Source organism: Alteriqipengyuania flavescens (assembly GCF_030406725.1).
In the GTDB taxonomy this organism is placed as follows: domain Bacteria; phylum Pseudomonadota; class Alphaproteobacteria; order Sphingomonadales; family Sphingomonadaceae; genus Alteriqipengyuania_B; species Alteriqipengyuania_B flavescens.
In genome coordinates this window covers 994043-1106240 of the sequence record NZ_CP129107.1, presented here as the reverse complement: position 1 = coordinate 1106240, position 112198 = coordinate 994043, and the positions used below count along the sequence as shown (strand labels likewise).

The 112198-nt window shown below is 65.6% G+C and carries 108 protein-coding genes, 2 tRNA genes and 1 pseudogene (1 of these 111 only partly in view); 58 read left to right on the top strand and 53 right to left on the bottom strand.

Going from position 1 to position 112198, the window contains the following annotated elements; genetic code table 11:
• Positions 1–897, bottom strand: the 5' end (the start) of a protein-coding gene (thrS, locus tag QQW98_RS05800; RefSeq protein WP_290136583.1) for a threonine--tRNA ligase. It extends 1116 nt beyond the left edge of the window; the window shows 897 of its 2013 coding nt (coding positions 1–897); the start codon lies at positions 895–897; its stop codon lies off the left edge, out of view.
• Positions 898–1244: 347 nt separating this feature from the next.
• Between thrS and QQW98_RS05795 the strand changes: the two genes are divergently transcribed.
• Genes QQW98_RS05795 through QQW98_RS05785 form a run of 3 tightly spaced genes read left to right on the top strand, consistent with a single transcriptional unit; the run spans position 1245 to position 2208 of the window.
• Positions 1245–1427 carry a hypothetical protein gene (locus QQW98_RS05795; RefSeq protein WP_290136582.1) on the top strand — a complete coding sequence of 61 codons (183 nt, stop codon included), beginning with the start codon at positions 1245–1247 and terminating at the stop codon, positions 1425–1427.
• Positions 1424–2020, top strand: coding sequence for a hypothetical protein (locus QQW98_RS05790; protein WP_290136581.1), 597 nt, complete (start codon positions 1424–1426; stop codon positions 2018–2020). Before QQW98_RS05795 ends, QQW98_RS05790 begins: the two co-directional genes overlap by 4 nt.
• Positions 2017–2208: a helix-turn-helix transcriptional regulator gene (locus QQW98_RS05785; protein ID WP_290136580.1), complete on the top strand. Its 192-nt coding sequence runs from the start codon at positions 2017–2019 to the stop codon at positions 2206–2208. The genes QQW98_RS05790 and QQW98_RS05785 overlap by 4 nt, the downstream gene beginning before the upstream one ends.
• Here the strand turns inward: QQW98_RS05785 and QQW98_RS05780 are convergent.
• Positions 2205–3869 carry an alkaline phosphatase D family protein gene (locus tag QQW98_RS05780; RefSeq protein ID WP_290136579.1) on the bottom strand — a complete coding sequence of 555 codons (1665 nt, stop codon included), beginning with the start codon at positions 3867–3869 and terminating at the stop codon, positions 2205–2207. The genes QQW98_RS05785 and QQW98_RS05780 overlap by 4 nt on opposite strands.
• A 61-nt stretch (positions 3870–3930) precedes the next feature.
• Here QQW98_RS05780 and QQW98_RS05775 point away from each other — a divergent pair, with 61 nt between their 5' ends.
• The 3 genes from QQW98_RS05775 (at position 3931) to QQW98_RS05765 (ending at position 10410) form a co-directional block, all read left to right on the top strand.
• On the top strand, positions 3931–4668 hold the full coding sequence (locus QQW98_RS05775) for an alpha/beta hydrolase (RefSeq protein ID WP_290136578.1): 738 nt from the start codon (positions 3931–3933) through the stop codon (positions 4666–4668).
• A 6-nt stretch (positions 4669–4674) separates the two neighbouring features.
• Positions 4675–5490, top strand: coding sequence for a tetratricopeptide repeat protein (locus QQW98_RS05770; protein WP_290136577.1), 816 nt, complete (start codon positions 4675–4677; stop codon positions 5488–5490).
• A 201-nt stretch (positions 5491–5691) separates the two neighbouring features.
• Positions 5692–10410: an NAD-glutamate dehydrogenase gene (locus QQW98_RS05765; protein ID WP_290136576.1), complete on the top strand. Its 4719-nt coding sequence runs from the start codon at positions 5692–5694 to the stop codon at positions 10408–10410.
• 5 nt (positions 10411–10415) lie between these two features.
• Here QQW98_RS05765 and queG read toward each other — a convergent pair whose 3' ends face one another.
• Positions 10416–11453, bottom strand: a complete 1038-nt coding sequence (queG, locus tag QQW98_RS05760) for a tRNA epoxyqueuosine(34) reductase QueG (RefSeq protein WP_290136877.1) — start codon at positions 11451–11453, stop codon at positions 10416–10418.
• 71 nt (positions 11454–11524) lie between these two features.
• Between queG and QQW98_RS05755 the strand changes: the two genes are divergently transcribed.
• From QQW98_RS05755 to msrB, 4 genes are all read left to right on the top strand, one after another.
• Positions 11525–12541: an ABC transporter ATP-binding protein gene (locus tag QQW98_RS05755; RefSeq protein WP_404800874.1), complete on the top strand. Its 1017-nt coding sequence runs from the start codon at positions 11525–11527 to the stop codon at positions 12539–12541.
• Positions 12538–13785 (top strand): ABC transporter permease, encoded by a 1248-nt coding sequence (locus QQW98_RS05750; protein WP_290136574.1) that lies wholly within the window; start codon positions 12538–12540, stop codon positions 13783–13785. The genes QQW98_RS05755 and QQW98_RS05750 overlap by 4 nt, the downstream gene beginning before the upstream one ends.
• Positions 13786–13905: 120 nt before the next feature.
• Complete coding sequence (locus tag QQW98_RS05745) at positions 13906–15246, top strand: cytochrome P450 (RefSeq protein ID WP_290136573.1); 1341 nt, start codon at positions 13906–13908, stop codon at positions 15244–15246.
• Between the two features lie 56 nt (positions 15247–15302).
• Complete coding sequence (msrB, locus tag QQW98_RS05740) at positions 15303–15821, top strand: peptide-methionine (R)-S-oxide reductase MsrB (RefSeq protein ID WP_290136572.1); 519 nt, start codon at positions 15303–15305, stop codon at positions 15819–15821.
• Here msrB and QQW98_RS05735 read toward each other — a convergent pair.
• The 7 genes from QQW98_RS05735 to QQW98_RS05705 all read right to left on the bottom strand — a co-directional run bounded on the left by QQW98_RS05735 (position 15808) and on the right by QQW98_RS05705 (position 21523).
• Positions 15808–17595: a hypothetical protein gene (locus QQW98_RS05735; RefSeq protein ID WP_290136571.1), complete on the bottom strand. Its 1788-nt coding sequence runs from the start codon at positions 17593–17595 to the stop codon at positions 15808–15810. The genes msrB and QQW98_RS05735 overlap by 14 nt on opposite strands.
• A complete protein-coding gene (locus QQW98_RS05730; protein WP_290136570.1) occupies positions 17592–18008 on the bottom strand; it encodes a GtrA family protein in 417 nt (138 codons plus the stop codon). The genes QQW98_RS05735 and QQW98_RS05730 overlap by 4 nt, the downstream gene beginning before the upstream one ends.
• A 10-nt stretch (positions 18009–18018) precedes the next feature.
• A complete protein-coding gene (locus QQW98_RS05725; protein WP_290136569.1) occupies positions 18019–19608 on the bottom strand; it encodes an NAD(P)/FAD-dependent oxidoreductase in 1590 nt (529 codons plus the stop codon).
• Positions 19609–19687: 79 nt separating this feature from the next.
• On the bottom strand, positions 19688–20332 hold the full coding sequence (locus QQW98_RS05720) for a PilZ domain-containing protein (RefSeq protein WP_290136568.1): 645 nt from the start codon (positions 20330–20332) through the stop codon (positions 19688–19690).
• 263 nt (positions 20333–20595) lie between these two features.
• A tRNA-Leu gene (locus QQW98_RS05715) sits at positions 20596–20680 on the bottom strand.
• Between the two features lie 72 nt (positions 20681–20752).
• Complete coding sequence (locus QQW98_RS05710; protein ID WP_290136567.1) at positions 20753–21034, bottom strand: integration host factor subunit beta; 282 nt, start codon at positions 21032–21034, stop codon at positions 20753–20755.
• A gap of 147 nt (positions 21035–21181) precedes the next feature.
• Positions 21182–21523, bottom strand: coding sequence for a GntR family transcriptional regulator (locus tag QQW98_RS05705; RefSeq protein ID WP_290136566.1), 342 nt, complete (start codon positions 21521–21523; stop codon positions 21182–21184).
• Positions 21524–21800: 277 nt separating this feature from the next.
• Between QQW98_RS05705 and QQW98_RS05700 the strand changes: the two genes are divergently transcribed.
• From QQW98_RS05700 to QQW98_RS05680, 5 genes are all read left to right on the top strand, one after another.
• Positions 21801–23558, top strand: a complete 1758-nt coding sequence (locus QQW98_RS05700; RefSeq protein WP_290136565.1) for a peptide MFS transporter — start codon at positions 21801–21803, stop codon at positions 23556–23558.
• A 74-nt stretch (positions 23559–23632) separates the two neighbouring features.
• On the top strand, positions 23633–25006 hold the full coding sequence (locus QQW98_RS05695; protein WP_290136564.1) for an amidohydrolase: 1374 nt from the start codon (positions 23633–23635) through the stop codon (positions 25004–25006).
• The gene (locus QQW98_RS05690; protein WP_290136563.1) at positions 25003–26379 is read left to right on the top strand and encodes an amidohydrolase family protein; all 1377 of its coding nucleotides are present in this window, start codon (positions 25003–25005) and stop codon (positions 26377–26379) included. The genes QQW98_RS05695 and QQW98_RS05690 overlap by 4 nt, the downstream gene beginning before the upstream one ends.
• A 29-nt stretch (positions 26380–26408) precedes the next feature.
• Positions 26409–26891, top strand: coding sequence for an FKBP-type peptidyl-prolyl cis-trans isomerase (locus tag QQW98_RS05685; protein ID WP_290136562.1), 483 nt, complete (start codon positions 26409–26411; stop codon positions 26889–26891).
• A gap of 21 nt (positions 26892–26912) precedes the next feature.
• Positions 26913–27602: an NnrU family protein gene (locus QQW98_RS05680; RefSeq protein WP_290136561.1), complete on the top strand. Its 690-nt coding sequence runs from the start codon at positions 26913–26915 to the stop codon at positions 27600–27602.
• Positions 27603–27614: 12 nt separating this feature from the next.
• Here the strand turns inward: QQW98_RS05680 and QQW98_RS05675 are convergent, their stop codons facing one another.
• The 4 genes from QQW98_RS05675 to msrA form a co-directional block, all read right to left on the bottom strand.
• Positions 27615–28505, bottom strand: a complete 891-nt coding sequence (locus QQW98_RS05675) for a restriction endonuclease (RefSeq protein WP_290136560.1) — start codon at positions 28503–28505, stop codon at positions 27615–27617.
• Positions 28506–28546: 41 nt separating this feature from the next.
• Positions 28547–30469, bottom strand: coding sequence for a 1-deoxy-D-xylulose-5-phosphate synthase (gene dxs / locus QQW98_RS05670; RefSeq protein ID WP_290136559.1), 1923 nt, complete (start codon positions 30467–30469; stop codon positions 28547–28549).
• A 66-nt stretch (positions 30470–30535) separates the two neighbouring features.
• A complete protein-coding gene (locus QQW98_RS05665; RefSeq protein WP_290136558.1) occupies positions 30536–31006 on the bottom strand; it encodes a Fur family transcriptional regulator in 471 nt (156 codons plus the stop codon).
• 46 nt (positions 31007–31052) lie between these two features.
• Positions 31053–31739, bottom strand: a complete 687-nt coding sequence (gene msrA, locus QQW98_RS05660) for a peptide-methionine (S)-S-oxide reductase MsrA (protein ID WP_290136557.1) — start codon at positions 31737–31739, stop codon at positions 31053–31055.
• 300 nt (positions 31740–32039) lie between these two features.
• Here msrA and QQW98_RS05655 point away from each other — a divergent pair, with 300 nt between their 5' ends.
• Entirely contained in the window at positions 32040–33128 is a 1089-nt protein-coding gene (locus tag QQW98_RS05655) for an META domain-containing protein (protein WP_290137084.1), read from the top strand.
• Between the two features lie 10 nt (positions 33129–33138).
• Here QQW98_RS05655 and purH read toward each other — a convergent pair whose 3' ends face one another.
• From purH to rpe, 3 genes are read right to left on the bottom strand one after another with little or no spacing between them, the layout of a single operon-like run.
• A complete protein-coding gene (gene purH / locus QQW98_RS05650) occupies positions 33139–34731 on the bottom strand; it encodes a bifunctional phosphoribosylaminoimidazolecarboxamide formyltransferase/IMP cyclohydrolase (protein WP_290136555.1) in 1593 nt (530 codons plus the stop codon).
• Between the two features lie 4 nt (positions 34732–34735).
• Positions 34736–36631, bottom strand: coding sequence for a heparinase II/III family protein (locus QQW98_RS05645; RefSeq protein ID WP_290136554.1), 1896 nt, complete (start codon positions 36629–36631; stop codon positions 34736–34738).
• Position 36632: 1 nt separating this feature from the next.
• A complete protein-coding gene (rpe, locus tag QQW98_RS05640; RefSeq protein WP_290136553.1) occupies positions 36633–37292 on the bottom strand; it encodes a ribulose-phosphate 3-epimerase in 660 nt (219 codons plus the stop codon).
• Between the two features lie 100 nt (positions 37293–37392).
• Between rpe and QQW98_RS05635 the strand changes: the two genes are divergently transcribed.
• The 7 genes from QQW98_RS05635 to QQW98_RS05605 all read left to right on the top strand — a co-directional run bounded on the left by QQW98_RS05635 (position 37393) and on the right by QQW98_RS05605 (position 45369).
• The gene (locus tag QQW98_RS05635; protein ID WP_290136552.1) at positions 37393–38235 is read left to right on the top strand and encodes a phosphoenolpyruvate carboxykinase (ATP); all 843 of its coding nucleotides are present in this window, start codon (positions 37393–37395) and stop codon (positions 38233–38235) included.
• A complete protein-coding gene (locus tag QQW98_RS05630) occupies positions 38232–38483 on the top strand; it encodes a PqqD family protein (RefSeq protein WP_290136551.1) in 252 nt (83 codons plus the stop codon). Before QQW98_RS05635 ends, QQW98_RS05630 begins: the two co-directional genes overlap by 4 nt.
• Positions 38480–38899, top strand: coding sequence for a lasso peptide biosynthesis B2 protein (locus tag QQW98_RS05625; protein WP_290136550.1), 420 nt, complete (start codon positions 38480–38482; stop codon positions 38897–38899). Before QQW98_RS05630 ends, QQW98_RS05625 begins: the two co-directional genes overlap by 4 nt.
• Before the next feature lie 86 nt (positions 38900–38985).
• Positions 38986–39120, top strand: a complete 135-nt coding sequence (locus QQW98_RS05620) for a hypothetical protein (protein WP_290136549.1) — start codon at positions 38986–38988, stop codon at positions 39118–39120.
• A gap of 18 nt (positions 39121–39138) precedes the next feature.
• Complete coding sequence (locus QQW98_RS05615; RefSeq protein ID WP_290136548.1) at positions 39139–41037, top strand: asparagine synthase-related protein; 1899 nt, start codon at positions 39139–39141, stop codon at positions 41035–41037.
• A 5-nt stretch (positions 41038–41042) separates the two neighbouring features.
• Positions 41043–42707, top strand: coding sequence for an ATP-binding cassette domain-containing protein (locus QQW98_RS05610; protein ID WP_290136547.1), 1665 nt, complete (start codon positions 41043–41045; stop codon positions 42705–42707).
• 127 nt (positions 42708–42834) lie between these two features.
• Complete coding sequence (locus QQW98_RS05605) at positions 42835–45369, top strand: glycoside hydrolase family 3 protein (protein WP_290136546.1); 2535 nt, start codon at positions 42835–42837, stop codon at positions 45367–45369.
• 159 nt (positions 45370–45528) lie between these two features.
• Here QQW98_RS05605 and QQW98_RS05600 read toward each other — a convergent pair whose 3' ends face one another.
• From QQW98_RS05600 to QQW98_RS05545, 12 genes are all read right to left on the bottom strand, one after another.
• Positions 45529–47106 carry a hypothetical protein gene (locus QQW98_RS05600; RefSeq protein ID WP_290136545.1) on the bottom strand — a complete coding sequence of 526 codons (1578 nt, stop codon included), beginning with the start codon at positions 47104–47106 and terminating at the stop codon, positions 45529–45531.
• A 105-nt stretch (positions 47107–47211) separates the two neighbouring features.
• Positions 47212–47436, bottom strand: coding sequence for a hypothetical protein (locus QQW98_RS05595; RefSeq protein WP_290136544.1), 225 nt, complete (start codon positions 47434–47436; stop codon positions 47212–47214).
• Positions 47433–48086 carry a hypothetical protein gene (locus QQW98_RS05590; protein WP_290136543.1) on the bottom strand — a complete coding sequence of 218 codons (654 nt, stop codon included), beginning with the start codon at positions 48084–48086 and terminating at the stop codon, positions 47433–47435. The genes QQW98_RS05595 and QQW98_RS05590 overlap by 4 nt, the downstream gene beginning before the upstream one ends.
• Before the next feature lie 386 nt (positions 48087–48472).
• On the bottom strand, positions 48473–49417 hold the full coding sequence (locus QQW98_RS05585) for a cation diffusion facilitator family transporter (protein WP_290136542.1): 945 nt from the start codon (positions 49415–49417) through the stop codon (positions 48473–48475).
• Entirely contained in the window at positions 49414–50052 is a 639-nt protein-coding gene (locus QQW98_RS05580) for a cation diffusion facilitator family transporter (RefSeq protein ID WP_222136596.1), read from the bottom strand. The genes QQW98_RS05585 and QQW98_RS05580 overlap by 4 nt, the downstream gene beginning before the upstream one ends.
• Positions 50049–50420 carry a SpoIIAA family protein gene (locus tag QQW98_RS05575; protein ID WP_232725745.1) on the bottom strand — a complete coding sequence of 124 codons (372 nt, stop codon included), beginning with the start codon at positions 50418–50420 and terminating at the stop codon, positions 50049–50051. The genes QQW98_RS05580 and QQW98_RS05575 overlap by 4 nt, the downstream gene beginning before the upstream one ends.
• A 22-nt stretch (positions 50421–50442) precedes the next feature.
• Complete coding sequence (locus tag QQW98_RS05570; protein ID WP_290136876.1) at positions 50443–53706, bottom strand: efflux RND transporter permease subunit; 3264 nt, start codon at positions 53704–53706, stop codon at positions 50443–50445.
• Between the two features lie 58 nt (positions 53707–53764).
• Entirely contained in the window at positions 53765–54910 is a 1146-nt protein-coding gene (locus tag QQW98_RS05565; protein WP_290136541.1) for an efflux RND transporter periplasmic adaptor subunit, read from the bottom strand.
• Positions 54911–54921: 11 nt separating this feature from the next.
• Entirely contained in the window at positions 54922–56175 is a 1254-nt protein-coding gene (locus tag QQW98_RS05560) for a TolC family protein (protein ID WP_290136540.1), read from the bottom strand.
• Positions 56176–56240: 65 nt separating this feature from the next.
• Positions 56241–56579 (bottom strand): hypothetical protein, encoded by a 339-nt coding sequence (locus QQW98_RS05555; RefSeq protein WP_166777743.1) that lies wholly within the window; start codon positions 56577–56579, stop codon positions 56241–56243.
• Positions 56580–56662: 83 nt separating this feature from the next.
• Positions 56663–57058: a DUF3703 domain-containing protein gene (locus tag QQW98_RS05550; RefSeq protein WP_290136539.1), complete on the bottom strand. Its 396-nt coding sequence runs from the start codon at positions 57056–57058 to the stop codon at positions 56663–56665.
• The gene (locus tag QQW98_RS05545) at positions 57051–57671 is read right to left on the bottom strand and encodes a cation transporter (RefSeq protein ID WP_290136538.1); all 621 of its coding nucleotides are present in this window, start codon (positions 57669–57671) and stop codon (positions 57051–57053) included. Before QQW98_RS05545 ends, QQW98_RS05550 begins: the two co-directional genes overlap by 8 nt.
• 67 nt (positions 57672–57738) lie before the next feature.
• Between QQW98_RS05545 and QQW98_RS05540 the strand changes: the two genes are divergently transcribed.
• Positions 57739–58137 (top strand): MerR family transcriptional regulator, encoded by a 399-nt coding sequence (locus QQW98_RS05540; RefSeq protein ID WP_290136537.1) that lies wholly within the window; start codon positions 57739–57741, stop codon positions 58135–58137.
• Between the two features lie 414 nt (positions 58138–58551).
• On the opposite strand, the gene QQW98_RS05535 is transcribed toward QQW98_RS05540, so the two are convergent.
• From QQW98_RS05535 to QQW98_RS05525, 3 genes are all read right to left on the bottom strand, one after another.
• Positions 58552–59199, bottom strand: coding sequence for a hypothetical protein (locus QQW98_RS05535; RefSeq protein WP_290136536.1), 648 nt, complete (start codon positions 59197–59199; stop codon positions 58552–58554).
• Positions 59199–59693, bottom strand: coding sequence for a hypothetical protein (locus tag QQW98_RS05530; RefSeq protein ID WP_290136535.1), 495 nt, complete (start codon positions 59691–59693; stop codon positions 59199–59201). Before QQW98_RS05530 ends, QQW98_RS05535 begins: the two co-directional genes overlap by 1 nt.
• Positions 59694–59975: 282 nt before the next feature.
• Positions 59976–62312, bottom strand: a complete 2337-nt coding sequence (locus QQW98_RS05525) for a hypothetical protein (protein WP_290136534.1) — start codon at positions 62310–62312, stop codon at positions 59976–59978.
• A gap of 510 nt (positions 62313–62822) precedes the next feature.
• Here QQW98_RS05525 and QQW98_RS05520 point away from each other — a divergent pair.
• The 8 genes and pseudogenes from QQW98_RS05520 to QQW98_RS13955 form a co-directional block, all read left to right on the top strand.
• Positions 62823–63632 (top strand): RNA polymerase sigma factor, encoded by an 810-nt coding sequence (locus QQW98_RS05520; RefSeq protein WP_290136533.1) that lies wholly within the window; start codon positions 62823–62825, stop codon positions 63630–63632.
• Positions 63625–64215: a hypothetical protein gene (locus QQW98_RS05515; protein WP_290136532.1), complete on the top strand. Its 591-nt coding sequence runs from the start codon at positions 63625–63627 to the stop codon at positions 64213–64215. Before QQW98_RS05520 ends, QQW98_RS05515 begins: the two co-directional genes overlap by 8 nt.
• A gap of 3 nt (positions 64216–64218) precedes the next feature.
• Positions 64219–67620 (top strand): UvrD-helicase domain-containing protein, encoded by a 3402-nt coding sequence (locus QQW98_RS05510; RefSeq protein ID WP_290136531.1) that lies wholly within the window; start codon positions 64219–64221, stop codon positions 67618–67620.
• A gap of 88 nt (positions 67621–67708) precedes the next feature.
• Positions 67709–68452 carry a multiubiquitin domain-containing protein gene (locus QQW98_RS05505; protein WP_290136530.1) on the top strand — a complete coding sequence of 248 codons (744 nt, stop codon included), beginning with the start codon at positions 67709–67711 and terminating at the stop codon, positions 68450–68452.
• Complete coding sequence (locus tag QQW98_RS05500; protein ID WP_290136529.1) at positions 68452–68835, top strand: E2/UBC family protein; 384 nt, start codon at positions 68452–68454, stop codon at positions 68833–68835. The genes QQW98_RS05505 and QQW98_RS05500 overlap by 1 nt, the downstream gene beginning before the upstream one ends.
• Positions 68832–70178 (top strand): HesA/MoeB/ThiF family protein, encoded by a 1347-nt coding sequence (locus QQW98_RS05495; RefSeq protein WP_290136528.1) that lies wholly within the window; start codon positions 68832–68834, stop codon positions 70176–70178. Before QQW98_RS05500 ends, QQW98_RS05495 begins: the two co-directional genes overlap by 4 nt.
• Positions 70175–70696: a DUF6527 family protein gene (locus QQW98_RS05490; protein ID WP_290136527.1), complete on the top strand. Its 522-nt coding sequence runs from the start codon at positions 70175–70177 to the stop codon at positions 70694–70696. The genes QQW98_RS05495 and QQW98_RS05490 overlap by 4 nt, the downstream gene beginning before the upstream one ends.
• A 586-nt stretch (positions 70697–71282) precedes the next feature.
• Positions 71283–72374 (top strand): annotated as a pseudogene (locus QQW98_RS13955) (recombinase family protein); the annotation flags it as partial.
• Between the two features lie 519 nt (positions 72375–72893).
• Here the strand turns inward: QQW98_RS13955 and QQW98_RS05480 are convergent.
• Positions 72894–72970 (bottom strand) — tRNA-Arg (locus tag QQW98_RS05480).
• Positions 72971–73088: 118 nt separating this feature from the next.
• Between QQW98_RS05480 and QQW98_RS05475 the strand changes: the two genes are divergently transcribed.
• The 9 genes from QQW98_RS05475 to QQW98_RS05435 all read left to right on the top strand — a co-directional run bounded on the left by QQW98_RS05475 (position 73089) and on the right by QQW98_RS05435 (position 81697).
• Positions 73089–73466 (top strand): hypothetical protein, encoded by a 378-nt coding sequence (locus QQW98_RS05475; RefSeq protein WP_290136525.1) that lies wholly within the window; start codon positions 73089–73091, stop codon positions 73464–73466.
• 31 nt (positions 73467–73497) lie between these two features.
• The gene (locus QQW98_RS05470) at positions 73498–74007 is read left to right on the top strand and encodes an MmcB family DNA repair protein (protein WP_290136524.1); all 510 of its coding nucleotides are present in this window, start codon (positions 73498–73500) and stop codon (positions 74005–74007) included.
• 64 nt (positions 74008–74071) lie between these two features.
• A complete protein-coding gene (locus tag QQW98_RS05465; protein ID WP_290136523.1) occupies positions 74072–74815 on the top strand; it encodes a sterol desaturase family protein in 744 nt (247 codons plus the stop codon).
• Positions 74812–75264 carry a DUF2141 domain-containing protein gene (locus tag QQW98_RS05460; protein ID WP_290136522.1) on the top strand — a complete coding sequence of 151 codons (453 nt, stop codon included), beginning with the start codon at positions 74812–74814 and terminating at the stop codon, positions 75262–75264. Before QQW98_RS05465 ends, QQW98_RS05460 begins: the two co-directional genes overlap by 4 nt.
• 110 nt (positions 75265–75374) lie before the next feature.
• Positions 75375–77393, top strand: coding sequence for a hypothetical protein (locus QQW98_RS13950; RefSeq protein WP_404800871.1), 2019 nt, complete (start codon positions 75375–75377; stop codon positions 77391–77393).
• Between the two features lie 54 nt (positions 77394–77447).
• Entirely contained in the window at positions 77448–78542 is a 1095-nt protein-coding gene (locus QQW98_RS05450) for a phosphatase domain-containing protein (RefSeq protein ID WP_290136521.1), read from the top strand.
• Positions 78542–79558 carry an alpha/beta hydrolase gene (locus QQW98_RS05445; RefSeq protein WP_290136520.1) on the top strand — a complete coding sequence of 339 codons (1017 nt, stop codon included), beginning with the start codon at positions 78542–78544 and terminating at the stop codon, positions 79556–79558. Before QQW98_RS05450 ends, QQW98_RS05445 begins: the two co-directional genes overlap by 1 nt.
• Positions 79559–79617: 59 nt before the next feature.
• Complete coding sequence (locus tag QQW98_RS05440) at positions 79618–80967, top strand: M48 family metalloprotease (protein ID WP_290136875.1); 1350 nt, start codon at positions 79618–79620, stop codon at positions 80965–80967.
• A 13-nt stretch (positions 80968–80980) separates the two neighbouring features.
• Positions 80981–81697 (top strand): DsbA family protein, encoded by a 717-nt coding sequence (locus QQW98_RS05435; RefSeq protein WP_290136519.1) that lies wholly within the window; start codon positions 80981–80983, stop codon positions 81695–81697.
• A gap of 23 nt (positions 81698–81720) precedes the next feature.
• On the opposite strand, the gene QQW98_RS05430 is transcribed toward QQW98_RS05435, so the two are convergent.
• The gene (locus QQW98_RS05430) at positions 81721–82341 is read right to left on the bottom strand and encodes an HD domain-containing protein (RefSeq protein ID WP_290136518.1); all 621 of its coding nucleotides are present in this window, start codon (positions 82339–82341) and stop codon (positions 81721–81723) included.
• 121 nt (positions 82342–82462) lie between these two features.
• On the opposite strand from QQW98_RS05430, the gene QQW98_RS05425 reads away from it, so the two are divergent.
• The 3 genes from QQW98_RS05425 to nadC are packed head-to-tail and all read left to right on the top strand — an operon-like array spanning position 82463 to position 85334.
• Positions 82463–83680 (top strand): sensor histidine kinase, encoded by a 1218-nt coding sequence (locus QQW98_RS05425; RefSeq protein WP_290136517.1) that lies wholly within the window; start codon positions 82463–82465, stop codon positions 83678–83680.
• Complete coding sequence (locus QQW98_RS05420; protein ID WP_290136516.1) at positions 83677–84471, top strand: LytR/AlgR family response regulator transcription factor; 795 nt, start codon at positions 83677–83679, stop codon at positions 84469–84471. The genes QQW98_RS05425 and QQW98_RS05420 overlap by 4 nt, the downstream gene beginning before the upstream one ends.
• The gene (gene nadC / locus QQW98_RS05415; RefSeq protein WP_404800870.1) at positions 84471–85334 is read left to right on the top strand and encodes a carboxylating nicotinate-nucleotide diphosphorylase; all 864 of its coding nucleotides are present in this window, start codon (positions 84471–84473) and stop codon (positions 85332–85334) included. The genes QQW98_RS05420 and nadC overlap by 1 nt, the downstream gene beginning before the upstream one ends.
• A gap of 6 nt (positions 85335–85340) precedes the next feature.
• Here nadC and QQW98_RS05410 read toward each other — a convergent pair whose 3' ends face one another.
• A complete protein-coding gene (locus tag QQW98_RS05410) occupies positions 85341–86207 on the bottom strand; it encodes a helix-turn-helix domain-containing protein (RefSeq protein ID WP_290136515.1) in 867 nt (288 codons plus the stop codon).
• Between the two features lie 161 nt (positions 86208–86368).
• Between QQW98_RS05410 and QQW98_RS05405 the strand changes: the two genes are divergently transcribed.
• The 6 genes from QQW98_RS05405 (at position 86369) to QQW98_RS05380 (ending at position 90176) form a co-directional block, all read left to right on the top strand.
• On the top strand, positions 86369–86719 hold the full coding sequence (locus QQW98_RS05405) for a type II secretion system F family protein (protein ID WP_290136514.1): 351 nt from the start codon (positions 86369–86371) through the stop codon (positions 86717–86719).
• Between the two features lie 4 nt (positions 86720–86723).
• Positions 86724–87701: a type II secretion system F family protein gene (locus tag QQW98_RS05400; RefSeq protein WP_290136513.1), complete on the top strand. Its 978-nt coding sequence runs from the start codon at positions 86724–86726 to the stop codon at positions 87699–87701.
• Between the two features lie 4 nt (positions 87702–87705).
• Complete coding sequence (locus tag QQW98_RS05395) at positions 87706–88482, top strand: tetratricopeptide repeat protein (protein ID WP_290136512.1); 777 nt, start codon at positions 87706–87708, stop codon at positions 88480–88482.
• 6 nt (positions 88483–88488) lie between these two features.
• A complete protein-coding gene (locus QQW98_RS05390) occupies positions 88489–88962 on the top strand; it encodes an A24 family peptidase (RefSeq protein ID WP_290136511.1) in 474 nt (157 codons plus the stop codon).
• A 57-nt stretch (positions 88963–89019) separates the two neighbouring features.
• Positions 89020–89454, top strand: coding sequence for a hypothetical protein (locus tag QQW98_RS05385; RefSeq protein ID WP_290136510.1), 435 nt, complete (start codon positions 89020–89022; stop codon positions 89452–89454).
• Between the two features lie 122 nt (positions 89455–89576).
• Complete coding sequence (locus tag QQW98_RS05380; RefSeq protein ID WP_290137083.1) at positions 89577–90176, top strand: ribonuclease T2 family protein; 600 nt, start codon at positions 89577–89579, stop codon at positions 90174–90176.
• Here the strand turns inward: QQW98_RS05380 and QQW98_RS05375 are convergent.
• Positions 90173–90631 carry a nucleoside deaminase gene (locus tag QQW98_RS05375; RefSeq protein WP_290136508.1) on the bottom strand — a complete coding sequence of 153 codons (459 nt, stop codon included), beginning with the start codon at positions 90629–90631 and terminating at the stop codon, positions 90173–90175. The genes QQW98_RS05380 and QQW98_RS05375 overlap by 4 nt on opposite strands.
• Before the next feature lie 122 nt (positions 90632–90753).
• On the opposite strand from QQW98_RS05375, the gene rpmB reads away from it, so the two are divergent.
• The gene (rpmB, locus tag QQW98_RS05370) at positions 90754–91050 is read left to right on the top strand and encodes a 50S ribosomal protein L28 (RefSeq protein ID WP_290136507.1); all 297 of its coding nucleotides are present in this window, start codon (positions 90754–90756) and stop codon (positions 91048–91050) included.
• Positions 91051–91126: 76 nt separating this feature from the next.
• Here rpmB and QQW98_RS05365 read toward each other — a convergent pair whose 3' ends face one another.
• From QQW98_RS05365 to xseA, 4 genes are read right to left on the bottom strand one after another with little or no spacing between them, the layout of a single operon-like run.
• On the bottom strand, positions 91127–92098 hold the full coding sequence (locus QQW98_RS05365; protein ID WP_290136506.1) for an esterase-like activity of phytase family protein: 972 nt from the start codon (positions 92096–92098) through the stop codon (positions 91127–91129).
• 10 nt (positions 92099–92108) lie between these two features.
• A complete protein-coding gene (locus QQW98_RS05360; RefSeq protein WP_290136505.1) occupies positions 92109–93020 on the bottom strand; it encodes a M23 family metallopeptidase in 912 nt (303 codons plus the stop codon).
• Positions 93017–93223: a DUF2093 domain-containing protein gene (locus QQW98_RS05355; protein ID WP_290136504.1), complete on the bottom strand. Its 207-nt coding sequence runs from the start codon at positions 93221–93223 to the stop codon at positions 93017–93019. Before QQW98_RS05355 ends, QQW98_RS05360 begins: the two co-directional genes overlap by 4 nt.
• Before the next feature lie 27 nt (positions 93224–93250).
• A complete protein-coding gene (gene xseA, locus QQW98_RS05350) occupies positions 93251–94735 on the bottom strand; it encodes an exodeoxyribonuclease VII large subunit (protein ID WP_290136503.1) in 1485 nt (494 codons plus the stop codon).
• Here xseA and purD point away from each other — a divergent pair.
• Positions 94734–96029 carry a phosphoribosylamine--glycine ligase gene (gene purD / locus QQW98_RS05345; RefSeq protein ID WP_290136502.1) on the top strand — a complete coding sequence of 432 codons (1296 nt, stop codon included), beginning with the start codon at positions 94734–94736 and terminating at the stop codon, positions 96027–96029. The genes xseA and purD overlap by 2 nt on opposite strands.
• 2 nt (positions 96030–96031) lie before the next feature.
• Positions 96032–96730, top strand: a complete 699-nt coding sequence (locus QQW98_RS05340) for a class I SAM-dependent methyltransferase (protein WP_290136501.1) — start codon at positions 96032–96034, stop codon at positions 96728–96730.
• 201 nt (positions 96731–96931) lie between these two features.
• Here QQW98_RS05340 and QQW98_RS05335 read toward each other — a convergent pair whose 3' ends face one another.
• Complete coding sequence (locus tag QQW98_RS05335; RefSeq protein WP_290136500.1) at positions 96932–97927, bottom strand: adenosine kinase; 996 nt, start codon at positions 97925–97927, stop codon at positions 96932–96934.
• A 197-nt stretch (positions 97928–98124) separates the two neighbouring features.
• Between QQW98_RS05335 and QQW98_RS05330 the strand changes: the two genes are divergently transcribed.
• The 3 genes from QQW98_RS05330 to QQW98_RS05320 all read left to right on the top strand — a co-directional run bounded on the left by QQW98_RS05330 (position 98125) and on the right by QQW98_RS05320 (position 99882).
• Positions 98125–98853, top strand: coding sequence for an EI24 domain-containing protein (locus tag QQW98_RS05330; RefSeq protein ID WP_290136873.1), 729 nt, complete (start codon positions 98125–98127; stop codon positions 98851–98853).
• Between the two features lie 85 nt (positions 98854–98938).
• Positions 98939–99256 (top strand): hypothetical protein, encoded by a 318-nt coding sequence (locus QQW98_RS05325; protein ID WP_290136499.1) that lies wholly within the window; start codon positions 98939–98941, stop codon positions 99254–99256.
• A gap of 257 nt (positions 99257–99513) precedes the next feature.
• Complete coding sequence (locus QQW98_RS05320; protein ID WP_290136498.1) at positions 99514–99882, top strand: hypothetical protein; 369 nt, start codon at positions 99514–99516, stop codon at positions 99880–99882.
• Between the two features lie 21 nt (positions 99883–99903).
• On the opposite strand, the gene QQW98_RS05315 is transcribed toward QQW98_RS05320, so the two are convergent.
• From QQW98_RS05315 to QQW98_RS05260, 12 genes are all read right to left on the bottom strand, one after another.
• The gene (locus QQW98_RS05315; RefSeq protein ID WP_290136497.1) at positions 99904–100263 is read right to left on the bottom strand and encodes a HesB/IscA family protein; all 360 of its coding nucleotides are present in this window, start codon (positions 100261–100263) and stop codon (positions 99904–99906) included.
• Positions 100263–100712: an SUF system Fe-S cluster assembly protein gene (locus QQW98_RS05310; RefSeq protein ID WP_404800886.1), complete on the bottom strand. Its 450-nt coding sequence runs from the start codon at positions 100710–100712 to the stop codon at positions 100263–100265. Before QQW98_RS05310 ends, QQW98_RS05315 begins: the two co-directional genes overlap by 1 nt.
• A 79-nt stretch (positions 100713–100791) precedes the next feature.
• Positions 100792–102051 carry a SufS family cysteine desulfurase gene (locus QQW98_RS05305; protein WP_290136872.1) on the bottom strand — a complete coding sequence of 420 codons (1260 nt, stop codon included), beginning with the start codon at positions 102049–102051 and terminating at the stop codon, positions 100792–100794.
• A 71-nt stretch (positions 102052–102122) separates the two neighbouring features.
• A complete protein-coding gene (locus QQW98_RS05300) occupies positions 102123–102881 on the bottom strand; it encodes a SufD family Fe-S cluster assembly protein (RefSeq protein ID WP_290136495.1) in 759 nt (252 codons plus the stop codon).
• Complete coding sequence (gene sufC / locus QQW98_RS05295; RefSeq protein ID WP_290136494.1) at positions 102881–103639, bottom strand: Fe-S cluster assembly ATPase SufC; 759 nt, start codon at positions 103637–103639, stop codon at positions 102881–102883. Before sufC ends, QQW98_RS05300 begins: the two co-directional genes overlap by 1 nt.
• A gap of 1 nt (position 103640) precedes the next feature.
• The gene (locus tag QQW98_RS05290; protein WP_290137082.1) at positions 103641–104330 is read right to left on the bottom strand and encodes a hypothetical protein; all 690 of its coding nucleotides are present in this window, start codon (positions 104328–104330) and stop codon (positions 103641–103643) included.
• Positions 104330–104821, bottom strand: coding sequence for a DUF559 domain-containing protein (locus QQW98_RS05285; protein WP_290136492.1), 492 nt, complete (start codon positions 104819–104821; stop codon positions 104330–104332). Before QQW98_RS05285 ends, QQW98_RS05290 begins: the two co-directional genes overlap by 1 nt.
• Before the next feature lie 166 nt (positions 104822–104987).
• Positions 104988–105266: a hypothetical protein gene (locus tag QQW98_RS05280; protein ID WP_290136491.1), complete on the bottom strand. Its 279-nt coding sequence runs from the start codon at positions 105264–105266 to the stop codon at positions 104988–104990.
• Positions 105263–106759 (bottom strand): Fe-S cluster assembly protein SufB, encoded by a 1497-nt coding sequence (sufB, locus tag QQW98_RS05275; protein ID WP_290136490.1) that lies wholly within the window; start codon positions 106757–106759, stop codon positions 105263–105265. Before sufB ends, QQW98_RS05280 begins: the two co-directional genes overlap by 4 nt.
• Positions 106756–107181: an SUF system Fe-S cluster assembly regulator gene (locus tag QQW98_RS05270; protein WP_290136489.1), complete on the bottom strand. Its 426-nt coding sequence runs from the start codon at positions 107179–107181 to the stop codon at positions 106756–106758. The genes sufB and QQW98_RS05270 overlap by 4 nt, the downstream gene beginning before the upstream one ends.
• Positions 107182–107308: 127 nt before the next feature.
• Positions 107309–108247: an AraC family transcriptional regulator gene (locus QQW98_RS05265; RefSeq protein ID WP_290136488.1), complete on the bottom strand. Its 939-nt coding sequence runs from the start codon at positions 108245–108247 to the stop codon at positions 107309–107311.
• 68 nt (positions 108248–108315) lie between these two features.
• Positions 108316–109212 carry a helix-turn-helix domain-containing protein gene (locus QQW98_RS05260; RefSeq protein WP_290136487.1) on the bottom strand — a complete coding sequence of 299 codons (897 nt, stop codon included), beginning with the start codon at positions 109210–109212 and terminating at the stop codon, positions 108316–108318.
• A 158-nt stretch (positions 109213–109370) separates the two neighbouring features.
• On the opposite strand from QQW98_RS05260, the gene QQW98_RS05255 reads away from it, so the two are divergent.
• Entirely contained in the window at positions 109371–110402 is a 1032-nt protein-coding gene (locus tag QQW98_RS05255; protein ID WP_290136486.1) for a quinone-dependent dihydroorotate dehydrogenase, read from the top strand.
• A gap of 10 nt (positions 110403–110412) precedes the next feature.
• On the top strand, positions 110413–112152 hold the full coding sequence (gene ggt / locus QQW98_RS05250) for a gamma-glutamyltransferase (protein ID WP_290136485.1): 1740 nt from the start codon (positions 110413–110415) through the stop codon (positions 112150–112152).
• Positions 112153–112198: the final 46 nt, after the last annotated feature.

Below are 112198 nucleotides of genomic sequence, written 5' to 3'. Positions count from 1 at the left end.
GTAACCGCCGCGGTCCATCTTGCGGCGCATGTAGGCCTCCAGCTCGCGCCAGATGCGATAGCCCTTGGGGTGCCAGAAGACGCTGCCGTGCGCCTCTTCCTGCAAGTGAAACAGGTCCATCTCGCGGCCGAGCTTGCGGTGGTCGCGCTTGGCGGCCTCCTCCAGCCGCACGAGGTGCGCGTTCAATTGCTTCTTGTTGAGCCAGCCCGTGCCATAGATGCGCGTCAGCTGCGCATTGTTCTGGTCGCCGCGCCAGTAGGCGCCGGCCACGCGCATCAGCTTGAACGCCTGGGGATCGAGCTTGCCGGTGCTGGCAAGATGGGGCCCGCGGCACATGTCGAGCCAGTCGTCACCCGAATGGTAGACCGTCAGCTCCTCGCCTTCGGGCAATTCGCGGGCCCATTCGGCCTTGAACGTCTCGCCGTCGGCTTCCCATTTCGCGATCAGGTCCTCGCGGCTCCAGACCTCGCGGCGGAGCGGCTTGTCCGCCTTGATGATGCGGCGCATTTCCTCCTCGATCGCGGGGAGGTCGTCCATGCTGAAGGGCTCGCGCCCTTCGGGTGCCTTCACGTCGTAATAGAAGCCGTCGTCCGTCGCCGGGCCGAAGGTGATCTGCGTGCCGGGGAACAGCGACTGGACCGCTTCGGCCAGCACATGCGCGAAATCGTGGCGGGCGAGCTCTAGCGCATCCTCCTCGTCACGGGCAGTCACCAGAGCCAGCTCGGCATCGCCTTCGAACGGGCGATTGATGTCGCGCAGCTCGCCATCCACGCGGGCGGCGATGGCTGCCTTGGCCAGACCGGGGCCGATGGCGGCGGCGATGTCGGCGGGGGTCGCCCCGCGCTCCACTTCGCGCACCGATCCGTCGGGCAGGCTGATCTTGAGCAATTCCGTCATTCTCTCTCGTCCAATCGCATTGCGCACACGCCATGGCATAGCGGCGCGCGGGCTGGAAGGCGTCTGTTGCTGTCGGGATCGGGAAGGACGCCGCGCCACCCGGTCCCGGGCGGCACGGTCGGGCGAATCAGGCCGCGATCATACGCCCAGGGCAAGGCCCGGTGGTGGTAGTGGTCGTGGTCAGGATCTTGATCCGCATGGGAGCGATATAGCGCCCCTGACGCCCCCCGCCAACCCGCGGAAATCCGCCATTCCTGACAAGCTCGGCAATCATTTTGTAAATGACGCTTGACTTGTCGGGATGGGAAGTCTAGTTTCCTTGACATCAGTTAAAGGGAGTTTGACACATGAAATTCGACAAGCCTTCGCTCGGTATCGGTATCGCCATCCTGATGGTTGCCCTGATGAACTACATCGGCGTGCTGACCGACGATCTCGCCTACACCGGCTTCATCCTCGTGCTCGTCATGGGGTACGCCACGGCGCGGCAGGAGGTGTGCCGGCTCAAGTCCGCGCGGACCGCAGCATGAGCGGCCTAGTGCAGAACCGCAGCGGGCTCTACGGCGGCCTCATGCTGGCCACGGCCGCGATCATTCTCGGCCTGCGGTCGAGCGGCGCGATCAATGCGACCACGGCCTATATCCTCGCCATCGTGCCGGTCGGCTTCATGCTCGCGGTGCTCCGCCAGGCGACCCGCGCCTCGAACAAGGGCGGGCACGCCAACAGGGCGGCGCTGCGATATACCAAGGGCATTATCGCGAGTTCGCTTGCCTACATGCTCGGCCTCGGCATCGCGATCTGGGTCTGGCGCAATCTCGATCCATCGACCGGGCTGACCTGGCTCCTTGCCATGCTGCCGGTGATCCCGATCTTCGCCATGCTGTTCGTCATGGGCCGCTACATCGTGGAGGAGCAGGACGAGTATCTACGCCATCGCGCCGTGATGGCTTCGCTTGTCGGGCTCGGCGCGGTCCTCGCCATCGGCAGCTTCTGGGGCTTCCTCGAAACGTTCGAGCTTGTGCCGCACTTTCCGGGCTGGTGGGCGGTGCCGATCTGGGCGATGGGCATGGGTCTCGGCCAGGCGTGGCTCACGATGCGCGACCGGTCGGGAGACGACGCGTGAAGAACCGCCTCAAGGTCCTCCGGGCCGAGCGCGACTGGAGCCAGCAGGACCTCGCCGAGCGGCTGGAGGTCAGCCGCCAGTCCGTCAACGCCATCGAGACGGGGAAATACGACCCGTCCCTGCCCCTCGCCTTCCGCATCGCCGACCTGTTCGACATGGCGATAGAGGACATATTCCTGCGTGATTAGGCCTCGAACCGCCGCGCGCCGGCCGGGGCCACCATGCGGTGCGTCCCGGCCAATTGCGTGGAGCGTTCGCGCACCGTGTCCATGAAGCGCCACTCGCACGCGGCATGCTGCGGCGTCAGCTCCACCGCCATGTAGCCGCGCTGCGACGTGTCGGCCCATTTGAGCTGGTCGTTGCGATCGACAGCCGCGCGGGCGAACTGGTCGGCAGGCAGGCCGGGCAGGTAGGTTTCCGCCCCCGGCGAGGTGACCGAGTGGCCCGCAAACTCCACCCCGGCGGGGCTACCATCGAGGTCGAGATCGAACGCCCAGGCGTTGTGCGAATCGCCCGCCAGCACAACCAGCTCCGCCTCTGCCTCCAGCGCCGCTTTCAGCAGCCGTTCGCGCGCGGCGGGATAGCCGTCCCAGGCATCCATGTTGAACGGCAGGCCCGCCCGGCTCGCCGCGACGCCCGCCTGCACCCGCGCCTTGTAGGCATTGGGCAGCAGCGCGGCATAGGCTGACAGAAGGTCGGGCGGGGCGGACAGGTGCCCCATGATGACCTGCTGCGCGAGCACCTGCCAGCGCGTGCCGGCGGCTTTCGACTGCTGCATGCCGCGCGCCAGCCACGCCTGCTGGGCGGCGCCCATAAGCTCGCGCGACGGATCGGCGTAATCGGTCTCGCGGAACCGGACGAGCGCCCCTGCGACATCCTCCGGCGAGGATTTGCCGGCGAGCACGGTCGCCAGGTCGAGCGGCTTCGCACGCGCTTCCAGCCGGGTTTCGAGGCGATAGAGCGTGGCAAGGTCGCCGACCTGGTAGCTGGCCCACGGATCGTCCGATACCGGCAGCCATTCGCGATAGGCGCGCATCGCCGCGCGCTTGCGCACGTCCCACTCGCCTTCCGTGTCCGGCTGGTGGTTTTCCGCCCCGCCGCGCCAGCTGTCGTTCGCGCTTTCGTGGTCGTCCCAGACCGAAATCATCGGATAGAGCTGGTGCAGGCGGCGCAGGTCTGGGTCGGAACGGTAGGCCGCGTGCCGCAGGCGGTAATCGGCCAGCGCGACCGTCTCCCCCGCCGGCGTGATGTCGCGTCCGCCCAGCGCCTGCTCGGCGGAAGGATAGGTGCCGCGGCCGTATTCGTAGAAATAGTCGCCCGTGTGCACCGCGCAGTCGAAATCGTCCGCCGCGGCGGCGTGGGCATAGGCGTTGAACCAGCCAAAGCCGATATTGGAGCAGGAGAAGACCGCCATCCGCCAGCGCCCCGTCGGCCCGGTCGGCAAGGTGCGCGTGCGGCCGATCTCCGACATCCGGCCGTCGGGCGCGACAAAGCGGTAGTAGTACCACCGGCCCGCTTCCAGCCCTTCGGCAAAGGCCTTGGCGCACCAGTCGCGATCCGGGCTCGCCACCGCTTCGCCCACTGCGCGGGCGCGGGCGAAATCGAGCGTGTCGCTGACTTCCATCGCCAGCCGCGTCTCCGCCTCCGCCACGAAGCGGGTCCACAGCAGCACCCGGTCCGCCCCCGGCTCCCCGCTGGCGACGCCGTGGGTGAAGCCGCTGGCGAGCTGGGCGGAAAGCGGCGCGGCGGCGATTGCCAGCGTGCCCCCGGCAAGCCCGAACAGCGAGCGGCGGGTGAGGGCGGAAAGCGGCGGCTGGCCGCCTGTGGGACCATTGGTCGAAGATATCATGGCGGCAGTCATGCGCGCCCGCGATGACATTGTGAAGTCGCTTCTGTAGGGCCCTTGCGTGATGACCGATACGCAATTCCTCCAGCTGGCCGATGGCGGCCGCATCGCCTTTCGCCACACCGCCGGAAGCGGCCCCACCATCGTCTTCCTGCCGGGCTACATGTCCGACATGGCGGGCGGCAAGGCGACCGCGGTGTTTGACCGGGCGCAGGCGCGCGGGCAGGCCTGCCTGCTGCTCGACTACAGCGGCTGCGGGATAAGCAGCGGGGACTTTGCCGACGGCACGCTTTCGAAATGGCGGGGCGAAGTCCTTGCCGCACTGGACCATGTCGGCGCGGACCGCGTGCTGGTGGTCGGCTCTTCCATGGGCGGGTGGCTGATGCTGCTCGTCGGCCTCGCGCTGAAAGAGCGGCTGGCGGGCATGGTCGGCATCGCCGCCGCACCCGACTTCACCGATTGGGGCTACGACGAGGCGCAAAAGGCCAGCTTGCGCAGCGGGGAGACGGTGTTCGAGGAAAATCCCTACGGCCCCGAGCACACCCCGACCCATGCCGCGTTCTGGCAGGACGGCGAGGCGCACAAGGTGCTGGACGGCACGATCCCCATCGATGCGCCGGTCCGCCTGATCCACGGACAGCAGGATGCCGACGTTCCATGGGAAATTTCGCTTCGCCTCGCCGCGGCCTTGCGTTCAAGCGCGGTGCAGGTCTCGCTTGTAAAGGACGGCGAACATCGCCTGTCGCGCCCGCAGGATATCGCCCTGCTGCAAACGGCCATAGACGACCTGCTGGAGCTTTAGCCACGCATGCCCTTTTCCGCCCTTCTCGTGTCCACCCTCATGATTGCCCAGGTGGTGCCCGACGTGCCGACCGATGCAGCCGAGACAAGCCCCGCTGCCGCGCCGATGACCACCGAGGAAGCGCGCCTCACCGCGTGCATGAACATGCTGCGCGACGACGTGCCGAGCGCGATTGCTGAGGCCAGCCGCTGGGCCAGCGAGGAGCCGGGCGCAGGTCGCGCGCTGCCGCTGCAATGCCTGGGCACTGCCTATATGTGGATGGGCCGCCACGCCGCCGCGGCCGAGGCTTTCGGCGAAGCGCGCGATATCACGCCTGCCGAACAGCGCGCGGCGCGCGCCCGCTACGGCGCGATGGCGGTCATCGCGCTGGAAGCCGCCGGCGACATGGCAGGCGCGGTCGAGGCGGCGACGGCGGCGGAAGCCGATGCGATCGCAATCGGCGACACCGTCCTTGCCGCGGCGATCGCCCGCGATGCGGCGAGCCCGCTGGTCCAGCTCGGCCGGGTGGAAGAGGCGGATGCCGCCCTCGCCCGCGCCCGGGGCAACAACGCGCAGGATCCGCTCACCTGGCTGATCAGCGCCCGCTTCAGCCGCAGCCAGGAGCGGCTGGCCGAAGCGCAGGGCTTCATCCAGACCGCCGCCGCACTGAGCCCGCGCGATCCCGAGGTCGGGCTGGAAGCGGGCATCATCGCCGCGCTGGCCGGGCGCGACGGGGCCGCACGCCTCAGCTTCGCCTCGGTCATCGAAGTCGCGCCGGGATCCGCGCTGGCGGAACGCGCGCAAGCCTATATCGACCAGCTGCCCGCGCCCGAAAGCCGCTAGTCCCCCCGCCGCCCGTTTGCCGTGGATGCCGTAAGGGCATCGGGCCTTTCGTGCATACGAATGAATTATCGCAATTGCACCTGTTGCCGCCGCTGGCTCACGGGGGTAAGGGCGGGCCGATTGCTGCCGGCAGCGGCAATTTTGTTGCGGCAATCGTGCCGCTTCCCGCCGGCACGCCAGGGTTCTTGAGGAGCAGCGCAGATGGGTAAAGGCCGGACGAAGCGGACGGACGATGTGCCCGGCAAGCTGGTCGATGCGCTCGGCAAGCAGATTTCCGCCTCGCTTCTTCTCGGCGACCCGGCCTTCCCCCCTGCCGCGCGCAAGGATGCCGCCACCTTCCTGCTGGCGGCGGCTGCCGGCCGCAAACCGGGCAAGCACAACATCACGCTGGAATCCGCTTCCGAAGAGCGGCGCTTCATGCGCATTGCTATCATCAACGACGACATGCCTTTCCTGGTCGATTCGGTCGCGGCCGCCATCGCGGAACACGGATTGACCATCGACCGGCTGGTCCATCCCGTGGTTCGCGTGTCGCGTGACGAAGGCGGCGCCATCGACGGGATTTCCGCTTACGACCGGCGGGAGAACGGCAACGGCGCGGCTGCGGAATCGATGATTTATGTCGAATGTTCGCGCGCCGATGCCCGCCAGCGCCGCGCGCTGTGCGAACATCTGGCCGAAACGCTCGACGATGTGCATGCGGCGGTGAAAGACTGGCCCAAGCTGCGCGCCGCGATGCAGCGCGATGCCGCCGCACTCGACGGTTGCAAGGGTGAAGGCGCGGAACTGATGCGCTGGCTGGACGACGGCAACCTGACCCAGCTCGGTCACATCATCTACCAGCGCGGCGGGGAGACCAAGGCCCCGCTCGGCATCTGCCGTGCCAGCGCGAGCCCGCTGCTGGCCCCCGAATCGATCGAGCGCGCCTTTGCCTGGTTCGCCGACCGCGATGCGTGCGAGGCCGCGCCGCTGGCGATCAAGGCCAACCGGATCAGCAACGTGCACCGCCCGGTCCCGCTCGACCTGTTTATCGTGCCGCTGTTCGCGGAAGACGGCACGACGGTGAACGCGCTTTCGATCCATGCCGGCGTATGGACCAGCGCCGCGCTCACCACCCGCCCGCAGAACGTCCCGCGCATGCGCGCGCAGCTGGAAGCGCTGGCGGGCAAGCTGGGCTTCGACCCGCAGGGCCATGCCGGCAAGTCGCTGGTCCATTCGCTCACCACCTTGCCGCACGATTTGGTGATCGGGTTCACCGACAAGGACGTCGAGCGCGTAGCGACGACGATGATGCGGCTGGTCGACCGCCCGCGCCCGCGCCTCGCGCTGGTGGAAGCGCCGCTGGCGCGCCACCTGTTCGTGTTCGTCTGGCTCCCGCGCGACCTCCTCAGCACGGCGGTGCGCAACCAGGCGCAGACGCTGGTCAGCGAGGCGGCAAACGGCAAGCTGCTGGACTGGAGCCTGGAAGTGGACGGCGGCCAGCTGGCGACGCTGCGCTTCGTCCTCGACATCCGCGAAGGCGGCAGCGTGCCCGATGCGGCAAAGCTGGAAGAAGAGCTGGAAGCGATGCTGCGCGGCTGGGGCGAGGCCGTGGAGCGCGAGCTCGGCAAGACCGAGGAAGCAGGCCGCGCCGCCGCCATCGCCGGGCGTTTCGCCGAAAGCTTCCCGCAAGGCTACCGCCTGCGCAACACGGCGGCCGAAGCCGCGCGGGACATCACCGCACTGCGCACGCTCGACGGCAGAAGCGAAGGCGCGCCCGATCGCGGCGTCCGCCTCTATCGCAAGGACGACGACGCCGACGGGTCGCTGCGCCTCAAGGTCTACCAGCAATCGGGTAGCCTGCCGCTGTCCGACGCCGTCCCCGCGCTCGAGAACTTCGGTTTCCGCGTGCTGGAAGAAGTGCCCACCCTGCTCGACCGCGGCAAGCTCGGCACGATCCACGATTTCCATCTCGACCTCGGTGCGCAGCAGGATACCGATGCCTTGCTGGACCGCGCGGGCGATATCGAGGCCGCCATCGCCGCGGTGCTCAATGGCGAAGCGGAGGACGATGCGTTCAACGTCCTCGTCACCACGACCGGCGTCAGTGCCGCCGCGACCGGCTGGATGCGCGCGTTCTACCGCTACCTGCGCCAGACGGGCATGACTTTCGTCATCTACACCGTGGTGGGCGCGCTGCGCGGTGCGCCGCAAGTCACCCACGCACTGATCGACCTGATCCACGCGTTGCACGATCCCGATTTCAAGGGCGACCGCGAGGAAGCCGCCGCCGATGCCCGCCGCGCGATCCGCACTGGGCTGTCGCGCGTCCAGGCGATCAACGACGACCGCCTGCTGCGCCTTTATCGCGACACGATCATGGCGATGCTGCGGACCAACATCTTTGCCCCTGCTGCGGCGGAAGCGCTGGCGTTCAAGTTCGATTCCGCGAAGGTGCCGGGCCTGCCCAAGCCGCTGCCGTGGCGCGAGATCTTCGTCTATTCGCGCCGGGTCGAAGGCATCCACCTGCGCGCCGGCCCCGTGGCGCGCGGCGGCCTGCGCTGGTCCGACCGGCGCGACGACTTCCGCACCGAAATCCTCGGCCTGATGAAAGCCCAGCGGGTGAAGAACGCGGTGATCGTGCCGACCGGCGCCAAAGGCGGTTTCTATCCCAAGCAATTGCCCGATCCCGCGCAGGACCGCGACGGCTGGGCGGCCGAGGGGCAGGCGAGCTACGAGGTCTTCATCCGCACCCTGCTGTCGATCACCGACGACCTCGACGGCGACAAGGTGATCCACCCGGAACGCGTCGTCATCCGCGACGGGGACGATCCCTATTTCGTGGTCGCGGCGGACAAGGGCACCGCGCGCTTCTCCGACGTGGCCAACGCCATCGCCGAAGACCGGGATTTCTGGCTGGGCGACGCTTTCGCCAGCGGCGGCTCCAACGGATACGACCACAAGGCGATGGGCATCACCGCCAAGGGCGCGTGGATTTCCGTGCAGCGCCATTTCCTCGAAATGGGCGTCGACGTGCAGTCCGATCCGGTCCGCGTGATCGGTTGCGGCGACATGTCGGGCGACGTGTTCGGCAACGGCATGCTGCTGTCGAAAGCGATCAAGCTGGTCGCCGCCTTCGACCACCGGCACATCTTCATCGATCCCGATCCCGATCCGGCGAAAAGCTGGAAGGAAAGGAAGCGCCTGTTCGACCTGCCGCGGTCGAGCTGGGACGATTACGACAAGGACCTCATCTCCAAAGGCGGCGGCGTGTTCCCGCGCGATGCGAAGCAGATCAAGCTGACCGCCGCGATGCGCAAGCTGCTGGATATCGAGGACAAGGCGATGGAGCCCGAGGCGCTCATTTCCGCACTCCTCAAGTCGCCCACCGACCTGCTGTGGTTCGGCGGCATCGGCACCTATGTGAAAGCCTCGGCAGAAAACAACGCCGCCGTGGGCGATCCCGCGAACGACCCGATCCGGGTGAATGGCGACGAGCTGCGGGTGAAAGTGATCGGCGAAGGCGCGAACCTTGGCGTCACGCAGGCCGGGCGGATCGAATTCGCGCTGAATGGCGGGGCGATCAACACCGACTTCATCGACAATTCCGCCGGGGTCGATTGTTCGGACAACGAGGTCAACATCAAGATCGCGCTCGCCGCCGCAAAGCGCGCGGGCAAGCTGAGCGAGCCCAAGCGCGTCAAGCTGCTGGAAGAGATGACCGACGAGGTCAGCAAGCTGGTGCTGGAAGACAACCGGCTGCAGGCGCTCGCCCTGTCGATCGCCGGCATCGGCGGCGCGAACGCCACCGGCTCGCAGTTGCACCTGATCGAGACGCTGGAAGACGGCGGCAACCTCGACCGGCGGACCGAAGGGCTGGCCGACAACCAGGCGCTGCAACGCCGCGCGAGTGACGGGCGCGGCCTGACCCGGCCCGAACTCGCCGTGCTCCTGTCCTCCGCCAAGCTGGTGCTGCAAAGCGCGATCGAGGCGAGCGACCTGCCCGACGATCCGGTGCTGCACGATCTCCTGCTGCGCAGCTTCCCGGAGCCGATGCGCAAAGGCTTCAAGACGCAGATCGAAAACCACCGGCTCCGCCGCGAGATCATCGCGACCAAGCTGGCGAACGCGATGGTCAACCGCCTGGGCATCGTCCACCCGTTCGAACTGGCGGAGGAGGAAGGCGTCGAGCTGGCGCAGGTGGCGGCCAGCTTCGTGGCCGTGGCGCACCTGTTCAACCTGCGCGACCTCTGGGCCGAACTCGACACGGCCAGGATGGAAGAAAGCGCGCGCCTGTTCCTGTTCGACCGGCTGGCGGCCGCCTCTGCCAACCTGATGTCGGACGTCCTGCGCACGGCAGCCGGGCGGGTGCGTCCGGCTGCCATGGTGAAGGAGCTGGGCAAGAGCGTGGACGTGCTAGCGAGCGACACCGAGCAGTTGCTCGGCCGCGAATTGAAAGCCCAGTCCGCCAGGCTGCGCCAGCGCTTCACCGAAGCGGGCGCCAGCGATGCGATGGCGGCGCAGGTATCGCGCATGTTCGAATTCGACGGCGCGGTCGGCCTCGCCCAGCTGGCGAGCGACAGCGACATCCCGGCCCGCCAGATCACCCATGGCTTTACCGAAATCGGCTCCGCGCTCGGCATCGACTGGGCGCAGAGCACGGCGGCGACCATGAACCCGTCCGATGTGTGGGAGCGCCTGCTCGTGTCCGGCCTCGCCCGCGATTTCCAGCAGATGCGCTTTGAATTCCTGCGCCGCCTGTCCCGCCGCAAGGGCGCGAAGGAAGATCCGCAGGGCGCGGTCGAAAACTGGGTCGAGCAGAACGAGGAGGCGATCCGCCAGTTCCGCTCCATGATCACCCGCGCGCAGAATTCGGTCGGCGTGGCCCCTGCCATGCTGGCGCAGATCGCGAGCCAGGCTCGCAACCTGCTGCAACGCTGACGCGGTTAGAGCCGGGCCGCCGCCCAGTCGGCGGCCTCGGCAACCACCGGGTCCGGATCGCTGCGCAATGCCTCCACGGGTGCGCGCAAATCCGCATTGCCGCTGTTGCCCGCGGCAATCAGGCAGTTCCGCACGAAGCGACTGCGCCCGATGCGCTTGATCGGCGATCCGGAGAACAGCTGGCGGAAGCCCGCATCGTCCAGCGCCAGCAACTCGGCGAGCCGCGGTGCGACCAGCTCCGCCCGCGGGACGAAAGCCTTGTGGCGGGCTGCCGCGTCGGCGAACTTGTTCCACGGGCATACCGCCAGGCAGTCGTCGCAGCCATAGATGCGGTTGCCCATCGCCTCGCGGAATTCTTCCGGAATGGGGCCGTGATGCTCGATCGTGAGATAGGAAATGCAGCGCCGCGCATCGATGCGGTAGGGCGCCGGGAAGGCATCGGTGGGGCAGGCATCCTGGCAGGCCCGGCACGACCCGCAGCGGTCGGCGTGGGCCTGGTCCGGCGCGAACGGCAGGGCGACGTAGATCGCGCCGAGGAACAGCCAGCTGCCATGGTCGCGGCTGACGAGATTGGTGTGCTTGCCCTGCCACCCCAGGCCCGCCGCCTGCCCCAATGGCTTTTCCATCACCGGCGCCGTGTCGACGAACACCTTGAGTTCCGGCGTTCCCAGCCCATCGCGCTCGGCTTCCGCCACCAGCCAGCGGGCGAGCGCCTTAAGCGCCTTTTTCACAGTATCGTGATAATCGCGCCCCTGCGCATAGACGGAAATGCGCGCCCGCTCGTCATCGCCGTCCAGCGCCAGCGGGTCGACCGAAGGCGTGTATGCCATGCCGAGGGCGATGACGCTTTGCGCGGCGGGCCACAGGACTTGCGGATCGGCGCGCTGGTCCTTGCGCGCCTCCATCCACTCCATCGAACCGTGGTGCCCGTCGCCCAGCCACTCTTCCAGCCGGGCCTTGCGCACAGGGTCGCCCGCAGCGTCGGCAAAGCCCACAGCCGCGAAGCCGAGTGCCGCCGCCTGCGCCCGCAAGCGGTCCTGCAAGCCTGCCAAAGAGCCCGAATTAACCAAACTTGCAGTTGCTCCCGTTCACTCGCGACGGTTAAGTCGCTGCAATGCTTACCGACAGCGGAGCCGCCGTGCCAACCCATTCCCCCGACGAAACCGGCGAAGCGCTCGCGCGCAATGCCATCGTCGCGCGCGGGCTGGTCAAGCGGTTCGACGAAACGCTGGCGGTGGACGGGGTCGACCTGACCGTGCCGGAAGGCGCGATCTACGGTATTCTCGGCCCGAACGGCGCGGGCAAGACGACGACGCTGCGCATGCTGCTGGGCATCATTGATCCCGACAGCGGGACGCGCGAATTGCTTGGCCACGCCAACCCCCGCGATGTCGCGCGGCTGGTCGGCTACCTGCCGGAAGAACGCGGGCTCTATCCTTCGATGAAGGCTTACGAGGCTATCGGCTTCATGGGCGCACTGCGGGGCCTTCCGCTGGCCGAAGGGCGCCGGCGCGGGCGCGAATTGCTGGAAGCGCACGGCCTCGGCCACGCGGCCGAGCGCCAGATCCGCCAGTTGTCGAAAGGCATGGCGCAGACCGTCCAGCTGCTCGGCACGCTGGTCCACCGCCCGAAGCTGGTGGTGCTGGACGAGCCATTCTCCGGCCTCGATGCGATCAACCAGGGAAAGCTCGAAAAGATGATCCGCGGGCTGGCAGATGCCGGCACGACGGTGATCTTTTCGACCCACGTCATCAGCCATGCCGAGCGCCTGTGCGAATCCATCGCCATCATCGCCGGCGGCAAAGTGCCGTTCGCCGGCTCGGTCGACGTGGCGCGGGACCGGATACCGGCGCAAGTCCATCTGGAAACCGCGCGCGGCGAGGGCGCCTGGCGCGCCGCGCTGCCGCCAAGCGCCGACCATGACCGCAAGGCGGGCGGCGGGCATTTCTGGTCGTTCGACCTGCCTGAAACGGGGGTCGAGCCCCTGCTGCGCGCCCTGATCGAAGGCGAGGCCGGCATCCTGTCGCTCTCCATCGAGCGCGCGGGCCTGCACGATGCATTCGTCGCCATCGCGGGCGAAGCGGCAGCTGCCGAGATGGCGGGCACCGGCGAACAGGACGGCCCGGCATGAGCGCGGGACACATCGAAGGCCGTCTGCCGGTGTGGCGCGCGGCATGGGTCGTCGCCCGGCGGGACTTCCTTGCCGTATTGATGAGCAAGACCTTCATCTTCTTCCTGCTGGGCCCGCTGTTCCCCTTCGTTATCGGCGGGCTTGCCGGCGGTATCGGTGCGGAGGTGCGCGACACGGTCGACCGGCCTGTGCTGGGCATCGCCATGGCGCCGGCGGCAACGGTGCAATTCGAGCGCGCCCATGCGCAGCTCCGGGCCGAACTGGGCGACTATATCCCCGGCCTCGTGCGCGTGGATGCAAGCGGCGATTTCGATCCCGGTGCGGCGCTGCGAGGCAGCGAGGTCAACATGGGCGCCATCGTCGGCGGCACGCTGGAGAAGCCGCAGCTTTACGGCCCGGCGGAGCAGGTCGCGGCGTGGCAGGGCCGCGTCGGCCTGATCGCGCGGGAAGCGCGCAGCGGCGGCGCGGCGCCCCTGCCGCAAGTCGCGAGCACGACCACGCAGGGCAGCACCGCGGGCGAGACGCGCACCCGCCTGTTCACCGCGCAGGGCGGGCAGCTGCTGTTGTTCATGCTGACGATGCTGCTTGCCGGGATGGTCCTGTCCAACCTCGTCGAGGAGAAGGGCAACAAGATCATCGAGATCCTGGCCGCGGCGATCCCCATGGACGCGGTCTTCCTCGGCAAGCTGTTCGCGATGCTGGCGATCTCCTTCGTCGGGATCACCGTGTGGGGCTTGGTCGGCGGCGGGCTGCTGTCGATGGCGGGGCGCTCGCTCGCCGACCTCAGCCCGCCCGCCGTGGGCTGGCCCGCCTTCTTCGGGCTCGGCATCGCCTATTTCTCGATGGCCTACCTCCTGCTCGGTTCGGTCTTCCTCGCGATCGGATCGATGGCGGCCACCGTGCGCGAGGTGCAGACGCTGTCCATGCCGGTGACGATGATGCAGCTCATGGTGTTCCTCTTCGCCAGCTACGCGATGGCGCAGCCGGGGTCGGGCGTGGAGATGGCGGCAATGGCGTTTCCGCTGTCCTCCCCTTTCACCATGATCGCCCGCGCCGCCCAGGACGCAATGCTGTGGCCGCATGTGCTCGCCCTTGCCTACCAGGCCGTGTGGGTCGCGATTTTCGTGAAAGTCGGCGCGGGCTTGTTCCGCAGCCGCGTGATGAAATCGGGCGCGCAGGACCGGCGGCCGCTTTGGCGCAGGATGCTGACCCGCCGCAGCCGGCCCGTTCCCGCCGCGCGGTGAGACGTTTGTATAAATCCGTCGCATTTCGAAACCCGTCTTGACGGACGGCGCGGCGCAGTGAACACTACGCCCACCCATTCCGCAGGCATGTACCGGCAGGAGGGCGAGGAGATAAAAGGTATGGCAACGCAGGCACCCCCGCAGGCTCCGATGAAGTTCCGGTCCTCCCCTACGGCGGTCGAGGTGCTGGACGCCCACCTTGCGGCGAACCCCGACCAGGTCTGGACGCACGAAGACCCCAAGGACGTTAGCCGCAGCGACATCTATTACGAGGATCGCTGGCAGCCGATCTTCCGCGAAATGCGCGAGGAAGGCCCGCTCCATTATGTCGAGCGCAGCCCCTTCGGGTCCTACTGGAACGTGGTTCAGCACAAGGCCATCCAGCACGTCGAATCGCTGCCCGAACTCTATTCCTCCAGCTGGGAATACGGCGGCATCACCATCCTCAACCGCCTCGACGACGAGCAGCTGGCCAAGCAGGGCCGCGAGCGCTTCGAGCTGCCGATGTTCATCGCGATGGACCGGCCCAAGCACACCGGCCAGCGTCGCACGGTGGCGCCCGCCTTCACGCCCGCCGAAATGAAGCGGATGGAAAGCGAGATCCGCGCCCGCACCGGCGAACTGCTGGATACGCTGCCCGAAGGCGAGGAGTTCGACTGGGTCGACACGGTTTCGATCGAGCTTACCACCGGCATGCTCGCGATCCTGTTCGGCTTCCCGTGGGAAGACCGCCGCCTGCTCACCTTCTGGAGCGACTGGGCCGGCGACACGGAGATCGCGCTGGTCCGCGATCTCGACGAGATGCGGCAGGGTATCCTCCTGGAAATGGGCGCCTATTTCCAGCAGCTGTGGGCCAGGCGTTCGCAGGAAGAGCCGGGGCCCGACCTCATTTCCATGATGATCCATTCGGAGGCCATGGCCGAGATGGACCCGCAGGAATTCATGGGCAACCTCGTCCTCCTGATCGTGGGCGGCAACGACACCACCCGCAACACGATGAGCGGCATCGTTCATGCCTTCGACCAGTTCCCAGACCAGCGCGAACTGTTCGAACAGAACCCCGACCTCATCCCCAACGCGGTGCAGGAATGCATCCGCTACCAGACCCCGCTCGCCCATATGCGCCGCACAGCAACCGAGGATGCGCAGCTGTTCGGGGAACAGATCAAGAAGGGCGACAAGCTCGTGATGTGGTACCTTTCCGCCAATCGCGACGAAGAGATGTTCGAAAATCCCGACAAGCTCGACATCACGCGCGAGAATGCGCGGCGGCACATAGCCTTCGGTTATGGCATCCACCGCTGCGTGGGTGCCCGGCTGGCGGAATTGCAGCTGCGGGTCCTGCTGGAAGAAATGCACGCCCGGCGCATGCGCATCGCGGTGACGGGCGAGGTGGAGCGCGTGCGCGCGAACTTCGTCCACGGCTTCCGCAAGCTTGGGGTGACCATGTCGCGCTTCTGACGCGCCGGAATGCAACCGTTCAGCCTGCCGATACGTATATCATGGCAGAGACACGCATGACTTTGCCCACACGACACGACCAGGGCCCAGCCAGTTCCGACCGGCGCGGCTTTCTCAGATTCCTGGGCATCGGCACCGCCCTGCCCGTGCTTGCCGCCTGCGGTGCGAGCGAGGCCGAGGCGCGCGACTGGCCGGTGACAAAGGCGGACGCCCAGTGGCGCCGCCAGCTGACGAGCGCGGAATACCGCGTGCTGCGGCAGGCGGGAACGGAGCGCCCCTATTCCTCCCGGCTCAACAGCGAGAAGCGCGCCGGCACCTATGTCTGCGCAGGCTGCCAGAACCGGCTCTATGCCTCGTCGACCAAGTTCGAGAGCGGCACCGGCTGGCCGAGCTTCTATCGCCCTCTGCGCGGCGGGATCGCGACGGATACCGATTACAAGCTGGGTTACCCGCGCACCGAGGTACTGTGCGCCGATTGCGGCGGCCACCTGGGCCATGTGTTCGATGACGGACCGCGCCCAACGGGCAAGCGCTATTGCATGAACGGCGTGGCGATGGACTTCATTCCGTCCTGATCCGCCACAGGGCGAGATCGGCGGGGCTGCGCGGCGCGATCACCGGCTCCAGCCATGCAGGCGCGTTCCCGCCGCGCAAGGCGCCGGCCAGCGTCTCGCCACCTTCCAGCGCGTAGAAATAAAGCTCGTGATGCCCGGTGCAGGTGGCAACCCACTTCGTGCCGCGCGCCGCCAGCATGGTGCGGGCCTCCTGCGGTGACGCGGCGAAAATCTCCAGCAAGACCTTGATGCCGCGATCCCCGCGGTGGTGGCTCGTCGCGACCACGCCTGCGGGGCTGCGCAGCAGGATCTGCGGGCCGAGGTCGAGCGGGGCAAGCACTTCCTCGCCGCGCCCGGCCTGTTTCGCAAATGCGGCCCAGTCGGCCTCGCACGTCTCCAGGATGTCCGGCGCTGCGCCTGGCGACGCATTGACGGCAGAGGATGTCAGCAGCGTGCCCAGCGTGAACGGCAGGGCGGGCACCAGGATCAGCGTGCAGCCCGCGATGGCGGCAATGCGCTGGCGCGGCACCGGCGAGGTGCGCACCACCTCCACCCAACGCGACAGCTGCCAGCCCAGCACCGGGGCGGCAAAGGCCACGGTGACCGAACCGGCGCGGCTGACCAGCATGGCGACGCCCAAGGCGGCGAGCGTCAGCGCGGCATACTCGAGCCAGAAGCGGCGCAGCCACGAATGGGTCAGGCTGGCGTGGTGCATCATGCCCCAGATGCCCAGCGCGGCAGGCACCACGGTGAGCAGGATGATGGTCGGTTCCTGCTGCCACATCGGCAGGCCTTCGGCGATAGTGGCAAGCCAGCCCTCGCGCACCGCCGGATCGACCTGGGCGAAGCCGCCGGTCGCGCACTCCGGCGCGCTGAACGCGAGCAGGGAGAATGCCGCCGCCGCAGTGGCGGCAAGCCCGCCCAGCCGCACGGCAACGCTCCGGGGTTCGAGACGGGCAAGGCCGAACAGGCTCGCCGCGCCAAGTAGGAACACCGACAGGTGCACCGGCCCGATCGCATCGCAGTGGGCGGCAAGGTCGGTGAAGCCGCGCGTAAAAGCGAACAGCAGCGCACTGGCAGCGGCAAGCGCGGCCATTGCGTGGGTCATCAACGCAGCGTCCTGCGGATCGCGCAGCCAGCGCAACGCGGCGATGCCGATGAATGCGGCAGCGAGCGGCAGGCCTTCGATGGAGATCGCCATCCACGCCGCCAGCGCCGTGCCGAGGACAAGGCCGCCCTTTCGCTCGTCACGCGCGATAAGTGCGTTGATCGCCACCAGCGCTAGCGCGATCTGCCAGCCGTGGTGATCGATGCGCCCGGGCCGCAGCTGGTTCGCAAGCGGCGCGGCGACGGCAACCACTATGCCGGTGGCGACGACCGCTTTCAGGCCCAGCATCCGCCAAGCGATCCGGCCGGCCAGCAGCATCACTGCGAGCAAGGTCAAGACCGGCACTGCCGCGAGCGCAACCACTTCTGCCGCATCGTGCCCGATCAGCGGAGCCAGCAAGGCAGCGATCAGGATTATTGGCGCATCGACGAGGCGCGACCAGTGCATCGCAATGCCGCCGCTCGCCGCGTCGATCCGGTACTGGGTGAGATCGAACCAGCCCTGCCCGGCCAGAAGGTCGCGTACCTGCACCAGCCGCAACGCATCGTCCGGCCCCGGTAGGTCGAGCGCGGCAAGCTTGCTCCATGCAAATGCGAGCGACAGCGCGATGGCGGCGAGCCAGACGGCGGCAACGCGCACGACCATCTCCCGCCCGAACAGCGGCCGCCGCCGGTCGAGACCGCTCATGGCGTGCCCGCGGTGCGAAAGACGAAATGGTTGCGCAGCAGCCAGGTGGTGAAGAAGCTCACCACGATGGCCGCCAGCTTGGCCGCGCGCGGATCGATCCCCGCTGCCGCTCCGCCAGCCACGATCGCGGTGGTGAGGGCGAGGCCGACGAGCGCCGAAGCAACGAACAGTGCCTTTTGCCGCGTACGGGCAGGGCCGCGGTCCGCCACGTCGGTGCCGAACACGGTCCGGCTCGACAGCAGCCAGTGGGCCAGGATGCCGAGCGAATAGCCGGTCGCGGATGCGGCCCACGGCGCGGCCGACAAGGCGAGCAGTGCGAGGAATGTGCCGACGTCGACCGCCAGCGCGCCGACGCTTGCCAGCACGTAGCGCGTGAAGCGGATGTCGATCAGGCGGCGGACGATGGGCGCCATGGCGGTTTCGTCAGGCGGCCTTGCTACCCGCAGCGGGCTTCACCCGCTCCGGCACGTCGCGCATGGAATTGAGTGCGGCGGCCTGGTCCTCGCTCACCGTCTCGCGGGCTGGTAGAGCCTTCTCGGCGCCTTCGTCACCGGCCTCGTGATACTCGGCATCCTCGTTCACGCACCAGATGTCGTACACGCGGCGGTCGGCGAGGATGTTCTCCACCGTCAGCATCGCGGTCATCATCGCGTGGTCCTGATTGTTGTAGCGGTGCATGCCGTTGCGGCCCACCAGGTGCAGCGTCGGAAACCTGTCCTCCAGCTCGGCGCGCATCGCGGCGACGTTCGCTGCATAATCCTCGTCATAGACGGGATAGGCCTTTTCCTGCCGCACCACCGCGCCGCCCTTGACCTTCTTGGGGTCGAGCAGGCCGAGCATGTCCATCTCGCGGGTCGCGAGCGCAACGAGATCGCCGTCGTCCATTTCCCACAGGCCGTCCCCCTCGAAACAGAAATATTCGAGGCCGACGCAGGCCATTTTCTCGTCCGGCACCATTTCGGGCGACCAGCTGCGGAAGTTCTGCACCCGGCCGACCTGCGCCTTGCTGTCGTGGATGTAGATCCAGTTGTCGGGGAAAAGGTCCTCGCCTTCCACCATCAGCGCGACGGTGAGGAAGTCGCGGTATTTCAGCTTCGAGCCATTGAGCGTCGTGTCGGGCAGCGGATGCAGGCGCGCGGCGAGCTCGCGCATCGGCGCGCTGCTGATCGCGTGTTTCGCGCGGATAATCTTCTCGCCATCCGCACCGCTGGCGGTCATGCGCCAGCCGCCTTCGCCATCACTGGCTAGCTGCTTCAGCGCGTGGCCCATCAGGACCTCGCCCTTGCCGCTCGCCACGATCTTGTCGCGCGCGGCTTCCCACATCATGCCGGGGCCCTGGCGCGGGTAGCGGAAGCTTTCGAGCAGGGTCTTGGCACCCATCCCGTCATTCGGTTTCTTGTTGAGGCCGAGGCTGCGCTTCAGCCCGTCGACCACCGCGCTCCACAGGCTCAGGCCCTTGATCCGCTGCGCCGCCCAGTCCGCGCTCATTTCGTCGCAGGGCATGCCCCACACCTTCTCAGTGTAGGTCTTGAAGAAGATCGAATAGAGCTTGCGGCCGAACTGGTTGGTGGTCCAGTCCTCGAAACTGCGGATGTCCTTGATCGGGAAGAGCTTGTACCTGAGGTAGCTCGCCATGCAGACGGTCGAGCGCCACAGGCCCAGGTTGCGCAGCGCTTCGAAGGCGCGCAGCGGGTAGCTGTAGAACTTGCCCTCGTAATAGATGCGGCTCATCCGCGGGCGCTGGATGAAATCATCGGGCAGGATTTCGTCCCACAGATCCACGACAGCAGCGCTTTTCGAAAAGAACCGGTGGCCGCCGATGTCGAAGCGATAGCCGTCGTGCTCCACCGTGCGGCTGATGCCGCCGACGTAATGCGCGTCCTTCTCGATGATCGCGACCGACTTGCCGGCCTTGGTGAGGAGGTATCCGGCGGTCAGCCCCGCGGGACCAGCCCCCACGATCGCCACGTCAACTTCGATTTCACCGCTGTTCTTGCGCGTTCCCGCTGCCATTCCTGCCCCCGTTGGCCAACCTGTCCGGATGTCTTGGTCGGGAGTGAAGGAAAATGGTTATCCAATGGTTAAACCGCGGTCAGATCGCGGCGACGAGCTGGGCGAATTCCTCGAAGCGGAGATAGTTTTCGAACGTCACGCCCGCCGCCCGGCTGTGCGACCAACACACATTGGCGTCCAGCTCGGGCAGGCCCCTTGCGCCTATGCGGATACGGCTGTGGACCGGCAATCGCCGTTCGCATTCCAGCCGCGCACCCTGCTGCGAGATATTGGTGATGAGCGCCATCTCGCTGCCGAAGATGCCCTCTACCGTGACCGGCAGCGTGACCGCCAGCCGGGTTTGCCGGCGGCGATAACGGCTCGGCTCCTCCACGATGCGGGTGACGTCCGGCTTGCCGACGAATTCGCATGCCAGCAGCATCGGTTCGCGCCTGACGGGCGTCAGCTTGAACCGGTCCCCGTTGCCGAGCACCAGCTCCAGCGTGTCCGCCTTCGGGATATCGTGGAAGACGCGCAGCGAGATGCCCTTTTCGGAAACGTCGCGGATGACGCAGAGATATTCGCGCGCGCCGATGACCAGCTTGGCGCTGCGGATCAGCATCGTCTGGCGCGGCTTGGCGCGGCGTTCTTCGGGATGCGGAGCGTGAGGATGGGCGTGCGAGGCCCTGTGCCGGTCCACGTCCTGTCCCTCGTCGATGATCGGTAGCTGCCAGGCCTGCCCCATTCTGTCGTCCCCGTTTCCTGATCGCCGGAAGATTGGCGACACGCAGAGGTCTGGGCGCGGATTGGCTAAAAAGCGGCGGCGGAAGGGTTTGGGGGAACTACCTAGTGCGGGTGCGGACGGGAGTCGGCGATGCGTTGGCTGGGCTTGGCTTTGCCTGGGACTGCTGGGCCGATAGGGGTGCCAAAATCAAGGTTGGCGCACCTTCGCTTCGCTCGGGAGTTTCAACGGAAACCATCCCCCGGATGGTTTTCTCTAGTTGAAACTGGTGCGGGCGGTGGGACTCGAACCCACACGAGCAAGGCTCAGGGGATTTTAAGTCCCCGGCGTCTACCATTCCGCCACGCCCGCGTCTTCGCAGCGCCTAGCGCGGCTGCGGCGCCGCCACAACGATGGCAATGATAGAGAGCCGGGAAACCGCGGTCAGTCGCGGTTGAGGCGTTCGCGCATATCCTTGCCGGGCTTGAAGAACGGCACGCGCTTGGCGGCGACGTCCACTTCCTCGCCCGTGCGCGGATTGCGGCCCTTGCGGGCCTCGCGCTCGCGCGTGGAAAAGGCACCGAAGCCGCGCAATTCGACCCGGCCGCCTTCGGCCAGCCGTGCGCTGATTTCGTCGAAGAAGAGCTCGACCACCTGCTCGACTTCCTCGTGGCGCAAATCGGGGTTGTCGTCGGCGAGGGCCTGAATGAGTTCCGATCTGATCATGTCACACCCCTTGAGTTGACCACGAAACCGCTTTTTTCGCCTGTTTATAAGCGGCTGTCGAATCCTGCGCGCCTGGCTTTCCTTGCCAGACGCGGGCGCACGGGGCAACCTTGCAGCATGAATTGTTAAATTAGGCCAGGGGGCCGATCAGCAATCGGCGAGCAGGTCGCTGGCCGCGATCCCGAGCCGTTCCATCCGCGCGCGGATATCCGGCCACTCTTCGGACAGGAACTCGTCGCGCTCGCGCGCCCGCAGGCGGCTGGCCGCGCCCGAAACCACGAACATGCCGACCCCACGCTGCACCTCGACCAACCCATCGTTCTGGAACTGCTGGTAGGCCTTGGCCACCGTCAGCGGGTTCGCCCCCTGCTCCGCCGCGAAGGCGCGGACGGACGGGAGCATCGCACCCTCCTCGTAGCGGCCTTCGATGATCGCGGCGGCGATCAGGTCGCGAAGGCGCAGGTATACGGGTCGGTTGGCTTGGTTCATGTCGGTCCCCGATCGGCCGGTAACCCGACCGATTTCTTGCGCGACCATGGCCCAATCCGCCGGCCGCAAGGTGTTTCAGTGCCATAATACGGCGCAGCGCGTCAAGAGTTCCCACGCCATCGCGGTTACACGGCGGCGGCTCCTTCAGGTCACAGAAAGGCGGTTTCGTCTGCAACTTGTCGCTTCACAGCGCCGATTCATCCGCTAGGGTGCGCGCTTTCCACGGGGAACGGCGCGGGACAGCGCTGCACCCGACAGGGACAAGAGGGATTATTCGATGGCATCGCAATCGCTACCGCACGGAGATTCGGCGGGCACTTTCCTGGGGCATCCGAAGGGGCTTTTCGTCCTCTTCTTCGCCGAGATGTGGGAGCGTTTCTCCTACTACGGCATGCGTGCCCTGCTGATTTTCTACCTGACCAAACACTGGCTGTTTTCGGATAGCGACGCGGGCATCATCTACGGCGCCTACACGGCACTGGTCTACATCACGCCGGTGGTCGGCGGCTATCTGGCCGACCGGTACCTGGGGCAACGCAAGGCGGTGCTGTTCGGCGCGGTCCTGCTGACCCTGGGCCATTTCTTCATGGCCTTCGAAGGCGAGCCGGGAGCAGGCAATGCCGATAATCCGGTCATTTACGTCTTCTGGCTGGCGCTGGCGCTCATCATCGTCGGCTCCGGATTCCTGAAGGCCAACATCTCGGTCATCGTGGGTCAGCTGTACCCCCGCACCGACGTGCGGCGTGACGGTGCCTACACCATCTTCTACATGGGCATTAACCTTGGTGCGGCCATCGGCTCCCTGCTGTGCGGCTATATCGGCGAAACCTATGGCTGGGCCTATGGCTTCGGTCTTGCAGGTATCGGCATGCTCGCCGGCCTGATCGTCTTCGTGCTCGGCAAGGGCCTGCTTCTCGGTCGCGGCGAGCCGCCGAAGGCTCTGGCCAAGAGCAAGGAGATGAGCGTCTACCTCGTCGGCCTGCTGATGGTGGCATTGTGCTGGATCGCCATCCAGAACCAGGACGCGGTCGGCGTCTTCCTCGGCACCTTCGGCGCGGCGCTCGTTTGCTACGTCCTTTCGATCGCGGTGTTCCAGCTGCCTTACGGAAACTACAACGCTGCACCTTCGGCTGCGTTCTATTCGTTCGTCGGTCTCAGCGCCTTGCTGATCGTGTCGATGTTCTTCGTTTCGCAAGGCAATGCCGGCTGGCAGCTGCCCGCGACGATCGGCGCAGGCGGCGTGCTGAGCGTGATGATCTTGCAGATGATCGCCAAGACCGACCATGACCGCGACCGGATCGTCGCGGCGATGTTCCTGATCTTCGTGTCGATCATCTTCTGGGCGCTGTTCGAACAGGCCGGTTCCAGCCTCAACCTGTTCACCGATCGCCATGTCGACCGCGGCGGCGTGCCGGCATCGGTATTCCAGTCGATCAACGCCATCTACATTATCCTGCTGGCACCGGTGTTCGCCACGCTGTGGACCGTGATGGGGCGCAAGGGCATCGAACCTTCGACCCCGTTCAAGTTCGGCCTGGGCGTTATCCAGGTCGGGCTCGGCTTCCTGGTCCTGGTCTGGGGCGCGCAGTCGGTGGGCATCGACGTGCCGGTGCCGGTGATCTTCATCTTCCTGATCTACCTGCTCCACACGACCGGCGAATTGTGCCTGTCGCCGGTCGGCCTGTCGGCCATGAACCGGCTGGCTCCGGCGCAGATCGCATCGCTCATCATGGGCACGTGGTTCTTCGCTTCGGCCACCGGCAACTTCGCCGCCGGCCTGATCGCGGCAGCAACCGGCGCGGAAGGCGTGGGCGAAGAAGCGGGCAAGCAGGTCGTGCTCGACGTTTACTCCTCGGTCGGCTGGTGGGCCATCGGGATCGGTGTCGGCGTGATGGTCGTCAGCCCCTTCATCAAGAAGCTGATGCATCTCGATACGCTGGCAGACGACAACTTGGGCGACGACCTGGAAGGCCAGGCCGAAGGTCCGGGCGAACCGCAGGGCGCGGGCATCCACCCGGCCACCAAGCCGAATTGATTGATGAGGGGGCGGGGTCCGGCAGGGTCCCGCCCTTTGCATCTGCAGGACCGACATTTCCGATGGGGGGAACCATGACCACAGGCCTCAGGACAGGCTTCGCGGCACTGGCTGCATTCGCGCTCGCGGGCTGCGCAACGACCGGAACGGGCGAGGAGGCGGAAACCGCAGACGCGCCGGCCGAAGTGCCGTTCGCCAGCACCTATTCCGCCTATCCCGGCACGCCGACCGCGATCGTGGGGGCGACTATCCTCGACGGGGCGGGCAACCAGATCGATGGCGGCACGGTCCTGTTCGCCGATGGTGAGGTTGTGGCCGTGGGCGACGCCTCGCTCGCCATCCCGGCCGGCTACACCCGCATCGACGGGACGGGCAAATACGTGACCCCCGGCATCATCGACATCCATTCGCACCTCGGCGTCTATCCCAGCCCCGGCGTGTCCGCGCAGAGCGACGGGAACGAGGCCACTTCCCCCATCACCGCCGACGTTTGGGCCGAACATTCGGTCTGGCCGCAGGACCCGGGCTTCAGCCGCGCGCTCGCCAACGGCGGCATCACGTCGCTTCAAATCCTGCCCGGCTCCGCCAACCTCATGGGCGGGCGCTCGGTCACGCTAAAGAATGTCCCCAGCCGCACGGTGCAGGGAATGAAATTTCCCGGCGCGCCCTATGGCTTCAAGATGGCATGCGGCGAAAACCCCAAGCGCGTCTACGGCAGCCGAGGCCGCCAGCCTTCCACCCGCATGGGCAATTTCGCGACCAACCGCGCGAAGTGGGCCGCAGCCAGGGAATGGGCAGAGGGCAAGCGCGAGAAACGCAATCTCGAAATGGAAACCCTGGCCGGCGTGCTCGACGGCGAAATCCTCGTCCACAACCACTGCTACCGCGCCGATGAAATGGCGCTGGTGCTCGATATGGCAAAAGAAGCGGGCTACCGTGTCAGCGCCTTCCACCATGCGGTAGAAGCCTACAAGATCAGCGACCTGCTGCGCGAGAACGACGTCTGCAGCGCGATCTGGGCCGACTGGTGGGGTTTCAAGATGGAATCGCTCGACGGGATCCCGGAAAACGCGGCCCTGCTCTACAACCAGGGTGCCTGCGTGGTCATCCACTCCGACGATGCGAACGGCATCCAGCGCCTGAACCAGGAAGCTGCCAAGGCGTTAACCGACGGGCGCCGCATGGGCATCGAGATCAGCGATGCGGAAGGCATCCGCTGGATCACCTACAACGCCGCCAGGTCGATGGGGATCGAGGCGATGACCGGCAGCCTGGAAACGGGCAAGATGGCCGACGTGGTGCTGTGGAACGGCAATCCCTTCTCCGTCTATTCGCGGCCCGAGCGGGTATGGATCGACGGCGCCCTGTTGTTCGACGCGGCCGATCCGGCGATGCGCCCGGTGAGCGATTTCGAGCTTGGGCTGCCCGGTGAAGGAGACGTGAAATGAAGCACCTGCTGTCCGCCGCCGCCACGCTCGGCCTTGCCCTTTCGGCAGGCTCGCTCGCCGCGCAGGATTTCACCGTCACCAACGCCACCGTCGCCACGGGTGACGGGTCGGAGCCGGTCGAAGGCGGCATTGTCGTCGTCACTGGCGGGCGCGTGACCTATGCCGGTCCTGCCGGCGGTGCCGCCCCGGCGGGCACGGTGGTCGATGCGGGCGGGGGCTGGGTCACGCCCGGCATCTTCGCCTCGCTCACCGACCTCGGCCTGTACGATGTCAGCGGGGTGAGCAATTCGAACGACCTGTCTGCTCGAAGCTCGCCCTTCAGCGCGGCGCTCGATTTCTCGACCTCGATCAATCCGGCATCGACGCAGGTCGCGGTCAGCCGCGCGGGCGGGGTGACCCGCGCCACGGCCATCGGGACCGCAGGCAGTTCAATCTTTGCCGGCCAAGGTGCGATCATCGACCTCGGCGACGATCCCGAGCCCGTGGTCCGGCCGCGCGCCTTCCAGATGATCGAACTGGGCGAACGCGGCGGTGCGCTGGCGGGCGGGTCGCGCCCGGCGGCGCATGCGCTGCTCCGCAATGCCCTGCGTGAAGCACGGCAATATGGCGAGGCGTCGGGCATTTCCGGATCGCGCCGCCGCCCGGCCAGTATCGACACGGGCGACGACGTGCCGATCGACCCGCGGCTGGTCGACAGCGAGGCGGAGCGTGACGATGTGCTGCTGTCCCGCTTCGATGCCGCCGCGCTGGTGCCGGTGGTGAGCGGGCAGCAGCAGCTCTACATCCGCGCCGAACGGGCCGCCGATATCCGCAGCGTGCTGGCGCTGAAAAGCGAATTCCCCGCGCTCGACCTGGTCCTCGTCGGCGTCAGCGAAGGCTGGCTGGTGGCAAGGGAGATCGCGGCGGCGGGCGTGCCGGTGATCGCCGACCCGCTCGACGACCTGCCGTCCAGCTTCGAGCAGCTCGCCGCCACGCAGGACAATGTCGGCCGCATGGTCGATGCCGGGGTGACGGTGGCGGTCGGCAGCTATTCCGACATGGAGCAGCCACGCTTTGCCCCGCAATATGCCGGCAACCTCGTCAGCTTGGCCCGCGTGCCGGGCCGCACCGGGCTGACGTGGGGAGAGGCGCTGGCATCGATCACCTCCATCCCGGCGCAGATCGCGGGTGTCGGCGGGCGCTACGGCGTGCTCGCACCGGGCGCGGTGGCGGACGTGGTGATCTGGGACGGCGATCCGCTGGAGCTGTCCAGCCGCCCGACTCGCGTCTTCATCGACGGCATCGACCAGCCGCTGACGAACCACCAGACGCGCCTGCGCGACCGCTATCGCGATCTCGACGAAAGCGACCTGCCGAAAGCCTACGACCGATGACCGGAACCAAACGCAAAAGCACTTCTTCCATGCGCACCACGCTGGCCATGCTGGGCCTCGCCATCGCGGCGAGCGGGGCGGCGGTCCTGGCGCAGGACCGGGCGCCCGATTATTCGCAGGATATCGCCTGGCAGCAACAGCAGCAGACCGCGCTCCATTCGCGCACATCTGCGGACGGCTGGACGGTCATGGACGGCGGCCTGCGCTGGCGGCGGATCGCGGGCGACGGCGTGGGCGAAAAGCCGAGCGTCGCGGACACGGTCACCGTCCATTACGCCGGCACCTTCGTCGACGGCACGGGCTTCGACAGCTCCTATGACCGGGGGGAGCCTGCCAACTTCCCGCTCGGCCGGCTGATCCCGGCGTGGCAGATGGCGATCCCGCAAATGGCCGTGGGCGACACGATCGAGCTCGCCGCGCCCGCCACGCTGGCCTACGGTCCGGAAGGCAAGGGCCCGATACCGGGCGGCGCGACGCTGTTGTTCAAAGTGGAACTGCTCGCCATCGAGTAACGCGCGGCGGGAGGAGGCATCATGGAACGCGACCTGATCGAACTGATTGCCGCCAGCATCGCTTTCGTCGGCACGCATTTCGCCATGTCGCACCCCTTGCGCGCCTCGCTCGTCAAGCGGCTGGGGCAAGGCGGCTTCATGATCGCCTATTCGTTGGTCAGCGTCGCCTGCACGGCGTGGATGTATTTCGCCTTCACCGGCGTACACTTGCCCATGACGCCGCTGTGGTCGGGCTTCGACGATGTGAGCTGGGCGGTAGCGAGCGTGCTGACGCTGGTCGCCATGGTGCTGATCACGGGATCGCTGATGGGCAACCCGGCCTTGCCAGCACCGGGTGCGCAGGAGCTGGCGATGAGCAAGTCCGCAAACGGCGTCTTTGCCGTCACCCGCCACCCGATGATGTGGGGCTTCGCGCTATGGGCCCTCGCCCACATCATCGCCGCGCCCACCGCCCGCACGCTGGTGGCCGCGGGCGCCATCGGTTTCCTCGCCCTCGTCGGCGCGCATATGCAGGATCGCAAGAAAAAGGCCCTGATGGGCGGCGCCTGGCGCGAGTGGGAGGGCAAGACGACCTACTGGCCGCGATGGAGCCGGCTGCCGAAAGCGGGGGTGATCCCTTGGGCAGGAGGCACGGCAATCTGGCTCGCCGCCACTTACGCGCACATGCCGCTGGGCGGCTGGACTGCGGGCATCTGGCGGTGGATGGGTTGAAAATCTTGCTCTTCAAGAACCGAATGTTTGCTCAAACATTGTCGGTATATCGTTCGGCGAGAAGAGATGTACTCCAGTCGAGTGAGCTAACGCTTTCGCACTCGATGTAAAACCCGCGTTCGAAATAACGCCAACCTTCTGCACTCCATGAAAAGGACGGCCCGCATAGGCTTCTTGCACAGCCTTGTTACCAACCGCCGAGCCGTATAACTTGCATTGTAGCCCGAGACTTCGGCCGTCACGCTTTGCGATGACATCCAATCCCTGGTCTCCACCAGCCGGTGTCGTTTGTGCCTCCCAACCAAAAAGGACCAGTGAGTTCGCCACCCAAATTTCAAAGTCGAGCCCATCAGCAGGTAGTAAGTCAGGCTCAAATCCATTCACTAGAAAACGCGCACGACAGGTTTCTAGATGTTCATAGGTGATGTTGGCGGCCTCTTCAAATTCGAGTCGATCGGTTTGAAGATCAATGCTGTCAAAGAATTCTCGAAGAGCCGCATTTCGGTTGTCTTCAGTGATCATACCATAATCATTTTGACGAACCGCCCGGTGCAAATTTCGCTCAAGCGCAGGGTGATGCATCTCGATCGCTGCAATAAGTTTTTCGCGCTCAAAAAAGCGAAGTTGAGATGACAATCGGATAGCATTCTGTTCGTCAGCAAGGCGAACAGCGTTCGCCTCCTTTTCGCGAACTCGATCAAATTGCTTGTAGACGATGAATGCTGAAATAATTGGGCTGAAGAAAAACGCAAACGCGCCGATGACTACTGCAGCGGCTGACCACCCGCTCAACTGACCGGCGTTCGTTTGCGCCACGATAATAACTAATGCCATGCCCCCCGCGGCAAGAGCTATAGCGTATAGGACGAAATTCAACGCAGCCTTTATTGTAAACAGTTTCACCATACGCTGCTTTAATCAGAATATCTTGCCAATTCGGCTTCTTAAGCCCGCGCCTCCTCCACGCCGGCGCTGTTGTGGCGGAGCGCTTTCAGCACCGTGTCCACGATGTGCGGGGCGTTGAGGCGGGCTTCGTCGTATTGCTTTGCCGGATCGTCGTGGTCCTGGAATATGTCGGGCAGGCGCATGGTGCGCACTTTCAGCCCAGCATCGGTCAGGCCCTTGTCGCTGGCGTGGGTGAGGACATGCGCGCCGAGGCCGCCGATGGCGCCTTCCTCCACCGTGATCACGACCTCGTGGCTTTTCATCAGCCGGTCGATCAAGTCGGTGTCAAGCGGCTTGGCGAAGCGCAGGTCGGCGACGGTGGTTGAAAGGCCCTTGGCCTCCAGTTCGTCAGCCGCCTTGTTGGCTTCGGCGAGCCGCGTGCCGAGCGACAGGATCGCGACCTTGCTGCCTTCGCGCACCACCCGGCCCTTGCCGATTTCCAGCTTCTGCGGCGTTTCGGGCAGCGGTACACCGACGCCGTTGCCGCGGGGGTAGCGCAGGGCAATGGGTCCGTCATCATATTCGGCGGCGGTGTAGGTCATGTGGACCAGCTCCGCCTCGTCCGCCGCGGCCATCACCACGAAGTTGGGCAGGGTGGCGAGGTACGTGATGTCGAAACTGCCCGCATGGGTCGCCCCGTCGGCGCCGACCAGCCCCGCGCGGTCGATGGCGAAGCGCACCGGCAGGTTCTGGATCGCCACGTCGTGGACCACCTGGTCGTACGCACGCTGGAGGAAGGTGGAGTAGATCGCCGCGAACGGGCGCATCCCTTGCGCGGCGAGGCCGGCGGCAAAGGTCACCCCGTGCTGTTCGGCGATACCGACGTCGAAGGCGCGGTCGGGATGCGCGGCGGCGAACTTGTCCACCCCCGTCCCGCTCGGCATGGCAGCGGTAATCGCGCAGATGCGGTCGTCGGTTTCGGCCAGCTTCGCCAGCGTTTCGCCGAACACGTTCTGGTAGGCGGGCGGGCCGGCCTTGGACTTCGCCTTTTCGCCCGTGACCACGTCGAATTTCGGCACGCCATGGTACTTGTCGGCGCTGTCTTCGGCGGGCTGGTAGCCCTTGCCCTTGGTGGTCACGACATGGACCAGGATCGGGCCCTGCTCGCTGTCGCGCACGTTTTCCAGGACCGGGACGAGGTGGTCCAGATTGTGTCCGTCGATCGGGCCGACGTAGTAGAAGCCCAGTTCTTCGAATAGCGTCCCGCCGGTCACCATGCCGCGCGTGTATTCCTCGGCCTTTTCGAGGCCCGACCACACGCGGCGCGAAAGTTTCTTCGCCGCCTTGGAGGCCAGGTTGCGCAGGCCGAGATACTCGCTCGAGGACACCATCCGCGCGAGGTATGCGGACAGGCCGCCTACCGGGGGCGCGATGCTCATGTCGTTGTCGTTGAGGATCACGACCAGCCGGTTGCCCGCCTGCTCGGCGTTATTCATCGCCTCGTAGGCCATGCCCGCGCTCATCGCGCCGTCGCCGATGACGGCGATCGCCTTGCCCGGCTCTCCCTTCAGCTTGTTGGCGACGGCAAAGCCGAGCCCGGCGCTGATCGAGGTGGAGGAATGCGCCGCGCCGAAGGGGTCGTATTCGCTCTCGCTCCGCTTGGTAAAACCGGACAGGCCACCGCCCTGCCGCAGCGTGCGGATCCGGTCCCGCCGCCCGGTCAGGATCTTGTGCGGATAGGCCTGGTGGCCGACGTCGAAGATCAGCTTGTCGTCGGGCGTGTTGAAGACATAGTGGATCGCGGTGGTCAGCTCGACCACGCCCAGCCCGCTGCCCAGGTGCCCGCCCGTGGAGCCGACCGCGTCGATCATTTCCGCGCGCAATTCGTCGGCCAGCTGGCGCAGCTGTTCGGGCTTCAGCTTGCGAAGGTCTTCCGGCGTGTCGACAGTGTCCAGAAGCGGCGTATCGGGGCGTTGGCTCATGGCTTTCGGCTTAGCGCCGCGATGTGTGCTTGTCGATGAACGCAAATGATTTGCAGGCGACGGCCCTCAGGCCGCGCATTTGTCGCACAGGCCGCGCAGTTCCACGACCGGGCGGATGCCCGCGAAGCCCGCGTCCTTGCCCGCTTCGCGCAAGGCGCCGGTGACGCGGTCGTCGTCGATATGGGTTGCCGCGCCGCAATCGTCGCAGATCACGAAGATGCAGTCGTGGTTGCAGCCCGGATGGGTGTTGACGAGATAGGCGTTGGCGCTCTCGATCCGGTTGGCGAGGTTGGTGCGCACGAACAAATCGAGGATGCGGTAGACGCTGTTGGGGGCCACGCGCTTTTCGCGGCGGCGGGTCATCTCGTCGGCAAGATCGTAGGCGGAAACCGGCTTGTCCTCGCTCGCCAGCGCGCGGAACACGCCTTCGCGCATGGCGGTCCACTGCTCGCCGTGCTCGGTCAGCGTGGCGCGCGCGGCCTCGACCAGCGCTTCGCCGGAATGTTCCTGGTGGTGGGTATGTGCGTGACTGGCCATGCCGCCGATATAGGGCGCCCGGCAGCCGCTCGCAATCGGGCCGCGATCAGCCGGTCTTGAAGCTGCTGCGGTGGTGCTGCGGCAACAGGCGGCGCAGCGCAGCAACCTTCGGCGCGTCCCAGCGCACGATATAGGAGTGGCGCGGGTTCTTGTGCGCGAAATCCTGGTGATAGGGTTCGGCCGGGTAGAACCGCTTCGCCGTCTCGATCTTCGTGACGATCGGCCGGTCCCAGATGTCCGCCGCTTCCAGCTGGTCGATATAGGCACGCGCGACCGCGCGCTGATCGGCGCTGACGGGGATCAAGGCAGATCGGTAATGCGCACCGCGATCCGGCCCCTGGCGGTTGAGCTGGGTGGGATCGTGGACGACCGAGAAGAAAATGCGCAGCAGCTGGTCGTAACGCACGATCTTGGGATCGTAGGTGACCTTCACCGTTTCGGCATGCTGGCTGACGCCGGAACTGACGATATCGTATTTCGCGGTCGCCGCATTGCCACCGTGATAGCCGCTGACGGCGCTCGTCACGCCGGGCACGTGGCTGAACACGGCCTCCACGCCCCAGAAGCAGCCCCCGGCGAAATAGGCGTTCTTCAGTCCTTCGCTTTCGCGCGAAATCCGATCAGCCACCGGTGCGCGCACCGTCTCTTCCGCAGCGACGGCTGCGGGCATGGCTTGGCTGCACGCCGCCGTGGCCAGCGCGACGGCGGCAAAGCTGGCGCGGATGCGGTTCATGCAAGCAGGTTGAACTGGCTCGCCATGATGAACGCGGTCAAGCCGAAGCCTGCGGCGAAGGCGATGTAGGAATCGGTTTTGAAAAGGCCCATCGGTCGTGCTTTCGATTTTCGTCATCGTCCGGCACCTTCTACCGCATGGCCGCTTGCAAAAAGGTGAAGCTGCCTGTCGTGCGGTGTTCAGCTTGAAATTGCGATGAGGCCGTGTGGGAGTGGAAACGACATGTCGTTGAGTATGCGAACAATATGTGTGGTTGGCGCGCTGACCGCGTGCCAGCCGGTCGCCTCGACCGGAGAAGCGATGCAACAGCGTGCTGCATCAGGCGACGCGATGGACGATGGCACGTATCTCGAGCGAATCGATCCCCTCGGCGACACTTGGCTCTTGCGCACACTAGCCGGCGATGACGTTTCGGACCGCGAAGGGGTCCTGACCGGCAGCGGCGGTGGCTTTCTCAACCACCACGCGCAATGCGGCGGAGGTCATCCGGCGTTCTACCAGCTCGACGGTCAGTCCATTTCGGTGATCAGGCGCGAAGCGGTGCAGATCGGCAAATGCGGCAACGCGGCAGGTGCCGCCGATTTCGAGCGCCGATGGGCCGATTTCATCGACAATCTTGCGACTTGGCGGCGCGAAGGCGACGTTCTCCGCTTGGCCGATGCGAGCGGCACTACGGCCGTGCTGGAACGCCCGCCTTATGCCGTTTCGGCACTTGCCGGCAGATGGCTGGTGGACGCTATCGGCGGCGAGCCATTCGCCATGGAGCGACGGGCTGCTGCGGAGATCGAATACCGTTACGCAGGAGTATTTGCCAGCGCCGAATGCAACACCGCCTATGGCGACGTCAGCACGACCGGGCGGATCGATCTCGGCGCTGCGACGCAGCAGGGTTGCAGCAAGGAAGACGCGGCCGAGGATGCACTGCTCTTCTCCGCCTTGGGCGCGGTGACGGGCTATCGTATCGACAGTGATCGCCTGACGTTGACCGGTGGCCCCGGCCTCACGCTGCGCCGCCCGCCTTACCCAGACCGGACGCTGGCAGGCGAATTCCAAAGCTGCGGCAACACGCTGCTCGGCGCATATCAGGCGGGACCGATCACGCTTTCGATTGCCCGCGACACCATGACTGACCAATCCGGCTGCCGTGCGACCTACTCTTCTGAGGGGCCAAACCTCTCCCTGGCGCTGGAAGACAGTGTGCAATGTAATGAGGTCCCGAAGCCGTACGTAGCGGGGGAACCGATCGAGATCGGGGGGGGGCTCTCGTTCCTCTCCCTCGCGACGCCCGACGCCTTTGCCTTTACCGACCGCGGCCGGCTGGTGTTGCGCACACCGCGCGGCCTGCTGCACATGTGCCGCAAGGGCGATCCCGACGCGATGCGCTTCTGAAAGCGCGGGATCAGTGGTTGAAGTGCCGCATCCCGGTGAACACCATAGCCAGGCCCTGTTCGTTCGCAGCGTCGATCACTTCCTGGTCGCGCATCGAGCCGCCGGGCTGGATCACGGCCGTCGCGCCCGCTTCGGCGGCGGACAGCAATCCGTCGGCGAAGGGGAAGAAGGCATCCGACGCAACGGCGCTGCCCACGGTGCGCGGCTGGTCCCAATCGTATTTCCCGGCCGCTTCCTGCGCCTTGATGGCGGCAATGCGGGCGCTGTCGCGGCGATTCATCTGCCCCGCCCCGATGCCTGCGGTCGCGCCGTCCTTCGCATAGACGATGGCGTTCGACTTGACGTGCTTGGCCACCGTCCAGGCGAACAGGCAATCGTCCAGCTCCTGCTCGGTCGGCGCGCGCTCGGTGACCACTTTCAGGTCGTCGCGCGTGATCCGGCCATTGTCGCGCGACTGCGCGAGGATGCCGCCGGTGATCGACTTGATCGAAAGGCCGCCGCGCGCCGCATCGGGCAGCTCGCCGGTCAGGAGCAGGCGCAGATTCTTCTTGGCCGCGAAGAACGCCCTCGCTTCCTCGTCCGCATCGGGCGCCACCACGACTTCGGTAAAGATCTTGCAGATCGCCTCTGCCGTCCTGCCATCGAGCGGCGTGTTGGAGGCAACGATCCCGCCGAAGGCCGAAACGCTGTCGCACGCCAGCGCGGCTTCCCACGCCTCGATCTGGCTGCCCGCCTGCGCCACGCCGCACGGATTGGCGTGCTTGACGATCACGATGGCCGGGTCCTGTCCGGCAAATTCGCTGACGAGGTTCAGTGCCGCATCGGCATCGTTGTAATTGTTATAGCTCAGCTCCTTGCCCTGCACCTGCTCGGCCTGCGGGATGCCGCGCGCCGGGGGGCCGGCCGGGATATAGATCGCAGCCGACTGGTGCGGGTTCTCGCCATAGCGCAGCTCGTCCGCCTTGCGCCCGTTGGCGAACAGGCGGTCCGGCAGGCCCTGCCCCTGGTCGGATTGGGCGAACCAGTTCGCGATCATGGAATCGTAAGCGGCGGTCGCGGCAAAGGCCTTCGCTGCCATCGCCTTGCGGAAATCGTAGGAGGTCGCCCCGTCGCGGTCGGCCAGCTCGCCCTGCAGTGCGGCATAGTCGCCAGGGTCGGTGGCGATGGTCACGTAAGCGTGGTTCTTGGCCGAGGAGCGGACCATGCTCGGCCCGCCGATATCGATGTTCTCGATGATTTCGGGCCGCCCTGCGCCCTTCGCCACGGTCGCTTCGAAGGGATAGAGATTGACCACCACGAGGTCGATGGCGCCAATGTCATGCTCTGCCATGGCGGTGGCATGGGCGGCATCGTCGCGCACGGCGAGCAGCCCGCCGTGGACCTTGGGATGCAGCGTCTTGACCCGCCCGTCCATCATTTCGGGAAAGCCGGTGAGCTCGGAAATATCCTTTACCGCCAGCCCTGCGTCGCGCAGCGCCCTGGCCGTGCCGCCGGTGGAAACGAGCTCCACGCCGCGCGCCGCCAGGTCCCGGCCCAGTTCGACCAAGCCGGATTTGTCGGACACCGAGAGCAGCGCCCGCTTCACCGTGACTGCATCCGTCACAAAATCACCCCATTCGCTTGAGCAGCCAGGAGAAATTCGCCCCGCTGCGCGAGATCATCCCCGCGATTACCAGTTGTTCGATCGCCTGCGGGCGGCCGTCACCGTCCGACCACATCGAATCCTCGATCGACAGCTCGCCTTCCGTGGTGCGCAGCTGCCAGTTGGTGCCGTCAGGCAGCGCAAGCCGCGCGCCCTTGCGATCCTTCGTCAGGCTGAGCTCCACGCCCGGCCCGACATGGAAGCGGATCGCATAATTGACCTTGCCGCGTTTGCCCTTGCGGCCCGAGGGCACGAGCACGTCTTCGCCGCGCAATTCGTCGCCCTCGTCGCTCAGCAGCAGGATGCGCCGGTGGACCAGGCCAAAGCGGCTGGCATAGCCGTCATGGCTCGCTTCCACCCGGGTTGCCGGCTTCTTGCCGCCCACGCTGCGCCGGTCGATTTCCACTTCGCCGACGCCTGCGCCCAGCTTACCGCCGATCAGCACGGCAGTGGAATTGGCATCCTCCAGCACCAGCGTCGAATGCGCTGCCGTGGCGCGCAGGCCCTGTTCGATGCGCACGGGAATCTGTCCGCCGGCCATCGCAGCCCCGCCGCAATTCACGATCAGCCGATGCGCACCGCTGGAAAATTCGAACGCCAGCGTGGATGCGCAGCCATAACGGGCGTGGCGCGCCAGCGGCGGCGGGGCGGCGTCGAATTGCAGCACCGCGCCCTTGGCCGCGACCCGCTGGTAACCCCAGCCGCGCGCCTGCCTGAGCGGGCGGGTGCGCACCCGGGTCGCCTCCACCAGCGCGCGCAGCGTGTTGGCGCTCGTAGCGCCCGATCCCTGCCAGTTGCCGAGCGACCCGTCGGCATGGGTCAGGGTAAGGAGCGGCGGCACGAGCAGGCGCATCATCGCCTCCAGCGCATCGGGCGGATCGCGGCGCACCGCCTCGTAACAGGCGCGGCAGTCGACCAGCAGGCGCAGCGCTTCCATCTGGGCATAGGGGCTGCGCGACAGGACGCCGCCATCTTCACCCACCAGTTCGCCCAGCGCGTGCACAAGACCGGCTTCGCCATAGAGGCGGCGCGGCTTGCCATCGGGCAGCAGCAGGCCGGCGGCGGTGATCGCGCACCACGCGGCGACTTCCTCCAGCCGGTCCTCTGCCTTGCCATGGTTGCGGTCGAGCCAGCGCGCGGTCTCGGCGATCTGGGCGAGCAGCTTGGTGCGCACGCCCTTGTCGCCCGACATCACCAGCGGGGCGTGGACCAGCCATGCGAGCATCCGGCGCGCCGCCAGGCCGACGCGCCACGGCATGCCCTTGCCGACCTGCGGATTGGCCTTCAGCCACGCGGCGGCGATCCGCTCCGCCACGCCGCTGCATTGTTCGCGCGGGGCGGAGGAGGAAAGGTCGCGCAGCCACGTGAAGCCGTGGATCGCCTGCTCGAACGGCGGGGTGAGCCGCGCGCTGGGCGTGAAATCCATCTGCGAAATCGGCGCCTTGACCCCGTGGACGAGGAAATGGCCGGCCCTCAGCGCGACGCCGCTGGGCCGGCGGCCCGGCAGCGGGCTTTCGACCGTGGCAAGCAGGCGCAGTGCGGACGGCTTGCGGAACGGACCGGACAGGACCGAGCCCGGCACGCCCATCCGGTATGCCATGCGCATCAACCGCTCGCCCGCGCCGACCGACGGCGGGGCGAAATCGGCGAGCGCCAGCGCGCGGCTGGCGCCGGCGGCGTGGTCCACGGCAGCGGCAGCGGTGGTCGGCGGATCGGACCGGCGCTTCGTTTCCTCGCGGACCAAGCCTTCTTCAGCGCTCCTCAGCGGGATGGCGCGCGCATCGTCCTCGCCCGGAACCTGCGGATCGCCGAGCGGCAGCTCGATTGTGTCCGGCGCGGTGCGGGAGAGGCTATCGGTCATCCTATCCGCCCTTCAGGCCGGCAATGTTGGCGGCATAGCGATCGGGACCGCCCTTGAAGGTGGCCGACCCGGCAACCAGCACGTCGGCCCCCGCCTCGACGCATTGCGGCGCGGTCTGCGCATCGACGCCGCCATCGACCTGCAGCCGGATATCGCGTCCGCTCGCGTCGATGCGGCTCCGTATCTCGCGGATCTTGCCGAGCTGGCTGGGAATGAACTTCTGCCCGCCGAAGCCGGGATTGACGCTCATCACCAGCACCAGGTCGACCATCTCGACCAGGTAATCGAGCGTGTCGACCGGGGTTGCGGGATTGAAGACGACGCCCGCCTTCTTGCCCAGCGCCTTGATCGCCTGCACCGTGCGGTGGACGTGCGGACCCGCTTCGGGATGCACGGTGATGATGTCCGCGCCCGCATCGGCAAAGGCTTCGAGATACGCATCCACCGGCGAAATCATCAGGTGGACGTCGAACAGCTTGTCGGTATGGGGACGCAGGGCCTTCACGACGGCAGGGCCGATGGTGATATTGGGGACATAATGCCCGTCCATCACGTCGATATGGATCCAGTCCGCCCCGGCCGCGTCGATGGCGCGCACTTCCTCGCCCAACTTCGCGAAGTCGGCAGAAAGGATGGATGGCGAGATCAGCGGGGGAGCCATGACTATCCCCGCCGGTTACGCGCGCGGCGAATCGCCGACAAGGCGCAGGCGCGGCCTTTTCCACACCGCTCCGGCCCGCAAACGCATGGCTGAGCGGGTTATGCACAGCAAAGATGCGCTGGCGCTGCTGGAGCACGAGCTGCAGCGAACGACCGGCCGTGTGGAAGCGGCGCTGGATGGCGAGGCGCTGGGTCAGCGGACGTATATGCTCAAGCCGGGCGAACTGCTGTTCCGCATCCCGCCCGACACGCTCGTCCATTACCGCTTGGGCAGCGGGCTGACGGTCGATCCCAGCAAAGGGACCCACCCGGCCGAGATCGACCTCTTCTGCGAAGGCAGTATCGCGGCGGCGGTGGCGGCACTCGCCGGGCTCTACCCGTTCCACGGATCGGCGGTGGCGGTGGACGGGCGCGCCGTCATCCTCACCGGCCCGTCGGGCGCGGGCAAGACCACGCTGGCGACGGGGCTCGCGCTGGCGGGCATGCCGCTCCTCGCCGATGACCTGAGCGTGATCGTGGAAGGCGAAAGCGGCCCCGAAGTCCTCCCGTGGCGCAAAAAGCCCAAGCTGTGGCCCGATGCCTTCGCGATGACCGGTGCGGCGAAGGGCGAGCAGGTCTCGCCCGAATACGCGAAGTTCTTTGCCGAGGGCCTGCCGCGCGCGGACCGGCCCTTGCCGCTCGGCGGGGTGGTCCTGCTGGAAGAGGGCGGCCGGTCATTCCGGCCGCTCGGCGGCGCGGCGGCAATCGCGGCCTGGTCGGCGGACCATTACTGCAGCGAGTTCCTCGCGCTCGCCCGCCGGTGGGACCGCGCTGCCGTTTTCGCCGACGCCGCGGCCAGGGCGCGCAGCGTCCCCGCATGGCGGCTGTGGCTGCCGCACGGGGCCGGCGAATACACCGCCAATCTTGACTTCGCGCGCCACGCAATCGAGCGTGCGATGCGATGATTCCGCGCAAGACCAGCGACTTCGCCGAAACGGCCTTCGACGACGAAACCGTCGTCATGCGCATGTCCGACGGCGATTTCTTCGCCATGGAAGGCAGCGCGCACGCGATCTGGAACCTGATCGATGGCGAGCGCAGCCGTGACGAAATCCTCGCCGGACTGCAGCGCGACTATGCCGGCGATCCGGCCATGGGGGAGGATCTCGACGCCTTCCTCGCCAGCCTGCGCAGCGCGGGACTGCTGGCGTGACGCGACGGGTGCATGGCTGGCTGCGCACGGCGGAGGCTGCGCTTGCGCTGGCGGTCGCACACGGCCTCGTCCGTCTGGTGCCCTTCCGCACATGGCGGACCTGGTTCGCGCGTGGCAGCGGCCCGACCCGTCTCGCTCCCGACGCAGCGACCTTGCGACACCGCTCCGCGGCCATCGAGCGGGCCGCTGCGCGCATGCCGGGCGATGCCCCCTGCCTGCCCCGCGCCCTGGCAATGGCGCTGATGCTGCGGCGGCGCGGCTTCGGTTCGCAGCTTCAGATCGGCGTGCGCCCTCCCGCCGAACGCGACGGGCACGAGGACCTGCATGCGTGGCTGACCCATCGCGGGCAGGTCATTTACGGGGAGCGGCGAGGCAGCGACGTGGCGTTTGCGTCCCATGCGCTGGGATCGCATTGATTAACAGAGCATCGTTGGCAGGCGATTCGGTGTCTGTTATGCTGCATCGCAACGCCGCATCCCCGCGGTCCGTCATGGAGGCGAATGTGAAAGAGCAGGGCACGGATGCCAAGCGATGGTCGACGCCCCGACTGGTGCCGATGGGCACCTTGCGCGACGTGGCGGGGAGCCGCACTGCAAGCGACCAGGGCAACAGCAAGAATTCCACGAACCGCAGCTAACGGTTTCGGGGCCGGGGCATGATTGCGCTCGGCCACCACTGGTCCGCGGCCTCGTGGCTCGACACGTCGCGGATCGCCCCGTCGCTGGGGCTATTCACCGGTCATCCCGCCAGTAGCGCGCACACGCCCGCCGGGCTCGCCGCAAGCCTGCCGCACCCGCGCGCCGCACCCGATCGCAGCTGGACGCCGGCCACCGGTCCCGACGGATCGCTGTGCCTCTTCTGCGGCTGGATCGACAACCACCAGGATCTTGCCGAGAGCATCGACGTCGCCGATCGCGACGATGCGCATGTCTTTGCCCACCTCGTCGCCCAGCACGGGGATTTCGCCGACCGCCCCGTAATCGGCTCCTACGCCGCCATCGTCATCAAGCCCGACGGCACGCTGAGGCTGTCGCGTAGTGCTTGGGACGCCCCCTCGCTCTTCTGGGCGGGCGACGACCACGCCGCCGTCGTCGCCTCGGTCCCGCGCGTCCTGTTCGCAGCGGGCTTCCCGCGCCGGCTGCACCGGCACCGCTATGCCAACATGCTGTTCGGTATCGAGCACACCGGCACCGAATTCTGGTACGACGGGGTCCACCGCGTGCCGCAAGGCTCGATCGTCACGCTGGGGCCCGACGGGTTCAAGGTCGACCGGTGGTACGATCCGCACGCCCTCCCGCCCACGAAATTGCCCGACGACGCCGATTACCTCGCCGCTGCCGATGCGTTGCTGGACGAGGCTGTCGCCGCCGCGCTGGACGGCGCGGAGAAGCCGGGATTGCTGCTGTCCGGCGGCCTCGATTCGGGCATCGCGGCGGAGGCGGTACTACGCCAGCTGTGGGAATCGGAACGCCTGCCGAGCTTCACCGTAGTGCCGGAGGCGGGTACTGCGCGGGACCGCCGGCCGGGGATTGTGACCGACGAGCGCGCCGCGGTCGAGGCGTTCGCCACCATGCATCGGCGCATCGACGCAAACTTCGTCGGCACCGCCGAATTCGACAATCTTGCCGAGCGTTTCTTCACCGCGACTTCCACCGGCCGGCCCGGACAGGCGGCGGCCAGTTTTTACCACAACGCCTACAGCGCGGCGGCGCGCGCCGGCTGCGACGTCCTGCTGACCGGATTCATGGGCAACGACACGCTCAGCAACGACGCGCCGTGGGCGCCGGTCGAATTCCTGGTGAACGGCAAGTGGCGACAGCTGTCCGGATTGCTCGCCCATCCTGCGCCAGGCGACGAACGGTCGCGGCTGCGCCGGTTCGCCGCGCAATCGCTGTTGCCGATCATGCCGGAGGGGTTTCGCCGCTTCGTCCGCAAGCGGGTTCATGGCGAGCCCGATTTCATGCCCGCCAACGGCAGCCTCGTGCGCCCGGACGCAATCGACAAGCTGGACCTGCGCGAGCGGGCGCGGCGCAACCACTGCCTGCGAACCGGGGAGCGGCCGGCGACCCGCCGCCAGTGGCTCGACATGGTCTGGCATGGCGCGGACGCAGGCGCGGAAATGCACCACGGGTTCGAGCAGGTTTTCGGTATTCGTCAGCGCGATATCTATGCCTATCGCCCGCTGATCGAATTCTGCATCACCTTGCCGACCAGCCAGTTCGTGCGCGGCGGCGTGACGCGCTATCTTGCCCGCCGGCTTGCCAAGGGCCGCCTGCCCGAAGCGCAGCGGACGGAGCGGCGGCTCGGCATGCATAACGCGGACCGCCATGCCCGCCTGACCCCGCGGCGCGAGGAATTGCGCGAAAGCCTGCGCCGCATGGAAGCGCATCCGGAGCTGGGCGCCGTCATCGACTTCGACCGCGCCTACTCCATCCTCGACAACTGGCCCGCACGCTCGCCCGCCGGTCATGCGGAGGCGCAGGCGCTGCTGCTGGCGCTGCCGGGCGTGGTGCTGGCAGGCCGGTTTGCCGACCACCTGGAAGGGCGTAACTAGGGCCGATGGATTCCGCGATCCGCGATCACTTGCCGGCCTGCAAGGCGCTCGTTCTTGCCGTTCTGACTGTTGCGGGCGCCGGGCTTGAGGCGCTGGGCGCCATTGCGCTGGTGCCGCTGTTCGCGCGGTTGGGCGGGAATGCTGGCCGCGGGGCGGATGGCGGCAGGCTGCTCGAATGGGCCGCTGCCCTCAGCCTACCGAGCGTGCTGGGCCTGTTCGTGGCTCTCGTCGCCCTGCGCGCGGCAGCGGCGCATTTGCGGCACGTCGTCGCGCTCGATATCGAGATCGCGGTGGTCGACGGCCTCCGGCTGCGCGCCTTCCGCTCGCTGCTCGCCGCCGACTGGCGCGCGCTCTCTGCCTCCCGCCAGAGCGAGCACCGCGCCCTGCTGATTTCCGGCATCGCAAGGGTCGGCCATGCGGTGCAGGAAGGGGGCAGCGCCCTAGCTGCCGCCACGACCCTAGCCGCGCTGAGCGTGGCCGCGTTGTTGCTGTCGCCGGTCGCGGCGGTGACAGGGATTAGCGTAGGCGCTGGTGCTATGCTGCTGCTGTTGCCGCTGCAACGTCGCGCCCGCCATCTGGGCCTCCAAACCGGCGCAGCCTACGACGCGATTTACGAACGGCTCGAGACCAGCCTCGACGGGTTGCGGCTCGTGAAGAGCTTCGGGCGCGAGGATGCGGCAGCGACTGGTCTGGCGAATGAACTGGCGCAATTGCGAAAGACCGAGCGAGCTTACCTTTCCGGCACCGCATGGGCGCGCACCGCGCTCCAGTTGGGCGGGGCGATCATCCTCGGCGGCGTCGTGTGGTTCGCGGCCGATACGCAGGGGCTTGCCCTTGCCATCGTCCTGCCGCTGGCCGCGATCCTCCTGCGCAGCGTGCCGCTGCTCGGCGCATTGGTTGAAAGCCTGCAGCGGTGGAACAACGCAGTGCCGGCCATCGGCGCGGTCGAGGACCTGCTTGCACGGATGGACGCGGCCGCCGAGAACGCAGACGCGGATAATGTCGCACCGCCCCTGACGCGGGCGCTCGCGCTCGATGGTGTATCCGTCACTTACGAAGGCTCGCGGCCCGCGTTGTCGGGCATTTCGCTTACCATCGCGGCTGGCGAAATGGTTGCGGTGTCCGGCCCTTCCGGCGCGGGCAAGAGCACGCTGGCCGACGTGCTGGGCGGGCTGGTTGCCCCCGACGAAGGGGCGTTGCTGGTGGACGGCACGCCGCTGCCCTCCTCGGCGCGCGCCGCGTGGCGCCGCCGCGTCGCCTATGTGCAGCAGGAGCCGGTGCTGTTCCCCGGCACCATCGCCGGCAATCTGCGCATGGCGGCGCCGGACGCTTCGGACGACGTTCTTGCAGCGGCCCTGCGCGATGCCTCGGCCAGCTTCGTCCTCGACCTGCCCGGCGGGACCGGGCACCGGCTCGGCGATGGCGGGCGCCAGCTGTCGGGCGGGGAGCGCCAGCGGCTTGCGCTTGCCCGCGCGCTGCTGCGCAATCCGGACCTGCTCATCCTGGACGAGGCGACCAGCGCGCTCGACGGGGACAATGAACACGCCATCGCCGGGGCGATCGCCCGGCTGCGCGGCTCCGTCACCATCCTGGTCATCGGCCACCGGGGCGCGCTCGCCGCGCTGGCCGACCGGCAGGTGCGGATCGAGAACGGCCAGATCGTCTCCTGATCCTGGCCTCGCCGCATGCAAGCAGCGGAGCATTGACCCTCGCCGCGATATGTTGTTAACGTTCACAAAGAGAGTGAGAGAGGGCCGCGCGCCTGCTGCGGCCGCCTGTAAAGGGATGGGGATTGCCGTGAAATTTGCCAGGATTGCCAAGCTGTTGTGTGCCGCCGGGTCGGGCCTTGCGCTTGCCGCATGTGCCACCGTCGAAACGCGCGGACCGAATCCCCAGGTCGCCGATGGCGACGCGTTGGATGCCCCGCGCGAAGCGGGCGTCGCCAATCCCGGAATCTGGCCGGCGTACGAATATCCGGTCGAAGTGCCCGCGGCAGAGCAGGCGCGGATCGACAGCCTGCTGGCGCGCATGACGCTGGAGGAAAAGGTCGGCCAGCTGGTGCAGGCAGACCTGTGCTGCGTCTCTCCCGAAGATGCCAAGGCCTATAACCTCGGCTCCATCCTCGTCGGTGGCAATAGCGGGCCTTACGGTGACGACCTGGCCCCGGCACCCGAATGGCTGAAGGCGGCGGACGATTTCTACAACGCATCGATCGACACCAGCGATGGCGGCGTCGGCATCCCGATCGTGTGGGGCGTGGACGCCGTGCACGGCCATTCGAACATCATCGGGGCGACCATTTTCCCGCACAACATCGGTCTCGGCGCGATGCGCGATCCCGAACTGATCGAGCGGATCGGCGCCATCACCGCCCGCGAAATCCGCGCGACGGGGCAGGAATGGACTTTCGCACCTACCGTGGCCGTGCCGCAGGATTTCCGCTGGGGCCGCGCCTACGAAGGCTATTCCAGCGATCCGCAGCTTGTCGCGTCCTATGTCGGCGCGATGGTGCGCGGGCTGCAGGGCGAGCCCGACAACTGGAACATGCTCGCGGGCGACAAGGTCATCGCCTCGACCAAGCATTTCCTGGCCGATGGCGGCACCGACGACGGCGTTGACCAGGGCGATTCCTCGATTTCCGAAGAGGAGCTGCGCGATATCCACGGCCTGCCCTATGGCCCGGCGATCAGCGAAGGCGTGTCCACCGTAATGGTCAGCTTCTCCAGCTGGCAGGGCAAGAAGATGACCGGCAACAAGAGCCTCGTCACCGATGTGCTGAAAGACCGGATGGATTTCGAAGGCTTCGTGGTCTCCGACTGGAACGCCCACGGCCAGGTGGCCGACTGCACCAACGACAGCTGCCCGCAAGCGCTGCTGGCCGGGATCGACATGTACATGGCGCCCGACACGTGGAAGGCGATCTACACCGACACGCTGGCCAAGGCGCGCAGCGGCGAAATACCGATGGAGCGGATCGACGAGGCGGTCGCAGCGATCCTGCGGGTCAAGGCGCGGCTCGGCCTGTTCGAGGCGGGCGCACCGTCCACCCGCCCCCTCTCGGGCGAGTTCGACCTGCTTGGCGCCCCCGCCCACCGCGAAGTGGCGCGCGAAGCGGTGCGCAAGTCGCTCGTCCTCCTCAAGAACGACGGCGTCCTGCCGATCGCACCGGGCGGGCGGCTGCTCGTCGCGGGTGAAGGGGCCGACGATATCGCCCGCCAGTCCGGCGGCTGGACGCTGAGCTGGCAGGGCACCGGGCACGACAACAGCCAGTTCCCCGGCGCGACCTCGCTCTTCGCGGGGCTGAAATCCGCGGTCGAAGCGGGCGGCGGCAGCGCCGTCCATTCGCCCGACGGCTCTTTCGAACAGCGCCCCGATGCGGCGGTCGTCGTTTTCGGCGAAAAGCCCTACGCCGAATTCCAGGGCGATCGGGCCACGCTGATGCTCGATGCCGACCTCACCGGCCCCTATGCCACGATGGAGCGCCTGAAAGCGCAGGGCATCCCGGTGGTCGCGGTGATGATCACCGGCCGGCCGCTGTACGTGAACCCGGCACTGAACCGAGCCGACGCGTTCGTCGTCGCCTGGCTGCCGGGCAGCGAGGGCGCAGGCCTTGCCGACGTGGTCGTCGCCGGGGCGGACGGCGCGCCGCGCTACGACTTCACCGGCAAGCTGCCGACTGCATGGCCCGCCACGGGCAGCCTCGACGACGGGGCGCTGTTCGACTTCGGCTACGGCCTGACCTACGCCTCGCCGGCGACCGCATGGGAAACGCTGGCCGAGCTCGATAAGGCCGAAGCCGGCGACAGCCGGACATGGTTCGCCAACGGCGTCCCGGCGGCGAGCTGGTCGCTGCTGGTCAATGACGAGGGCGAGATCGACCAGACCCGCATCACCACGGTCCCCGCCGGTGCGCTGGGCGGCCGGATGCGCGTTACGGCAGCGAACTACATCGTGCAGGAAGGCGCGCGCCGCTTCGAGATCGCTTCGGGCGACGCGAACGTGGTGCTGCACAATTTCGATGCAGTCGACCTGTCGCGCGAGGCTGCGGGCGACGTCATGCTTCTGGTGACCATGCAGGTGACCGACCCGGCGGACAGCTTCGCTCTGGCGGTACAAGGCGGGAGAACCCAGGCGACCATCCCGCTCGACATTCCGGCCAGCGCAGGCTTCGTGCGCTACGGCATCCCGCTGCGCTGCCTTGCCGGGGCCGGTATCGACATGTCCCAGCTGACCACCATCATGCTCCAGACGAGCGGCGCCGCAGACTATGCGCTGGCCGAGGTGCGCGTGGGCAACGATGCGGAGACGGTGCAGGCCTGCCCGGCGAGCTGAACCGAGGCCGGACGGCAACGATACGCCGAGGGGCGGCGATCTTTGAAAGACCGCCCCTTGGCGCACCCGACACGAATATGGTGGGCACTGTAAACAATGGGAAATTCTTGTCGATCGACGGAATATGGTGTTCAAATGAGCCAGACGAGCACAGTGGCGTTAGTATGCCAGCCGATGCTCGGGGATTACGTCCAGTAAGTAGTAAGTGCGCCCCGCATCGTCGAGCGAACCCTTATCCGCGCCTATTTCTCTCTGCCCCCATTCCTTCAAGACTTCGGCCGCTTTCTTAATAGGGGGCCTGCCTTCTCGATCGCTACGCTCCCACACGCTTTCTTCGTTCGTTGTGAAGTCCTTGTCGTGGAGAATGTTCTGCCTCAACATGAACAGAAGGTCTTGGGCCTCTCTGAAGGTATCTGGCGCTTTGGGGCTCAGTTCGTAAGCTGGCATCGCAGTATGCTCACGAAGCGGCCGCACTGAACGAGGGTCACGCTCCTCAATAAGCATTTTAATCGTTTTTTCGGCTTGGAGATAGCGTAGAATGGCTACTGAAACCGTTTGGGTAGCGCTCAACCCCGAAAACCAAAACGCGTTGAAGCTTGTCGCCATTCCATTTCTGCTGACCGGTTGGTGCAAGATCGCAAGGTATGTCAGATTTTTAGAGACCGGATTATTCCGCATGAACCTGATTAAGTCGTCGATTTGCGATCGGTGACTGAGCAGGTTGGTGCCTGTTTTCTTCGCTTCATACCTCACTTGGTTGGCCAAAGACCGCAGCGATTCCCGATCAGGAATTTCCTCGGGCGGTAACTTTCCGCCAAGTTCTTCGCTCAGCGTTGCATATTGTGCCAGAAGTGAGTTCAGCGTGGCCGCTTGTCTGCGAGACTGGTTTGCGATGTTTTCGGGCTTCATCTGGATCATGGTGGAGCTAGCGAGGCTCTCGAAGGGATTAGCTTCTGCTGCATGCGCTCTCGCTGCGATTAATTGCAAATCATGCAGACAATAGATCAGCCCATGCTCCGCAATCACGGCGCGGATGTGATGCGGCTTCAGCACTGATTCTGGCGTTCTTTGGCTTAGAAGGTCCAGCGCAGTCTTGTGCCGGCCACATAAAATCGCCTCAAAAAGCTTCGGGTGATCTGCTTCGATTTGCGCCAGCGCGCGGGCATGAGCATCAAGGTGCCTTAAGGCATTTTGCTGCGCGGTGACCTGCATCTTTCGAAAAGCTGCCCGGTCCACAGAACACGTTTTCCAACCAGCCACTGCGTAGGCGATGTAGCTTTTGTCCCCCGATACGGAGATCATCCGCCGGCAATGGCGCAAAATTTCTGAAAATCCGGAAGGAACCAATGCTCGCGGAAGCATACATTCCTTCTCGGTCAGCAGACCGATCGGCAAATCTGTGATCGCCTTCAGGGTGGGTGAGAAAATGGCTGACGCCTTGTCGTCGTTACTCACACCACAATTTTCGGATAGGACGAGCGTCTCGATATATTCATTAAGATTCGCCGGAAAGGAGATACTTCCTCCAAGTAAACTTAAGTCCGTCCGCATGATCGCAGATCTCGTTTTCGATTCCCGATTCTTCCTGTTCTTCAGTTCTCTCGGCGTCTCTTTTGCAACCTTTTCCTGTCTTGGATCTTTATTCGAGAAACCCTCTTGGTTCCCGTGCTGGCGCTTGTGGTAATCCGCCTCCCTGGCGATTTCAGACGGAGACTTATTTATCCTCTTCTCGCCCACGAAACACTCCTTAAGAATGAAGTTCATTCCTCACCAAACGCCGACCTGACTGATTGGTGGCGCATACTCTTTGATCCTAAGGTTTAATGGCCATCTCAATGCGCCCTATTCGAGAAACGACGCAAGCTGCGTTTGAAGATGATCCGAAAGGAACTCTGCTATCTGCGCGACTTCCGCTGCGATCTCGTTAAGCCGATCGAGCTCAGATAATCCGGTATGTCCATCTGCTAGAGCGGCCTCGACTGCAGCCGACGCGTTCAGGAACTCCCGTTCCTTTTGGCTCAGCAGAGCAGCTGCTTCGTCGATTGGATGGGAGACTTGATTGATCATGAACTCATCAGAGGCATAGGAGCAGGACGCGCTAAAAACCTTGGGTTACCGCCGCGCTCGCGAAGCCAATCGAAAGCTTGCCCTTTCGTAGTGAGCGTTGGATTTTCGATGCTATCGAGCTTGCAGATTTCACTGATCAAGTAGTTTTGGGCGGCTGTGATGGGATCGCGGCGCCATCTTGCTTTCAGTCCGCATTTTTCGGAAGAAATGAACGCGTTGACCTCAGCCTCATACAGTTGGCGCATTCGACTCCACGCTAGGTGTTGGCCCCACTCCGCACATCTGCCAGCTCGTTCCTTGTCATCTAAGATCAAGCGGATGATGTTTGCCAAAGTCCCCGCTCCTGTCGATGCCCGTGCTTCGATTGCCCACACGAGCAAATGGTCGGGATGCGCCAGCAATCCATAAAGCGCATGATAATCTAGTGTATTGAGATCCAAAGAGAACATCAGGCCGCCGAGCGTATATCGTTGTTCGTCTCGCGAACGCCGTTTTGCTGCTGCGGCAGCCTGTCGCTTCAGCTCCGCAAGCCTCTCGGACTCGCGAGGCAGCACAAGTTGCCCCAGCGCGTCGATGGCAGTCAGCTTCTCCAGCAGTTTATGGAAAGGATCATTTTGCACATCGCCGATATCGGCATTGCGAAAGGGCAAGTGTGCATCCTACCCCCAAAAAGTCTCAGAAGCTCCAAAATCTTACGATTGCGAAGCCCGAAAGCTCAATCGGACGAGAAGCAGACCTCCAGCTGGTTAGGCCAATCGTGGTTGAGCACAGTATTCGTCCCTAATCGCACAGCAGTCATTTCTGAAGCCAAATTCGCGGTTCCTAGGGGACCGAGCCACCGCCTAGCTCGCAACGCAACTTCCGAATTTGGACCGACAGCTGTCTGTCGGCTTTGGGGTTCATGAATGCAGATAGCGGACACCGGAGTGCCTAGCATTGCGCGATGCCAAACGCTTGGTATCTAGCTCTCGCCGGCAGCTTTTCGTTTTTACGCGGAATGTCCCGCCCTACAAACTCGAGCGCCCCGTCGCCTTCCTCAGAACCTTCCAGAATGCCCGGCTTGGGCTATCAACCCTTCATCGCAGTCCGCTGCTAGGCAAGCTTCCAGCGTTGCATGCTCGATGTTGAAACGAGAGGAGACGTGCTGTCGCACCGTTCGCTTCAGGTCTTCGAACCGTTCGAGTGACGGGCTGGATGGCACGATATGCACTTCGAGAGCACGGCGGTGCTCTCCCAGGTTCCAGACATGCAGATGGTGGATGCTCTCGACCCCATCGATCGCCTCGAGTTCGTCCATGATTTCTTGCAGCTCGACGTCATCTGGCACCGCACCCATAAGCAGGCGAACCGTGCGCGGCATTAACGAAAGCCCCTGCCAGATCACATAGGCGGCGATGATGACGGTGATGACCAGATCGGCCACGTAGAGATCGTATAGCAGGATCAGGACCCCTGCGACGATCACACCGACAGAGGCCATGGCATCGGACACATTGTGCAGGAACGCCGCCTTCATGTTGATGCTGTCCTTGGCGCCGCGGTGGGTGATGAAAGCGGTCACCAGATCGATCACCAATGCCACGCCCGCAACGGCGATCACCGTCCATCCTTCGATTGGTTGCGGATCGGCGAAGCGGTTGATCGCTTCCACGAGCAGATAGAAGCCGATGATGAGCAGCGTCGTCAGGTTGATGAGCGCAGCGACGACCTCGCCCTGCGCATAACCGAACGTCATCCGTCTGTCGGCGGGACGCCTGCCGATCCTTCGGGCGAACCACGCGAGGCCGAGCGAGGCGGCGTCACTGAAGTTGTGAAGGGCGTCGGCAATGAGAGCGAGCGAACCCGAGACTATCCCGCCGACGATCTGAGCGAGCGTGAGCAGGACGTTGATCGCGACCGCGAAGATCAGCTGGCGATCGCTCAGGTTCTCCTCGCCGTGGCTGTGGCCGCCATGCCCACCATGTGTGTGTTGATTGCTCATGTCCGGAACTGATCCCCCTTCCGATGCTCGCTTCCTTCCTCGTCATGGATATCCATGTGGGCATCGCGCAGGATCTGGATGCCGCCATAAAGGGCAATGCATGCCACAGCGACGCCTACCACCAGGTCGGGCCAATTAGCGCCGGTAAGCATCACGACGATGCCTGCGATGATGATCCCGCCATTGGCGATGAAATCATTGAAGCTGAAGGTCGTCGCTGCGCGCATGCTGACGTCCTTGTCCTCCGTCCGCTGGAGCATCCGCAGGCAGATAAGGTTCACCACGGCTGCGACTGCCGCCATCGCGAGCATCATAAATCCACCTGGCTCCGAGCCTTCCACGAACCGACGCACGGCATCGGCAATGACACCTGCCGCGAACACCAAGAGCATGACCCCGGAGAACCGCGCCGCACCACGCTGCCAGATGCGCGAGCGGGCCAGCGCGAGCAGGCTGAGCGCATAGACTATCGCGTCGGACGAGTTGTCGAGCCCGTTCGCCAAGAGCGCGTTCGAGTCCGCGAAGTAGCCGACGACGAAAAACCCGATTGCGATCGCAACGTTCAGCCAGAGCACGACCCACAGCGTCCGGCGCTTCCCGGCCGAACCGAGATCGATATCATGGTCACCACTCATGCCGTGTCCTCCCCGGAGCGGACCCAGCTCTCGGCAACCTGATGCTGGGAGGATTCAAAGAATTTCATTTCGGCGCGGAAGAGCGGATCGGAGAGTCTGGTGCCCCACTCTTCCCATTTCGCATCGCCGACGATGGCGATCCTGCCGAAGCTGTCCTGATGACGCGCGTCGAACTTGAGATCGCGCCATAGTCCGGGCAGATCCCAGCCTGCAAAATCGGACGCGAGTTCGATTACAATCGGCAGCTTGCCGGGCTTTCGCCCGACAAGCTGTTCGAACCGAGGCACGAAGTCATCGTAGTCCGAGCTTTCGAGTTGGCCACTCGCGCGTATCCGCAGCAGTCCGTTCTCTTCGTCTATCTTCAACATCGTATTCTCCTTTCCCGGACCATCATGCGATGTCCGTCAGTTCGCGCTGCTCGTCGCTGGTCACGTTTCGACGCAGGCGATCCCACCACTTCTCGCGCCAGCTGCGCTCATCGTCCGATCGATTGAGCACGAGCCGCGCGATCGCGGGCAGGACGAAGAGCGTGAGCGCGGTCGCGGTAATCAATCCGCCGATCACGACAGTGGCGAGCGGACGCTGGACTTCCGCGCCCGTGCCGGTCGCAAGGGCCATCGGCACGAAGCCGAGCGAGGCCACCAAGGCTGTCATCAGCACCGGTCGCAGCCTCGCCAGTGCGCCATCGGAGATCGCCTCATCGAGAGGCATTCCCTTGTCGAGGCGCTGGCGTATCGCGGTCATCATCACGAGGCCATTCAATACCGCGACCCCCGATAGGGCGATGAACCCCACTGCGGCCGACACCGAGAACGGCATCCCCCGTAGGGCAAGCGCGAAGACCCCGCCTGCCAGCGCCATCGGGATCGCGCTGAACACCGCCAGCGCTGGCACCCATCCGCCGAGCGCCATGAACAGGAGCAGCAGCACCAGCGCGAAGCAGACCGGAACGACGAGGGCGAGCCTTGCCTGCGCGGCCTGGAGGTTCTGGTATTGTCCGCCCCATTCGATGAAGGAGGCGGCCGGCAATCCGACGTTCTCGGAGACGCCTGCGCGAGCCTCCTCGACGAACGAGCCGAGATCGCGCTCGCGCACGTTCGCCGACACGATCACCAGTCGGCGACCCTGCTCCCGGCGAACCTCCGCGAGACCATCGACCACCTGGAAATCCGCCAGTGTGCGAAGCGGAACCGTGACCCCGCTTTCGAGGACTATGGGAAGAGCTCCGAGCTGATCGAAATCGTCCCGGGTCGCATCCTCGAGCCGCACGACGACATCGAACCGGCGGTCACCCTCGAATACCAGCCCCGCTGGCCGACCACCCAGCGCGATGGCAACGGATTGCGCGACCTCCTCCACGGTCAGACCGTATCGGGCGATCGTCGGACGATCGAAGGCGATGTCCAGCGTAGGAAAGCCAGTGACCTGCTGGACCTTGACGTCTGCAGCACCCTCGACGCCGCGCAGCACCTCGGCCACTTCTCCGGCTGACCGGGTCAGTGCGGTCAGGTCGTCTCCGTAGAGCTTGACCGCCACGTCGCCGCGAACACCCGCGATCAGCTCGTTGAAGCGCAGTTCGATGGGTTGGCTGAACTCGTAGAGGTTGCCCACCAGACCGCTGAGCGACTCCTCCATCTGCGCGACGAGTTCATCCTTCGACAGGTCGGGATCGGGCCACTCTTCGCGCGGCTTCAAGATCACGTAGGCGTCGGACGCGTTCGGCGGCATCGGATCACTCGCGACCTCGGCCGTGCCGGTGCGCGAGAAGACCAGCTCCACCTGCGGGAAGGTCTCGAGCCTGTCCTCCACCTGTCTCTGCATGGCGAGCGAGCGCTCGAGCGAAGTCGACGGTATCCGCAGCGACTGAACCGCGATGTCGCGCTCATCCAGCTGCGGTGTGAACTCACTGCCGAGAAGGGTGAACACGAAAGCCGCTACGGCGAAGAGTCCGGCGCCCGCACCGATCACCGGCCAGGGACGTGCGATGGCGCGGCGCACTGCCGGGCCATAGCGTTCCTTCGCCATCCGAACGGGCTTGACCTCCTTCTCGGTCAGCTTGCGATTGAGGAGCACCGCGATCATCGCCGGCACGAAGGTCAGGGACAGCACGAAGGCGGAGGCGAGTGCCAGCATGACCGTGATGGCCATTGGCGAGAACGTCTTGCCCTCGACCCCCGTGAAGGTGAGAAGCGGCGCATAGACCAAGAGGATGATCGCCTGACCGTAGACGGTCGGCTTGATCATCTCCTGTGCAGCCAGCCGTGTCTCCGTCAGCCGTTCGCCGAGGCTGAGCAATCTACCTTCACGGTGCTGCCTGGCGGCGAGCCGCGCGACGCTGTTCTCGACGATGATAACGGCGCCATCGACGATAAGCCCGAAGTCCAGTGCCCCGAGGCTCATCAGGTTGCCGGAGACTCCAAGCCTGTTCATTCCCACGGCGGCCATCAGCATGGATATCGGAATGACCAATGCGGCGATGATCGCAGCACGGATATTGCCGAGCATCAGGAACAGGACTGCGATCACCAGAAGCGCGCCCTCGACGAGATTCTTCTCGACCGTGGCGATGGTCGCATCGACGAGCGACGAGCGGTTGTAGACGATCTCGGCGACCACTCCGGCAGGGAGCGAGGCGCGGACTTCTTCCAGTCGCTCAGCCGAGGCGGCAGCCACGGTGCGGCTGTTCTCGCCGCTGCGCATGAGGACCGTGCCCACGACCGCCTCCTCTCCATTGAGCGAGGCAGCACCGGTTCGCAGATCGCCGCCGATGCGAACCGAGGCGACATCCCCTATCCGGATCGGAACACCCTCGCGGGTCGCGACCACCGCCTGTTCGATGTCCTGGGTGCCCCCAAGCCGCGCATCGACGCGGACGAGCAGAGCCTCTCCGGCACGATCGACAAAGTTGGCGCCTTCGGCGAGGTTCGCCGCTTCCAGAGCATCGATCAGGGTGTCGAACGACAGGCCGTAGCCGGTGAGACGAGCAGGATCGGGCTGGACCAGAAACTGCTTCTCATAGCCGCCGATCGAATCCACCCCGGCAACACCGTCGATGGAGCGCATGAGCGGAGCAACGACCCAGTCCTGCACCGTGCGAAGATAGGCTGCCTTGGCGACCTCGGTGTCGAGGCGATCACCGCGTTCGGTGATGAAGCTCCTGTCCGACTGCCAGCCTGTTCGACCACCCTTGGGCGCATCGCGACCTCCCGGATACTCGTATTCGATCGTATACATGAGCACCTCGCCCAGGCCGGTCGAGATCGGTCCCATCGTGGGCTCCGCTCCTTCCGGCAGCGACGCACCGATCGGGGCTAGCCGTTCGTTCACTTGTTGCCGTGCGAAGTAGATGTCGGTGCCTTCTTCGAAGATCGCGGTGACCTGGCTGAAGCCGTTACGCGAGATCGAGCGGGTCATCTCGAGCCCCTCGATCCCGGCAAGCCCGGTCTCGATGGGGAATGTCACCTGCGTCTCCACCTGCGACGGGGAGAGCGCGGGCGCGCTGGTGTTGATCTGCACCTGCGTGTTGGTGATGTCCGGCACCGCATCGATCGGCAGGCGCAAAAGGTTCATGGCGCCGTAGATCGCGGCGAAGACGGTGAGGACGATGACCGCCCAGCGGAACCGCACGGCGATGTCGAGGATAGCCCCGATCAAACCGTGGCGATGGCTGGCCGAACCGGTGTGGTTTCCCACCTCGGGCGTGGGCCGTGTCTCAGTGACCATGTTCGGCGCCCTCCTTCCCGAGTTCGGCCTTGAGCAGGAAGGCGTTGGCGACAGCGATCCGCCATCCCTCCTGGAGGCCGGAGAGAATTGTCACCATGCCCGCAGACCGAGTTCCGACTTGGACCTCGCGGGCCTGGAACCCGGTCTTCGTCCGGACAAAAACGACATCGCGCCCCTCGACCACCTGGATAGCGTCCTCCGGCACCGCGATGCGGTCGCGGTCGATCTCACCCGAAGGTCTGATCCGCGCCTGGAGAAACGCGCCCGGCTGAAGGCCAGGAATACCGCGCGACAACGACAGGACCGCAGTGGCACTGCGGCTTTCAGGATCGAGAGAAGGCGTGACCGAACGCACCCGGGCGCCAATTTCGCGGCCATCGCCGACGACCAGCACGGCCTCGTCACCAGGCTGGATGCGGGAGGCTTCAGCGGAAGGGAGCGCCACCTCGATCTGAAGCCCGTTCGGATCGACCACGCTGTAAAGCTCCTCGCCGGCGTTCACGAAGGCTCCGAGCACAATGGGTGCCGCGGTGATTCTGCCGGCCAGAGGAGAGGTGACTGCCAGCGATCGCCCATCACCGCTGACACCGGCTGCTGCTACCGCCGCCTGCGCCCGTTGCAATTCCGAACGCGCTACGCTGAGATTGGCTTGCGCGGCTTCCAGGTCCTGGCGGGCGGTGACGTTTGCTTCGAACAACCGCCGTTCGCGTTCGTAGGCGGCCGACAGCTCGCCCACCCGCGCACGCGCGGCACTGAGCTGCGAGGCGAGAGCCGCAGCGTCCGCGCTTTCGATGCGGGCGACGGTTTCCCCGCGCGACACATAGTCGCCGAGCGTCTTGCCCACCGAGCGAACGACGCCAGAAGCACGGGCGTCGATCCGCGCGGAAGCGGTGGGGCTTGCAGCGACGGTCGCCGGGAAGACGAGCTCGACAGCGGCGCCAGACCGCACGGCGGTCAGCTGTATCGCGGCCTCGCTGATCTGCTCCTCGCTCAGCGTGACCACCCCCTCGGGTGTCTCCGCCTCCGCTTCCTCCTCCGTATGGACGTCGACTTTGGCGGTCGGCCAGAAGATCAGCGTCAGCGCGCCGATCGCGATTACGATACCGACGAGGATCGCCAGATTTCTGCGTGTCATGGATGTATCTTTCATTGTGCGGCCAGCCCGATCAGTTCGGCTGCGGCCAGGCCCCTCTGTTCGCGGGCGGCGATGAGCGCCTCGCGGATCGTGTCACGCGCCTCGGCGGCAGCGAGAACTTCGATCAGGGGGAAACGGCCGTTGCGATATCCGATGCTCACGAGGCGCAGCGCCTCCTCCGCCTGCGGGAGCGATGTTTGCGACAGGGTGTCGACGCGCGCTTCGGCACCAAGATACCTCGCCCGGGCGGTGGCGACCGCCTGCTCGTAGTCGGCGAGGGCCACGGCTTCGCGAGCGTTCGCTGCACGCAAAAGAGCCTCGGCAGCCGCAACGTTGCCCTGGTTGCGATCCCGAAAGGGAAGCGGGATCGAAACACCGACGAGGAAGGCGTTGTCGCCGCTTTCCCCGAAGCGCCGCACGCCCGCGGAGACTGTCGGATCCGGAATACGCAGACTTCGCTGCCGCTCAATTTCCGCTGCAGCAGCCGTGCTTTCGGCACGCGCGACCCTGTAGGTCAGACTTTCCGTCGCCCCGGCCATTAGGGAGGCGGGCGGAAGAACATTCGGAAATTCCGCCGGAACGAGCGGCGCTTCACCGCCCGCCCATAGAGCGGCGAGCGCAGTTCGAGCCGACAGGCTCTCCGCCTCGGCCTCGACCAGATGTGCGCGCGCTTCGGCGAGGGCTGCATCCGCTCTCAGCGCGCGCAGAGGCGGCTCGCGGCCGACTTCCACAAGGACGCCAGCTATACGCGCCAGTTCTTCATTGCGCGCGACCACATCCTGCGCAAGTTCGACCCTGGCAGCTGCGGCAACAGCTGTGAGGTATCGCTCGCGCACCAGTTGGCCGAGTTCGACCGTGGTCAGATCGGCCCTGAGGGATGCGAGTTCCGCCTGGGCTTCAGCCGCATCGACCCGGGCAGAACGCTTGCCGCCGAGCTCCAAACGCTGGCCGACGGAGAGCGTATATTCGGTAGACTGGAGACCCGAGAATGCCCCGCTGCCAGCGACGTTCTCGACCTCAAAGGACACTTCGGGATTAGGCCGGAGACGGGCTTGATCGACAAGCGCGACCGCCGCGTCTGTTTCAGCGCGGGGCCCCACGAGGCGGGGGTTGGTGGTGGCGGTATCGGCCTCAGCGGCGACCCCGCTGAGTTCAAGGGCGTCGTCGAGCGTGACGACACGCGGGTCCTGCGCGCTGACAGGTCCCGTGGACAGGGCGAGTATCAGCCCCCAGAGGGGGGCTGCTCGCCACGATATGGCGAACATGGATGGGTATTCCTCTTCTGACGTTCAGTTCGGCATCGGAAAACAGGTCCGACGCGCGGCGAACGTCAGCCGCGAGGAGGGGGCGTTGCCAGTTCGGTCAAATTGGACGCAAAAGAGGGCTGGTCGCCAGCGCGCAGGGCACCCATGACCGAGCCAAAGGCAAAGACGTCAGATGACCGCCCGACAGCCTGCGAAGCATGATGGCAATGGCCATGAGCACAGGCGCCGTGCTTCTCCAGGCCACGATCATCATCGCCGGGCTCGTCGTGTTGCTCGAACTGCGATGCTACCGGAGGCTCCCCCGCGCATTCGGCCGCTTCCGCCACCGGAGCCCACAGCACACCGAATGCAGTGCACAGCGTGATTAGCTGAAGCAAGAGGGAGCGGGCGAAAAGCCGGGTCATAGGGTGTCCGGTAGCAGCGGAGGCTCGGCTGCGAAAGAACTATCTCGCCAAGTGGAATGTGATTTCATAACAATACCATCGATTTACGCATCGGTTTTCTTCGGCGTGCAATCATTACCGCACGGCGATTGACCAAGCACACGCCTCATCTCCGGTTCTATTTCCATCCTGGCGAATGCACTTACGTTCGAACGGCCACTGTTTCCGGTTGGAAGTCTGCTGGTGATGTTTCCTATGGGGGCAAGGGAAAGCCGGAATATCTGACCGAGAAGTTCGCGCCAATCACGCGTCTTCCACGCAAGCTCAAGCATACGCCAATGCGAGGCGCAGTGCGGTCCCAAGCAATCTTGGGCAACAACGTGAGCCCGCTCCAGATGGTGCCAGGCTTCTTCGAACTTCTGCTCCTCCATGGCTTTGTCCGCGCATCGGTATTCCTCTGCGAGAAATTCACCCCTGCTGGGAATTGCACCCCTATCCATGAGCTAGTTCCTGGCGTGCCTGGCCGAAGACTTCGACGCTGCCCCAGATCGCAAGCCCCGCCATGATCGCCGCCACAAGTAAATCGGGCCATGCTTGTTCTGTGCCGAACACCCCTAACGCCGCGCCAAGGACCGCAATGTTGCCGATCGCGTCATTGCGCGAGCAGATCCAGACCGATCGCATGTTGGAATCGCCTTCGCGGTAACGGAACAGCAACAGCGCGACGAATACGTTGACCACCAGCGCCATCGTTCCGATCACACCCATGGTCTGGGGCTCCGGATTCGACCCTACGACCAGGCCGTAGATTGCGTAGCCGATCACCCACAAGCCAAAAGCGAGCATGGTTGTGGCCTTCACGAGCGCGGCTTTCGTGCGCCAAGAGAGCGCTAGGCTCGCAACTCCAAGGCTGATCGCATAGTTGGCCGCATCGCCGAAGAAGTCGAGCGCGTCAGCCTGAAGTGCACGCGAGTCCGCGGCGACCCCAGCAACGATCTCCACCACGAACATCGCTGCGTTCGCGATCAGCGCGATCCAGAGTATCAGGCGCCAGCGTGGATTGTTGTGCGCAATGTCATTGGGTTCGGATGTCTGACAGCAGGACTTGCTCATGCCGCTCTCCTTGCAACGTTCGAGTCGCAGGAACATATGCACCTTGTAGCAACTACAAGGTCAAGCGATGCGTATAGGCGAACTGGCAAGGGCCACCGGCACGAAAGCGGAGACGATCCGTTACTACGAGCGCGAAGGAATCCTGCTAGCGGCCGACCGGACAGACAGCAACTATCGCGACTACTCCACCGACCATTTGGCGGCACTTACCTTCGTGCGCCGCGCGCGCGAGCTCGGGTTCAGCATGGCACAGGTTCGCGAACTGCTCGCCCTGTCCGATCACGACGAAAAGCCGTGCCTGGATGTCGACCTGCTGGTCCAGCAACAACTGGCCGAAGTCGAGCGCAAGATCGCCGATCTCTCCGCGCTGCGTGACGAGCTGGGACAGATGTTACGGTCCTGCCAGGCGGACAAGATCGGCGAGTGTCAGATCATCGGGAGCCTGGGGCGCCATGCCATAGCGTGAGGGCCCAACGGACGTCCGGTTTCGGGCGTTAAAGGGAAGGAGTAGAACGGCCGAAATGAGGGCGCAAAGCAGCCATAATGGTTTCAAAGAGTAAAGAGGCCGCCACCGCTAGACAGTGGCGGCCTCCAATTCTCTCTTTCCAGACGATATCCCGCAAGACCGGCATCCTGCGACATATTTGATCAATAGTGCCCGACGATCTCACATCTGATTATCGAAACATTGATGATGTCTGGCGCGACAACTTGCGAACGAACATTGTTGCAAGCCCTCATCAGACTTTGCACCACATTGCGCTTCCAGTGATGCGGATCTTCGGCCACAAATTGCGCTGATGTTGAGCGCTGATCTTATAGAAGATCTTGTCCGCGTAGAGTGGGTCCAAGCGAATCCTCCCAATCCAATCTGCGCACGTCACAAGCATTTATCGAGGTGGTCGTCCCAAAATTCGCGAAGGATATCCTGGCCTCCGTCGCGAAGCAGCTCCTGATCATATGCTCCGTGGGCTAGGCCAAGCCCCGTAAGCACCTTTGGCACGATACAAAGATGAGCATGCAAAGGATATGGGGCGCCGATAGCTCCGGGGGAATGTAAAATGACCACCGAAGCGACGTTACGAGCGTTGGCTAACGATACGGCGTAAGAACGCGCTCGCTCCCAACCCGTATGGAGGCGATCCACATCTCCCAAGGGCAGAGTAACGTATGTCAGGAGACCTGCTTCGGTGGGAGACGCGAATTCATCCGCTTGCCGTAGCAGGACGTCCGGATCACTCAGGAGGTCGTCCGCTTTGGCCGGAAGAACTACCTCAACCTTCTCGACGTTGGGGGTCCAGACTGAACGATCATCGACATTGATATGGGCACCCACATGGCATTTGCGCCAACCAAACTCATGCGCCGAATTCTCCCGCCCTCGAAATGTCTTGCGCAGAACTCCGAAAGTGAAACCATCAGTTGAACCCTGCGGGTTGGTGTAGAGCCAGCTCAGCGGGTTTTGCTCACTGACCTTCTGCGGTGATTTGGCCGCTTTCGCTCGCGGACTGCGTTTCTTGGCGGCCATCAGAACGACACCCCCTTGAGGAAGCGAGCGATTTCAGCATCCGCGCGCTGACATCCCATAAACAGCTCAGCTTCCGATGTCGGCGCTTGCCAGTGAACCTTAAGACCGTTCTCTCCGACGGACACATAATGCCCACCCCGCTGCGGAACGAGCCAAAACGAGTGATCGAACCGGCAAGGAAGCATTCGAGTCAAAAGCATCGGCTCGACTGGCGACGACAGCACGATGTCCGCTTCGCACGGACGCTCGCCAGACAACAACCTGAGCAGCAGAATATCGCGGTCCCGATCGACCGACGTTTTCAGCATTGCCAGATCCCTCCGCTCCGCATCTGCGGTGCCGCACAATACGAGACGACATTCGGGGACGTCGAGCGTGCCTTTCGGCAGGCCAGGTAGATTCCAAGTCGCCACTGTTGAGGCAGTCAACTCCATCAAAGGGATTGCGAGCAGCCGTTCGCATGGCGGGAAAGGCCGCGAGGTATGTTTAGACATATAGTATTTGCTTTCACTGGAGGGTCACCGGCCATCGTTGACCAGATCAGGCTGCCTAAATTTTCATCTTCAGGACAACTTCGCTTGCTCCGATCCAGCTTTCCTGACCGCAAGTTTTGCGGTCGCCTTTCTGACACTATCCTTCGCTTCCGCCTTTCTGGCTCAGTTATGCCGCGAAGCACATGGTGACGCGCACTGCTGCGTGGCGATTGGCCAAAAGTCCTTTACCGATGTCGAAAGAGCGCCCCGGGGACTTATGCGAGGAAACAGTCGTTCCGAGTGCTAGCGTTCGTGCCCCTTCTTGGGACTCTTCCAGTCCGCTATCGCCGACGAAACTTTCCCCTTGCTGAAAACAGGTTCCGGTGGGACGCGCTCTTCGATAAGTTTTTTATCACGCTCGTTATGCGAAGGAGCCGCCGGTCCCGCGCCGGGCTTACGAGTGAGCGGACCAGTGTCGGAGACGACTCCGCTGTTTAGCCGGTTAGGCTCGCTATTCGTTTGCAAGGTTCGCGTCGGCGGAACGACGGTCTTACCCAGAGTTGGCACCGCGGACGATTTGGAGCCGAGAGCTTCCATCGGCGTCAGGCCACCTGACGGTCGGGCAATCTGCGCCTTTTCCTTCTCCGCGATTGCTTGGGCCCGTTTAACGGCAGCCTGCCGTGCGTAATTTACGTCCAGATTATCCTTCCGCTTCGCGCCGACACTGGTTTCCAACTTCTTACGTGCCATCTCGGCTAAATCTTGTTTCGTCAGCGACTTTCCTGAAGCCGATCCGGGGTGCTCAGATCGTGAGAGTGACCTATCATCGCCGTTGATTTCTGTCTTTGTAGCAATTTCTGTTCTGTCCTTCTGGGCCCTAATGCCGGAAACGGGTGAATGGTCGGACGACAATGTGTTGCCCTTCGTCACATCCGTGCTTGAGGAGACGAACTTTTGGGTAGCCGAAGCCAGCGGCTTTTTTAGCTTGGCTTCCGGAGTGAGGGTTGGAGCCTTCGATGATGGCTGCAAAGCGTCGCCCTTAGCCAGAACACTATTGTTTCCACTGGCAAGTGCTTTCCGCTCCTTTCTGGGAGCTTGCTTCACCGTTGAATGATGGGGCGTCTCAATCCTCTCTTGAACTGACACGAGCCGAGGATCTTCTGGCGCTTTGCCGGATCGAGAAGAGACATTAGCCGCCCGCACGGAGCTCGTCGCTTCGACCCTTGGCTCCAAGTCTTTGCCTTCAGTAGATCGGACCGGCGCCAGCCTGTCGGTCGCTGGAATAGCCTTGATCAATGGCTGGGGCAGTTGCTGGGCAGATTTGGAAGCGTCACTGATGGTAGGGCGCGCCTCTGCGGATTCCGAGTTGAGCGGGACCTTGGCAATGGGAGACACCGGAACGGATCCTGCAAACATCTCTTCGAAGGCGGCGGAAGCCCGCGTGCTGTGTTGTTTGACCATGCGAGCCGTTCTGGCTCGATCGACCCTTTCCGCCATTTCGGACAGAACTGTTGCGCGCTGACGCTCATGTTCGGCGATCTCATGTGATTTCTTGCGAAGCTTGGACGTAACGCGCTCCTCCGCTTTTTTGATCGCCTGTTGAACACTCACGACGGTCGCACGAAGATCCGCCGCCATTGCGAGTAACCGATGGATCTCATCAACCTTCTGTTCTGCAGCGAGCAGACGCCGCTTCGCCCAAGTCTTCTTCTGACCGACCTTCGTTTGGGAGGAAGGTTCAAGCCCTCGTGCACCATTCGACAAGGCGGTATAGCGCTTGCCTATATGCGCAGCGTGCAGAGTCGCATTAATGTCGCGAACCACACAGCGCCTTCGCTCTCTGATGCCGTCCGCGGTATTGATATCGCTGACCTTGCTGATCCCGAATTCCCATTCGTGCGCGGCGATCCGTTCGGAAGGACGCAGGCTATACATTAGATGCAGATGGAAGTTACGCTGATCCCCGCCTCGGTCCGGTTTATGGATCGCAGCCACGTAAGCCAGACCTCGTCTCTCAAGCCGGGTGGCAATCCGCCTCACCATCCGCCGACGAAGGCGCGGGGAAGCCTCGCATGGAAGCTCAATAATCTCGGCGACGTAGACATTGGCGTTTGCGCGATCATGCCTCTCGGCGGCTTCGAGCACTCGCCAGAAGTTGCGAAGTTCGTTTCGATCATCTGCGACGTTGCTGTGCCAGCCGAGTTCGCCGTCCTCCAAGCTCTCGTGCGCGGTGATGTAGAGACTGGCACGCTCTGCTTCACCGGCGCGCCAAAAGCGGCCTTTCTTTGACGCAAAGCCACGCGGCACGAAGTCGAAGTGAATCGAAGACAGTCCGTCCGCGCCGCGCTGGGAGTTGGCGCCCCAGGTCCCAGCGTAGACTTCTTTGATGCTCCTGTTGGTCAGCTTGCGCGGTGTGCGGTTTGACCCACGGTATCGATCTTCTGGTGCGGCACGAACTCGCACCCGGCGCCGCATGAAGGCCTCGGCTTCGCGATCCGAAATCCGTTTGCGACGCCGACGCGCGCTCTCGGCGATCCTTTCTTCGCGCTCATTTGACTTACGCGTCTTCAGGTTCTGGGCGCTGCGAGCAGCGGCAATTGCGGCCCGCAACTCCGGCGATCCAATCCTGATTTGACGCATCGACAGCTGCACAGCGAGACCGGGCTTTCTGATCTTATTTCGAGGGGGGTGGGCGCATTTGGGTTTCTCGACAGAAAAACCCTTTGTTGCGCACCACCCCCTCTTCCTTCCTTGATCTAGGATAGCCTTACTGAGAGTGGTGCATCCTACCCCCGCGACGCTTGAGGTATCTCTTGGTGTTCCGACGATCATCTACGGGTGTGGGGCAGCCTTTATTCGGCTGTGACACCGTCAGCTTTGCGCCCTATTCAAAGTCTTAGGAGCGTCTGGTGTTGACCCCCGTTAGCGGATATTCTGAACCTGGTTTGTGACACAAAGAGACAATGAACCGCTCCTCTATCGAGGGCGTCGAACTTCCGCCTGCCGGACATTGCCACTTGGTCTAGGACCCGCCTCGCTCTATGAATTGGCCCGACAAAGTCTGAGTGGGAGTAGTCGTCCAGTCCGGCCTACCATTCGGGTATTTGGAAAAGTAGAACGCCGAACGGGCGAAAAACTCAGAGGGTGATCTTGCAGACACGGAAGGTAGAAAGGCTCACCAAGAGGAAAAGGGACGGCACTCCCTACACTCGACGTGTCGAAGTTGAGATCGCGCTGACATCGCTAGTCCACCTATCTCGCGATGAGATCCTCGAAAGGCTGAAGGTGCGAGACCCCACCTCGCCAAACCACGTGCAATCAGAGTGCATTGTTTATTTGATCCGTGCCACTCGTGACGACAACGATGAGCGGTATTTCAATGAACTATACCGAGAACTCATGCGGCGTTTGGCGTCCGCCCTTCCCCGCGTCGAGGGCGAGCGGGCCGGCGGTCCTGAGAACGTCGACGGGGCAGACGCACGGGATCGCGTGCGCGACATCTTCAGGCTCAGGCTGGTGGAGGATCGTGCGGCTCCTGGATCCGCGCTCGACTACTTCGAAGTCATGTTCTCGAGCGCGGTCGCCGCGTTGCGCAAGACCTCGATGGGCCGGGCGCGACGGCAGATGGCGAGGAGGGACGCCATCGACGACGAGGAGAGCGGCGAACCATCGATCGCGGTGGAGAAGGCTGTCGGTAGCCTCGACGTCCAACAGGAGTTGCTTTCCGACGACCCGAATTACCGGTTCAAGGTCGCGAAGGCGATCAGAACGCTACCAGACAAGCAACGCAGAGTTATCGAGATGCTCCTCCAACGCATGCCCATCGATTCGATCGACGACGATGTGCTCACCATACGCAAGGTCCTTGGCGTGAAGTCGGAGAAGACCGTTCGCAACAGACGCGACGCCGCCATCGCGACTATGCGGGAGCAACTCGGGATCGGAAGCCGGAATGACTGATCAATCCTACCATGACGCCGAGGAGATCCTGATGGCATTCGCCGTCGAACCGGAGCACGATCTGGGCACGCTGGAACGATACCTGCGCCTCTACCCCGAACTTGCCGAGGACCTGATTGACCTGTCGATGGAGCTGCGGCTCCAGCGCGCGACCGTAGATGTCTCGGAGCCCGTCGACGAGGCTTGGATCGAGGCATCGCTGGCGGATTTTCATGCCGCGGCGCCGGCACGCCCGGCAGCACAAGGAGCCGATCCGTTCGCCGCGGTCGCCTCCGACGAACTCGTCACCCTTAGGCGCTCGCTCGACGTCCCCAGTAGCGTCATACAAGGCTTCCGCTCCCGGACGGTGGACATCGCCACCGTCCCGGCCGGCTTCCTGGCGGACCTGGCGCGTGGCCTTCGCACCGGGGTCGGCGAGCTCAACGCCTTCCTTGCGGGTCCGCCGAGGCTGACCCCGGGCCTGAGCTACAAGTCCGACCACGCGCCGAGCGCGGACGGGGGCAAGGTGACCTTCGAGACGCTGCTCGAGCAGTGCAGAGTGCCGGAGGACAGGCGCAGGCAGCTGCTGAAGCCGCGGAACTGACCGGTGGACGCCGTCGAACTCGCTCGGCAGCGCGCCGCTGCCCTTCACGATGCGGCCGTCGCGGGTGGTGCGGACCCTTGGAACCCGATCGACATCGTCACGGCCGTCGCCGCCGACAGAGGTCTCGATGTCGAACCGGTCGACGCGGGAAGTCCCATCTTGGCTGGCGGCCGCGCGCATTTCGATCCGAGCGACCGGGCCATCCGCCACGAGGACACGGGTGACGCTTTCGCAAGGGCGTTTCTGATTGGTCACGAGCTTGGGCATGCCACGCTGGGTGACGACCGCGCGGAGCACACCGCCTTGGAGGTCGACCCCGCCCGTGCTGCCGAAGCGGCGCCGGTTGGGGAGGACCGGATCGTCGACTACAGTCGGCGGGAGCGCCGCGAGATTCAGATGGATCTCTTCGGTCGGGAGCTGATTCTTCCCCGCGCACGCGCGCGATTCCTGCATCTTGGCGGCATGACCGCGAGCCAAATAGCCGAACGTCTCGGCGCACCCTTCGATGTCGTCGCGATGCAGCTCCTTGACGTCCTACTGCTCCCCGAGATCGAAGCCGCTCCGCCACAGCCGCCGGCATCCCCACCCAAGCCCCTCAACCCGGAACAAGCCGAAGCCGCACGACATCGCGGCGCTCCCTACCTACTTGAGGCCGGACCCGGGACCGGCAAGACGCAAACGCTCGTCGGGCGCGTCGCCGATCTGGTCGACGGCGGTGTCGATCCGCGCTCCATCCTAGTGCTCACCTTTTCGAACAAGGCCGCCGGCGAACTCTCGGACCGGATTGCGGCGCTGCGCCCCGACGCCGCACCGGCAATGTGGATCGGCACCTTTCATGCGTTCGGGTTGGACATCGTGCGGCGCCACCATCGCCAACTAGGCTTCTCCAAGGAGCCCCGTATGATGGATCGAAGCGAGGCGATCGCCATTATGGAGCGCGAATACCTCGCCCTGAATCTCCAACACCACCGCGAATTCATGGATCCGGCGCGCCCGCTCAAGGAAATGCTTGGCGCGATGTCGCGGGCGAAGGACGAGGTCGCCGATGCCGAGCGCTTCGCCGCCCTCGCTCAACAGATGATAGACAACGCCATTGATGCGGACGCCCGCAAGGCGGGGGAGCGGTGCGCCGAGGTGGCGCTCGTCTACAGGAGATACGAGGAGCTGAAGCAAGCAGCCTGCGCGGTGGACTTCGGCGACCTCGTGGCACTGCCAGTGAAGCTACTCGACGACGATCCGCAGACGGCGGCCGCACTTCGCGCCATCTACTCACACATCCTCGTCGACGAGTATCAGGACGTGAACCGCAGCAGCGTCCGGCTCCTCCAAAAGCTCACCGACGCCGGCAGGAACCTCTGGGCCGTGGGAGACGCGCGGCAGGCTATCTACCGATTCAGGGGCGCCTCATCCTTCAACATGTCCCGGTTTGCGACGAACGACTTCCCGGGCGCATCGGTCGGCCGACTTCGCGTCAACTACCGCTCGACGCCCGAGATCGTCAGCGCGTTCTCCAGGTTCGGCGAGAGCATGCGGGCAGGCACCGGCGATGCATCGCTCGACGCCTTCCGCCCGTCCATCGGGATTGCACCCGAGCACGTCCCTTTTGGCGACAACGACGACGAGGCCGACGCGCTCGCCGACGAGATCGCGCGGATCTCACCGCAGGTGCCGTTTTGCGATCAGGCGGTGCTCTGCCCGGGGAACGATCGGCTCACCCGCGTCGGGCGTGAACTGGAACGGCGCGGCATTCCGGTGCTTTACCTCGGCAACCTGTTCGAGCGCCCTGAAGTGAAGGATCTCCTTTCCGTCCTCTCGCTGCTGGTCGACCGTCGCGCGATGGGCCTCGTCCGGAAGCCTACGCTCGAAGGGCTCGCGACGGGCCTGAGCCTTGCCGGCGCATCGGCAGTCGTAGAGAACCTGCGTGCCACTGACGCGGGGCCGATGGCGTGGGCGTCCGCGACGACTCGGGCGCCGCACCTGGGCCAGAGCGACGCTGACGCGCTCGATCGTGCCGCCGAAATGCTGGTCGGCTTCGGCATCGACGCGAGGCCCTGGACGGTGCTCGCCCACCTCCTGCTCGACCGGACGCGGACGGCCGCACTGCTCGACTCGGCGGATGACGTCTCAAGCCGCGCCATGGGCGTGGCGATCTGGCAGCTGATGGGCTTCCTGCGCGCGGAACGATCGGGACCCGGCCTACCGATCCAGCGCACCCTCGACGGGATCAGACGCCTCGTCCAACTCGCCGACGAGCGGGACCTCCGCCAGCTCCCTGCGGCGGCGCAGGGCATCGACGCCGTGCGGCTGATGACAATCCACGGCAGCAAAGGGCTCGAGTTCCCCGCAGTGCACGTCATGGGTCTCAACAAGAACGCGATGCCGAGCACGGCGCGCAAACCCGTCTGCCCGGTCCCGGACGGGATGATCGAGGGAGGACAGGGCGGCACCGTCGCCCTCGCCGCAGCAGACCACGCGCTCGAACAAGAATGCCTGTTCTACGTGGCCGCATCCCGCGCGCGCGACCGGCTGCTGCTGTATTCGGCCACCAGGACGGCGAAGGGGGCCCGGCGCGACGCCTCCCCCTTCATAGCCCGGCTGGGGGTGACGAACGCACGCCCGGCGATCGCGCATGCGGAACGTGCAGCCGATCCCGAGACCCTGCCGCTTCCGATCCGCATCGGGCCGCCTGTGCGCATCACCACCACGCAGCTGGACCTCTACTCCCGCTGTCCCCGCCGCTTCCTCTACACGCACGTCCTCGACGTGGGCGGGCGGCGCACGCCGACCACGATGAGCAGAATGCATGACCTCGTGCGAGGCGTGGTGAGGGAGCTCGCCGCCACCGATCCCTCCGCATCCTCGATGGCCGAGATGGAGGCGCTGCTCGAACTGCGCTGGTCCGAGGGTCCCCTCGCCACCGAGGAATATCGCCTCCATCGGGAGGTCGCCACGCTCCTCCTCCGACGCTTCGTGACGATCCGCTCGGGAGAGGCCCGCGCCGACGCGGGGCCGCTCGTGGCGTCGATCGGGGGCGACGAGGTGACCGCGGTCGCCGACGACGTCGTCACCGCGGGGGGCCGGCACGTGGCCCGCGTCGTCAGGACGGGGCACAGATCGTCTTCCACCGGCAAGGCGCTCGCCGACGCGGCCTTCCAGATGGCCGCCGCCGCGTCGCTGCCCGGCTGCGTCGTAGAGATCATCCACCTCGGCGATGACGAGCCGATCATCGCGCTTGCCTTTGACAGCAAGGCACTAGGCAGGAACCTAGGCAAGCTGACGGAGACCCTGGAGTCTATCGCCTCGGGCCGGTTCGAACCCGAGCGCTCCGACCGCACTTGCCCCTTCTGCCCCGCCTTCTTCACCTGCGGTCCCCTCGCCGAGGGGAACCTGCAAAAGAATTTCTGATCAGGATTACCGGTCGGCCCGGGCTGGCGAGATTGACCCTTCGAGACTGACGCAGATCCGCCGACGTCCGAAGAGGAAAAACAATACCATGACCATCATCGACCACCCCGACATCGACGACGTCGAGAGCGCCGTTCAGGAGGGCCGCGCGCTGCGTCCCGGGCGCTACCGCGTCTCCTTCGCGCTCGACGACCTCGCCTACCAGCCTATCGTCCTCGACGATCCCGTGCCCCTCGGCCGCCAGATCCTGAAGGCGGGCGGCATCAATGACGTCGACGGCCACGCGCTATTCATCATCACCCCCGAAGGCGACTTCGAGGACGTTCGCGCCGACGAGGAGGTGGACCTGCGCGACCGCGCCGCCCACCTGTTCGTCGCCTTCAGCACCGACCCGCTCTACCGCGTGAAGCTCAACGACAGCCGCATCGTGTGGGGCTGTCCCTCCATCCCGGAGGCGGTGCTTCGCTCGCTCGCCGGGATTGGCGACGACGAGGCCGTGTTCCTCGAGGTGCGCGGCGGCAAGGACAAGCTGATCGAGCCGGGCAGCGAGGCCAACCTCGCCGGCGCCGGCGTCGAGAAGTTCATCACCGCGCCTAACAGGGTCACCTACACCTTCTTCGTCAACGGCAAGCCCTACGAGACCGACAAGAAGAAGGTCACCGGCGAGCAGATCAAGGCGATGGTGCCCGACTGGGATCAGACCCACGACCTCTCCCTCGAAGGTGCGGGCGACGATCCCGATCGCATCATCGGCGACGACGAGACGGTCAGCCTCGATCCCAAGCACGGCGTTCGCCGCTTCTCGTCGGTCCCCAAGGCGAACTTCGGCTGATGTCGAGCATCCTCAGCATCCAGCTCGAGCAGCTGCGGGAACGCTTCGGCGAAGCGCACGACAACGCGATGGCGAGCGGCACCACGCTCGTCACCGTGCCGGGGGTGCGCCTGCCGGAGGGGTGGTCGAGGTCCTCGACCACCATCCGTTTCCTCGTCCCGCCCGGCTACCCCTTCACGCAGCTCGACTGCTTCTGGGCGGATCCCGACCTCCTCCTCGCCCACGGGGCCGCGCCGCAGAACGCGGCGCTGAACGTCATCCCCGAGACCCAACAGCAGGGCATGTGGTTCTCGTGGCACCTCGCGAGCGTCTGGAACCCGAACCGCGACACCTTGTCGACGTGGATGAACGTGGTGATCGACCGGTTGAGGCAGGTTCGATGAGCGGCCTGCGCTTCGCGGCGCTGGCCTATTCGGCGCTGGCCTCCCGCCTGCTCGACGCCAACGGTTTCGAGAGCTGCGCCATCGGCTACGCCCACCACGATCCGGTGAGCGGGTCCTGGATCGTCGCCGACGTCGCTCCCGTGCCAGACGACGCCTACGAACGCCGCGACTGCGTCTCGGCTGTCCTCCAGCCTGGTTTCCTGATCGACGTGGCCAATCGCAGTCGGATCACCGGTATGGCGGTCGTGGCGATCCACACCCATCCCGGCAGCCGCGGCAACCCGCACTTCTCCGCAACCGACGACGACGGTGAGGCCGAACTCGCGTCCTATCTCAACAGGCGCGGCGCACCGGTGCCACACGTCGCACTGGTGATCGGCTCGGAGGGCGCGCGCGCCCGCATCCTCGGCGGCGACGAGGATGTGCCGGTGTGGGAGGTGGGCGAGAAGCTCGTCCTCCACTCGCCGCTCGCAGGCGGGGCCTCTCACGGCCGTGACGACCGCCAAGTCCGCGCCTTCGGCGAACCGGGGCAGCGCCTGCTCCGCCGACTCCGCTTCGCGGTGATAGGCGCCGGCGGCACCGGATCGCTCGTATGCCAGCAGCTCGCCCACCTCGGCGCGTCGTGCATCACCGTCATCGATCCCGATCTCGTTGAGGAGACGAACCTCAATCGCCTCGTGGGCTCGATCCCCTCGGACGTGGGCCGGCCCAAGGTGAAAGTCGCCGAGCGCATGATCCGCGCCATCAACTCGGCCGCCAAGGTGATCCCGTTGCAGGCGGACATCGTAGACGAGCATGTCGCTGCCCTTTTGGCGACGTTCGAATTCATCCTCCTGTGCACAGACTCGCATGCCAGCCGCGCCGTAGTTAACCAGGCCGCCTACCAGCACTTGGTGCCCGTGATCGACATGGGCGTCAGCATCACGGTCGCAAACGGGGCGGTGAGCCACGTCACCGGACGGGTGCAGATGCTATCCCCCGGCCTCCCGTGCCTGACCTGCTGCGGCGCACTCGACGCCGACGCGATCCGTCGCGAGATGCAGACGCCGGAGCAGCGCGCAGCCGATCCATATGTCCACGGCGTGCGGGAGCCGCAGCCCGCCGTGCTCTCCATCAACTCGACGGTGAGCTCGCTCGCAATGACGATGGTCCTCGGCGCTGTGACGCCGGTGCCCGTCAAGCCGCGACACCAGACTTACGACGGCATCCGCGGAAGAGTCCGGGAGATGGCCGTGGCGGTGCAGCCGGGCTGCGTCGTGTGCTCCCACGCGGGCGCCTTGGCGAAGGGTGCGGCCTGGAGCCTGCCGGTCCGACCGGGTGCGAGCGAGGGAGACGGACGATGAGCCCGCCGACGCGCAAGGTGCGCTTGGTCGGCGACGCCGAATACCGGGATCAGGCTGAGGCGAACCTTGGCCAGCCGGGTGACGCATCGCTAATCCTCCGGGGAAGGCCGCGGGCGATCGTGATGGCCTGTCCCGACGGTTGCGGCGAGACGCTTGTCGTGAACCTGGACGGGCGCGTGGGGAAAGCATGGCGCTTCGACATGCGCGGCGGGCTGACCCTTTATCCTTCGGTGTGGCGGGAGGGCGGCTGCGGGAGCCACTTCATCGTTTGGCGTGGCCATATTCTGTGGTGCGGTCGCTTTGAACGAAATAATCTCGAACCCGACTACGATGCGGCAATCGAGCAGTTTGTCTTCGATGCCATGGATGTCGAGAAGCCCCGAGATGCGGTTCAGATCGCAGACGCCATCGACGAACTGATCTGGGACGTGAACCGCGCGGCTAATCGACTGGTTCGTCGCGGAGACGCCAAGTCGTGGAAGGCGGACGATCGATGGGTGTTTACCCGCTCAGTCTAGGTTGCGAGCCCGCCGGCATGGGAAAGAGAAGCAAGCCGGTTGACATGCAAAACCCCGCGATCATCGGTCGCTCGATGTCGACATAAAGGTGCTCTATTTGACTGCGGACGCGATGGACAGACATTTCACGGCTGAGTGGTTGTGCCACGCACTGAAGGGCAGATTTTGCCCTTTTCGAACGGAATGCTGCTAGTCCGCAGCCGGCCCAGCTTCTGCCACCTTTCAGAACCTGAATGATAGACCAGTGTCAGGATGCTGAGAAGCCACCGCAGAAGTAAGGTGATGGGTATTCTCATATTCTTCCTGCGCACAGGATACTGGTTGGGCCCATCCCAATCGAAGGCGGCGGCTTTCGTGTGGCCATTTGGGGGTAGAATGCACTTCGTCTTTCGTCGCCATCCTAACTCGGGTGTATGGCGGCACGACCAGAGAAAAACGAAACTTACACGCCGAGGCCGGATACGTCCCCGAGCGTAGTCGTTCGTTGGCTCCCGCCGCATATTCCGGTAATAGAGAACGAGGTCCGCTTTCTCGATAATCTCATAGGATCGGAATTGGCGGCTCTGTTCGACGAGGAATTCTGACGATGGCTCTTCAGTCCCCCATGCGAGTTTGCATCTATACGCGTGTGTCGACCTCGCGCCAGGCGGACAACGAACTGTCGCTTACCGATCAGTTCGAGCGAGCACAGCAATGGTGTGATCAGAACGGTGCGGTGGTCGTTGACCAGTTCGTCGAACCGGGCGCGAGCGCGATGGACGACGACCGTCCGCAGTTCCAGAAGATGATGCAACGCGCGACGAGCGACGAGCGACCCTTTGACGTCATTCTGGTGCATTCCCTCTCACGGCTCTTCCGGAACGCTGAACATTTCATGGTCTACCGGGCCCGCCTCAAGCTCGCAAAAGTCAAAATTGTCAGCATCACGCAGCCGTTCGGAGATGACCCCGCATCAGAGCTCGCAGTCGGAATTCTCGCGCGTTTCGACGAGTATAATTCGAAAGAGACCGCCAAACACGTGCGTCGGACGATGATTAAGAATGCGGCCCTGGGGTTTTGGAACGGTCAAACTCCACCTCTGGGTTACAATACCTACGAAGCCGATCGCATCGGAGGCAAGAGCAAAAAAAAGCTGGAGATCAAGGATGAGGAAGCCCCGATCGTTCGCAAGATCTTTGATCTCTACCTCGTCGGTCCGAAAGGAGGAACGCCGCTCGGAATTACCCGCGTTGCTGCCTGGCTGAACGAAAACGGCTTCAAATATCGCGGTCATAAGTTTCACGTCTCCAACGTCCAAGCCGTGCTGCGGAACAGCGCTTATGTCGGTGTGGCGATGTATAATAAGCGGGACTCCAAGAGCCGCAAACTGCGCCCGGAGTCCGAGTGGGTGCCCATCCCCGTGCCAGCAATCATCAACGAGGATGATTTCGCCGCGGCACAGACGAAGCTGAGCGCGAGCCGCGCGGTGAATACACCCGCGCGGGTGACGACCACCAACAACCTCCTCATCGGCGTCGCCGTATGTGGGTGCGGTGGAGACGGCTGCGGCGGCGGCATGGTTGCCGCAACCGGCAAGTCAGGAGCGTATCGGTATTACGCATGCTCCAACAGGATGCGCGCTGGGCGGACCGCTTGCACCGGACGCCGTATTCCGCGGGAGCAATTAGACGATATCGTCATGAAAGCACTCAGCAAGCGTTTGCTTACATCAAGTCGCCTGGAGAACCTGCTGAATGATTGGCTCGACATGTCGGAAAAGGCAGTGACGAACCGGCGCGAAGAGTTGCGCCAACTACGCGCACGTAAGACGGACCTGGAGGCGGGTATCGACCGTCTGCTCGATCTCGTCATTCGTGGTCAGATGTCCCAGAGCGACGAACTTTTCTCGAAGAAGCTTCATCAACTGAAGCAGCAGTTGGCTCAGGGGAAAGCCGACATCGCCATGACCGAGCGTCAACTCGCCGGTAGCACTCGCAAGATCACGCCCAAAGTCATTGAGCGGTTCACCCTTCTTATGAGGGAGCGCCTAAGCGACGCAGACCCGGCGATGCGGCGTTTCTACGTCAACGCTTTGGTGGGACGGGTCGAAGTCGGAAACAAAGAGATACGCATATCAGGTAATGTTCGCGCATTGGAGAAAGCCGTCGCCGCAGATCTCAGCGCGCCCGTATCCAAAGTTCGCAGCATCGAACGGAAATGGTGCACCCGACAGGATTCGAACCTGTGGCCTCTGCCTTCGGAGGGCAGCGCTCTATCCAGCTGAGCTACGGGTGCTTCGCCATGGCGTAGGTGCGGCGCTCTAGCAGCGGGTTTGCCCCTCGCCAAGCGCGTTTCCACCGGCCTGCCCCCGGCGTCAACGCTTTGGCAATCGGTCGCGCGTTATGGGGGCATCATGAACGCGATGTCCTTTCCCGCAGGGGCCCAGCAGGGCCAGGGCTCCCACGCGATGCGCTGGGGAGCGCTGCTCGACGCCGGCGCGGTGCTGGCCGATCTTGCCGGCGTGGCGCAGGAGCGGCCCGATGCCGCTGCCAAGGCCTTCCCGCTGGCGATGAGAGAGGCCGAGGGGCGCCGCCGCGCAGCCATGGAAGGCGCCTTGTCCGATATCGCCGCGGTCATGGAACCCGGCATGGCGGCCCTGCTCGCCGTGCTCGCCCGCGGGGCGGATGCGCGCCCGGCCGCCCGCGCGCTGTGGAGCGAATTCGCCGCCTCGCGCGATGCGCTGCTGGCGATGGTCCCGGCCGGCAGCAACGGCCCGCGCCGGAGCGCTTGACGAGGTTCCCTTTTCGTTCCAACACGGCGGCATGACCGAAACGCTTGCCGCTACCCCCTCGCCCGACGATCTCGATCCCACCCGCTGCGACAGCGGTGCGGTGGCACGCGGGATCGCCCGGCTGTTTGCGCGCAACGACACCTGGCTGCTGCCCGAAATGCCGCTGCGCAACGGGCGGCGGGCCGACCTGATGGGCATCGATCCCAAGGGCCGCGTGGTCATCGTGGAGATCAAGGTGGCGCGCGGCGACCTGATGGGCGACGCGAAATGGCCCGATTACCTCGACCATTGCGACCGCTTTTACTGGGGCCTCGCCCCGTCGCTGGACCGCGGCTGCATGGAGACCGAGGCGTTCCAGCCGGATTGCTGCGGGGTCATCGTGGCCGACGGTTACGACGCGGAAATCCTCCGCCCCGCGCCGCTGCGCCCGCTCGCCGCCGCCCGCCGCAAGGTCGAGATCGAGCGGCTGGCCCGCACGTCGCTGCGCCGCCAGGTCGTGGCCGCCGATCCCTATTGCAGCCCGTGGGACGAAGCGGGCTGACCGGCGAAAGGCCTGCCAACAGGGTACTGTCCCGTTAACCTGCCCTGCGCTATAGAACGCCGCCATGGGAACGGGGACGACACTGGCGATAACGATCGCGGCGATGGGCGCGATCATCGCGCTGCGCTATTTCGCGACGAGCGGGATCTTCGCGCTTGCCACCAGCCGGGTGCGCCCGGGCCTGTACGCCTCGCTCCGCTCGCAGATCCTGCGCGAAATCGGCTGGTCTCTCATCTCGGCGCTGATCTTTGCCGTGCCGGCCGGTATCGTTGCATGGGGTTGGCAGGAACACGGCTGGACGCTGATCTACGACGATATGGCGGCCTATCCCTTGTGGTACATGCCGGTGTCCGTGCTCGCCTATCTGGTTTGCCATGACACGTGGTTCTACTGGACCCACCGGCTGATGCACCACAAGCGCATCTTCCCTGTCGCGCATGCCGTGCACCATGCCAGCCGCCCGCCGACCGCATGGGCCGCAATGAGCTTCCATCCGGTCGAGGCGATCACCGGGGCCGTGGTCATACCGGCGCTCGTCTTCCTGATCCCGATCCATGTCGCAATGCTGGGCACCGTGCTGGCGATCATGACCGTGATGGGCGTCAGCAATCACATGGGCTGGGAGATGTTCCCGCGCGCGCTCGTTCATTCGCGGTTGGGGGGCTGGCTGATAACCGCCAGCCATCACAACCGCCACCACACGCTCTACCGCTGCAATTACGGCCTTTATTTCCGCTTCTGGGATCGCCTGTGCGGAACCGACCGGGGCCTCGACACAGACTTCGCCAGGACACCGACGACGCCATGACATCACGCATCCTCGCCGCACTCGCCTTCCTTGCCGCAGCACCCGCGGTGGGAGCCGCTGCACCGGCACCGGAAGACGGGACCAGCGTCGCCGTGTCCGTCAACAACATCCGCAATGCGAAGGGCGTGGTGCGCGCCTGCATCACCGACCAGTCGCGCAACTTCCACAAGTGCCAGGGCGGCAAGACCCAGCGCCTGGTGGTCGATGCCAAGGCGAGCGTGACCTTCACGTTCCGGAACGTCACGCCCGGCCGCTGGGCGATCGCGCTGCTGCATGACGAGAACAACAACAACAAGGCCGACAGCGTGCTGGGCATGATGCCGAAGGAAGGCTTCGGCTTTTCGCGCGATGCGCCGGTTCGCATGGGCCCGCCCAGCTTCGGTAACGCCGCTTTCACGGTGGGCGACGAGCCGGTCAGCCAGTCGATCAAGATGCGCTACATCCTCTAGGCCCCACCAAGGTCCGGCGGCGGGAGCACACAAACCCGCTCGCACTTAACGGCTTGTTTACCATGGTCCGGCACAACCTCAGCGAATGACCGAACTGGGGGCACGACGCCATGGATACGCTTAGAGGCAATTTTGGGAACGACGCCGATCCGCTGGATGGCGGCGTGGAGCCCGATATCCACGAGGACGAGACCGGGCGCGAGGATCCGCCCGCAGCGATCGGCGCGGACGAGCGCCGCATGCAGGTGCGCGCCTACAATCATTGGGCCGGCCTGCTGGAAGATCGCAACTTCCCCTCGATCGAGGACCTCGATCCCGACGCCCTGCCCGATTTCGGGCCCTATTCGGTGCTGCTCGATTTCTCGACCGGGATCGAGAACCCCGGCATTTCCTATCTCGGCGCCAAGCTGGCCGAGGAATGCGACGCCGATACGTCGAACATGGCCAAGCTGGACGACATTCCGGCCCGGTCGCTGCTGAGCCGGATCACCGACCACTACATGCAGATCCTGGCGAATCAGGCGCCGATCGGTTTCGAGGCGGAATTCGTCAACCAGCGCAGCCAGACGATCCTCTATCGCGGGATCCTGCTGCCGTTTTCCAGCGACGACGACACGATCGATTTTATCTACGGCGTCATCAACTGGAAGGAGCTCGCCGACCCGGAGACGGCCGACGAGCTGCTGCTGCAGATCGACCAGGCGCTCGACGAGACTGCCGGGACTGCCGAGCCGGTGCCCGGCCTTGCCGCGGAAATGACCGACTGGGCCGACGGCCCCGCCTCGCCCGTCGAATCAAGCGCCGAACCGCTCGAACTGACGGCGGGCGATGTTGCGGTTCCCGGCGCTACGGAGACGGTCGATGACATGGGCCTTCCGCTGCCTGCCTATGGCGATGCAGGCGAAGACGACTTCAACGCCATGGATCAAGGCGCGGAGAGCGACGAAGACGAACTCGATTACGCGCCCGACAGCGACTTCGTGCTGGAATATGACGACGAGGACGAAGAGCCGAGCGACGAATACGGCGAGCCCGAGGAGCCGGTCGACACGGGTTCCTTCGCCTCGCTGACCGAACATCTTTCCGGCCTCGGCTCCCCGCGGACCAAGAAGACCGCGACCGAACTGGGCGTGGTCCAATCCGACCCGGCGCTGGCCGACGAACCGATTTCGGACGGCGAATTCAACCTGGCCTCCTACGGCCTGTCGGACGACGACGAGGAACTGCTGGAAGACGAGGGCGCGGACGACGCAGCCTTCGGTTCGCTCGGTGCGCTGCTTGGCGGCGGCACGGACGACGAAGAACCCGGTGACGGATCCGCCGAAGAGCAGGACATCCATGCCGAGGAAGAGGATTTTGCCGACGACGCAGCCCTCGAAGACCTCGAAGCGTCCTTCGAACCTGCTGCCACGCAGGAAGCGGCGCCGGCAGCCGACACTGCGTCTGAGAATGAGCCCGAGCCCGAGCCTGAGTCTGGGTCTGTCTTCGAAGGCCCGGTCATCGAAGCGCCGCGCCCCGAGGACATGGAGCTGGGCGACTGGCTCGCCGTGGCCCGCGAACAGGCCGAGGCAGCCAGCGTCCGCGAGGATCGCTCGCGTGCCGCGCTGTACGAAGCGGTCGGCCGCGCGCACGACTTTGCGATTGCCGCCAGGCAGGCACCCGAAGATTTCGCCGAACTGGTCGAGGACTACGGCCTCACCATGCAGGACCGTGCGCCGATGACTCCGGTCGTGAAGCTCGTCTTCGGCGCCGATTACGACAAGACGCGCATCACCGAATACGCCACCGTGCTGACCCACGCCGAGCGCGTCGGCGTCGGCCGCGGTGAACTGGCGGAGTACCTCGCCAGGGCCGACGGCGGCCTCAAGGGCGTGGTCGCGGAAGAACGGGCCTGGAAGCGCGAGAAAGACGGCAAGCCGGCCGCGCCCAAGACCGAAATCAGCAAGGCGCTGGCGAAGCAGTTGCGCGCCCTGCCGGTCCAGCATTTCAGCGAGATTCCGTCCGACGGCGAAGAATTCGCGTTGGTCGCCATCCGCCGGATGGGCGACGGGACGGTCGCCGTGATCGGCGAAGTGCCGCACGACGCCAAGCTGGTCACGAAGGCGGCACGCAGCCTGCTCGATCGCTGACCGGGTGAAATCGGGGGTGGGTTCCGGCGGCATGGCCCGCTAGGGCTGCCCCCGATGCCCATTTTCCCGACCGCGCCCGCGCAGATCCACCCCTTCTTCGGCTATCGCAGCGAAACGCGCCTGATGCTGCGCGCCCGCGCGCTGCGTTCGCGCAGGAATGAGCACAACACCGGCGGCCGCTGGCAGGCGATCCGCACGCTCATGTTGCATTACGCTTCGCACGAGGTTAAAGGTCTCGACGTCCGGATGGACCTCGAATCCCCGGACGGGGAAGTTGTCAGCCACCGCGCCGTTACCGACAAAGAGGGCTATGTCGTGTTCGACATCGGCCTGCCGGGCGAATGGCCCCTGGCCGATCGCCCGCGCTGGGAAGTGGTCGAGCTCCATTGGGAAAACGACGAAGGCGCGCAATGCGTGCCCGCCCATGTCCTCGCGCCAGGAGCGGAGACGCATCTCGGGGTGATCTCCGATATCGACGATACGATCATCGAAACCGGTATTACTGGCAGCCCGCGCGCGCTGCTGCGCAATTGGCGCCGCCTGCTTGCGCAGCACCCCGAAGAGCGGATCGCCGTGCCGCACGCCGATACGTTCTACGGCGCGCTGGGCGGGGCGCGGTTCGACCCGGAAGAAGCGAGCCATCTGGGCGAAAGTCTCCCGGCGACGCAGCGGCCGTTCTTCTTCGTCAGCTCCAGCCCGTGGAACCTGTTTTCGTATCTCGTCGCGTTCAAGAAGGCGAAGGGCCTGCCGCTGGGCCCGATGGTGCTGCGCGACTGGGGCCTCAACCGCGAGACCTTCGGCTCCTCCAGCCACGGCGGCCACAAGGTCGATGCCATCAAGCAAATCGTCGGTTTCTATCCCGACATGCGGTTCGCGCTGGTTGGCGACGACACCCAGGGCGACGTGACCGCATTCGGCGAGGTGGCCGAGGCAATGCGGGGCCGGATCGCGGCAATCTTCATCCGCAAGGCCGCCGCCGACCCGCTGTCGCCGGAAGAAGTGGCGGCCAAGGCGAGCATCGAGGCGCTGGGCATCCCCATGTGGCTGGGCCCCAGCTACGATGCGGGCAAGCAATTCCTGCGCGCAACCGGGCTGGTCGGCGATAAGGACGCAAAAGATATCGTGGACACGGTCGAAGAGGCACAGTGATGGCAACGGGGGCAGCGCAGGGTGGCAAGACGTCGGAGAAACCTCGTTCGAAAGGCAGGCGCGCGATGATCTGGACGCTGGTGGTGCTGGCGGTGATCGCCGCGATCTTTTTCGGCATCTGGCGCTGGGCCGTGGCGAACCAGTCCGTCTCAACGCTCGACCGGATCGACGGCTTCTTCACCTCCGGCGACGCGGCGCTTGCTGCCGGGCCGGTCAGGTTGGGCGAGGCGGACCGCCAGCGCCTCTATGTCTGGAAACCTTCCGGCGAAACGGACGGCCTGCGCCCGGTGGTGGTCTGGATCCATGGAGGCGGCTGGAACGCGGGCGACCCGGCCGATTACGCCTTCATCGGGCGCAATCTCGCCGCCCAAGGCTATGTCACGGTGGTCGCCGGCTACCGGCTGGTGCCCGGCGGCGAATACCCCGCGATGCTGGAAGATACCGCTGCCGCCGTCGCGTGGACCTATCGCAATATAGCGCAGCATGGCGGCGACCCGGAAAAGATCGCCCTGATGGGCCATTCCGCCGGCGCCTACAACGTGGTGCAGGTCGGGCTCGACCGGCGCTGGCTGGGCGACGAGCGCCTGCCCGACAATGCCGTCGACGCTGTGGTCGGCCTTGCCGGGCCGTACGACATCTTCCCCTTCACCAGCGATTCCACGCGCGCGGCGTTCGGCGGCTGGTCGCGGCCGGAAGAGGTCGACAGCTTCACCTATGTGCGCGGCGATGCCGCGCCGATGTTGCTCGCCACCGGCGGCGACGACGAAACCGTCGACCCGCGCCATTCGAGCGAACTTGCCGCCGCGATAACGAAAGCCGGCGGGACCGCGCAGGCGATCAGCTTCGACGGCATGGGCCATGCCGGCATTCTCATGGCACTCGGCCGCCCGTTCGACCGCGACGATCGCGTGAAGACGAGCGTCTACAGCTTCCTCGACGGGATTTTCGCCCAGCCCGCGATGCCCGACGCCCGCCCGGCGTCTGACGCCGCGGGCGCGCGGGACGGGACGGAATAGCCCGCAGCGACACTTCAGTTCCGGTTCAGCCCCGGATGGGCTACAGCTGCCCCCGCATGATGCGCCCCATCGCCCGGATCCTCGCGGTTTTCGCGGTCTTCTCGCTCGTCGTCCAGCCGGCCGCGGCGCAAAGCGTGCTGCGCGATGCCGAAACCGAGGCACTGCTGGAGGACATGGCCGCCCCGCTCGCCGAAGCGGCCGGTCTGGAGGATGTCGACATCGTCCTCATCAACGACCCGTCCATCAACGCCTTCGTTGCGGGCGGGCAGCGGATCTACATCCATTCCGGCCTTCTCAATGCGGCCGAGGATGCGGGCGAAGTGCAGGGCGTGATCGCGCACGAGCTGGGCCATATCACCGGCGGCCATGTGCTGCGCCATTCCGAGGGCGCGAGCACGGCCGGCAACATCACCATCCTCTCCCTGCTTCTCGGCCTCGCTGCCGCGGCGGCCGGTGCGGGCGAAGCGGGCATGGGCATCATCGCCGCAGGCCAGCAGGCCGCGATGGGCAATTACCTGTCGTTTAGCCGCGTGCAGGAAAGCTCTGCCGACGCGGCCGGGGTGGAATATCTCAGCAAGGCCGGCATTTCGGGCCGCGGTTCGCTCACCTTCTTCGGACGGCTGCTGAATCAGGAATTCCGCTATTACCGCAACCAGTCGGACGAGGCCGAGTTCTACCGTACCCACCCGCTCTCCGGCGACCGTATTTCGCGGCTGGAGGCGGATTACCGGGCCGATCCGGCGTGGGACATGCCGACCGATCCCGCGTTGCAGGCGCGCTTCGTGCGCGCGAAAGCGAAGCTTTACGGCTTCCTCGCCAAGCCGCAGGACACGTTCCGCGCCTATCCCGACAGCGATGGCAGCGTGCCCGCCCGCTATGCGCGCGCCTACGCCTATCACAAGGATGCGCGCACGCCGGATTCGCTGCGGGAAGTCGACGCGCTGCTGGCGGCGGAGCCCGACGACCCCTTTTTCCTCGAACTGAAGGGGCAGGTGCTTCTGGAAACCGGCCAGCCGGACGCTGCGCTGGCGCCGCTTCGCCGGGCGACAGAACTGACCGGCGCGCAGCCGCTGATCGCCTCGATGTTCGGCCACGCGCTGATCGCGACCGAGGATGCGGAGCATTTTGCCGAGGCGGAGCGCGTGCTGAAAGCCTCCGTCGCGCGCGACCGGCTCAATCCCTTCGCGTGGTACCAGCTCGGCCAGATCTATGCGGCTCAGGGGGATATTCCGCGCGCGCGGCTGGCGAGTGCGGAACAGCAAGCGATGCGTCAGCAATGGCCGGAGGCGCTAACCAGCGCGCAGGCTGCGCAGGCGGGGCTGGACACCGGCACGCCGGACTGGATCAGGGCGCAGGACATCGAATACCAGGCGCGCGACGCGCTGGAACGCGCGCGGGATCGGCGCTGAAACGGGGCAATCTATGACGGAGAGGAACAACATTTGGCCGAAACTGGCCGCGGTGGCGGCAATCGGCGCTGTGGCCGGCTTCGGCGGCGGCTGGGCGGCGACAACGCTTGGCGGACCGGCGGACGAGGATTTCGAGGCGTACCTGCTCGCCAATCCGGAAATACTGCCTGAGGCCATGCAGGCCCTGCAGCAGAAGGAAATGGCCGCGCGGCTGGATCCCGTGCGTGAAGCCGTCATGACGCCCTACCGCGGCGCGGTGCTCGGCAATCCAAACGGCAGCAAGGTCCTTGTCGAATTCAGCGACTATGCCTGCGGTTACTGCCGCCAGAGCGCCAAGGATGTCGAAGCGCTGGTGGCCAGGGACCCCGAACTGAAAGTCGTGATCCGCGAATTCCCGATCCTGTCGGAAGGCAGCGTCCACGCTGCGCGCATGGCGCTCGCGGCTGCCGAACAGGGCAAGTTCGAAGCTTTCCATCACGCCATGTTCGCCGGCGGATCACCCGACGAGGCAGGCGTGGAAGCGGCGGCCAATGCGGCCGGTCTCGACATAGAGGCCGCCAACAGGGCGATCGCTGCGGGCAAGTACGATCAGGAGCTGGCTCAGAACCAGCAGCTCGGCCGCGTCCTGGGTTTCGACGGGACGCCCGCGTGGATCGTCGGCGATGCTGTACTGGCCGGCGCGGTCGGCGAACGCGAGCTCGCCGAAGCCATCGCCGAGCAGACGGGCTAAGCACGCCGTTCCTTATTCGCGCTTCAGGCCGGCGCGTGTTCCTCCAGCGCGTCCTTGACCGGGCCCGCTAGCGGCTTCGTCATCACCCGCTCCACCATCGGTTCGAAGAATTCGAGCGGCAGGCTGTCGTAATCCGGGTCGAAACTCGCCTGGTCGTACTTCTCGCAGAACTCCGCACAGGCATCGAAATGCGGGTGATCGCGGAACTGCTCGCGCTGGTCGCGGTCCATGCCCAGGTAATGGAAGTAGTAATAGCCTTGGAACATGCCGTGGTTCTGGCAGATCCAGTGCAATTCCTCCGATACGAATGGCTTGATAATCGCGGCGGCGATGTCCGGGTGGTTGTAGGCTCCCAGCGTATCGCCGATGTCGTGCAGCAGCGCCATGACGACGTAGGCCTCGTCCCGCCCGTCGCGGTGGGCGCGGGTCGCGGTCTGGAGTGAATGTTCGAGCCGGCAGACGGGAAAGCCGCCGTGGTCCCCTTCCAGCAACCGCAGATGCGCCAGCACCCGTTCCGGCGTGTGGCGCGCATGCTGGCCGAACTCGCGCGCGATCAGCTGCCAGTCTTCTTGCGTGCCTTCGGTCATGGCGGTGAATTTCGCCCGCTCTGCCACGCCGTGAAGCGTATCGTTGTCGACGTCCATGCTGTGCTCTCCCGGACACTCAAGATGACGACGAATCCTATCAGAGCTGCGCCCGGTCGCCAACGGGGCGCAAAAACCCATGTGACGAAGCCGCCCGCTATCGGCTAGGGTGCGCATAATCATGGTTGCCCTGCCTTTCCGCCCCACGCCGTTCTTCAGGGACAAGAGCCGTGCGTTCTGGAACCTGCAGTTCGTGGGTTGGACGGGCGCGCTGCTGCTGCGCACCGGCGGCGCGCTGGCCGGCGGGCAGGATTACGAATTTTTCGTCGTCCTGCTGATTGAGGCGATCACCGGCTTTTCCATCAGCCTGATCCTGGCGGTGGTGTTCAAGACGCTCCTCGACCAAAAGCCGATCGTCACCTGGGTCGCATCGGGGGCCGTGCTGCTGCTGGCGGTCAGCCTGTTCGCTTTCGTCATGGCGTGGGTGATCGGCCTCTACCGCACGGAGACGGAGACGGCCTTCCTCCAGCTGTTCATCGGCTACTACATCTTCCCGCTCACGCTGCTCGGCGCGTGGTCGGCGCTGTATTACGCGATCAATTTCTTCCTGCAGATCGAGGAACAGGCCGACCAGCTCGCCCGGCTCGAAATGCAGGCCACCAGCGCGCAACTGGCCATGCTGCGATACCAGCTGAACCCGCATTTCCTGTTCAACACGCTCAATTCCATTTCCACGCTGATCCTGCTGAAGGAAACCGCGCCCGCCAATGCGATGGTGACCAAGCTGTCCTCCTTCCTGCGCCACACGCTGGTGAACAAGCCCAGCGGCACTGTGACGCTGGCGGAGGAAATCGAGACGCTGAAGCTTTATCTCGGCATCGAACGGATGCGCTTTGCCGAACGGCTGCGGACGGAATTCGATATCGCGCCCGAAGTGGAAAAGGCCTGCCTGCCGTCCCTGCTGCTCCAGCCACTGGTCGAAAACGCGATCAAATACGCCGTCTCCCCGCAGGAAGAAGGCGCGGAGATCAAGGTTCGCGCCCGGCAGCTGGGCAATCGGTTGCAGATTTCCGTTATCGATACCGGTCCGGGCATCGATCCGGGCCGCGACCCCGCCAGCCTGCCCGGCAGCACGGGCGAGGACGACCGTTCCACCGGCGTTGGCCTCGCCAACATCCGCGACCGCCTGCAGCAGGCCTATGGCGAGGAGCAGCGTTTCGACATCGTTGCCCCGCCGGGCGGCGGATTCACCGTGACGCTGGAATTGCCGTACGAAATCGCCGAAGAGGCCGACAAGGCCGCCGGCCAGGCTGGCCGCGCCACCAAGCCGGCCATCGCCGCCCCGTCATCCCCGGCGGAACGCCCCCTCACCCCGCCCCAACTTGGACAAGCCACATGACCATCCGCACCATCCTCGTCGACGATGAAAAGCTCGCGATCCAGGGCCTGCAACTCCGGCTCGAACCGTTCGAGGATATCGAGATCATCGCCACTTGTGCCAACGGGCGCGAGGCGATCCGCGCGATCAAGACCGAAAAGCCCGATCTCGTCTTCCTCGACATCCAGATGCCGGGCTTCGACGGTTTCTCGGTGGTGAAGGGCGTGATGGAGATCGAGCCGCCGCTGTTCGTCTTCGTCACCGCGTTCGAAGAACATGCAATCCGCGCTTTCGAGGCCAACGCCGTCAATTACCTGATGAAGCCGGTGGACGAGGACAGGCTGGCCGACACGATCGAGCGCGTTCGCCAGCGCCTCGCCGAAAAGAAATCGGCGGAGGATGCCGAAAAGCTGCGAGAAGTGCTCGCCGAAGTGGCCCCCGACGCGGCCGAAGCCGCAGCCGAGGAAGAGGACACCGGCAGCCGTTACGAGAAGCTGATCAACGTGAAGGACCGCGGGCAGATCTTCCGCGTCGATGTCGCGACGATCGAACATATCGAGGCGGCGGGCGATTACATGATCATTTCCACCGGCGACAATTCGCTGGTCCTGCGCGAGACGATGAAAGACCTGGAACGCAGGCTCGATCCCAAGACCTTCCAGCGTGTCCATCGCTCGACCATCGTCAATCTCGACCTCGTCCGGCAGGTGAAGCCGCACACCAATGGCGAATGCTTTCTCGTGCTCGATAGCGGCAGCGAAGTGAAAGTCAGCCGCAGCTACCGCGACGTGGTCGCGCGGTTCGTGCACTGATGGGGTTCGCGCTGCCCGGCTTCGATCTCGACGCCTTCGTTGCCGATACGCTGGCCGAGGATCTCGGCGACTGGGCCGAAGGAGGAGGGAAAGATGTGACCGCTGAAAGCGTCATTCCCGCAGAGGCGCGGTTTTCCGGCGTGATGGACAGCCGCGATCCGATCACCGTGGCCGGCCTGCCGGTGGCGGAGGCTTTCTTCCGCCAGCTCGACCCCGACATGCAAATCGACATCCTGGTCGAGGAGGGGGCGCAAGTCGCGGGCGGCACCGACCTGATGCGGCTCAAAGGCAATGCCCGCGCCATGCTGACGGCAGAGCGCAGCGCGCTCAACACGGTGCAGCACCTTTCAGGCATCGCGACGATGGTGCGCGAGTATGTCGATGCGATGGCCAATCCCCATTGCACCCTGCTCGACACCCGCAAGACGATACCCGGCCTGCGCGTGCTCGAGAAATACGCCGTGCGGATGGGCGGGGCGAGCAACCACCGCATGGGATTGTGGGATGCGGCGATGATCAAGGACAACCACATCCTCGTCGCCGGCAGCGTGGGCGAGGCGGTCCGCCGCGCGCGCGATGCCGGGGTGAGCGACATCATCTGCGAAGTCGACCGGATCGACCAGATCGAACCGGCGCTGGAAGCCGGGGCGACCCGCCTGTTGCTCGACAACATGGGCCCTGCGACCTTGCGCGAAGCAGTGGCGCTGGTTGCCGGCCGCGTGCCGACCGAGGCGAGCGGCGGCATCAACCTCGACACGATCGCTGCCAAGGCCGCGACCGGCGTCGATTACGTTTCCGTCGGGCGCCTGACGCAGAGCGCGCCGGCCGCCGATATAGGGCTCGATTTCACTCCGCTGGACTGACCGTGCTCAGGACTTGTCAAGCACCTGCACCGGCGATCCGAAATCGGCCAGGCGCTGGCGCACGAAGGCCCGCATCAGCGGTAGGTCGAAACGCGCGTATTCACTCGGCGAAACGCCCATGAAATGCTTGAATTCGCGCGTGAACTGGGCGTGGTCGGTATATTGCGGGTCCATCACCTCGGTCCAGCAGGTTGCGCCCTTGACGAGGTAATCCGCCAGCACCCGCATCAGCCTCTGCCGCCGCAGCAACAACTTGGGCGGGAAACCGAAATGCTTGCGGCAAACCCGCTCCAGCGATCGCACATGGGTGGCGCTGGCATCGGCCAGCTGCTCGACCGTCTTGATTTCCGGGTCGAGCAAGGCCTGCTGCACCGCCTTCACCGTGCGCAGATCGGGCGGATCGCTGGCGAGCGAGGCCAGCCACTGGGCGATAAGACCGAATTCGCGCTCGTCGTCGGGCGGCGCGGCGAGGATGGCGTCGGTCAGGGCACCGAGGCCAGGAAAGATGCGCTGCTCACGGCCATCGAACAGCGTGTTGGCGGCACCGTCCGCCGGCGTGCGCGCCATGCGCGCCCAGCCGCACGGCTTGATGCCGATGCCCCACAGGCGGGCCGAACCCATGGTGAAATGCGCCGGGTGGCTGGTCGGCCCGCTGACGTAGCAATCCGCGTCTTCAAGCACCGGGCCATCGCCGATCCGGCTGACCGGCAAGCTGCCGCGCATGATGCGGACGTTGGCCAGTTCCGGCTGAAGCGCGTCGCTGAATTCCCGGTCGCCGGGCAAGCGGATTTCGACCCTGTAAACGCTGGTGATGCAGCAGAAGACTTCTTCGGGAAGCGCGAAGAAGCGCGTGTCGAAACTCGGCTTGTCCATTGCTACGGCTGCCCTGCCCCCTTGGCATAGCTGACGATATCGCGGCCCCTTGATGGCTGAATAGCACATGGCCCCAGGGGGCTGGCAAGTTTGGTGCTTTGCAACATCGCCGGGTGCAATTGTCTTTCGCCGCCGTTAACCTCGTTTGCCAACCGTGCGCGATGGCCGACCGATGGAACCTCGATGATATCCGCATGTTCGTCCTCTCCCTCTCGGTGCAGAGCGAGACGGGTGGCAACCTTGCCGAAATTCTGCAGAACCTCGCCGACGTAATCCGCGAACGGGCCAGTCTTTACATGAAAGTCCGCGCGCTCAGCAGCGAGGGGCGGATGACCGGCTGGATGCTGACCGCCCTGCCCATCGTCGCCTTCGTCGGCATGTTCAGCGTGAACCCCGAATTCTACCTCGCCACGGCGGACGAGCCGATGTTCCTGTTCGGCTTCATCAGGCTCGGCATCCTCTACACAATCGGGTTCATCTGGCTCCGCAAGCTGATCGACTTGAAAGTCTGAGCCCATGGACGTCATCGCCACCAGCAGCGCCGCCCGCCTCGCCGTCCTCCTGGCGATCTTCGCGATCGTGGCGATCGTGGCGTTCACGGCCATGGCCTATGCCTCGAAGCGCGCGACGATGCGTGCCGGTCTTAAGACCATCGCCGGCAAGCCGACAATCCAGACTGCCGCCGGCACTGCCAGCCTGCGCGCCGACGAGCGGGCCACGAGCTGGGGCAAGCTGGCCGAGTTGATCGAGCGCACGGGCCTCGACCTCACCGACACCAAGAGCGACCGCCTGCGCGAAAAACTGGTCGCAGCCGGCTATACCTCGCCCGCCGCACCGAAGATCTTCACGCTCGTGCGGCTCGGGATGATCTTCCTGATCCCGGCGCTTTACGTGCTGCTGGCGTTCTCCGGCGACGATCCGCCCAGCTTCCTGCGCGTCTACATCATCGGGGCGCTGCTGGCGCTGCTCGGCCTGTACTTGCCCAACCTGTTCGTTCGCGCGCGGGCCGACCGGCGGCGCGAGGCCATCATCAACGGTTTTCCGGACTGCCTCGACCTGATCCTCGTTTGCGTCGAAGCCGGCCTCGGCATCGAAGCCGCGCTGGACCGGGTGGGCCGCGAAATGGTCCATTCGCATCCCCTCGTCGCCAACCTCCTGGGGGTGACGACCTTGCGGCTGCGCGCCGGCGCGACCCGCGAGGAGGCCTTCCGCAAGCTGGCGGACATGGTCGCGGTCGATGAAATCCGCTCCTTCACCACGCTGCTGATCCAGTCCGACAAGCTGGGCACCTCGATCGCCTCGACCCTGCGCGTCTATGCCGCCGAAATGCGCGAGCGGCGCCGGATGCGGGCCGAGGAAAAGGCGCACCGCCTGCCGGTCCTCATTTCCATTCCGCTCGTCGTCTTCATGCTGCCGACGATGATCGGCGTGCTGATGCTGCCCGCCAGCATTCGCGTCGCCCGCGATATTTTCCCGATCATGCAAGGGGGATGATCCCATGAAGAAGCCCGCCACCATCGCCATCCTCGTCGCCGCGCCGCTCGCGCTGGGCGCATGCTCGGCCATGACCACGCCGGGCGGCACGCAAAGTGCGGAGAACGCATCCGGCGCCTCGCTCGACGAATATTTCGCCGAGCGCCTCGAGGCAGGCCGGACCCACCTCGCCCATGGCCGCGTCACCGCCGCCATCGATGCTTTCCGGCAGGCGGGCGTGCACCGCGACTATGCCGCCGATGCGGCGAATGGCCTGGCCGTGTCCTACGCGCGGATCGGGCGGGAAGACCTGGCCGAACGCTATTTCCGCGAAGCCATCGCACTTGCGCCGGAGAACGAGAAATTCGCCCGCAACCTGGCCCGCCTCGAAGGTAGCGTCACCGTGGAAGCGCCCGTATTTGCCGAGGCCCAGGACGCGCCCACAGAAACCGCTCCCGCCGACGTGCCGGCAATGCCGGAAGCTGTCAGCAGCATGGGCTTTGCCGCGGCATTCGAGCCTTTCACGCCGACCCGTCCGGGCGCCGAAGCCCGGCCGAACACGATCATGGTCGCGGCGCGAGCAGAGCAGCCCGCACGGCCCCTCGCCGCCGCGACTCAGCGTCCGCTCGAAGTCCGCGTCGGTTCGGGAGCACCGCAGGTTGCCGCCGCAAATCGCGAAGTGTTCATCACCACCCAGGGCGTGACCCGGGTGACGGGCCCCCAGCCCTATCGCCGCGGCGTGCAAGTGGCGCAGGGCGGCGCGGGCGGCCGCTATCCCGTGCGCATCCAGTTCGGCAACTGATCGCACGTGCTGGCAAACGCAGGCATCCTGGTCGGAGGAGCGATCTTCGCCCTCCTGATCGCGGTCGGCGCGGTTTCGGACCTGCGATCGCGGCGCATCCCCAACTGGGTCAGCTTCGCGCTGCTCGTAACCGGGCTGGGCTTTACCGCCTACGCCTCGGGCTGGTCCGTCACGGGCAACCACGCGCTTCATGCCCTCGCGGCGCTGGTCGTCGGCATGGCGATTTATGCGATCAAGTTCTGGGGCGGCGGCGATGCCAAGTTCTATACCGGGATCGCCGGCTGGTTCGCGCTCGGCGAAGCGATCCGGCTGCTGGTGCTCGTCGCACTGTGCGGCGCGCTCCTGGCGGGCGTATGGTGGCTCGTCGCGAAGGTTCGAGGCAGCGGCGATGCGCAAGGCGCCATGACCCTGCCTTACGGCGTCGCCATCGCGGGCGGAGCAGCGGCGGCGATGTTCGCCCCGCTCTCCTCCATCAAATGATGCTTTATCCGCGCGGGGCCATCCGCTACGCGTCGGCTTCGTGAGGGGGCCACCACAATGCAAAAACCGCCATCGATACGCTTTTTCAACGCCCTTTTCTGGCTAGGCGTAATTCTGAATATCTGCGCGGCGATCGTGAACCGCGAGCTTTCTACTGAAGCGAGCGGCCTTGCCGAATCGGGCGCCGATCCGGCGCTTTTTCTGGCAGCCGGCGTCTTGTTCCTGATCGTGCTGTTCGCTGCCCTCTGGTTCTTCATAGTCCTGCGGGCAAGCTCGATCGCGCGATGGATTTTCACAATATTCGCGATGGTCGTGCTCGCCCTCACCGCCGCAAACGCGCCGCTGCTCGCCGCCAGAATGGGTGCTTTCGGCACTTCCCTGGAAATCGCGCGCTTCGCCATCTGGGTGCTCGCTGCGCTCCTGCTTTTCCGCAAGGATGCCGAGAACTATTTTCGCGCGAGCCGGGCACCGGGCACCGTCATCGACGAATGATAAGCAAAGCGTCGGCAAGCGTTCTATTCGTCGCCTTGTCGTCGTGGGTCGCTTGGCCGCCTGCCGATGCCTTGGCGCAAGCCTACCAGTGCAGGGCCCCCGCGCGGATCATCGTCCCGCCCGTGCGGCGCGACGGCCCCGTGCGGGTCATGCCGGTAACGGGCTATACCCTCGCCGCAAGCTGGTCGCCGGAATTCTGCCGGACGCGCACGCGGCAGGCCTCACAGGCGCGCCAGTGTTCCGGGCGCAGTGGGCGCTTCGGGATGGTATTGCATGGCCTGTGGCCGGACGGGCGCGGGGGCCGCTGGCCGCAATGGTGCCCGACAGCGCGCCAGCCCTCCCCCACGCTTCTCGGCGCGCAGATGTGCCGCTCGCCCTCCGCGCGGCTGGCGGCCCGGCAATGGGCGAAGCACGGCACCTGCATGGTGCGCCGGCCGGATACTTACTTCAAGGTGTCGGGCATCCTGTGGAATTCGCTGCGCTGGCCCGATCTCGACCGGCTATCCCGCGAAGACGGGCTGAACGCGGGGATCCTTCGGCAACGGTTCGCCGAGGCGAACCCGCCCTTCCAGCCTTCGATGGTCGGTATCAAGGCAAATGCGCGCGGTTGGCTGCAGGAAGTTCGGCTCTGCTACGGGCGTGACTTCATGCCGGTACGATGCGATCGCACGCGCTACGGACTTGCCGACAACGCGCCGCTCAAGATCTGGCGCGGCCTCTAGCCCCGCCGCTCGGCAAAGAATTCGCGCAGCAGGGCAGCCGCCTCGTCCGCCGCCATCCCGGAATAGACTTGCGGGGCGTGGATTGTCTGGGCCTGCGCGAACAGGCGCGCACCGTGCTCCACCGCGCCGCCTTTCGCATCGGAAGCCCCGTAGTAGAGCCGCGCGATCCGCGCGTGGGCGATGGCACCGGCGCACATCGCGCACGGCTCCAGCGTGACCCACAGGTCGCAATTGCCCAGCCGGTGGTTGCCAAGCGTTTGCGCGGCATCGCGCAAGGCGACGATTTCCGCGTGTCCGCTGGGGTCATGGTCGGCCAGCGTGCGGTTGCGTCCGCAGCCGACAATGGTGCCGCCCGAAACCACCACGGCGCCGACCGGCACCTCGCCCGCCGCCGCCGCTTCGCGCGCCAGCGCCAGCGCCTCGTTCATGAAATGCGAGAAGGGGTGCGCTGCCATCGCCTTTCTGCTAGTGCCCCCGGGCAAGCGCCGCAATGGCGCTCGTCGCTTGACGATTCGCACGGGCGCCGCTATGCGCGCGCCTTTCCTGTGAAACCCGAAGATTTGAACGAGAACCAACCATGTCGCGCATCTGCGAACTGACCGGCAAGACCCGCCAGGTCGGCAACAACGTAAGCCACGCCAACAACCGCACCAAGCGTGTCTTCCTGCCCAACCTGCAGAACGTGACGCTGCTCAGCGAAAAGCTGGACCGCAGCTTCAAGTTTCGCGTCACGACGCACGCGCTGCGCTCGGTCGAGCACAATGGCGGCCTCGACAACTGGCTGATGAAGACGCCCGACGCGAAGCTGTCGGCCCGCGCGCTCAAGGTGAAGCGCGAGCTGAAGAAGAGCGAAGGCGCCGAACAGGCAGCCTGACCGGTTGCGGGCCCACGGCCCGCGCCGCAAGTGCAAGAAGGGCGCGCCATGACGGCAGCGCCCTTTTTGCTGTCCGTCATCCGCGCGGCGGCGGGCGATAGCGCAGCCGCATCAGCACCGTGCGCTGCAACTGCACGCCGTTGTCGTCGCTGACCAGCCAGACGTCGAGCGCACCGTCGGGGCGCGGCGCCACCGCGATCCCTTCCATATTGTCGACCGGCGCGGGTGCGGCGATGCGGGCGATTTCGACGCCCGACCAGACCGCGCCCTCGCGGATAGCCTCAGGGTCCGCCAGAACGATCTTAGCAAGGAAGCCGGGGGGCATGACGCGCAATCCACGCAGCAGGATGAGCACTCGCCCGTCGGGCAAGGTCGCCGCATCGGTCGTGCGGTAGCCAAGCGGCGGGCGGAGAGAGAAGCGCAGTGGCGCTGCTGCCAAGTCGCTATAAAGCACGGCGCGCGCGGCCCTGTGCGCATCGGTCGCTTCTTCTACGAGGAGCAGTTCGCCGCCAGTCAGGAAGATCATCGTTTCGGCCCCGCCGTTGGCAGGCCAGTCTGCGGTCCCGGGGGTTTCGACATAGCGCCACGGCTCGCGCGCCGTAGCGCGCCAAGCGAGCTTGTCGGCGCCTTCGAAAGCGACCCATTCGCGCCCCGCGGGATCGATGGCGACCGCTTCGAGATCGCGCAGGTTCTTGACGACTTGCTTGTCGGATACGGCTTCAAATACCGGGTCGGGCCGCGCGGGCGGCGGGGCGAAGCCGATGCGCATGCCCTGGTCGCTCACCGCCACCAGCCGGCCGCTGCGCTGCACGGCTAGGCCGGACAGGCTGCCGAAGCCGGTAAACGGGCTCGTGATCTCCCACGCCTGTTCGAGCGCGATGTCCGCTCCGCCGCGCGCGACAGCGACGGCGGGGTCGAGCGGAATCTCCGCCAGCTCCAGCCCGACGCGGTCGTTCGAAGGAGGCGGTTCGTGCCGGATGCACTGCCCCGGCGCGGCGGCGAGCGCCAGCAGCAACGCTGCGCCAAGGCGACTGCGCGAAACCGCCATCGCGGGCGCTTTACATGGGGCCGGTCAGGAGGATGGGATCGAGCCGCGCCGCGCCCCACTTTACGCTCCAGTGCAAGTGCGGGCCGGTGGCCGAGCCAGTCGCGCCGATCCTGCCGAGATACTGACCCTGCCGCACGGTTTCGCCTTCCCCCACCGCCAGTTCGCTTGCGTGGAGGAACGCGCTGTTGAGGCCGTTGCCGTGGTCGACGATGAGGAGCTTGCCTTCGAGCGAGAATTCCTCGGGCGCAGCGAGCACTACAACTCCGTCCGCCGGCGCGACGAAGGGCACCCCGGCACCCGGCGCGATGTCGATACCGGAGTGGTAGCTGCCGGGAACGCCGCGATAGATTCGCTGGGACCCGAACATGCCGGAGATGCGGCCTTTTACCGGCCAGACGAAGTCCTGCCGCCAACCGTCGATATCCGAGCGGACGTCGCGCGCGGCGTTGATCCGGGCCAGTTCCGGCGCGCGGCGGCGCATGAATGCCTCGCTGGCGCTGCCGGTGGGACGGGCGAGATTGACCCGCTCCAGCCGCCATTCGCGCGGTGATACCTCTATCGTCTCCCGTAGGATGCGCCCGTCTTCCAGTCTCGCGACGAGTGTGGCGCTGCTTTGGGAATCGCGATTGATGCCGGCAAAGAAATAGCGGTCCACACCGAGCGCGACCTCCGCGTCGTCGATGGTCAGTGCGACCGTCCCGACAGGGGCGTAGCCGCGCACGAAGCCGCCTTGGGTGAACTCACCCTCCAGGGCGGTGAATTCCGCAGGCACGGGGATAGCGACCGCCGGCGGAGGGGCGGCAACCTGCGGCGTGATCGTCGGAGCGGGTGCAGGCGCCCTGCCAGAGGTATCGGCGGTGTCCACTTGCGGGATGCAGGCGGACAGCAACGTGGCCGTGGCGACGCTCGCGAAAAGCCTCATTCGCCCTCGCCCATCAGGCGCTGCGTCGCGGCTTCGGCCGTGGCGTAGGCTTCCTGCAAGTCGACGCTCCAATAACGCAGCGCCTCGAGCGGGATTTCCGCTTCGGTCGCGGCGCAGAAGACGAATTTACCGGGGCGCACGATGCGGAAATCGTTGGCGCTGTAGACGAGTTGGGCGGGGCCATCCTGGCGGGAAAACAACATGTCGGACCATGTAGGGGTCCGGCGACGCTAAAGCAATTTCGGTTGGTCCGCACCGGGAGGCTTTGCGGGCGCGCGCTTCGCTTTCGGCCTGACGGTGGGCTGGCTGACGGCCGGCGCGCTGCCGGTTGTCACCTCCACTGTGTCGTCCTTGAAGCGTAGCACCAGCGAGGCTTCCTGCCGGGCAGCGGCGGCCGACGTCCGCGGGTTGCCGTCAAGCCCGGTGACGAGCGCGAAGCCGCGGTCGAGCGGGCCGAGCGGGCTGAGCGTCCCGAAAACGCGCGCAAGACCGGCGAAGCGTTCCTGCGCAGTGCGCGCGTTGCGCTGGAGCAGCCGAGGTGCGAGCTTCGCCCGGTCCAGCTGCCGGCGGCGTTCCGCGATGCCGCGCTGGGCGAGGCCCGATTGCAGCCTACCCGCCCAGCCTAGCAGCGGCTCGCGCGCCTTCGCCGCCCGGTCGGCAAGGCCGCGCCGCAGCCTTTCGCCGAGATCGTCGAGCTTCTGTGCGGCTTGCTGGGTGAGGGCTTCGGGCCGGGGCAGGCGCTGCCAGCGCGCCTCCAGCCGTTCGCGCCCCAGCGTCACCGGACGGGGGGCGAAGCGGCGCTGGCGCAGGGCGAGATCGTCTATCTGCAAGGCAAGTTCCGCCCGGACGGGCACCGCCATTTCGGCCGCTGCTGTGGGTGTGGGCGCGCGGCGGTCGGCGGCGAAATCGGCCAGCGTGGTGTCGGTTTCATGGCCGACCGCGCTGATCAGCGGGATGCTGCATTCCGCGATGGCGCGCACCACGACTTCCTCGTTGAAGGCCCACAAATCCTCGATCGAGCCGCCGCCGCGGCCTACTATGAGCAGATCGGGCTGCGCGAGGGGGCCGTCTTTTGGCATGGCGTCGAAGCCGCGGATGGCGGCGGCGACCTGCTCCGCCGCGCCCTGCCCCTGCACGATGACCGGCCACAGCATCACGTGGACCCGGAAGCGGTCGGCCAGTCGGTGGAGGATGTCGCGGATGACCGCCCCTGTAGGAGACGTCACGACGCCGATCCTACGCGGCAGGAACGGCAGCGGCTGCTTGCGCGATGCGGCGAACAGCCCCTCCGCCTCGAACCGCAGCCGGTTCTTTTCGAGCAGGGCGAGCAGCGCGCCCTCCCCCGCGATCTCCATCCGTTCGATCACGATCTGGTATTTCGAGCGGCCCGGATAGGTCGTCAGCTTGCCGGTCGCGACGACTTCCAGCCCGTCTTCCGGCGCGAACGCGAGCCGCTGCGCGGTGCCGCGCCACATCACCCCGTCGAGCACCGCCTTGTCGTCCTTCAGCGCGCAATAGACGTGGCCCGATGCTGCCCGCTTCACGCCCGAAAGCTCCCCGCGCAGCCGGATGTAGCCGAATTCGCCCTCCACCATGCGCTTCAAACGCGCGGATATCTCGCTGACGGAAACCGGCTCGGCGTTGTCCCCGCGCACGCCCTTCGCTACCAGATCGCCATTCGGAACATCGGCATCGCTGCTATGGGGGTCGGCCATGAATATCCTGCTCATCGGTTCGGGCGGACGCGAACATGCGCTGGCATGGAAGCTGGCGCAATCCCGCGTGCTGGGCGGCGGTACGCTTTTCGTCAGCCCGGGCAACCCGGGGACGGCGGAATGCGGGCGCAACGTGCCGCTCGACGCCAAGAATCACGGTGAGGTCGCCGCGTTCTGCGCCGAGAACGACATCGGCCTGGTGGTCATCGGGCCGGAAGCGCCGCTGGTCGACGGACTGGGCGACAGCCTGCGCGCCAGCGACATCCCCGTGTTCGGGCCCGACAAGGCGGCAGCGCAGCTGGAAGGCAGCAAGGCCTTTACCAAGCGTTTGTGCGACCGGGCAGACATACCCACCGCGCGTTATTTCGAAGTCGCGACCTACGACGAAGGGCTCGCCGCGCTCGAGAAGCTGGGCGAGCCGCCCTATGTCATCAAGGCCGACGGGCTGGCGGCGGGCAAGGGCGTTGTCATCGCAGAGAGCGCGAGCGAAGCGCACGAGGCGCTAGCCGAAATGTTCGGCGGCAAATTCGGCGATGCCGGGTCGCAGGTCGTGATCGAGGAATTCCTTACCGGCGAGGAAGCCAGCCTGTTCGCCATCACCGACGGCGAGACCGTGGTGCCGTGCGGCAGCGCGCAGGATCACAAGCGCGTGGGCGACGGCGACACCGGCCCCAACACCGGCGGCATGGGCGCCTACAGCCCCGCGCCCGTCCTGACGCCGGAGCTGCGCGAGCGGGCAATGGCGGAGATCATCCGGCCCACGGTCGCCGCAATGAAGGCGGAAGGCACACCCTATTCAGGCGTGCTCTATGCCGGCCTGATGCTGACGACAGACGGCCCCAAGCTGATCGAATACAATTGCCGCTTCGGCGATCCCGAATGCCAGGTGCTGATGACCCGGCTGGAAAGCGATCTCGGCGAACTGATGCTCGCCTGCGCGAGGGGCGAACTGGCCGGGATCGGCGCACCGCAGCTGTCGCCCGACACCGCCATGACGGTGGTGATGGCGGCCGAAGGCTATCCCGGCACCCCGGCACGCGGCGGCACGATCGACTTGCAGGACGCCGAGGCTGAGGGCGCCAAGGTCTTCCACGCCGGCACGCGGATGGAGGACGGCGCGCTGGTCGCCGCGGGCGGGCGCGTGCTCAACGTTACCGCCACCGGCCCGACGGTCGAGGCCGCGCGCGATGCCGCCTATGCCGCCGTGGCCAGGATCGATTTTGCGACCGGCTTCTACCGCAGCGACATCGGCCACCGCGAGATCGCGCGCGAGCGGCAACGCAAAAGGGCCTGAGCGTGGGCATCCACGGCCCCGAATACGAGCTGATCGCGCGCACCATCCCCGGCGACCATGCGCGCACCTCCAGCGCGGAGGACATGGTCGCCGAGGCGCTGGCACGGTGCGGTGCGGACGCGCCCAGGGTGCTCGACCTGGGCTGCGGCGACGGGCGCGGCCTCGACCTCATCCGCGCCCTTGCGCCCGGGGCAGACTACACCGGCTGCGATATCGAGGTTTCGCCCGAAGTCGCCAGTCGCACGCGCGAGGACGGCAGGTTCGTCAGCTACAGCGGCACCGATTTGCCCTTTGCCGACGACAGTTTCGACATCGTCTATTCGCGGCAGGTGTTCGAACATGTCCGCCATCCCGACCGGGTGGTGGCGGAAATCGCCCGCGTGCTGAAATCGGGCGGGATCTTCGCCGGCTCGCTGTCCAACCTCGAGCCGTATCACTCGTTCTCGATCTTCAACTACACGCCTTACGGCCTGTTCCGCATCGTCGAAGACAACGGCTTGGTGCTGGACGCGATGCGCCCGGGGATCGAAGGCATGGCCTTGATCGCGCGGCAGCTGTCGATGCGGACCATCGGCCGCCTGCCACTCGCCTACCCGCTGTTCGCGGTCGCCGCGAAGCTTAAAGGCTGGGATGCGCGCACGCAGAATTACGCCAAGCTGCGCTTCTCGGGCCACATCTGCTTCTTGGCGCGAAAGGGGTAAGGGCGTTCGGAACCACAAACAGGGCGTGCGCCTTGTCAATGCCGTTGCGAAATAACCGGCAGCCGTGACGCTTGCGCCTCGCCACCCTGCCTATCTGGGGTCCCGCTGCGTTCTCGGCAGAGACGCTCGCCCGCATAAAAAGCGGGACCCCGGCTCGGTGGCCGGGGTGACGCGAGGGAACAGGCGCGCGGTGTGTAGTGTCTAGCCCAGCTTTTCCGCCATCAGCGCCTTCATGTCGGCTTCGGGCCGCGGGCCGTAATGGCTGATGACTTCGGCAGCGGCGATGGCGCCGCGCTTCAGGCAGCGCTCCAGGCTCTCCCCCTTCGCATGGCCGGACAGGAACCCGGCGGCGAACTGGTCGCCCGCGCCGGTGGTGTCGACGACCTTGTCGATGGGCTCCGCCGCCACTTCGGCCCGTTCGCCGTCATGGATGGCGACCGCGCCCTTTTCGCCCTTGGTCGCGACCAGCAGAGGCACCTTGCCGACGACGGCGGCGATGCCCGCCTCGAAGTCGCTTTCGCCCGTCAGCGTTGCCAGTTCGTGTTCGTTGACGAACAGGATGTCGATCACACCGTCGTCGATCATGGCGCGGAAATCGTCGCCGTGGCGGTCGATCACGAAGCTTTCGCTCGCAGTGAAGGCGATCTTGCGCTCGGCGCTGCGGGCCACGTCGATCGCGCGGCGCATCGCCTTGCGCGGTTCTTCCGGATCCCACAGATAGCCTTCGAGATAGAGGATCGCGCCGCTGGCGATCAGGTCCTCGTCCAACGCGGATGCCGGCAGGAACTGGCCCGCGCCGAGGAAGGTGTTCATGGTCCGCTCGCCATCGGGCGTCACGAAGATCAGGCAGCGCCCGGTGGGCGGCTCGTCGCTGAGCGGCGGCGTGTCGAAATCGATGCCGGTGGCGCGCATGTCGTGGGTGAAGACTTCGCCCAGCTGGTCGTCGCACACCTGGCCCACGAAGGCGCATTGCAGGCCGAGCAGCGAGGCGCCCGCCAGCGTATTCGCCGCCGATCCGCCGGAAACTTCGCGCGCCTGTCCCATCGCGTCGTACAGCCGCGTCGCACCCTCGGCATCGACCAGCGTCATCCCGCCGCGATTGAGGCCAAGCTCGGCAATGAGTTCGTCGGAGCAGCTGGCGATGACGTCGACCACGGCGTTGCCGATGGCGATAACGTCGTAACGGGGTTCGGACATGGAATTTCCTGCAGGTTGGGGCGCCGGAACCGACTTGGGTGGACGGGCGCCTGAAGTGACTGGCGGCGCGATAGGCGGCACCGGCCCGCCGTGCAAGCATCGCTCCCGGCAAATGGTTGCGTGGAGGCCGGGCCGTTGCGCGCCGCTCGATGGGTAATTGACAGCGTGGCGGGGGCGGGCGAGTGACCGTGGCTTCGATGACCGCCCTCCCCGCCTCCTACCTGCTCGCGCTGCGCCAACTGTTCGATCCGCAGATCCTGCGCATCCTGCTGAAATCGGTGCTGGTTTCCCTCGCGATCTTTGCGGTGCTCGGCCTTGCTGGCTGGTTCGCGATCGACGCGCTGCTGGCAGGCGGCGGTTTGACCGATACGGTGGTGCCCGGGGCAGGCGGTATCCGCGGCGCGCTGGCGTTTATACTCTCGCTGATCGGGCTGTGGCTGCTGTGGCGCATCGTCGCGATGGCGGTGGTGCAATTCTTCGCCGACGACGTGGTCGCGGTGGTCGAGGCGAAACATTATCCCGGCCGCGCCATGTCGGCCCGCACCATACCGATGGGCGAACAGGTTCGCGCCAGCCTGCGCGCCGCGGGTCGGGCGCTGCTCGTCAACCTGATCGCCCTGCCGGTTGCCCTCGCGCTGCTGATCACGGGCATCGGCACGGCCTTCGTGTTCCTGTTCGTCAACGCGATCCTGCTGGGGCGCGAATTGCAGGACATGGTCTGGAACCGCCATGCCGCGCCGGACATGCGGGACCGGTCGTCGGTGGGGCCGCCGGTCGGGCCGTTCCAGCGCTTCGGCCTCGGCGGTGTGGCGGCGGTCCTGCTCAGCCTGCCGGGCGTAAACCTCGTCGCACCGGTTCTGGGCGCTGCGGCCTCGACGCACCTCGTCCATCGCAATATGGGGCATGGCGATGACCCTGCGCGCTAGTATTCCGATCTTCCTCCTGGCCCTGTTGGGGGCTTGTGCGTCTACATCGCAAAGCGGGCCGCAGACGCGCTCGCAGGGGGGGGGCGTGCGCGTCACCTATCCGCAGGCACCGGTGCCCAGCACGCCGACCGTGCCGGGCGTGCAGGTGATGCAGCTTCCCGGCCTCGAAACGGTGATCGGCGCGACGGCCAGCCAGCTGAGCTCGCAATTCGGTGTTGCCGATCTCGACGTGGCGGAAGGCGACGCGCGCAAGTTGCAGTACCGCGGGCAGGCCTGCGTGCTCGAATTCTACCTCTACCCTGCGGAAAACGGGGTCGCTATCGCCACCTGGGTGGAAGCGCGGCGGACCAGCGACGGGCTGGATGTCGACCGGGCTGCCTGTATCCAGGCCCTCCGGCGCTAACCCGCAGCCAGACGGCGCTAACCGCGAATTAACGCCGTTTGCCTATGGTTCTCGCCGGATAATACCGGGGGACCAGCCGCACATGAGCTTGCATTTCGCCACCATCACCGAACGCGCCAGCGCCGACGGGGTGATCACGCCCGAAGAGGTCATGGCCCTGCGCCGCGTGCGTCGGCGCGCGCGAGGCGGAGCTGCTGTTCCGCCTCAAGGACGCTTCGCTGGGACAAGCCAACGATCCCGAATGGAAGCGCCTCTTCGTGCAAGGCGTGGCCAATTTCCTGATGGGCTTCGTCGGCGCAAATGCGCAGATCAGCCGCGAACGGGCGATCGAGCTCAACGCCGTCATCGCCGAGGATCGCGGCGGGATCGGCAGCATGATCGGCCGGGCGTGGAATGCGAAAGGCAACGTCCTGGGCGACGCCGCATGGGGCGTGAAAGTCGCCTTCAGCGGCGATCCGGAAAAGCACCGTATCGCAGCGCGTAATGCCGGGGTGGAGCGCGAAGCCGCGCTGGAAGACCACGAGCTGGAGTGGCTCTACGCCCGCATCGAGGCGGACGGCGAAGTCGACGAATACGAGCAGGCGCTGCTCGATTTCCTTGCCGAGGAAGAGGCCGCGAACCGCTGAGGCCCGCCGCGCCCCTACACGTCAGACCATGAAGCTTTCGCCGCAGCCGCAGGCGCCCTTGGCGTTCGGGTTTTCGAAGGTGAAGCCGGCGGAGAAATCGTCTTCCACCCAGTCCATCACGCTGCCGACGAGGTAGAGCACGCTCGCCCCGTCGATGTAGAACGTGCCGCCGGGCGTTTCGATCTTCTCGTCGAACTTCGCTTCCTCGCTGACATAGTCGACCGAGTAGGCGAGGCCCGAACAGCCCCGGCGCGGGGTCGACAGCTTGACGCCGATCGCATCGGCGGGCGCCTTCGCCATCAGCTGCGCGATCCGCGCCTCGGCGCGGGTCGTCAGCACGACGGCGGCTTTGGGGGCGGGGCGGGTCTTCGTTTCGGCCATCACAGCATCCCCAATTCGAGGCGCGCTTCGTCGCTCATCTTGGCCGGGTCCCACGGCGGGTCGAACACGAGATTCACCTGCGCATCGCGCACACCCGGCACCGCGCCGGCGCGCAGCTCCACCTCGGCAGGCATCGATTCGGCGACCGGGCAGTGCGGCGTCGTCAGCGTCATGGTGATGACCACATCCGCGTCGGCCGACACGTCGACGGCGTAGATGAGGCCGAGGTCGTAGATGTTCACCGGGATTTCCGGATCGTAGATTTCACGGACCGCCGCGACGACCGCCTCGTAAAGCTCGCCGCCCGGCTCGCCCGAAGGCACATTGGCGGGCTTCTTCGCAAGGAAGCCTTCGAGATAGTCGCGCTTGCGCTCGAGCTTTTCCGCCAAATTCTCCGTGGGCGCTTCCTCGTCCACCGCATCGGACACGCGCGCGCGCGGCGGCTTCATCGCCTCCTGCTCGGTGGGCGAGGGTGCGGCGATGAATTCGCGCTTCGTATCGGTCTGGCTGTCGGTCATCTGTCTTGTCCTAGCCGAAAATCTTGAGGGTGCGGTCGATCCCGCGAACCAGCGCCGCAATATCGTCCTCCGTCGAATAGAGGCCGAAGCTGGCGCGCGCCGTCGCCGGCACACCGAGATGCTGCATCAGCGGCTGCGCGCAGTGGTGGCCTGCGCGGATCGCCACGTTTTCCTCGTCCAATATGGTGCCAAGATCGTGCGGATGAACCCCCTCCATCACGAAGGAGACGATCCCGGCGCTTTTTTCCGGGCCGAGCAGGCGGACCGAATTGAAGCGCGACAATTCCTCGCGCGCCGTGGCGGCAAGGCGGCTCTCGTGCTCGAACAGCGCTTCCATGCCGCCCTCGCCCGCGGCCTCTTCGACATAGTCGATGGCGGCGTGGAGCGCGATCGCCTCGGTGATCATCGGCGTGCCGGCCTCGAACCGCTGCGGCGCGGGGGCATAGGTCGTGCCGCCGAAATCTACGCACTCGATCATCGCCCCGCCGCCCTGCCACGGGGGCATGGCCTGCAGGATATCCTCGCGCGCCCACAGCACGCCGATGCCGGTTGGGCCGTAGAGCTTGTGGGCGGAGAACACGAAGAAGTCGCAGTCCAGTTCCGCCATCGAAAGGCGCATGCGCGGCGCGCTCTGGCAGCCGTCGAGCAGGATCTTCGCGCCGACCGCATGGGCCGCTTTCGCCGCCCGCTTCGCGCCCAAGATCGAGCCGAGCACGTTCGAGACATGCGCCAGCGCGACGAGCTTGTGCCGCTCGGTCAGGTTGGCTTCCAGCCAGTCGAGATCGATGCGGCCATCCCCGGTCAGCGGGCAGACGTCGATTTCCGCGCCCGTACGTTCGGCCAGCAATTGCCAAGGCACGATGTTGGAATGATGCTCCAGCTGGCTGAGCATGATCCGGTCACCGGACGCGATATTCGCATCGCCCCAGCTTTGCGCGACGAGGTTGATGCCCTCGGTCGCGCCGCGCACGAATACGACTTCGTTTTCGGAAGCCGCGCCGATGAAATCCGCCACCCGCCGCCGGGCCGCTTCGAAGCCCAGCGTCATGTTGGCGGAGCGCGAATAGACGCCGCGGTGCACGGTGGCGTAGTCGCGGCCGAGCGCGCGGCTCATCGCGTCGATCACGGCCTGCGGCTTCTGCGCCGTCGCGGCAGTGTCGAGATAATGCCACGTCCCGCCGTCCGCGGTCAGCAGGCCGGGGAAATCGGCTTTGGAGCCCCTCCCCGTGCGGGGAGGGGTTGGGGAGGGGCCTGCGCCCTCCCGGTCCAGGCCAGCCTCCCCGGCAAGCCCCCCTCCATCTCCCCCCGCACGGGGGGAGGGTTTCAGGTTCGCGCTATCGCTCACAGATGCGCGTCCAGTTTCGACAGGGCGAGATCCATCAGCCGCTCGCTTTCCGCCTCGTCGTCCAGCGCCACGAAAGCATCGCCGAGGAAGGCGCGAACCAGCAGCTTGCGCGCCAGTTCGGGCGAAAGGCCGCGCGCCGCCATGTAGAAGCGGGCTGCCTCGTCCAGCTGGCCGACCGTCGCGCCGTGGGCGCATTTCACGTCGTCGGCAAAGATTTCGAGCTGGGGCACGGCGTTCACGCTTGCACCCTTTTCCAGCAGCAGCCCCTTGAAGTCCTGCGCCGCGTCGGTCTTCTGCGCGTCGCGCACGCAATCGATCCGGCCGAGGAAATTGCCGGTCCCCTGCCCCCAGTGGACGGCGCGGATAACTTGGTTACTGGTTGCTTCGGGTTCTGCGTGAACCACATGGGTTACAAACTCGCGCACCGTCTCCCGTCCGCCGACGGTCACGCCGCCAAGTTCGAAATGGCTCCCGCGCGCCAGCGTTACCTCAACCTCGACGCGGGCGTAATCGCCGCCCGCGATGACGCCGAAAAGTTCGCACGTCGCGCCTTCGCCCACGCGGATGCGCAGGCGGCGCACGTCGGTGCCGTGGCCTTCGATCGCGAAGGCGTCGCGGAAGGTTTCGCCCGGCCCCACGTCGATGGTGCGCCAGTCGTCCAGCGGCACATCGCCCAGCGCTTCGACGGCGGAGTAGCGCCAGGCTTCGTCCTTGCGGGTCGGCCGGGCGCCGGAAAGAGTTGCTGCGTCTGCCATTACGCCGCCATCACCTCGTCATAGCCCTGGTCCTCGAGCTGGCGTGCCAGCTCCGGCCCGCCGGTCTTCACGATGCGGCCGTCGGCGAGGATGTGGACGAAATCGGGCTGCACGTAATCGAGCAGGCGCTGGTAATGCGTGATCAGCAGCACCGCCTTGTCGGCTGAGCGCATGATCGAATTGATCCCGCTGCCGACGATCTTCAGCGCATCGATGTCGAGCCCGCTGTCGGTTTCGTCGAGGATCGCCAGCTTGGGGCCGAGGATGCCCATCTGGACCATCTCGGCGCGCTTCTTCTCGCCGCCGGAGAAGCCGACGTTCACGTTGCGCTTCAGCATGTCCATGTCGAGCTGCAGCAGGCCGGCCTGTTCGCGCGCCAGCTTCAGGAAATCGCCGCCCGACAGCGGTCCCTCGCCGCGCTCCCCGCGCTGCGCGTTCAGCGCCTCGCGCAGGAACTGGACGTTGGATACGCCGGGAATCTCGACCGGGTACTGGAAGCCGAGGAACAGGCCGAGCGCGGCGCGCTCGTGCGGCTCGAGGTCCAGAAGATCCTTCCCCATGAAGGTCACGCTGCCGTCCGTGACCTCGTAGCCCGGGCGGCCGCCCAGCACATAGGCCAGCGTCGACTTGCCCGCGCCGTTCGGCCCCATGATGGCATGGACCTCGCCCGCGTTCAGTTCGAGGCTGAGGCCCTTGAGGATCGGCTTGGCGTTCTCGCCTTCCCCGACCGTGGCGTGGAGGTTTTCGATTTTCAGCATGTCAGGCAGTCAATCCGGTTAGGTTGGCAATGATGCGCGCGATCTCGTCGTTGAGGGCGCGGACGGCTTGGTCTTCGGCTTCGTCGCGGGCGGGGCCTTCGAGGCCGCGCGTGGCAGCGGCGACGCGGTGGTCCTTCACTCGCCCGATCTGTGCCCCGCACAGGGCGCGCAGTGCGACGACGGCTTCGACGAGGCTGGTGCGGGGGGCGCCGGCGGCGCCCGCTTTCAGGCAGGCATCGAGGCGGCGCTCGGCCTGGGCGGGCGAACCCCCGTCGTCCGGTTGTGCAGCGGCTGACTGTCCGACCGGGCGACCGGCGATTTCGCAGGCACGCGCCAGCGCGATGCCCGCCGCGCTGTTTTCGGCCACGGGTTCGTGCTTGGTGGGATGCGGGGCGTCCTGCCAGCTCTCGAGAGTTTCGCCGTCCGCGTCGAAGCTGGTCGAAAGCGCCACTTGCGAAGTCCGCTTGTCGCACTGGAAGGACCAGATCTGGAAAGCGCTGGCAACCCCATCGTCCATCGGCGTGTCGAGCGTGATCATCACTTCCGCGATCAGCGAGCCGCGCCCGCTGTCGCGCACGCTGCGGGGGTAGAGTTCGAAAGTGACCCCGTCGTCGGTGACGAGAAACGTCTCGGCGGGCGGCGTCTGCGGGGCTGGCGTTGCGACAAGCAGGGCGGATGCGAAGAGGGCCATCATTGGCGTTCTTCCCGCGGGCGCGAATTGCGGCGGTGTTCGCGGCGGGCCTCCTGCTTGTCCGCGATGCGCAGGCGCATGCCGGCGGTGATGCGCTGGAGCACCGCATCCATGTTTTCCAGCACGTCCTTGGCCGCAAGGTGCATGGTGCGGATGCCGACCGCTTCCAGGCTCTTGTCACGGCGGCGGGCGATTTCTTCGGGCGTGTCGTCCTCGTCGATCACGATCGCCATGCCGAGCTGGTGGCAGTTGAAATCCACGATCGCGCTGCCGACCACGGCGAAGCGCTTGAAGGAATAACGCCCGAAATCGGCCCTTGCGAAACGCTCGGCCAGCGCCTTGTGCGCGTCGGACGGATGCCGCCGCATCTCGCGCGCCTGGTCGTGCAGCCGGTCGAGCCGCTTGTCGGAAATCTCCCAGCCACGCCCGCGCTTCTTGAGCGCGGGCGCCTCGGTGGATTCGCGCAGGTTGAGGGTTTTGCGGTCAGTCAATGCTTATGTTTCTTTCGCCAAGTCCCGTCTTTATTTTTTGCGCGGACCAAACCTGCATTCGGTCCGTCTTTCACTTTGGGCCCCCCGGCGTTCTCGCGATCATTTCCATGGCGGTCACGCCGCGGCTCGTCTTCATCACTACCGAACAGAAAGCTAAAAAGACCCATCATCCATTCTCCTTCTTTCCACCGCTCAGCAATTCATCTGTGCCTTTCCCAGTCCGGATCTTCCCACCAACTACGTAAAGCGCAACCACCACAAAGTAATGGATTATCGAGGCAATTGGGTGGAATTCGACGTGCGAAGACAGGAATATGAATGCCGCAAGCAGAAGGGCGCTCACAAGGTAGGGTCGCCTACCTGCGAAGAGCCAGCCTGCTGCAATTACAGGAAGGAAAGAAAGAGCGATTAAGCCAACCAAGATTGCTAGGAATCCACCCATCACCCCACACTCCCCTCAAGCGAGATCGCCAGCAGCTTCTGTGCTTCCACGGCGAATTCCATCGGCAGTTGCTTCATCACTTCCTTGGCGAAGCCGTTGACGATCAGCGCCATCGCCTCTTCCTCGCCCAGGCCGCGCTGCATGGCGTAGAACAGCTGGTCGTCGCTGATCTTGCTGGTGGTGGCCTCGTGCTCGATCTGCGCGGTGGGGTTCTTCACCTCGATATAGGGCACGGTGTGCGCACCGCATTCGCTGCCGATCAGCAAGCTGTCGCATTCCGTCCGGTTGCGCACATTGTCCGCATTCGGCCCCACGCGGACGAGCCCGCGATAGGTGTTGTTGCTCTTGCCCGCACTGATTCCCTTGGAGATGATCGTGCTGCGGGTGCCCGGCGCGTTGTGAACCATCTTGGTTCCCGTATCCGCCTGCTGGTGGTTATTCGTAACCGCGACCGAATAGAATTCGCCCACGCTGTCGACGCCGTTGAGCACGCAGGAGGGATATTTCCACGTCACCGCGCTGCCGGTTTCAACCTGCGTCCAGCTGATCTTGCTGCGCGCGCCCTGGCACAATCCGCGCTTGGTCACGAAATTATAGATCCCGCCCTTCCCCTCGGCATCGCCGGGGTACCAGTTCTGCACGGTCGAATACTTGATCTCCGCATCGTCCATCGCGACCAGTTCCACCACCGCGGCGTGCAGCTGGTTCTCGTCGCGCATCGGCGCGGTGCAGCCTTCGAGGTAGCTGACGTAGCTGCCTTTCTCGGCGACGATCAGCGTGCGTTCGAACTGGCCGGTGTTCTCCGCATTGATGCGGAAATAGGTGGACAGTTCCATCGGGCAGCGCACGCCTTCGGGAATGTAGACGAAGGTGCCGTCCGAAAAGACCGCGCAGTTGAGCGTGGCGAAATAATTGTCGCGCTGCGGCACCACCTTGCCGAGCCATTTCTTCACCAGCTCCGGATGCTCGCGGATCGCTTCGGAAATCGACATGAAGATGACGCCGGCGGCTTCCAGTTCCTTGCGGAAAGTGGTCGCCACGCTGACGCTGTCGAACACTGCGTCCACAGCCACCTTGCGCGCACCTTCCACCCCGGCGAGCACTTCCTGCTCCGCGATCGGGATGCCGAGCTTGTCGTAGACCGCCTTGATCTCCGGATCGAGCTCGTCGAGCGAATCCAGCTTCGGCTTTGCCTTGGGCTCGGCGTAGTAATAGGCATCCTGGTAATCGATCTTCGGATAGCCGAGCTTGGCCCAGTCCGGCTCTTCCATGGTCTGCCACAGGCGGAAGGCCTTGAGGCGCCAGTCGAGCATCCACTCGGGCTCGCCCTTCTTGGCGGAAATGAAGCGGACGGTGTCTTCGTTCAGGCCCTTGGGCGCGAAATCCTGTTCGATGTCGCTGGCCCAGCCGTATTCGTAGTCGGCGGCCCTGGCGGCGGCTTCGCGCGCCTCGGCGTCCATCACGGGGTTTTCCTGAATGTCGGTATCCTGGCTCATGCCGCTTCCCTGGAGTTCGTGTCCGCAGCCTGCGCCAGCTGGGTCAGGCTGATGCCCGCCAATGCGCCGCGCAGGGCGGAATTTATCATCGGCCAATGCGGCCGGACATAGCATTCATGACCTACTGCGCAGTCGCTACCCTCGACGCAGGCGGTCAGCGCGATCGGCCCTTCCACCGCCTCGACGATGTCGGCCAGCGTGATCGCCGCTGCCGGGCGCGCCAGCTGCAACCCGCCGTTCGCGCCGCGGGTGGAGCGCAGCAGGCCGGCTGCCGAAAGCTTGCTGACCAGTTTCTGCACGGTGGGCGCAGGCAGACCGGTTTCGCCGGCCAGCTCCGCCGCGCTGGTTCGCCCGTCGCCGCAATGGCGCGCGGCCTGGCTCATGGTGAGCACAGCGTAATCGGCAAGGTTGGACAGTCGCATAGGGAGCTCGGCTCTGCGGTCCGCATCAATTCGGACCAATTCGTTCCGAATAGCAGCTAGGCGCGCAAAACCGCCCTTTCAAGGCGAAAACCCTTGTTGCGAGTCGTTCTTAAATGTCGGTATCGCCTTAGTTTTTCGCCAGCCCGCCGATCTCGCGAAAGTTCTGCGTATCCAGCATTTCGCTCAGGAAAGGGCTCGCGTCGTCGCTCAGCCGCGCAGGCGTGCGCCCCACGAACAGGCCGATCTCGCGGATCCTGTGCGGCTGGTCGAAGAAGGCGTCGTAGACCTGGCGCTCGAAGTCGGGCGCAAGTTCAGGCAGGGACAGCAGGGCGGCTGCCCGCAAGGCGCGATACTTGCGCTTCAATGCCACCGGAGGCAGCCCCAAATATTGTTCCAGCACGCGCTGCACCTGGCGGCGCGAATAACCGAGGCTGTCGTAGAGATCGTCGAGGTCGGGATCGAGGTCGGCAGCCAGCCACCGGTTGGTCGCCGCGATCAGGTCGCGGTGCCTGGCCGGCACGGTTTTCGAATTCGCGCCGATATAGTCCGCCAGCGCCGCTGCGATGTCCTGCGCCGACAAGGCGCCGCTGCGATAGCCTTCGCTCCAGATCTCGCCGAGGCGGCCGATCTCCCCGCCCAGCGTATCCTCGGCGCGGTAGATGTGGTTGCTGTGCTGCGCTGCGTGTAGGCCCGTCAGCCCCGCCCAGCCCAGCGGCGTGAGCGCCGCACCGATCGGGTGGAACGGCCCCTGCACTTCGAACGGCGCGGCGATGGATAGTGGCGTGAGCAGGCTCATGCGGTGAGACGGCTCGCTCCGCTCCTCGCCGAAGTACATGGTGCCTTCGCCCTTGGCGAACAGCGACAGGTGGCCGATCGAGGCGGGCTGGATGTCGGATATCTCGCTATCCTCGCAGCGGAACCAGTACATCGTTGTAATGTAATCGAATAAATGTGTCGGAACGGGCAAGTAATCGACCGTGAACGACGCGCTTGGCGTAAGTCCGCCGCGCTGCTTGCCCCAATCGGACGGAACGCCAGACTTGGGTTCCCGTCCGTCGAAGCTCATCTTTAGTTCTCCAGAGCGACCCGGTTAACTACGATGCCGGGTGCCTATTGGAGAAATTACAGAGAAAGTCAATTGATTGGGCGTTTCCCGCCCTGTTCGACAGCATGAAGGTCGATGTTGCCGTAACCACCGGTGCCAAGCGTCTCGACCCCCAGGTGTGGCTCGTCCGGCGAGAGACGCTTGGGCGTGCGACCGGTATAGCGCTGGATCTCGTGGATCATGTGCGCTTGGTCGTAATAGGCATCGGTCACCTTGGAGCGCAGCTCCGCCGTCAGATTGGGATCGGCGAGGATGGTTGCCGAGCGAATCGCGCGGAATCGAGTGACCACGCCCTTGGTCGGGCGACCGAAGAAGCGGCGGCACAGGCGCTGGAGCTGGCGCGCCGACAGGCCCAGTTCCTTTTCAAGGTCCGCGATCTCCGGATTGAGGTCGGAATTGAGCCAAGCGAAGGTCCGCTCGATCATCTGGACGTGCTGCGGGCGCAGCGGCTTCAGCCCGTCGCGAACCACTTCGGCCATCAGCCCGGCCGCCCCTTCGGCATCGATCTCCCCGTCTCGCAGCGCCGGGGCGATCGCCGTGAGCCGGTCCGCGAGATCGCCCTCCAGCACTTCGGCCGCATCCATCGTCCGGTTGCCGTATTCGTCCACCGGCATGCCCGACAGCGCAGCCCAGCCGCGCGCGGTGAGCGAAACGCCGGCGGCCCGCACCGGGCCCGACAGGTGGAACGGTGCCGCTTCCAGCAGCGGGGTGAGGAAATAGGCTTCGCTCGACCGCCCGGTGCCGCCGCCGGGCATTTCCATCGTCGCCTGCCCGCGCGCGTACACAATCAGCTGCGCCGAATAGGCGGGCAGAATGTCGTCGATCTCGCTGACATCGGTTTCGAACGTGTACAGCGAATCGATGAACGGGGAGAGCCCTTCGGGCGCGGGCAGGAAGCGAAAACGGAACTTGTCGGAATCGACCATGTGCGTGTTTCCCCCAAAACCGCAGAGCGCCCGACCCGGATGTGTAAGGACGCGATAATTGTGGCATATGCACTAAAATGCGCCGGAATGCCACCGGCTTGGCGCCCATGGGCTGCGTAAGATTGCCACATACGCCCTTTCGCCGCATGAGGGCGCCCATGCTGTTCGACCTCGTCCGCCCGGCCATTTTCGCACTCGATCCCGAGCGCGCTCACCGCCTGACCATCAACGGCCTGAAAGCCCTGCCGCCCGGGACGCCGCCCGGCAGCGATCCCGCGCTGGCGAGCGAGGTCGCAGGCGTCCGCTTTCCCAACCCGGTGGGCCTCGCCGCCGGATACGACAAAGACGCCGAGGTGCCCGACGCGATGCTGGGCTTCGGCTTCGGTTCGGTCGAGATCGGAAGCGTCACCCCGCGCCCGCAGGCGGGCAATCCCAAGCCGCGGCTGTTTCGCCTGGTCGAAGACGAGGCGGTCATCAACCGGATGGGCTTCAACAACGCGGGCGCCACCGCCGCCCTGTCGCGACTACGCAAGCGGGCGGGGCGTCCGGGCGTGGTCGGGGTGAATATCGGGGCGAACAAGGACAGCGAGGATCGCATCGCCGATTACGCGAAGATGACCCAGCTGATGGCGCCGCTCGCCAGCTACCTTGCGGTCAACATTTCCAGCCCCAACACGCCGGGCCTGCGCGCCCTGCAGGACGAAGGCGCGCTCACCGCCCTGCTGGATGCGGTGTTCGAGGCGCGCGGCGGCGACGGTCCGCCGGTGTTCCTGAAAGTGGCGCCCGACCTCGAACCTGCCGATATCGATGCCATCGCGCGCATTGCGATCGAGAGCGGGCTTTCCGCGCTGATCGTCTCCAACACCACGATTGCGCGACCCGACCTTGCCTCGCCCCACCGGATCGAGAGCGGCGGACTGTCGGGCGCGCCGCTGCGCGACCTCGCCCTCCAGCGCATCCGCGATTTCCGTCAGGCGACGGGCGGGCGGATCCCGCTGATCGGCGTGGGCGGGATCGCCAGTGCCGACGATGCGTGGGCACGTATCAAGGCCGGCGCCAGCTTGGTCCAGCTGTACAGCGCGCTCGTTTACAAAGGGCCCGGTCTGCCGCGCCGGATCAACGAGGGGCTGCTGGCGGCGATGAAGCGGGAGGGGTACTCCGCCATTGCCGAGGCGGTCGGAAACGAATAGCCAACGGCGCATGACATTCCGGACCGCGCTCACCGCCCTTTCCGCCGCGTTTGCCAGCCTGGCTCTGGCATCCTGCCAGACCATTGCCGGGTCCGCCCCCGGCAATCCCATCGCACAGACCGAGCGCGCCGGGATCGTGTCCGCCAACGACCCGCGCGCCACCGCTGCGGGCGAGGAGATGCTGGCGCTGGGCGGCAGCGCGACCGACGCGGCCATCGCCACCATGTTAGCGCTCACCGTCGTCGAGCCGCAAAGTTCCGGCATCGGCGGGGGCGGTTTCCTTGTCTGGAGCGACCGTGCCGGCAACGTCGTGACGCTGGACGGGCGCGAAACCGCGCCGGTCGCCGCCACGCCCGACTGGTTCCTCGACAACGCCGGCAACCCGCGCAGCTTCGCCGATGCCGTGGCCACCGGCCTTGCCATCGGCGTGCCGGGCAACGTCGCCCTCGCCGCAGAAGCGCACGAACGATACGGCCGGCTGGACTGGGCCACGCTGTTCGGCCCCGCCATCCGCCTGGCGCGCGACGGGTTCGCGATGAACCCGCGGCTGCACGGCGCCCTGACCGACGAGAAGGGCCGCGGGGCCCTCAGCGCGGATGCGGCGGCGATCTTCTACCGGCCGGACGGCAGCGCGAAGCCCGTCGGCACGGTGATCCGCATCCCCGAACTCGCGGTCACGCTGCAGGCGATTGCCGATGGCGGTGCGCAAGCTTTCTACAGCGGCGACAGGGCGCGCGAGATGGCGCAGGTGATCTGGCAGGCCACCCCCGGCGCGCGCGGCATGACGGCGAGCGATATCGAGGCCTACACTGCCCGCCAGCGCCAACCGGTATGCGGCATGTACCGCGCCTATCGCATCTGCGGCATGGGTCCGCCCTCTTCCGGCGGGGTGGCAGTGCTCCAGATGCTCGGCCAGCTCGAGCGGTTCGACATTGGCGCGATGGGCCCTGAGTCGCCACAATTCTGGAGCCTGTTCCTCGATTCCCAGCGCCTCGCCTATGCCGACCGCGAGCTGTACATCGGCGATAGCGATTACGTGTTCGTGCCGACCGAAGGGCTGGTCGACCCGGCCTATGTCTCGGCACGCGGTGCCTTGCTGAGCGCCGAACGCGCCCTCGACCGCGCGCTGCCCGGCATGCCGCCCGGCGCACCGACCGCGCAGGCCGACGGGGACGAGCCGGTCGAGTCGGGCACGACGCATTTTGTCGCTGCCGACGGGGCGGGCACGGTGGTCAGCTACACCTCCACCATCGAAAGCGCCTTCGGCTCCGGCCATCGCTTCGGCGGGTTCTACCTCAACAACGAACTGACCGATTTCAGCTTCAGCCCGGACGTGGACGGACGGCCGGTTGCGAACCGGGTGGAGGCGGCAAAGCGCCCGCGCAGCTCGATGGCGCCGACCATCGTCTTCGCACCCGATGGCGCTCCCTACCTCATCATCGGCGCGAAGGGCGGGCCGACGATACCGGTCCAGACCGCGCGCAGCATCATCGGGGTAATCGACTTCGGGATGGAGCTGGAAGACGCGCTCGCCCTGCCCTTCGCCATGTATTACGGCGACCGCCCCGCGCTGGAACAAGGCACTTCGCTTGCCGCGCTGGCGCCGCAGCTGGAAGCGATGGGCCATGCCGCCCCGCGCCTCGTCCCGCTCAACCACTGGACCACCGGCGCGCGCTGGAACGGGGAGGCGTGGGAGACCGCGATCGACCCGCGCCTCGCCCCGCAGCTGGTGATGCCGGACGGGGAGTGACGGGGCACAGGCCGCGCACGCTTGCGGCGGGCACGGCGGAACCCTA

Bases quoted from the DNA above. Each gene is read 5' to 3' on its own strand.
- QQW98_RS05655 (WP_290137084.1), top strand. From the start codon at position 32,040: ATGCAACAGCGTGCTGCATCAGGCGACGCGATGGACGATGGCACGTAT.
- QQW98_RS05635 (WP_290136552.1), top strand. From the start codon at position 37,393: ATGCACAGCAAAGATGCGCTGGCGCTGCTGGAGCACGAGCTGCAGCGA.
- QQW98_RS05290 (WP_290137082.1), bottom strand. From the start codon at position 104,330: ATGGCCCTCTTCGCATCCGCCCTGCTTGTCGCAACGCCAGCCCCGCAG.
- QQW98_RS13950 (WP_404800871.1), top strand. From the start codon at position 75,375: ATGGATACGCTTAGAGGCAATTTTGGGAACGACGCCGATCCGCTGGAT.
- QQW98_RS05400 (WP_290136513.1), top strand. From the start codon at position 86,724: ATGGACGTCATCGCCACCAGCAGCGCCGCCCGCCTCGCCGTCCTCCTG.
- QQW98_RS05530 (WP_290136535.1), bottom strand. From the start codon at position 59,693: ATGTCTAAACATACCTCGCGGCCTTTCCCGCCATGCGAACGGCTGCTC.
- QQW98_RS05495 (WP_290136528.1), top strand. From the start codon at position 68,832: ATGAGCGGCCTGCGCTTCGCGGCGCTGGCCTATTCGGCGCTGGCCTCC.
- QQW98_RS05450 (WP_290136521.1), top strand. From the start codon at position 77,448: ATGCCCATTTTCCCGACCGCGCCCGCGCAGATCCACCCCTTCTTCGGC.
- QQW98_RS05555 (WP_166777743.1), bottom strand. From the start codon at position 56,579: ATGACCCGGCTTTTCGCCCGCTCCCTCTTGCTTCAGCTAATCACGCTG.
- QQW98_RS05665 (WP_290136558.1), bottom strand. From the start codon at position 31,006: ATGGCCAGTCACGCACATACCCACCACCAGGAACATTCCGGCGAAGCG.
- QQW98_RS05265 (WP_290136488.1), bottom strand. From the start codon at position 108,247: ATGAGCTTCGACGGACGGGAACCCAAGTCTGGCGTTCCGTCCGATTGG.
- QQW98_RS05460 (WP_290136522.1), top strand. From the start codon at position 74,812: ATGACATCACGCATCCTCGCCGCACTCGCCTTCCTTGCCGCAGCACCC.
- QQW98_RS05425 (WP_290136517.1), top strand. From the start codon at position 82,463: ATGGTTGCCCTGCCTTTCCGCCCCACGCCGTTCTTCAGGGACAAGAGC.
- QQW98_RS05315 (WP_290136497.1), bottom strand. From the start codon at position 100,263: ATGGCCGAAACGAAGACCCGCCCCGCCCCCAAAGCCGCCGTCGTGCTG.
- nadC (WP_404800870.1), top strand. From the start codon at position 84,471: ATGGGGTTCGCGCTGCCCGGCTTCGATCTCGACGCCTTCGTTGCCGAT.
- QQW98_RS05735 (WP_290136571.1), bottom strand. From the start codon at position 17,595: ATGAGCGGTCTCGACCGGCGGCGGCCGCTGTTCGGGCGGGAGATGGTC.
- QQW98_RS05355 (WP_290136504.1), bottom strand. From the start codon at position 93,223: ATGTTGTTTTCCCGCCAGGATGGCCCCGCCCAACTCGTCTACAGCGCC.
- QQW98_RS05360 (WP_290136505.1), bottom strand. From the start codon at position 93,020: ATGAGGCTTTTCGCGAGCGTCGCCACGGCCACGTTGCTGTCCGCCTGC.
- QQW98_RS05710 (WP_290136567.1), bottom strand. From the start codon at position 21,034: ATGATCAGATCGGAACTCATTCAGGCCCTCGCCGACGACAACCCCGAT.
- QQW98_RS05535 (WP_290136536.1), bottom strand. From the start codon at position 59,199: ATGGCCGCCAAGAAACGCAGTCCGCGAGCGAAAGCGGCCAAATCACCG.
- QQW98_RS05565 (WP_290136541.1), bottom strand. From the start codon at position 54,910: ATGACACGCAGAAATCTGGCGATCCTCGTCGGTATCGTAATCGCGATC.
- QQW98_RS05410 (WP_290136515.1), bottom strand. From the start codon at position 86,207: ATGGACAAGCCGAGTTTCGACACGCGCTTCTTCGCGCTTCCCGAAGAA.
- QQW98_RS05490 (WP_290136527.1), top strand. From the start codon at position 70,175: ATGAGCCCGCCGACGCGCAAGGTGCGCTTGGTCGGCGACGCCGAATAC.
- QQW98_RS05630 (WP_290136551.1), top strand. From the start codon at position 38,232: ATGATTCCGCGCAAGACCAGCGACTTCGCCGAAACGGCCTTCGACGAC.
- QQW98_RS05730 (WP_290136570.1), bottom strand. From the start codon at position 18,008: ATGGCGCCCATCGTCCGCCGCCTGATCGACATCCGCTTCACGCGCTAC.
- QQW98_RS05475 (WP_290136525.1), top strand. From the start codon at position 73,089: ATGAACGCGATGTCCTTTCCCGCAGGGGCCCAGCAGGGCCAGGGCTCC.
- QQW98_RS05595 (WP_290136544.1), bottom strand. From the start codon at position 47,436: ATGATCAATCAAGTCTCCCATCCAATCGACGAAGCAGCTGCTCTGCTG.
- QQW98_RS05775 (WP_290136578.1), top strand. From the start codon at position 3,931: ATGACCGATACGCAATTCCTCCAGCTGGCCGATGGCGGCCGCATCGCC.
- QQW98_RS05260 (WP_290136487.1), bottom strand. From the start codon at position 109,212: ATGGTCGATTCCGACAAGTTCCGTTTTCGCTTCCTGCCCGCGCCCGAA.
- QQW98_RS05790 (WP_290136581.1), top strand. From the start codon at position 1,424: ATGAGCGGCCTAGTGCAGAACCGCAGCGGGCTCTACGGCGGCCTCATG.
- QQW98_RS05545 (WP_290136538.1), bottom strand. From the start codon at position 57,671: ATGAGCAAGTCCTGCTGTCAGACATCCGAACCCAATGACATTGCGCAC.
- QQW98_RS05750 (WP_290136574.1), top strand. From the start codon at position 12,538: ATGAGCGCGGGACACATCGAAGGCCGTCTGCCGGTGTGGCGCGCGGCA.
- QQW98_RS05550 (WP_290136539.1), bottom strand. From the start codon at position 57,058: ATGGATAGGGGTGCAATTCCCAGCAGGGGTGAATTTCTCGCAGAGGAA.
- sufC (WP_290136494.1), bottom strand. From the start codon at position 103,639: ATGCTGAAAATCGAAAACCTCCACGCCACGGTCGGGGAAGGCGAGAAC.
- QQW98_RS05765 (WP_290136576.1), top strand. From the start codon at position 5,692: ATGGGTAAAGGCCGGACGAAGCGGACGGACGATGTGCCCGGCAAGCTG.
- QQW98_RS05645 (WP_290136554.1), bottom strand. From the start codon at position 36,631: ATGACCGATAGCCTCTCCCGCACCGCGCCGGACACAATCGAGCTGCCG.
- purD (WP_290136502.1), top strand. From the start codon at position 94,734: ATGAATATCCTGCTCATCGGTTCGGGCGGACGCGAACATGCGCTGGCA.
- QQW98_RS05445 (WP_290136520.1), top strand. From the start codon at position 78,542: ATGGCAACGGGGGCAGCGCAGGGTGGCAAGACGTCGGAGAAACCTCGT.
- msrA (WP_290136557.1), bottom strand. From the start codon at position 31,739: ATGAACCGCATCCGCGCCAGCTTTGCCGCCGTCGCGCTGGCCACGGCG.
- QQW98_RS05610 (WP_290136547.1), top strand. From the start codon at position 41,043: ATGGATTCCGCGATCCGCGATCACTTGCCGGCCTGCAAGGCGCTCGTT.
- rpe (WP_290136553.1), bottom strand. From the start codon at position 37,292: ATGGCTCCCCCGCTGATCTCGCCATCCATCCTTTCTGCCGACTTCGCG.
- QQW98_RS05465 (WP_290136523.1), top strand. From the start codon at position 74,072: ATGGGAACGGGGACGACACTGGCGATAACGATCGCGGCGATGGGCGCG.
- QQW98_RS05255 (WP_290136486.1), top strand. From the start codon at position 109,371: ATGCTGTTCGACCTCGTCCGCCCGGCCATTTTCGCACTCGATCCCGAG.
- QQW98_RS05585 (WP_290136542.1), bottom strand. From the start codon at position 49,417: ATGAGCAATCAACACACACATGGTGGGCATGGCGGCCACAGCCACGGC.
- sufB (WP_290136490.1), bottom strand. From the start codon at position 106,759: ATGAGCCAGGATACCGACATTCAGGAAAACCCCGTGATGGACGCCGAG.
- QQW98_RS05420 (WP_290136516.1), top strand. From the start codon at position 83,677: ATGACCATCCGCACCATCCTCGTCGACGATGAAAAGCTCGCGATCCAG.
- QQW98_RS05515 (WP_290136532.1), top strand. From the start codon at position 63,625: ATGACTGATCAATCCTACCATGACGCCGAGGAGATCCTGATGGCATTC.
- QQW98_RS05615 (WP_290136548.1), top strand. From the start codon at position 39,139: ATGATTGCGCTCGGCCACCACTGGTCCGCGGCCTCGTGGCTCGACACG.
- QQW98_RS05300 (WP_290136495.1), bottom strand. From the start codon at position 102,881: ATGGCAGACGCAGCAACTCTTTCCGGCGCCCGGCCGACCCGCAAGGAC.
- QQW98_RS05755 (WP_404800874.1), top strand. From the start codon at position 11,525: ATGCTTACCGACAGCGGAGCCGCCGTGCCAACCCATTCCCCCGACGAA.
- ggt (WP_290136485.1), top strand. From the start codon at position 110,413: ATGACATTCCGGACCGCGCTCACCGCCCTTTCCGCCGCGTTTGCCAGC.
- QQW98_RS05405 (WP_290136514.1), top strand. From the start codon at position 86,369: ATGGCCGACCGATGGAACCTCGATGATATCCGCATGTTCGTCCTCTCC.
- QQW98_RS05365 (WP_290136506.1), bottom strand. From the start codon at position 92,098: ATGGCGGTTTCGCGCAGTCGCCTTGGCGCAGCGTTGCTGCTGGCGCTC.
- QQW98_RS05385 (WP_290136510.1), top strand. From the start codon at position 89,020: ATGCAAAAACCGCCATCGATACGCTTTTTCAACGCCCTTTTCTGGCTA.
- QQW98_RS05700 (WP_290136565.1), top strand. From the start codon at position 21,801: ATGGCATCGCAATCGCTACCGCACGGAGATTCGGCGGGCACTTTCCTG.
- rpmB (WP_290136507.1), top strand. From the start codon at position 90,754: ATGTCGCGCATCTGCGAACTGACCGGCAAGACCCGCCAGGTCGGCAAC.
- QQW98_RS05720 (WP_290136568.1), bottom strand. From the start codon at position 20,332: ATGGGGCAGGCCTGGCAGCTACCGATCATCGACGAGGGACAGGACGTG.
- QQW98_RS05395 (WP_290136512.1), top strand. From the start codon at position 87,706: ATGAAGAAGCCCGCCACCATCGCCATCCTCGTCGCCGCGCCGCTCGCG.
- QQW98_RS05680 (WP_290136561.1), top strand. From the start codon at position 26,913: ATGGAACGCGACCTGATCGAACTGATTGCCGCCAGCATCGCTTTCGTC.
- QQW98_RS05525 (WP_290136534.1), bottom strand. From the start codon at position 62,312: ATGCGTCAAATCAGGATTGGATCGCCGGAGTTGCGGGCCGCAATTGCC.
- QQW98_RS05705 (WP_290136566.1), bottom strand. From the start codon at position 21,523: ATGAACCAAGCCAACCGACCCGTATACCTGCGCCTTCGCGACCTGATC.
- msrB (WP_290136572.1), top strand. From the start codon at position 15,303: ATGACTTTGCCCACACGACACGACCAGGGCCCAGCCAGTTCCGACCGG.
- QQW98_RS05270 (WP_290136489.1), bottom strand. From the start codon at position 107,181: ATGCGACTGTCCAACCTTGCCGATTACGCTGTGCTCACCATGAGCCAG.
- QQW98_RS05780 (WP_290136579.1), bottom strand. From the start codon at position 3,869: ATGATATCTTCGACCAATGGTCCCACAGGCGGCCAGCCGCCGCTTTCC.
- QQW98_RS05685 (WP_290136562.1), top strand. From the start codon at position 26,409: ATGCGCACCACGCTGGCCATGCTGGGCCTCGCCATCGCGGCGAGCGGG.
- QQW98_RS05470 (WP_290136524.1), top strand. From the start codon at position 73,498: ATGACCGAAACGCTTGCCGCTACCCCCTCGCCCGACGATCTCGATCCC.
- QQW98_RS05725 (WP_290136569.1), bottom strand. From the start codon at position 19,608: ATGGCAGCGGGAACGCGCAAGAACAGCGGTGAAATCGAAGTTGACGTG.
- dxs (WP_290136559.1), bottom strand. From the start codon at position 30,469: ATGAGCCAACGCCCCGATACGCCGCTTCTGGACACTGTCGACACGCCG.
- QQW98_RS05770 (WP_290136577.1), top strand. From the start codon at position 4,675: ATGCCCTTTTCCGCCCTTCTCGTGTCCACCCTCATGATTGCCCAGGTG.
- QQW98_RS05505 (WP_290136530.1), top strand. From the start codon at position 67,709: ATGACCATCATCGACCACCCCGACATCGACGACGTCGAGAGCGCCGTT.
- QQW98_RS05335 (WP_290136500.1), bottom strand. From the start codon at position 97,927: ATGTCCGAACCCCGTTACGACGTTATCGCCATCGGCAACGCCGTGGTC.
- QQW98_RS05435 (WP_290136519.1), top strand. From the start codon at position 80,981: ATGACGGAGAGGAACAACATTTGGCCGAAACTGGCCGCGGTGGCGGCA.
- QQW98_RS05375 (WP_290136508.1), bottom strand. From the start codon at position 90,631: ATGGCAGCGCACCCCTTCTCGCATTTCATGAACGAGGCGCTGGCGCTG.
- QQW98_RS05330 (WP_290136873.1), top strand. From the start codon at position 98,125: ATGACCGCCCTCCCCGCCTCCTACCTGCTCGCGCTGCGCCAACTGTTC.
- QQW98_RS05695 (WP_290136564.1), top strand. From the start codon at position 23,633: ATGACCACAGGCCTCAGGACAGGCTTCGCGGCACTGGCTGCATTCGCG.
- QQW98_RS05745 (WP_290136573.1), top strand. From the start codon at position 13,906: ATGGCAACGCAGGCACCCCCGCAGGCTCCGATGAAGTTCCGGTCCTCC.
- QQW98_RS05540 (WP_290136537.1), top strand. From the start codon at position 57,739: ATGCGTATAGGCGAACTGGCAAGGGCCACCGGCACGAAAGCGGAGACG.
- QQW98_RS05575 (WP_232725745.1), bottom strand. From the start codon at position 50,420: ATGTTGAAGATAGACGAAGAGAACGGACTGCTGCGGATACGCGCGAGT.
- QQW98_RS05580 (WP_222136596.1), bottom strand. From the start codon at position 50,052: ATGAGTGGTGACCATGATATCGATCTCGGTTCGGCCGGGAAGCGCCGG.
- QQW98_RS05500 (WP_290136529.1), top strand. From the start codon at position 68,452: ATGTCGAGCATCCTCAGCATCCAGCTCGAGCAGCTGCGGGAACGCTTC.
- QQW98_RS05310 (WP_404800886.1), bottom strand. From the start codon at position 100,712: ATGAAGCCGCCGCGCGCGCGCGTGTCCGATGCGGTGGACGAGGAAGCG.
- QQW98_RS05430 (WP_290136518.1), bottom strand. From the start codon at position 82,341: ATGGACGTCGACAACGATACGCTTCACGGCGTGGCAGAGCGGGCGAAA.
- QQW98_RS05795 (WP_290136582.1), top strand. From the start codon at position 1,245: ATGAAATTCGACAAGCCTTCGCTCGGTATCGGTATCGCCATCCTGATG.
- xseA (WP_290136503.1), bottom strand. From the start codon at position 94,735: ATGGCCGACCCCCATAGCAGCGATGCCGATGTTCCGAATGGCGATCTG.
- QQW98_RS05690 (WP_290136563.1), top strand. From the start codon at position 25,003: ATGAAGCACCTGCTGTCCGCCGCCGCCACGCTCGGCCTTGCCCTTTCG.
- QQW98_RS05560 (WP_290136540.1), bottom strand. From the start codon at position 56,175: ATGTTCGCCATATCGTGGCGAGCAGCCCCCCTCTGGGGGCTGATACTC.
- QQW98_RS05440 (WP_290136875.1), top strand. From the start codon at position 79,618: ATGCGCCCCATCGCCCGGATCCTCGCGGTTTTCGCGGTCTTCTCGCTC.